The sequence below is a fragment of the Cognatiluteimonas lumbrici genome (assembly GCF_006476065.1).
Lineage (GTDB): Bacteria > Pseudomonadota > Gammaproteobacteria > Xanthomonadales > Xanthomonadaceae > Cognatiluteimonas > Cognatiluteimonas lumbrici.
Genome location: NZ_ML636798.1, coordinates 924872 through 1036634, shown reverse-complemented (window position 1 = coordinate 1036634; position 111763 = coordinate 924872). Strand labels below are relative to the sequence as shown.

Here is a 111763-nt window from a genome sequence, read left to right as displayed (position 1 = left end):
GACAAGCACCCCGACGCGCTCGAGGTCGTGCGCCACTCCACCGCGCACCTGCTGGCCCAGGCCGTGCAGCGCCTGCATCCCGGCGCGCAGGTCACGATCGGCCCGGTGATCGACAACGGCTTCTACTACGACTTCGCCTACGAGCGCCCGTTCACCCCCGAGGACCTGCCGGCGATCGAGGAGGAGATGAAGCGGATCGCCGCCGAGGGCCTGCCGGTGTCGCGCACGGTCAAGTCGCGCGACGAGGCCACGAAGTTCTTCCGCGACATGGGCGAGGAGTACAAGGCGCAGATCATCGAGTCGATCCCGGCGGACGAGGAGCTCTCGCTCTACAGCCAGGGCGAGTTCACCGACCTGTGCCGCGGCCCGCACGTGCCGTCCACGGACAAGCTGCGCAGCTTCAAGCTGATGAAGGTGGCCGGCGCCTACTGGCGCGGCGACCACAACAACCAGATGCTGAGCCGCATCTACGGCACCGCCTGGCTGAACGACAAGGACCTCAAGGCCTACCTGCGCCAGATCGAGGAGGCGGAGAAGCGCGACCACCGCCGGATCGCGAAGCAGCAGGACCTGTTCCACCTGCAGGAGGAGGCCCCGGGCCTGGTGTTCTGGCACCCGAAGGGCTGGTCGGTGTGGCAGGTGGTCGAGCAGTACATGCGCAAGGTCTACCGCGACACCGGCTACGGCGAGGTGCGCTGCCCGCAGATCCTGGACGTGGAGCTCTGGAAGAAGTCCGGCCACTGGGACAACTACCAGGACAACATGTTCTTCACCGAGTCGGAGAAGCGCACCTACGCGCTCAAGCCGATGAACTGCCCCGGCCACGTCCAGGTCTTCAGGCAGGGGCTGCACAGCTACCGCGACCTGCCGATCCGCTACGGCGAGTTCGGCGCCTGCCACCGCAACGAGCCCTCCGGCGCGCTGCACGGGATCCTGCGGGTGCGCGGCTTCACCCAGGACGACGGCCACGTGTTCTGCACCGACGGCCAGGTCGAGGCCGAGGTCACCGCGTTCCACGCCCAGGCGATGAAGGTCTACGCGGACTTCGGCTTCACCGACGTCAAGGTGAAGCTGGCGCTGCGCCCGGAGCCGCGGATGGGCGACGACGCCACCTGGGACAAGGCCGAGGAGGCCCTTCGCGCCGCCTTGCGCGCGGCCGGGGTGGAGTGGGAGGAACTCCCGGGCGAGGGCGCCTTCTACGGCCCCAAGATCGAGTACCACCTGAAGGACGCCATCGGCCGCACCTGGCAGCTCGGGACCATGCAGGTGGACTTCATGATGCCGGCCCGGCTCGGCGCCGAGTACGTCGACGAGCACAGCCAGAAGCGCCACCCGGTCATGCTGCACCGCGCCATCGTGGGCTCCATGGAGCGCTTCATCGGCATCCTGATCGAGCACCATGCCGGGGTCTGGCCGGCCTGGCTGGCCCCGGTCCAGGCGGTCGTGATGAACATCACGGACGCCCAGGCCGACTGGGCCGACGAGGTTCGGAAAACCCTTACGAATCAAGGCTTCCGGGTCGAATCCGATTTGCGCAACGAGAAGATCGGCTATAAAATCCGCGAGCACACGCTGCAACGCGTGCCCTACCTGCTGGTGGTCGGCGACCGCGAGAAGGACAATGGCATGGTCGCGGTGCGTACCCGTGGTGGCGAAGACCTTGGCACGATGAGCGTTGCCGACTTCGCCGCCCGCCTTGGCACCGAAGCCCTTTAACCCCCGGAGATCGCAATATCAGCACCGCCGACAAGCAGAACCGCAAGAACCAGGAAATCCGCGTCCCGCGCGTGCGCGTGATTGGCAGCGACGGCGAGATGATCGGCGTGCTTTCGCGCGACGAGGCGCTTGCGATGGCCGAGGAGGAAGGCCTCGACCTGGTGGAGATCCAGCCCAACGCGGATCCGCCGGTGTGCAAGATCATGGACTTCGGCAAGTTCCGGTTCGAGGCCCAGAAGAAGGCCAACGAGGCCAAGAAGAAGTCCCGCCAGGTCGAGATCAAGGAAGTGAAGTTCCGTCCGGTCACGGACGAGGGCGACTACCAGATCAAGCTGCGCAAGATGCGCGGCTTCCTGGAGGACGGCGACAAGATCAAGGTCAATATCCGCTTCCGTGGCCGCGAGATGAGCCACCAGGAGCTGGGCCGGGAGATGGCGCAGCGGATCGAGGCCGACCTGGGCGAGGACATCGTGGTCGAGTCCCGCCCCCGGCTCGAAGGCCGGCAGATGGTCATGATGATCGCCCCCAAGAAGAAATAGGCCTATAATGGTCGGCCCGGTTTGCGCCGGGGCTTTTGATTTTCCCAGGACCCGCCGCCGATTCCTTGCGGATCGATGGCCTACCCACCGGCATGGGCAGGATGGAAAGCGTGGCCACGGCCACCGCCCAGGCCAGTTCGAGATTTCGCAAGGACACACCAATGCCCAAGATCAAGACCAATCGGGCGGCGGCCAAGCGCTTCCGGAAGACCGCTTCCGGCAAGTACAAGTGCGGCCACGCCAACAAGAGCCACATCCTCACCAAGAAGGCGACCAAGCGGAAGCGCAACCTGCGGCAGACGAACCACGTTCGTGCCGAGGATGCGGGCCGTCTCGATCGCATGCTTCCGTATCTCTGAGGAGGGCTAGAAAATGGCACGAGTCAAGCGTGGCGTGCAGGCGCGCCGTCGTCACAAGAAGGTCCTCAAGCAGGCCAAGGGCTACTACAACGCCCGCCGCAAGGTCTTCCGCGTCGCCAACCAGGCGGTCATCAAGGCGCTGCAGTACGCCTACATCGGCCGCAAGCAGAAGAAGCGCAACTTCCGTTCGCTGTGGATCACCCGCATCAACGCGGCGGCCCGCATCAACGGCATGAGCTACAGCCGCTTCATGAACGGCCTGTCCAAGGCCGGCATCACCCTGGACCGCAAGGTGCTGGCGGACATCGCCGTGCACGACGAGAAGGGTTTTGCGGCGCTGGCAGAAAAGGCGAAGGGCGCCCTCGCGGCATAAGCAAGTCCGGCAGGGTCGCGATGGCGGCCCGCGCGGGATGTGGTACATGCAAGGGGAAGGGCGCGAGTCCTTCCCCTTTCTTGTTTTCGGGGAACGAGATGACGGGAATCGAGGAGCTGGGCCGACGGGCGCTGGCCGACATCGCCGCCGCGGACACGCCGGCCGCGCTGGAGCAGCTGCGGGTCGCGCTGCTCGGCAAGGGCGGCAGCGTCACCGCGCAGCTGAAGTCGCTGGGCGCGCTGCCGGCCGGCGAGCGCAAGGCCGCGGGCGAGGCGATCAACCGCGTGCGCGACGCCATCGGCGAAGCGCTGGGCGCGCGCCGCGAGGCGCTCGAGTCGGCCGCGCTGGACGCGCGCCTGGCCGGCGAGACCGTGGACGTCACGCTTCCCGGGCGCAACCCCGGGCGCGGTGGCCTGCATCCGGTGAGCCGCACGCTCGAGCGGATCGCGGGGATCTTCGGCAAGCTCGGCTACGAGCTCGCGGACGGGCCGGAGATCGAGGACGACTGGCACAACTTCGAGGCGTTGAACTTCCCGCCGCACCACCCGGCGCGCGCCATGCACGACACCTTCTACGTGTCCGCCGACGGCAGCGGCGACCGGCGCCTGCTGCGCACGCACACCTCGGGCGTGCAGGTGCGCTACATGCAGGACCTGGTCGCCGCCGGCGGCAAGCCGCCGCTGCGCATGATCGCCGCCGGCAAGGTCTACCGCTCCGACAGCGACCAGACGCACACGCCGATGTTCCACCAGGTCGAGGGCCTGCTGGTGGACGAACAGGCGAGCCTGGCCGACCTCAAGGGCACCCTGGTCGAGTTCGTGCGCGCGTTCTTCGAGCGCGACTTCGAGATGCGCTTCCGCCCGAGCTACTTCCCGTTCACCGAGCCGTCGGCCGAGCTCGACATCGCCTGGCAGCAGCCGGACGGCTCGACCCGCTGGCTTGAAGTGCTCGGTTGCGGGATGGTGCACCCGAGCGTGCTGCGCAACGTCGGCATCGACCCGGAGCGCCACACCGGCTTCGCGTTCGGCCTCGGCGTCGAGCGCTTCGCGATGCTGCGCTACGGGGTCGACGACCTGCGCAGCTTCTTCGACAACGACGTGCGCTTCCTGCGCCAGTTCGCCTGAGGCTCATTCTTTTGAAGGGCATGCCATGAAATTCAGCGAGAACTGGCTGCGCCAGCACGTCCGCACCCATGCCAGCCGCGAACAGCTGGTCGACACCCTGACCGCGATCGGGCTCGAGGTCGAGGAGCTCGTGCCGCTGGGCGAGGGCCTCGACGGCGTCGTGGTCGCGCGCATCGTCTCCTGCGAAAAGCATCCGCAGGCCGATCGCCTGCAGGTGTGCCAGGTGGACGCCGGCACCGGCACGCCGCTGCAGATCGTCTGCGGCGCGCCGAACGCGCGCGCCGGGTTGCTGGCGCCGCTGGCGATGGTCGGCGCGAAGCTCGGCGACATCGCCATCAAGGCCGCGAAGCTGCGCGGCGTCGAATCCAACGGGATGCTCTGTTCGGCGAAGGAACTGGGCGTGGACGCCGATGCCTCCGGGCTGATGGAGCTGCCCGCGGACGCGCCCGTCGGCACGCCGCTGGCCGACTACCTCGGCCTTCCGGACGCCGCCATCGAGCTCAAGCTGACCCCCAACCGCGCCGACTGCTTCAGCGTGCGCGGGATCGCGTACGACGTGGCCGCGGCCACCGGCGCGCAGGTGGAGCCGATGGACGCCGAGCCGGTGCCGGCGGCCGGCGACGCGCGCCTCGAGGTGGAACTGCACGCGGGCGCCGATGCGCCGCGCTACGTCGGCCGCGTGGTCGAGGGCGTGGATGCCGCGCGCCCCACGCCGGCGTGGATGGCCGAGCGCCTGCGCCGCTCGGGCATCCGCCCGTTGAGCCTGCCGGTGGACATCACCCAGTACGTGATGCTCGAGCTGGGCCAGCCGATGCACGCGTTCGACCGCGACCTGCTGCGCGGCCCGGTCGGCGTGCGCCACGCGCGCGGCGGCGAGTCGCTGAAGCTGCTCGACGGTCGCGAGGTGAGCCTCGACCCGGGCTTCCTGCTGGTGACCGACGCCGACAGGCCGGTTGCGCTGGCCGGGATCATGGGCGGCCACGACACCCGCGTGACCGACGCCACGCGCAACGTGTTCCTGGAGGCGGCGCACTTCGCGCCGGCCGCGATCATCGGGCGCGGGCGCAGGCTCGGCCTGCACACCGACGCCGGCCACCGCTTCGAGCGCGGCGTGGATCCGCAGCTGCCGCGCATCGCGATCGAGCGGGCGACCCGCTTGCTGCTCGACCTCGCCGGCGGCACGCCGGGCCCGGTGGTCGAGGCGGCGCTCGACGCGCACCTGCCGGCGCCGCGGCCGATCCACCTGCGCCGCGCTCGGCTGGCGCGGGTGCTCGGGCTGTCGGTCGCCGACGCGGAGGTGGAGCGCATCCTGCGCGCGCTGGGGCTGGAGGTGTCGGCCGATGCCGAGGGCTGGCAGGTCACGCCGCCGGCGCGCCGCTTCGACCTGGCGATCGAGGAGGACCTGATCGAGGAGGTCGCGCGCATCCACGGCTACGACGCCATCCCTGCGCGCCTGCCGGGCGGCGCCACCCGCCTGGTCGAGCCGAGCGAGACCCGCGTGGCCGAGGCCGACGCCCGCCGCCAGCTCGCCGCCCGCGATTACCTGGAGGCGGTCAACTACGCCTTCGTGGATGCCGCGCTGCTGGCGAAGTGGGACCTGGCCGAGGGCCAGGTGGCGCTGGCCAATCCGCTCAGTGCGGAACTGGGCGTGATGCGCACCTCGCTGCTGCCGGGGCTGGTGGACGCGCTCGCGCGCAACGCCGCGCGCCAGCAGCCGCGCGTGCGCCTGTTCGAGCTCGGCAAGGTGTTCCGCGCCGGCGGGTCCGGCTCGCCACCGGTGGAGACGCTGCGCGTGGCCGCGGTCGCCTGCGGCAGCGCGTCGGGCAAGCAGTGGGGCGTCGCCGAGCGCGCGCTCGACTTCCACGACCTCAAGGGCGACCTGCAGAGCCTGGCCGCGCTGTCGGCCGCCACCCTGGAGTTCCGGGCGGTGACGCAGCCATGGGCGCACCCGGGGCGTTCGGCCGAGGTGCTGCGCGACGGCGTGGCGATCGGCTGGATCGGACAGCTCCACCCCCGGCTGCAGCGCGCGCTCGACCTGGATCCGGAGGTCTACGCCTTCGAACTGGACCTCGACCTCCTGCTGCAACGCCACCTGCCGCGCGCGCGGGCGTTGTCCAGGTACCCCTCCGTGCGCCGTGACCTGGCCTTCGTGCTGCCCGAAAGCGTGACCTGGGCCACGGTTCGCGACACCGTCCAGGCCGCCGCGGGCCCCTTCCTGCGTGGACTGGAATTGTTCGACCGCTACCAGGGCAAGGGCGTGGAATCGGGATGCAAGAGTCTCGCTATGGGCTTGATTCTTCAAGAAGAATCACGCACATTGACCGACCACGACGTGGACGCGGTCGTGGCGGCGGTCACCGCCGCGCTGGAACGCGACCACGGCGCAAAGATCCGGGCTTGACCGCACCGGGAAGTCCCGGGGCACCCAGGGGGGAAGGCAGGATGGCGTTGACCAAGGCGGAAATGGCCGAGCGGCTGTACGAGGACGTCGGGCTGAACAAGCGCGAGGCGAAGGAGTTCGTGGACGCCTTCTTCGACGTGCTGCGCGAATCCCTCCAGCACGGGCGCCAGGTCAAGCTCTCCGGCTTCGGCAACTTCGACCTGCGGCGCAAGAACCAGCGCCCCGGCCGCAACCCCAAGACCGGCGAGGAGATCCCGATCACCGCCCGCACCGTGGTGACCTTCCGCCCGGGCCAGAAGCTGAAGGAGCGGGTCGAGGCCTACGCGGGGGAGCCGGCGAATGCTTGACCCCGGCAGCAACCGCGAGCTCCCGCCGATCCCGGCCAAGCGCTACTTCACGATCGGCGAGGTCAGCGAGCTGTGCGACGTGAAGCCGCACGTGCTGCGCTACTGGGAGACCGAGTTCCCGTCGCTGAAGCCGGTAAAGCGCCGCGGCAACCGCCGCTACTACCAGCGCCACGACGTGCTGATGGTCCGCCAGATCCGAGGCCTGCTGTACGAGCAGGGCTACACCATCGGCGGCGCGCGCATGCGCCTGGAGGGCGAGGACGCCCGCCAGGAAGCCGCCATGAGCTCGCAGATCGTCCGCCAGGTGCGGATGGAGCTAGAGGAAGTCCTGCAGCTCCTGAAGCGCTGACTCGGCTATAATCCACGCCCTGCTCGGGGTATAGCGCAGCCTGGTAGCGCACCTGTCTGGGGGACAGGTGGTCGTCGGTTCAAATCCGGCTACCCCGACCAATCCGATCAACGAAAACGCCCGGCTCATGGCCGGGCGTTTCCGTTCGTGGACCGTGGTTCCCGTTCAGTCGATCCGGACCCCGGTGGCGACGATGCGCAGCTCGCGCTCCTGCGGGAGCACGTCGCTTCCGGAATCCTCGGCCAGGTGCTGCGCCGCTTCCTTCGTCAGCTCCTTCACCGAGAGCACGCCGTAGACCTCGGCGCTGCCGCGGGCGTCCTTCGGCACCGCGAAGGCGTGGTCCTTCATCATTACGCGCGCGGCCTGGCCGTCGTCCTCGAGCATCAGCCAGCAGCCTTCCTTCTGGCAGACCTCGGTGATGCGGCCGCTGAAGCGGTGCTCGGCGCCGGCGTAGGCGTCGGCATCGGCGGCGGCCACGGAGATCGGCACCACCGCGCCCTCGTCCGGGATCGGCGCGCCATGGGTGGTCGGATTGCCGGCGAAGGCGAGCGGGGCGAGGGCCAGCAACAGCACGGACAGCGACAGGCGCATGGGGGACTCCCGGACGTGGATTCGCGCGCAGTGTACCGAAGCGCGGCGCGCGGTCAGCGCGCGGCGACGGCCGGCGGCTGGGTCGCGAGCGCCGGCCAGCGGGCCAGCACCGACTTGCGGATGCCCGCCGCGTCGAGCCCGGCCTCGGCCAGCAGCTGTTCGCGGCTGGCGTGGTGCTGGAACGCGTCCGGCAGACCCAGGTGCAGGATCGGCATGGCGATGCCCTCGGCCGCGAGCAGTTCCGCGACGCCGCTGCCGGCGCCGCCGGCGACGACGTTGTCCTCGAGCGTCACCAGGCCCTCGTGCGAACCCGCGAGCTCGAGCACCAGCGCGCGGTCGAGCGGCTTCACGAAGCGCATGTTGACGACGGTGAGCCCGAGCTCGGCGCCGACTTCCTCGGCCGCCGGCACGATCGCGCCGAAGGCGAGCAGGGCGACGCGGCCGCCGCGGCGGCGCAGCTGCGCCTTGCCGACCGGCAGCGTGTCGAGCGTCGGCCCGATCGCCACCCCGGGGCCGGTGCCGCGCGGATAACGCACCGCGGCCGGGCCCTGGAAGCGGAAGCCGGTGGACAGCATCCTGCGGCACTCGTCCTCGTCCGCCGGCGCCATCACCACCATGTTCGGCACGCAGCGCAGGTAGCTGAGGTCGAGGTTGCCGGCATGGGTCGCGCCGTCCGGACCGACCACGCCGCCGCGGTCGATCGCGAACAGCACGTCGAGGTTCTGGATCGCGACGTCGTGCACCAGCTGGTCGTAGCCGCGCTGCAGGAAGGTCGAATAGATCGCGACCACCGGCTTGGCGCCTTCGCAGGCCATGCCCGCGGCCAGCGTCACCGCGTGCTGCTCGGCGATCGCGACGTCGAAGTAGCGCTCCGGGTATTCCTTGCTGAAGCGCACCAGGCCGGAGCCCTCGCGCATCGCCGGGGTGATGCCCATCAGCTTGTCGTCGGCGGCGGCCATGTCGCACAGCCAGTCGCCGAACACGTCGGTGTAGGTCGGCTTCTTCACCGCGCCGGGCTTCTTGACCACGCCCAGCTCGGGGTCGAAGGGCGAGACCGCGTGGTAACCGATCTGGTCGCCCTCGGCGCGCTCGTAGCCCTTGCCCTTGGTGGTGATCACGTGCAGCAGCTGCGGCCCCTTGAGGCCCTTGAGCGTGCGCAGCGACGCCACCAGCGCGTCCATGTCATGGCCGTCGATCGGGCCGGTGTAGTGGAAGCCCATTTCCTCGAACAGCGTGGACGGCACGAACATGCCCTTCCAGTGTTCCTCCCAGCGGCGCACGAAGCGCGCGGGGCCGCTGCTGCGCTTGTCGCCGAGGATCTTCTTGCCGCCCTCGCGGATCGCGTTGAGCGCGGGGCTCGCGGTCGCGCGCCCGAGCATCCGCGTCAGGCCGCCGACGTTCTCGCTGATGGACATCCGGTTGTCGTTGAGGATCACCAGGATGTCGGGCTCGGGATCCATGCCGCCGGCGTGGTTGAGGGCCTCGTAGGCCATGCCCGCGGTCATCGCGCCGTCGCCGATCACGGCCACGACCTTGCGCTCGTTGCCGGCGCGTGCGCTTTCAATGAGCTTGTTAGCCACCGCCATGCCGAGCGCGGCCGAGATGGAGGTGGAGGAGTGGCCGACGCCGAAGGTGTCGTACTCGCTCTCCTCGCGCTTCGGGAACGGCGCGATGCCGCCGGCCTGCTTCACCGAGCGGATGCCGTCGCGGCGACCGGTCAGGATCTTGTGCGGGTAGGCCTGGTGGCCGACGTCCCAGACGATGCGGTCGTGCGGGGTGTCGTACAGGTAATGGAGGGCGGTGGTCAGCTCGACCACGCCGAGGCCGGCGCCGAAGTGGCCGCCGGAATGCCCCACGCACTCGATCAGGTAGGCGCGCAGTTCGTCGGCGACCGCGCGCAGTTCGGAGGCCTGCAGGCGGCGCAGGTCGGCGGGGGCGTCGATCGCGGCCAGCAGCGGATAGCGCTCCGCATCGATCGGGTGGGGGTTTGTCATTGCGGCATTTTCGCCCCCGCGGTCGCGGGGGGCAAGGCGAGCGCGGTTTACTTGCGGCGGCGCCCGAACAGGCCGCCGCGCGCGGGTTCCTCGGGCTCCGGCGGCGCGTCCGGGACCATCTCCGCGTAGCCGGTGGCCAGGTTGGCGTTCACGAAGTCGACCACTTCCGGCAGCGCCACGCCGCTGGCGGCGGCGATCTCGTCGAGCGTCGCGGGGCCCTTCATCATCGCGGTCGCGATGCGGAAGTGCTTGGGGTACTCGCGTTCGGTCTGTGGCCACTTGCCCAGCTTGTAGCGGCCGCCAGGGTCGTTCCCGGGCAGCAGCGTGCCCTTGCCGGCGACCAGCCCGCCGAACCACTGCAGGCGCGACAGCGGCTGCGCCGTGCCCAGGGCACCGGTGCGCGCGTCCCATGCGGCGTCGTCCAGCGGCTCGAAGTCGCCTTCGGCCACGGCGCCCTCGAAGTAGCCCGCCAGCGGCTTGAGCGCGCTCGGGCCGAACCAGGTGCGCGCGTCCGCGTCGATGAACAGTTCCGGACCGTCGTCGCGCGCGAAGCGCCGCTTGCCGGCCAGCACGCCGGGTTCGAACCAGTCGCGCAGCGTGCGCTCGCGCGGTGGCTCGGGCGGGGCCACGGTGGCGGGCTCGAGCGTGCCCACCTGTTCCGACGCGGGCTCGCCGGGCACCGGGCCGGGCGCCATCGCCTCCTCGTCCACGGGCGCGGGATGTTCTTCGCGCAGTTCGTCCTGCGGCACCGGCGAGGGCGACATGCCGGCGGGCTCGGGCGGCGCCTCGGCCGCGATCCGCTGCAGCAGCGTCGCCAGCGCGGCCGCGTCGAACGGGCGCGCCAGGTGGTAGTCGGTCTGGGTGCGGCTGGCGGAGCTCAGGCCGATCACCCGCTTGCCGGCGGCATGCAGGCGCAGCCAGCTCATCGGCCCGTACATGCTGTCCATGTCCACCACGATGTAGTCCGCTTCGCCCTCGGGCGCCTGCCGCCACTGCTTGCCGATGCGCGCATTGGCGTTGTCGAAAGCCGCCTTGAGCGCGGCTTCCGTGGCCGGGTCCATCCCGGTCATCCCGAGGGTGAGTGGCATCGTGCGGGGTCCTGCGTTGGTACGGGGACCCGAGTTTAGCGGTTAGTGCAGCCCGAGACGACGCTTGCGGCGCGGCAGGTGGCTCTTCAGGAAGGCCATCTGGTCGGCCAGGATGTTGCGGTTGGACAGGATCAGGTGCTCGATCCAGCTCGGGCGGTAGGGGACGGCGAGCAGCGGCATCGCGGCCTGCTGCGGGGTACGCCCGCCCTTGCGCGAATTGCAGTGGAAGCAGGCGGCGACCACGTTCTCCCAGGTGTCGCGGCCGCCCTGCGACAGCGGCACCACGTGGTCGCGGGTGAGCGAGGCGCGGGCGCAGTCGCGGCCGCAGTACAGGCACAGGTGCTGGTCGCGCGCGAACAGCGCGGTGTTGGTCAGGGCCGGGGTCGGGTCGAGCGCCTTGCCGCGGGCGTGGCTGCGCGCGGCGATGATCGGCGGCAGGTGCAGCACGCTGCGGGTCCCGGTGATCCGGGAGATGCCGCCGCGGACGGTGAGGCAGGGGTCGCCGAGGGTCCAGGCGACGGCGCCGCGCGCGTACAGGCAGGTCGCGTCCTGCCAGCTCATCCAGTCGAGCACGCGCCCGTGGGCGTCGAGCGACAGGAGTCGCACCGAATCGAGCTTTGCTCTGTCTGCCTCCATCGGGACACCAGCTTATACCCGATGGCGCCGGGGGCGGTAGGCGACGGGGGTCTCAGTCCCCGAACGCCGGCTCCGGCAGCGCCATCAGCGGCCCGGCGCCGCTCTCGATCGCGGCCCGGTGGGCGCGCGTGCGCGGCAGCAGGCGCGCGAAGTAGAAGCGGGCGGTCTCGCGCTTGCCGGCCTTGAACGCCTCCGGACGGCCGGAGGCCTCGGAGGCCGCGACGCTGCGCGCCCACCAGTAGGCCAGCGCGACATAGCCGGAGTACATCAGGTAGTCGTAGGAGGCCGCGCCGACTTCCTCCGGGTCGGCCGCGGCGCGGGTGGCGATGCCCTCGGACAGCGCCTGCCACTCGGCGGCGAGCTCGCGCAACACCGGCAGGAACTCCGCGACGGCCTGGTTGCCTTCGCTCTCGCTGCAGAACCCGGCGACCATGCGTCCGAACACGCGCAGGCCCTCGCCGCGCAGCTGCAGCAGCTTGCGCCCGGCCAGGTCCATCGCCTGGATGCCGGTGGTGCCCTCGTACAGCGTGGTGATGCGCGCATCGCGCGCGAGCTGTTCCATGCCGTGCTCGGCGATGTAGCCGTGGCCGCCGAAGCATTGCAGCGCGTGGTAGGTGCACTCCACGCCCCACTCGGTGAGGCAACCCTTGACGATCGGGATCATGAAGCCGAGCAGCGCCTCGGCCTCGGCGCGCTCGCCGGCGTCGGCCGCATGTGCGGCGATGTCGGTGAGCATGCCGGCGTGGTAGGCCATCGCGCGGCTGCCCTCGACCAGCGCCTTCTGGGTCAGCAGCATGCGCCGCACGTCCGGGTGCACGATGATCGGGTCGGCCGGCTTGTCCGGGAACTTCGGGCCGGAGAGCGAGCGCGACTGCAGCCGCTCGCGCGCATAGCGCAGGGCGTTCTGGTAGGCGCGGTCGGCCAGGCCCAGGCCTTGCAGGCCGACGGCGAGGCGCGCGGAGTTCATCATGGTGAACATCGCCATGAGCCCGCGGTGCGGTTCGCCGACCAGCCAGCCCTGGGCGCCGTCGAAGTTCATCACGCAGGTCGCCGAGCCGTGGATGCCCATCTTGTGCTCGAGCGCGCCGCAGCGGACCTGGTTGCGTTCGCCGGTGTTGCCGTCGCGGTCCACGCGCACCTTGGGCACCGCGAACAGCGAGATGCCCTTGCTGCCCGCGGGCGCATCGGGCAGTCGCGCCAGTACCAGGTGCACGATGTTGTCGGTGAAGTCGTGCTCGCCGGCGGTGATGAAGATCTTGGTGCCGGTAATCGCGTGGCTGCCGTCGTCGCGCGGTTCGGCGCGGGTGCGGATCAGGCCGAGGTCGGTGCCGCACTGCGGCTCGGTCAGGCACATGGTGCCGGTCCAGCGGCCTTCGACCAGCGGCACCAGGAAGGCCTGGCGCTGCCACTCCTCGCCGTGCTTCAGCAGCGCCGAGACCGCGCCGTGCGAAAGCAGCGGGAAGTTGCCCCAGGCGAGGTTGGCGGCGTCGATCATTTCCTTGACCGCGACGTCCACCAGGTGCGGCAAGCCCTGGCCGCCGTACTCCGCGGGCGCGGCCAGGCCCGACCAGCCGCCCTCGACGAACTTCAGGTAGGCATCGCGGAAGCCGGGCGGGGTGGTGACCGCGCCGGTGTCGGCGTCGAGCTTGCAACCGTGCTCGTCGCCGACCCGGTACAGCGGCGCCAGCACGCTGCCGGTGAAGCGCGCGCCTTCCTCCAGCACCGCGTCGAGCAGCTCGCGCGAGGCCTCGTCGCGACCCAGGCGCTGCAGCAGCGCCTCGCTGCCGAGCAGGTCGAACAGCACGAAGCGGATATCGTCCAGCGGGGCGGAATAGGCGGCCATCAGCGCAGCACTCCGGCGAGGCCGGGGACCGGGCTGAGCGCGTTGTCGCGGTCGAGCTTCCAGGTCCGGGCGCTGCCCTTGTCCGGGGTCGTGGTCAGGTTGCCGCCCAGGTGGTACGAGACGCGCGCGCCGCGCGCCAGCGCGTCGGCGATCGCGATCTTGGCTCCGGCGGGCGGCACCAGCGCCACCGTCACCACGTCGGCCGACTCGGGCCCGATGGTGATGGCAGGAGCGGCCTGCACGCCGAAGGCGTCCTGGCCGGCGATCGCCAGGGTCGCGTCGACGCGGTCGAAGCGCATCGACACGCTGCTGTAGTTCTGCAGCCGCAGGTCGAGCGACCAGCTGCCGTCGGCGCGCACCTCCAGTTGCTGGATGTTCGCGGTCGGTTCGGAGATGCGCCGCACCGGACCGCTGCTGCCGCAGGCGGCGAGCAGGGTGAGCGACAGGATCAACAGCAAGGCGGTGGCGATTGCTTTCAATGTCGTGTCCATGTCCCGGGCCTGGCCCGAGCATACACCGGCGTAGGGTCAGCGCCCGGCCGCCAGCAACGGATACGGATTGATCGCGGTGCCCTGCCACCAGCGTTTTTCGGGACCGAGTTCGAAGATCGCGAAGTGCAGGTGCGGGGCGTCGTCGCTGGCGTTGCCGGTGCTGCCGACATAGCCGATGACGTCGCCGCGCGCGACCGCCTGGCCTTCCACGAGCCCGGGCGCATAGGCATCGAGGTGGGCGTAGTAGTAGGCGTGCTCGCGGCGCGGGTCGAACTGGTAGATGGTCAGCCCGCCGGCATCGCTGGTGAACAGCTTCTCGATGCTGCCGTCGGTGGCGGCCAGCACCGGGGTGCCGCGCGGCGCCATGATGTCGAGCGCCTCGTGCATGCGCTCGGTGCCGCGGGCGTCGTCGAAGGTGTCGCTCAACTGCGCGGGCGTCACGCCTTCGACCGGGAGTAGCAGGCCGCCCGCGGGGGCGGGCGGGGTGGCCTTCGAGCGGGTCGCGCTGCGCACGGGGCGCATGCTGGCGGTGGTGTCGCGCGCGGCCTCTTTGCCTGGAGCGGCCTCGCCTGCGACCGCGGGAGGGGAAGCGGCCACCACGGCCGGCGTCCGCGCCGGAGCCGGCTCGCGCATCAGGAAGTAGACCAGGTTGGCCCCGACCAGCACGCCCGCGAGGAACAGCAACAGCGCCTTCATCGGCTCACGGCTGCAGCTTGACGGCCATGCCCGGCGCGACCGCCGCCGCCACCGCGACCGCGTCCCAGTTGGTCAGGCGGATGCAGCCGTGCGACTGGGTCTTGCCGATGCTGGCCGGTTCGGGGGTGCCGTGGATGCCGTAGTGCTCCTTGGACAGGTCGATCCAGACCAGGCCCACCGGGTTGTTCGGCCCGGGCTGGATGGTCGCCTTCGAGTGCGAACGGTCGGCGTCCCAGAACAGGTCCGGGTTGTAGTGGAAGGTGGGCTCGCGGGCCACGCCCTGGATCTTCCAGTCGCCGATCGGGAGCGGGTCGTGCTCGCTGCCCGACGTCGCCGGGTAGCGCGCGTAGGTCTTGCCCGACGCGTCGACCAGCGACACGCTGCCATCGGACTCGTCCACCACCACGTGGTCGGCAGTGGGCAGCGGGTCGCCGCCATGGACGTTGGGCACGACGATGGTCGCGCCGGCCGCGAATCCGCCTTCGTTGAGGCTGGCGAGCAGGGAAGGGCTGGCATGGAAGCGCTCGCCCAGCATTTCCTCGAGCGAGGCGTAGCCGAGCGCGTCGAGTCCGGCCTTGTGCATCATGTCGCCGGGGATCTCGACGAACGGGCCTTCGACGTCGTCGTCCGTGAGCGTGTATTCGACCAGGGCAGGGGCGTCGTCGCGCGCGAGCTCGGTCCAGGTCGCCTCGTCCAGCGTGCCGCTCGCCTCGAGCCCGCGCGCCTCCTGGAACGCGGCGATCGCGCGCCGGGTGTTGCTGCCGCTGACGCCGTCGATCTCGCCGGGCGAGAAGTGCGCGCGGTCGAGCAGCACCTGCGCGCGCAGCACGCTGTCCTCGCCGGGCTGGCGGTCGGCGGGCGCCGCGCGCAATGGCCTGGCGGGCTGCCAGCCGCGCTTCTTCTCCGCCTCGGCGGCGGAGGCCTGCGCACTGTTCCCGGTTCCCGGCCGCGCCGGCACGGTCGTCACGCGCGAGACCACGTTGTCGAAGGACACGCGCGGTGTGCGCTGCTGCGCGCCGGCGGTCGCGGCCAGGCCCAGCGTGAGCGCGAGGGCGGCGGGAAGGAGCGTGGCAGGAACGCGTCGGGCCATGGCGTGCGAACTCGTGGAAGGTGTCCACGATGCTGCGCAAGCACGGCTCGCAGCCGCGTGAATGCGCGGCCGCTCGTTCAGGAAAGCTTCGGAGCGCTAGTGCGGGCGGGGACGGTTGCTGACCGCGACCATGCTTTCGCCGAGCTGGCGCATGGTCTCGCGGCGCATCGAGAACGCGAGGTGCGACTCGCCGAACGACAGCACCAGCGCATCCTCTTCGGGATTGGCGCCGGGCCCGATCGAGAACGAGGAGGGCGAGACGATGGCGCCGGCGCTTTCCCCGATGCCGTCGCCGCCCTTCGACAGTTCCGCGGCGGCATCGCGCGAAGCGGCGAGCATCGCCGCGGCCATGTTGGCGATGTCCAGCGGCGACATGGTGAACTCGCCGAGCAGCAGGCCGTCGCGGGCCACGCCCACCGCGACCTGGCCGTCGGGGGCGGACTCGATCAGCAGTCCGGTGGTGAATCCAGGGGGTATCCGCATGGCGGTCTCGCAAGACGGTGGGAGGCCACCGTGGAACTGGTGGCCGGGGAGGGAATCGAACCCCCGACATGGGGATTTTCAATCCACAGTCAAAAGTTGCTGTTTGGCATCCAAATCAGCGACTACGGCACTTGCTACTGCTTATGTAGCTTAAGGGTAATTCTATTGAAGGCGAAGGCGTCACGCACGCTGTGCGCCTGTGTGCTGTGTTGGATCACTGCACACCGACGTCTTACGAGCATCGGCCGGCCGCCTAGGAGACACCCTCGCTACCTTTCGGAACTTGGGTTTTCCGCTTGCATTTGGCGCATCGTTTGGATCTTCTTTTTGCGGCAATACTCGGTCGCAACAGCAGACAGCTCAAACCCGAATTCACCGGCATATTCGATCCAACCCGCGCCGATAAGTTGATCGAATGCCACTTCAATGTCTCGCCGTGCAACAGGCTTTCCACTTTTGGCGAGTTCGTCTGCGATTACCCGAACGAACTTTCCCTTCTCTACCGGCCCATCAACGAGCCGCATAAAGTGGATGACCCGCTCTTCAAACCATGTAGGCTGATGATAGATACCCTTTCCGGTAGCTCTCAACATGCGTAGACGCTTGCGTCCAGGGGCGGTTTCGTTCCAATACATGAGCGAGAGCCCTGCGCCATAGATGCACAATCCAATGACAACGGATGCTGGAATCGAGAGGTCTGTCTGGATCGTGGCCCAAATCCAAGGGCTGAGGGGTTTTGCAATCCAGCTTGCAAATTCGGGCGCCAGTGCTGCAACAATCGCAATGGCCCACGGTCGCCATCCTTTGTCTTGGACCGCCATGGCTCAGCCCCCCGCGGCCGGACTGACCCAGCCGTAGATTTCGCCCAGGGCACCCGCTACAACTTCGTCGATGAATCTTTCCGGAGACCCAGACATCCAAGTCACTCCAGTAGCTACCCGTTTATGGGTCGCGGCCGCTACCAGTTCGCGAGTGTCGGCGTCATAAAGCTCGATCGCGATGTTCAGGCGATCACCCTTCATCGACCACGCGGTAGCATTGTCCTCCCATAGGGTGATCTTCGTGCGGAGGACGTAATCGAAGCCGGCTCCCTTAGCTTCGGCAATGCCTTGGCTGATATCTGTGCTCTCACTGAGGGTAAGCGGCACGCCGTGCGCCTGCAGTGCTTTGCGGACTGAGGAAACAACGATCTGACCGCTGCCAACCGCAACCGGCTGACCGGCTTCCTGACCATCCGCGACGTTCAGGACCAACACGCGGGCGCCCCGGTCAACCTGCTGTCCCGCAACGGGTCCGCCTTCTTTGACGGAGCGCGGCACCGAACAGCCGGCAACAAGCAGCGCCGCCGCTGCCAAAGCGATGACTCGATGCATGCTTTCCCCTTCCGCCGGCCTCGGCGCGTTGTGTCCCCTATCCCGAGTCTAGCGCACCCTCCGGGGTGCGATTCGGGGCTTGGCGCTGAGCCCACGTCGCCACCGCACTACCCGCTGCCGATGCCGTCACTCTGCCGGTGGAATCGAGAGCGGCGGCGCAGGCTCTACTTGGCCTTGAGCTTCTTTTTCTTCCATCGCTTGGCCAGCCACTCGACTTCTTGGTAGATAGTCTGTGAGCCAGCCTGTTCCCTGCATGCCTGAATGAACGGCTGAGCTTGCTCATGCACTTGTAAAACGATGGTGCACCAAGAGCGCTTAACCATAGCCTCATCGTAAATTTGACATTGGATGCCATTGCTCACTAGCTCAAAATGATTGAGCAGGAAGCGGATGTCGCGGGCTTCTTCCTTGTCTCGATTCTCAGGCAGCGCCAATGCTCGAACATTCGCGTTTGGGGCGGAGTGGTAGTTCAGGAGCGTTCGAGCGCCGGACTGTAAGCGCGGATCGCCGCGGCTCAAGAACAGCATGTCGGCGGCCTGTTTCTTCTGTGCAAGCGAGCGCGCTGTAAAGATCGAGACGATCGCGACGAGAACGCCGACAACTACCGCAAAGTTTCGAAACTCATCCGAAGTGATGAATTGCCACATCACCCATTGCCCTCCCCAGGGAACTAATCCCGCAAAAGACGATGCCCGCCGAAGCGGGCATCCTTGTGCGTTTTGGTTTAGAGACCGCCGTCAGTGTCCTTCATGGGACATCCCTCCTTGAGGTGTTCCAAGTCCGACTATCGCATAAGACGGTGTGGGCAACCGTGACCGGACAAAATCTTTCACCGGACGACTGCCGGACAAGAGAATCGCGAGCGCAGCCATTTCAACGGTAACCACCTGATTTATATGGTGGCCGGGGAGGGAATCGAACCCCCGACACGGGGATTTTCAATCCCCTGCTCTACCAACTGAGCTACCCGGCCGGGCGCGCTGCGAGGGCGCGATGATACGGAGGCGCGCCGATTTGGGCAAGCCGGACGCAGCCTGAACGGGGTGCCGGCGCCCTGGCCGACGGGCGCCCGGGCGGGCGCAAGATAGGGTCGGATCCACACGACGAGGAGTCCCCACATGCGCAAGGCACTCGTACTCCTGCTGGCGTCCGCGGCGCTTGCCGCCTGCGCCACCAACCGGATGAGCGACGACGCGCGGCTCGCGCTGTACAGCGCCCACGCGGGCGCGCCGGTCAACGACATCCGCTACAACAACCCGATCGGCTGGGAGAAGATCGACGACGACCACCTGCTGCTGACCATGCGGCCCTCGGAGGCGTACCTGCTGCGCATCTCCGGGCCGTGCCTGGACTGGGCCGCCGGCACGCCGACGATCATCGTCAGCAACAACCTCAACCGCCTGAGCGCCAAGTTCGACCGCATCAGCGTTCCGGGCAACCCGGCCAGCTGCAGGATCGAGGAGATCCGCCCGGTGGACGTGGCCGCGGTGCGCGACGCGCGCGACGCGATGGCAGCGGGCTGACGCTGCGGGGCCCGCGGGTCAGGCGTCGGGAGCGACGTAGCCCGCGGGCTTCTCGGCGCCGCCGCCGAACAGGAACTTCTCCATCTCGCCTTCCAGGAAGGCGCGGTGCTTCGGGTCCAGCGGCGACAGCCGGTTCTCGTTGATCAGCATGGTCTGGTGGGCGAGCCACGCCTGCCAGGCCTGCTTGCCGATGCCGGCGAACACGCGCTTGCCGAGTTCCCCGGGCCAGGGCACGAAGTCCAGGCCTTCGGTCTCGCGCTTCTCGTACTCGCAGAACACGGTGCGGCTCACGTCGCTGCCTCCTCCATCGTCCGTTGCAACAGCCGGCGCACGGGGGCCGGGATGCCGAGCGCGCCGAGCGCCCCGGCGCCGACCCAGCGCAGGCCGTCATTGTCGGCGACGCCGTCGCGCGGGGCCACTGCGTCCCATTGCATGGGCTGCAACTGCAGGCGGTAGTGGGTGAACGCGTGGTCGATCGCCGGCAGCGGCATGCCGGCGTCGAAATCGCCCCGCACGTGGGATGCGAACCAGTCGCGCGCGTCCGCGGTGTCGTCGGTCTGCGGCAAGGACCAGAGCGAGGCCCAGACCCCGCTGGCCGGACGCCGCTGCAGCAGCAGGCGGCCGGCGGCGTCGCGCAACAGCAGTACCACCGCGCTGCGCCGCGGGAGCGGCTTGCCTGGTTTCGGGGTCGGCAGTTCGGCGACGCGCCCGGACAGCCAGGCCACGCAGCGGCCGCGCAATGGGCAGGCGTCGCAGGCGGGGTCGTGGCGCGTGCACAGGCTGGCGCCGAAATCCATCTGCGCCTGGGTGTAGTCGGCCAGGCGCGCGTCGGGCAGTTCGCCCGCGGCGATCTCCCACAGCCGCCGCTCGACCGCCGGGGTGCCGGGCCAGCCTTCGATCCCGTGCACGCGCGCGAGCACGCGGCGGACGTTGCCGTCGAGGATCGGCTGGCGGTCGCCCCAGGCCTGCGCCAGGATCGCGCCGGCGGTGCTGCGGCCGATGCCGGGCAGGGCGAGCAGCGCGTCGAAGTCGCGCGGCAGCTCCCCGCCGTGCAGTTCCATGCAGCGCAGCGCGGCGGCATGCAGGTTGCGCGCGCGGGTGTAGTAGCCGAGCCCGGACCACAGCGCGAGCACGCGGTCGAGCGGGGCCGCCGCCAGCGCCGGCAGGTCCGGAAGTTCCGCGACGAAGCGCTCGAAGTAGGGCAGCACCACCTGCACCTGGGTCTGCTGCAGCATCACCTCCGACAGCCAGGTGCGGTACGGGCTGCGCGGGTGCTGCCAGGGCAGGTCGTGGCGGCCGTGGGCGTCGAACCAGCGCAGCAGCGTGCCGGCGAAGTCGTCGTGGCCGTTCATTCCACGACCGCTTCCACGGACGGGTCGTCCACGCTGATCTTGACGCCTTCCAGGCGCGCGCCGGCGATCTCCAGCACCGGCGTCGAAGCGCTGCCGTCCAGTGGCGGCAGCGGCGTGGCCATGCCGGTGTCGATCCAGGCAGTGATGTCTCCCACTCGGAAGCGGCCGTCGAAGCGCGTGGCCTCGTGCGCGGCGCGCAGCCGGACGATGCCGGTCAGCGCGGGCGGTCCGCGGTAGTCGAGGGCGACCGCGACCCGGCCGCGCGGGCGCGCGATCGGCTGCGGCAGCTCCGGCCAGGCGGCCGGCCAGGCCGTGATGCTGCCGTCCAGGTCCAGGGAAAGCGCATCGGCGAGGGCGACGTTGCCGCGCAAGCGCGCGTCGGGTACGGGATCCTCGCCCGGACTGCCGCGGCCGCGCAGCACCAGTCGGGCCGGTGCGAGCGCGAGCGCGCCGTCGGCGAACCGCATCGGGCCGTGCGCGCCCAACGCGAACGGCACCCGGCTGTTCGTGCTGGCGCACTGCGCGCCGACGCCCATGGTCAGCGGGACGATCGCGATGTCGCCCTCGCGCAGCACGAACGGTCCGGACAGGCGCACGTGCGCCGGAAGCTGCCAGCCGTCGCCCGACAGCGCGAGCCGGCCGACCACGCCCAGTCCGGTGGGCTCCGCGTCCACCAGCGCGCCCGCGCGCTGCAGCGCCAACGCCAGGTCGAATGGAAGCCGCGTGGCGTCCGCCTGGTAGCGTCCGCGGATGCGTGCATGCAGCGGCGCGTCCGGCGCGAGGTGGGGCAGGTCGATCGCCAGTCCGGCGATGCGCCAGCCGGTGTCGCTTCCCTGGACCACGCCGTCGCGCACCTGCAGTCCCTGCGCCAGCGTCGGGAAGCGCGGCGCCTCGCTCGGCGGGCGACCTTCCAGCCAGTGCTGCAGCGCGTCCACCCGCAACACCGGCGCATCCAGTTCCAGGCGTTGCGCCGCGAGCACCGCGCCGCGCGCGCGGATGGTGGACCAGGGCAGCGACAGCAGGATGCGGTCGGCGGTGAGCAGCGGAACCGCCGCGCCGGGTTCGCGCGCGACCACCCCGCGGATCACCAGGGTGGGCGTGCCGCGCAGGGTGTATTCGGTGGCGCCGGACGCGGTGATCTCGAGGCCGAGCGCCGTGCCGGCGCGCTGCAGCAGGAAGCGGGTCGCGCGCTCGGGCTGCAGCGCGAAGCGCACGGCGAAGAGCAGGGCGAGCAGCAGCAGCGCCAGCACCAGCACGATGCGTGCCGTGCGGCGGCCGGGGGCGTGCATGCGCGCGTCGCCCATGCCGTGCCGCGCTCAGTCGCCCAGCGACGCGGGCAACAGCGCGTCCACGAACGCCTGCGGGTCGAACACGCGCAGGTCCTCGGGGCGCTCGCCGATGCCGGCGTAGCGGATCGGGATCCCGAACTCGCGCGCCAGCGCGAACACCACGCCGCCCCGCGCGGTGCCGTCGAGCTTGGTCACCACCAGCCCGGTGACGTGGACCGCGGCGTGGAACTGGCGCAGCTGCGACAGCGCGTTCTGCCCGGTGGTGCCGTCGATCACCATCAGCACCTCGTGCGGTGCGTCCGGATCCACCTTGGCGAGCACGCGGCGGATCTTGCCGAGCTCGGCCATCAGGCCCTGCTGGGTGTGCAGGCGGCCGGCGGTGTCGGCGACCAGCACTTCCATGCCGCGCGCCTTCGCCGCCTGCAACGCGTCGAAGGCGACCGCGGCGGCATCGGCGTCCTGGCCCTGGGCCACCACCGGCACGCCGTTGCGCTCGCCCCAGGCCTGCAGCTGGGCGACCGCGGCGGCGCGGAAGGTGTCGCCGGCGGCCAGCATCAGGCTGCGCCCCTCATCCTTGAAGCGGCGTGCCAGCTTGCCGATGGTGGTGGTCTTGCCGACGCCGTTGACGCCGACGGTGAGGATCACGAACGGCTTGCGCGCCGGGTCGATCTCCAGCGGCACCGATACCGGCCGTAGCAGTGCCAGCAGTTCCGCGCGCAGGGCCGCCAGCAGCGCCGCCGCATCGGCGAACTCGCGCGCCTTCATGCGCTTGCGCAGGTCGTCCACCAGTTGCGTGGTGGCGGTGACGCCGACGTCGGCGGTGAGCAGGGCGGTCTCGATCTCGTCCAGCAGCGCTTCGTCGAGCTGCGGGTTGCGCGAGAACAGGCCGCCCATGCTGCGCGCGAAGGCACTGCCGCGCAGGCGCGCGCGCCAGCCTGCGGCGCCCGCCGGGGCCGCCGGGGCGGCCGCTTCGGGATCGGGCGTGGCGGGCGGAACGGGGGGCGTCGTCGCGGCCGGGGAAGGAGGCGCATCCGTGGCGGGCGCCGCCGCTTCCGGCTTCTTGCGGCGGAAGAAACTCACCATCGTGGGGACCATCGCGCAGAATGGCGCGCATGGTAGCACCGGCCCCCGCGTTCCCAGGATGAAGCGAAAGAGACCCGCGCGAAGCACACCCGCACCCGCCCGTGGCGCGCCCGGCGCGGTCCGCATCGTCGGCGGCCACTGGCGCGGCACGCGCTTGCCGGTGGCCGACGCCGAGGGCCTGCGGCCCACGCCCGACCGCGTGCGCGAAACCCTGTTCAACTGGCTGCAGCCGGTGTTGCCCGGCGCGCGCGTGCTCGACCTGTTCGCGGGCAGCGGGGCGCTGGGCCTGGAGGCGCTGTCGCGCGGTGCGCGCGAGGCCTTGCTGGTCGAGCGCGACCCGGGCCTGGCGGAGCAACTGCGGCGCGCGGTGGAGCGGCTCGACGCGGGTGCATCGGCCACGGTCCTGCAGGCGGATGCGCTGGCACTGCTGCGCGCGCCGCTGCACGGGCGGTTCGACGTCGTGTTCCTGGATCCGCCGTTCGCCGCCGGGGCGTGGACGCAGGCGTTGCAGCTGCTGCCGCCATGGCTGGCCGACGACGCCTGGCTGTACCTGGAAGGACCCGCGGCGACGCCGCCCGAGGCCGGCCCGGAATGGGCCCCGCACCGCGAGGGCCGCACCCGTGACGTCCATTACAGCCTGCACCGCCGGCGCGGGCGTGCCGTGGCGCCCGCTGATACACTGGCGCCAAGTCCTGGCAGTGACGACAAGCCCATCGCATGAGCGTGGCCCGCACCCGCATCGCGGTCTATCCCGGCACGTTCGATCCGATCACGAACGGGCACGTGGATCTCGTGGACCGCGCCGCGCCGCTGTTCGAGCGGCTGGTGGTGGGCGTGGCCGAGAGCCCCGCGAAGGGGCCGGCGCTGGACCTGGAACTGCGCGTCGCGCTGGCGCGGGAGGCGCTGGCGGAGCATCCGAACGTGGAGGTGCGCGGCTTCGACGGCCTGCTCGCGCACTTCGTCCGAGACCTCGGCGCCGGGGTGCTGCTGCGCGGGCTGCGCGCGGTCTCCGACTTCGAGTACGAGTTCCAGCTGGCGAGCATGAACCGGCACCTGATCCCGGATGTCGAGACCCTGTTCCTGACCCCGGCCGAGGAGTACGGATTCATTTCATCCTCGCTGGTGCGGGAGATTTCCAGGTTGGGGGGGGACGTGACCGCGTTCGTCCCCCCGGCCGTGGCCACCGCGCTGCAGGCCGAATGGCAGCGCAACACAGCTTGACGCGAGTGGGGGAGAGAACGATGAAGAAGACGATGACCCGACTGATGGTGCTTGCCGTGGTGGCGCTGCTGGCCTCGACGCTGGCGGCATGCAAGAAGGAAGAGGCCCCGAAGGTGGAGGCCAAGCCGCCGATGAGCGCCCCGACCACCGACGACCGCCAGGCCTGGGTGGACTACCTGAACGACGTCGTGCCGCGCAACATGGGCGGCATCACCAACCAGCCCTACGTGTACTTCCTGCCGGCGGAGGACACCGCCGACTTCCAGGAGCAGTACAACCGCCTGCTGATCAAGGCGCAGACCGACGTCGGCCGCGGCATCATCACCGGCAACATGCTGGCCTACGCCTCGCCGGCGTCTTCGCAGATGGCCGACCTGGTAGTGGCCTCGTTCGATGGCGTGCCCGCCGACTCCATGAAGGGCGTGCGCGTGCTGTTCATCGGCGACCCCGCCGACAACGAGCGCGTCAAGGCGGCGGTCGAACCGGCCGGCGTCAACTACGTGTTCATCGACACTTCGAAGCAGTAACCGGCAGGACCGCCGCGCGCGCCGGCCACCCGGCGCGCGCGGCGCGTTTACGGCATGGCGCTCAGGATCAACGAACTCTGCATCAACTGCGACGTCTGCGAGCCCGCGTGCCCGAACCAGGCGATCAGCCAGGGCGAGGAGATCTACGTGATCGACCCCGCCCGCTGCACCGAATGCGTCGGCCACTTCGACGAGCCGCAGTGCGCGATGGTCTGCCCGGTGGAATGCATCGATCCCGATCCGGAGCATCCGGAATCCGAACCACAACTGCTGGCCAAGCTGCGCCGGCTGCAACTGGAGTCGGCATGAAGACGATCCGCTCGCTGTTCCTCTCCCTCTCGCTGCCGCTGCTGCTGGTCGTGCCCGGCCTGGCCGGCGCCGCGGACGCGCCGGCCGCGCGCCCGCCGGGCGCCGCCATCGCCAGCGCGCACGAACTCGCTACCCAGGCTGGGCTGGACACGATCCGGGATGGCGGCAACGCCTTCGACGCCGCGGTCACGGTGTCGGCGGTGCTGTCGGTGGTCGAGCCGATCAGCTCGGGGCTGGGCGGCGGCGGCTTCTTCCTGCTGCACGACGCGCGCACCGGCAAGGACCTGTTCCTGGACGCGCGCGAGATCGCGCCCGAGGCGGCGACGCCCGAGGTCTACCTCGACGCCGAGGGCAACCTCGATCCCGACAAGGCGCAGAACGGCCCGTGGTCGGCCGGCCTGCCCGGGCTGCCGGCGGCGCTGGTCAAGCTCGCCGACGAGTACGGCAAGCTGCCGCTGTCGCGCAGCCTCGAGCCCGCCATCCGCATCGCCGAGGAAGGCTTCCCGGTGTACGCGCGCCTGGAGCGCGGCTACAACGGCAAGCGCGAGGTGCTCGAGCGCTATCCCGGCACGCGCGAGGTGTTCCTGGCCGACGGCGACCCGCCGAAGGTCGGCGAGACGCTGCGCCAGCCCGACCTCGCGCGCACGCTGCGGCTGATCGCGGAGCAGGGCTTCGACGGCTTCTACCGCGGCGAGGTGGCACGGAAGCTGGTCGCGGGCGTGAATGCCGAAGGCGGCAAGTGGACGCTCGAGGAGCTGGCCGCTTACACGGTCAAGGAGCGCGAGCCGATCCGCTTCGATTACCGCGGCTGGAACATCGTCACCGCGCCGCCGACCTCGTCGGGCGGCGTCGCGCTGGCGGAGATGCTGCAGATCGCGTCCGGCTGGGACCTGTCGAAGCTCGACCGCCCGCAGCGCATCCACATCCTGGTCGAGGCGATGCGCCGCGCGTACCGCGACCGCACCATCTACCTCGGCGATCCCGACTTCACCCGCATCCCGATGCAGCGACTGCTCAGCCCGGAGTACGCGGCCGGCCTGCGCGCCACCATCCATCCGGAGAAGGCGACGCCCAGTGAGTTGCTCCCCGGCCAGCCGGCACCGCTCGAGGACGAGGAGACCACGCACTTCTCGATCATCGACGCCGACGGCAACATGGTCTCGGCCACGCAGACGATCAACCTGCTGTACGGCTCCGGCCTGGTGCCGCCGGGCACCGGCGTGATCCTCAACGACGAGATGGACGACTTCGCGCTCAAGCCGGGCACGCCCAACGCGTTCGGCGTGATGGGCTTCGAGGCCAACGCGGTCGAGCCGGGCAAGCGCATGCTCAGTTCGATGACCCCTACCTTCATGTTCTCCCCTGGCAAGGTCACCGCGCTCGGCGCGCCGGGCGGCAGCCGCATCATCACCGAGGTCCTGCTGGGCATCCTCGGCTACGACGACGGCCTGTCCGCGCAGGAAGTCGCGGCCAAGCCGCGATTCCACCACCAGTGGTGGCCGGACGTGATTTCGGGCGAGGACGGCGCGCTCGAGCCCGAAACCGTGGCCGCGCTGGAGGCGATGGGGCACAAGGTGAACCCGGACGAGGGCACCTGGGGCATCCTCAACACGGTGGCGTGGGACCGACTGCGCAACGAGCTGTCGGCCGGCGCGGATCCGCGCAATTCGGTCGGCAGCGGCGAGGTCGCGCTGCTGCCCTGACCGGGGAACGCTAGAATCGGGCCATGAAGCTCTGGTCCATCCTCGGCAACTCGCAGAAGCTCGACGGCGGTGCGATGTTCGGCAACGCGCCGCGCGCGCTGTGGGAACGCTGGGCGCCGCCGGACGAGCTCAACCGCATCGAGCTCGCCTGCCGCGCGCTGCTGGCGACGCCGCTGGCCGGAAAGACGGTGCTGTTCGAGACCGGCATCGGCGCGTTCTTCGAGCCGAAGCTGCGCGAGCGCTACGGCGTCCAGGAAGACCGGCACGTGCTGCTCGAATCGCTGGGCGAAGCGGGCTTCGGGCACGAGGACATCGACGTGGTGGTGCTCTCGCACCTGCACTTCGACCACGCCGGCGGACTGCTGGCGCCGTGGGAGGAGGGCGAACCGCCGCGGCTGCTGTTCCCGAACGCGACCTACGTGGTCAGCGCCGCCTGCTGGGAGCGCGCGCGCGACCCGCACCCGCGCGATCGCGCCAGCTTCATCCCAGGGCTGCCCGACCTGCTGGAAGGCAGCGGCCGGCTCGAGATCGTGGACGGCGCGCATTGCCAGGCCCTCGGCAAGGCGGTGCGCTTCCACTACAGCGACGGCCACACGCCGGGCCTGATGCTCGCCGAGATCGTGGGCCCGGAGCGCGCCGGGGGCCAGTCGCACGGCGGCGTGGTGTTCTGCGCCGACCTGATTCCCGGCCGGCCATGGGTGCACGTGCCGATCACCATGGGCTACGACCGCAACGCCGAGCTGCTGATCGACGAGAAGCGCGAGTTCCTCGCCGACAAGCTGGAACGCGACGTGCACCTGTACTTCACCCACGACCCGGGCTGTGCGCTGGCCAGGGTCACCCGCGACGAGCGCGGCCGCTACGGCACCGCCAACGAGGTCGCCTCGCTGCAGGCGCGGGCGCTGCCTGCGTGACGCCCGCGGCGCGGCTACTGCTGGCCATGCTGGTGTTGGCCGGCGCCGGCCTGCCCGCGCTCCCCTTGCATGCCGACGAAGTCCCCGACCCGGGCGCCCGGCCGGAGCCGGACCAGCCCCTGCGCGACCCGGACTTCGGCGTGCGCACGCGCGAGCCCGGCCTCGAGCGCGTGGTCGAGATGTACCAGTGGCGCCCGACCTCCAACGGCTATGCGCGCGACTGGAGCAGCGAGCCGGTGGACTCGGCCGGGTTCGCGCCCGGGCACGAAAACCCCGCTTTCCCGTTGCGCAGCCAACGCTGGCTGCCCGGACGCGTGACCGTGGACGGCGTGCCGCTGGACGAGGAAGTGCTCGCCACGCTCGGCGAATGGCGCGAGTTCCGGCCATCGTTCTCGGCGCTGCCGGGCAACCTGGCGGCGACCTTCCAGCCCGAGGGCGACGGACTCGGCAGCGCCGAGAACCCGCTGGCGCCCATCGTGGGCGACCTGCGCATCCACTGGCGCGAGCGCGTGCTGCCGCCGCTGGCCGGGCGCATCGAACTGCGCGACGGCGCCTGGCGACTGCGCGCCGGCGCGGGGGCGGACGCGGCCGGCGAACCGGCGGGCGGCGGCGGCATGCCGGGCTGGCTGCCGATCGCCGCCGGCGGACTGTTCCTGCTCGTGCTGGCGGTGGTGTCGGGAAGGCGCCGCAGGCGCTAGTCCGGCGGGGCGTCGCGGCGCGAGCGCCGCTGCTACACGCGGGTGCCGAAGATCCGGTCGCCGGCGTCGCCGAGGCCGGGCAGGATGTAACCCTTGTCGTTGAGCCGCTGGTCGATCGCGGCGGTGTAGACCTCGACGTCCGGATGCGCGGCCTCGAGCACGCGCAGGCCTTCCGGCGCGGCCACCAGGAACAGGCCCTTGATGCGCGTGCAGCCGGCCGCCTTCAGCAGCGAGACCGTCGCCACCAGGGTGCCGCCGGTGGCGAGCATCGGGTCGAGGACGATGGCGGTGCGGTCGGCCATGCCGCCGACCAGGTTCTCGTAATAGGTTTCCGGCAGCAGCGTGGCCTCGTCGCGGCGCATGCCGACCACGCCGACCTTGGCCGCCGGGATCATCTCGAGCACGCCGGGCAACATCCCGAGGCCGGCGCGCAGCACCGGCACCAGCGTGACCTTGCGGCCCTTGATGCGGCGGACCGGCACCGGGCCGGCCCAGCCGTCGGCCACCACCTCCTCGGTCTCGAGGTCGGCGGTGGCCTCGTAGATGAGCAGCATCGCGAGCTCGCCGGCGAGCTCGCGGAACTCCTTGGTGCTCAGGCCACGGTGGCGCAGCAGGCCCAGCTTGTGCTGGACCAGCGGATGCCGCACTTCGACCACCTTGAGCTTGCGCGCCGCCATGGCGCGATTCTGCCCTAAGCGGCCTTCTGCTGGCGCGGCCCCTCCAGCAGCGCGCGCTTCACCAGCGACACCACCAAGTCGAGCTCGTCCTCGCCCATCTCGAAGCGCGGGGTGAAGCGCAGCGAGTTCTCGCCGCCGTGGATCACGCCGAGGCCGTGCTCGCGCAGCCACTCCTCGGTGGAGCCGGCGCCGTAGCCCTTGAACTCCGGCGACAGCTCGCAGGAGAACAGCAGGCCGGTGCCCTGGACCTTGGTGACCAGGCCGCCGAGCTCGGCCTTGAGCGCCTCGAGCTTCGCGATCGCCTGCTTGCCGCGTTCGCGGATGTTGGCACGCAGTTCCGGGGTCAGCTTGGACAGCACCACGCAGGCGACGTCGAGCGCGCGCGGGTTGGCGGTCATGGTGTTGCCGTAGGTGCCGCGCGCGTAGATGCCGGCGGCGCGCTCGTTGCAGGCGAGCACCGAGAGCGGGAACTGGCCGGCGTTGAGCGCCTTGGAGTAGGTCTCCATGTCCGGCGCCTCCTGGCCCTCGAAGCCGGGGTAGTCGACGATGGACAGCGTGCCGGTCGCGCGCAGGCCGGCCTGGATCGAATCCACCAGCAGCAGCGAGCCGTGCGCCCTGGTCAGCTCGCGCGCGGCAGCGTAGAAGTCCACCGGCACGCTGCGGCCGGGGTCGCCTTCGCCCATCACCGGCTCCAGGAACATCGCCTCGATGAACCAGCCGTTGGCGTCGGCATCGGCGAAGGCCTTGCGCAGCGCCTCGATGTCGTACGGCGCGACCACGATCACGCTGTCCTCGCCGCGGTAGCTGGCGAGGTTGGCGACGTAGGCCTTGCGGGTGGAATCCGAGTACAGCGCGGGGCGGTCGGTGCGGCCGTGGAAGCTGCCCTTGACCACCAGCCGCTTGATCCTGCGGCCGGCGTGGCGCGCGCCCGGCTCGGTCATCGCCTTGGCGTTGGTGTCGGCGATGCGCGCGGCCAGGGTCACCGACTCGGAGCCGGAGTTGAGGCACATGAACTTCGCGTACGGGCTGCCGTCCTTGCGGCTGTGCCCGATCTCCCGCTGCAGCGCGCGGGTGAAGCGCAGCTGCGACAGGCTCGGGGTCATGATGTTGGCCAGCGCCTGCGGGCGCGACATCGCCGCGATGATGTCAGCCGGCGCGTGGCCGAAGCCGAGCATGCCGTAGCCGCCGGTGTCGTACAGCACCGCGCCCTTGAGGGTCACGATCCACGGTCCGCGCGCAGCCAGCGCTACGTACGGGTTGACTGCGTCCTGCGGATAGAAGTTGACGAACCCGGCCTGTACCGCCTGGATCTGCGCGTCCTCGTCCATGTCCAGCAGGTCCGCGTGGTCGCCGGCGATGCGCTGGTACTCGGCGACGGCGGCCTCGATCGCCTCGCCCAGCTCGGGGTGCGAGGCCGCGAAGCGTTCCAGGGTGGCGTCGTCCAGGCCGGCGGTGCGGCGCTGGCCGGCGTGGGCGCGAAGCGGGGCGAGCTGGGCGGTCACGGTCATGCGGTTCTCCATTCGGTGTCGGCGGCCAGCGGCCGCGCCAAACCTCTATTATCGGCAAGTTTTCGTCGGAAGACAGGTGCGAATTGCGCAAAATTCATGTACTTTTCGGCGAAACGACGAAGCGGACTGGCCAATGCGACTGACGCCTGCCGACGAAGCCCTGCTCTCGCTGCTGCGCGAGGACGCCCGTGCCCCGACCGCGCAGATCGCCCGCCGCCTCGGGCTCTCGCGGACCACGGTGCAGAGCCGGATCGAGCGCCTGCAGCGCAGCGGCGTGATCGCCGGCTACACCGTGCGCATGGCCGAGGATTTCGAGCGCGACCGGGTGCAGGCGCTGGTCATGGTCACGGTGCTGCCCAAGCAGATGCCGGCGGTGGTGGAGGCGCTGCACGACATGGCCGAGGTACGCAGCCTGCAGTCGGTGAGCGGACCCTGGGACCTGGTCGCGCGCGTGGTGGTGCCGACCATCGGGGAGATGGACGAGCTCACCGACCGCATCGGCGCGGTGCCGGGGGTGGAGCGCACGACCTCGTCGCTGGTGCTGTCCACCAAGTTCGAACGCTGACGGCACCTACAATTGCGCACCACGGCCGCGCGCCGCCCCTGCCCATCGCCTTGAAGAAGTCCGACTTCCGCTACGAGCTACCGCCCGGGCTCATCGCCCAGGCGCCGTTGCCCGAACGCTCGGCCAGCCGCCTGCTGGTGGTGCCCGGCGACGGGCCGTTCGAGGACCGCCACGTGCGCGACCTGCCGCAGCTGCTGCGTGCCGGCGACCTGCTGGTGTTCAACGACACCCGGGTGATCCCGGCGCGGCTGTTCGGGCGCAAGCAGGGCAGCGGCGGGCGCGTGGAGATCCTGATCGAGCGCCTGCTGCCCGGCAACGAGGCGCGCGCCCAGGCCGGTTCCAGCAAGCCCCTGCGGCCCGGCGGCCGCATCGAGCTGGACGCCGGCGGCGAGGCCGAAGTGCTCGGCCACGACGGCGGGTTCCACCACCTGCGCTTCCATGTCGAGGGTTCGCTCGAGTCGTGGCTGCTGCACGCCGGGCGGCTGCCGTTACCACCGTACATCCACCGCGAGCCGGGCGCGGACGACGACGAGCGCTACCAGACCGTGTTCGCGCGCAAGGTCGGCGCCGTCGCAGCGCCGACCGCCGGGCTGCACTTCGACGACGCGCTGCTGGCGGCGCTGCGCGAGCGCGGGGTGCAGTCCGGCCACGTCACCCTGCACGTGGGCGCGGGGACCTTCCAGCCGGTGCGCGTGGACGACATCGCCGAGCACCGCATGCACAGCGAGTGGCTCAACGTCGGCCCTGGACTGGTCGAGCAGGTGCGGCGCACGCGCGCGGCCGGCGGCCGGGTGGTGGCGGTGGGCACGACCGTGGTGCGGGCGCTGGAAAGCGCCCTGGTCGACGGCGAGCTGCGCCCGTTCGCGGGCGAGACCCGGATCTTCATCTTCCCCGGCTATCGGATCCGCTCGGTGGACGCGTTGCTGACCAACTTCCACCTGCCCGAGTCGACCCTGCTGATGCTGGTGTCGGCGTTCATGGGCAGGGAGCGGATCCTGGCCGCCTACGAGCATGCGGTGCGGGAGCGCTACCGGTTCTTCTCCTACGGAGACGCGATGCTGCTGTCGCCTGGAACCTAGGCGCGCCTTGGCACGGCGCGGCCCAAACGCATACAATTCTCATTTGCATCATTCCCGTTCGACCAGGTGCCAGGAGCCACCCACGATGTCCCGTGACCCCCGCGCGCTGTTCCTCTCCGCCTGCGCCGCGCTGCTGCTTGCCGCGTGCAACAGCGACCAGGCCCCTGCCGACACCGGTTCGGAGGATGCCAATGCGCCCGCCGCCGCAGGCGAGGTCAACCTCTACACCACGCGCGAGCCGGGGCTGATCCAGCCGCTGCTGGACGCGTTCACCGAGCGCAGCGGCATCCGCGTCAACACCGTGTTCCTGAAGGACGGGTTGATGGAGCGGCTCGCCGCCGAAGGCGCGAACTCGCAGGCCGACGTGCTGATGACCGTGGACACCGGCAATTTGCTGGACGTGGTCGAGGCCGGGCACGCGCAGCCGGTGGAATCCGAAGTGCTGGAAGCGGCGATCCCCGCGCACCTGCGCGGCGACGACGGCCAGTGGTTCACGCTCTCGCTGCGCGACCGCGTGCTGTACGCGCACAAGGACCTGGCGCTGGACGCCTTCGCCTACGAGGACCTGGCCGACCCGCGCTGGAAGGGCAAGGTCTGCATCCGCTCCGGCCAGCATCCGTACAACACCAGCCTGTTCGCGGCGATGATCGCGCACCACGGCGCGGAGTACACCGAGCAGTGGCTGCGCGGGGTCAAGGCCAACCTGGCGCGCAAGGCCGCGGGCGGCGACCGCGACGTCGCCCGCGACATCCTCGCCGGCATCTGCGACATCGGCATCGCCAACGCCTACTACGTCGGGCGCATGAAGAACGCCGAGCCCGGCTCCGAGCAGCACCAGTGGGGCGAGGCGATCAAGGTGATCCGCCCTGTGTTCTCCACCGACGGTGGCGGCACCCACGTCAACATCAGCGGCGCGGCGGTCGCGCGCCACGCACCGAACCGCGACAACGCGGTGGCGCTGATGGAATACCTGGTCTCCGACGAGGCGCAGAGCCTGTACGCGCGCGCGAACTACGAGTACCCGGTGAAGGCCGGGGTCGAGCTCGATCCGGTGGTCGCCAGCTTCGGCCCGCTGCAGGTCGATGCCTTGCCGCTGACCGAGGTGGTGCGCAACCGGCGCGAGGCCAGCGTGCTCGTCGACAAGGTCGGTTTCGACAACTGAGGCCGTCGCGATGAGCGCGGTCGCCCCTGCCGGCGGCATCCGGGTGCCAGTGCGGCACGCCATGCGCATCCGGCTGTCGCGGCTGCTCCCCGAGGGCGGCTGGCAGTGGGCGGCGGTGGCGATCGCAGGCCTGGTGCTGGCGCCGCTGCTGGCGCTGGCGTGGACCGCGCTGCAGGGCGGGCAGGCCGGGTTGTGGCCGCACATCGCGCGCTACGTGCTGCCGCCGGCCGCGCTCAACACGGTGCTGCTGCTGGCCGGCGTCGGCGTGCTGGTGGTGGCGATCGGCACCGGCGCCGCATGGCTGGTCACCGCCTACGACTTCCGCGGGCGGCGCGTGCTGGCCTGGGCGCTGCTGCTGCCGCTGGCGGTGCCGACCTACATCGTCGCCTTCGCCTACCTCGACCTGCTGCACCCGCTGGGCCCGGTGCAGGGACTGCTGCGCGAGCTGCTCGGCCACGCCAGCCCGCGCGACTTCCGGCTCCCGGACATCCGCGGGCTCGCCGGCTGCATCGTGCTGCTCGGCTTCGTGCTCTATCCCTACGTCTACCTGACCACGCGCGCGATGTTCATGACCCAGGCCGCGAGCCTGCTCGAGGCGGCGCGCACGCTGGGCGCGTCGCCGTCGGCGGTGTTCGGGCGCGTGGCGCTGCCACTGGCGCGGCCGGCGATCGCGGTCGGCGCGGCGCTCGCGCTGATGGAAGCGCTCAACGACATCGGCGCATCGGAGTTCCTCGGCGTGCAGACCATGACGGTCGCGGTCTACACCACCTGGGTGACGCGCGCGGACCTGCCCGGCGCCGCGCAGATCGCGCTGTCCATGCTGGCGATCGTGGTCGCGCTGCTGGCGCTGGAGCGGCACGCGCGGCGGCGCCAGCGCTATGCGGCAGGTACGCGCCCGCGGCCGATGCGCGCGCGCCGCCTGCACGGCGCCGGGGCGCTGGCGGCGCTCGCGCTGGGCGCATTGCCGGTGCTGGTGGGCTTCGTGGTGCCGGCGGCGTACCTGGCCTGGGAGACGGTCGAGCGGCTGGCGGGCGCCGGGGTGTCGCAGCGGCTTCTGGCGAGTGCCGGCAACACCGTGATGGTGGCGCTGGCCGCCACCGTCGCCACGGTGGGCGCCGGGCTGGTGCTGGCGTGGGCACTGCGCCAGGCGCAGGGGCGCCGGCGTCCCGCGGGCGCCACCCTGGCGGTGCGCCTGGCCAGCCTGGGCTATGCCGTGCCCGGCACCGTGCTGGCGATCGGCCTGCTGCTGCCGCTGGCCTGGTTCGATGCCGGCGCCAATGCCGTACGCGGCGTGTTCGGGCTGGAACCGCGCCTGCTGCTGATGGGCTCGGCGGCGGCGCTGGTGCTGGCCTACCTGACGCGCTTCCTGGCCATTGCCGCCGGCGGCATCGAATCCGGCTTCGCGCGCATCGCGCCCAGCCTCGACCAGGCCGCCGCGAGCCTCGGGCACGCGCCCGGCGCGATCCTGCGTCGCGTGCACCTGCCGCTGCTGCGCCCGGCGCTGGCCGCGTCGGCGCTGCTCGTGTTCGTGGACGCCATGAAGGAACTGCCGGCGACGCTGCTGCTGCGGCCGCTCGGTTTCGAGACGCTGGCTACCTGGCTGTACGCGGAAGCCTCGCGCGGGACCTACGAGGAGGGCGCGGTCGCGGCATTGCTGATCGTGCTCGCCGGACTGCTGCCGGTGGTGCTGCTGGCGCGCACCGGCGTGCGCTACGGCCGCGAGCGGATGGCATGAGCGCACTCCTCGACATGCGCGCCCTCGACATCCGCGCCATCGAGGTCGGCTACCCGGTGCCGGGCGGCGGGCTGCGGCGCGTGGTGGACGGCCTGTCGCTGTCGCTGGAGCGCGGCGCGATCGGCTGCCTGCTCGGGGCCTCGGGCTGCGGCAAGACCACGGTGTTGCGCGCGGTCGCCGGCTTCGAACCGGTGCGCGCCGGCAGCATCGCGATAGAAGGAAGGCAGGTCGCTTCGCCCGGCCTGTCGCTGCCGCCGGAGCGGCGCAGCGTCGGCATGATGTTCCAGGACTACGCGCTGTTCCCGCACCTGGACGTCGCCGACAACGTCGCCTTCGGCCTGCGCGGCCGGCCGCGCGCGGAGCGGGCGCGGCGCGTGGCGGCGATGCTGGCGCTGGTCGGGCTGGAAGGCTCCGCGCGCGCCTACCCGCACGAGCTGTCAGGCGGCCAGCAGCAGCGCGTGGCGCTGGCGCGCGCGCTGGCGCCGGACCCGGCGCTGCTGCTGCTCGACGAACCGTTCTCCAACCTCGACACCGACACCCGCGAGCGACTCGCCGGCGAACTGCGCGGCCTGCTCAAGGGCAGCGGCGCCACGGTGCTGATGGTGACCCACGACCAAGGCGAGGCCTTCGCCATGGCCGACCACGTCGGGGTGATGGACGCGGGCCGGATCCTGCAGTGGGACACGCCGGACAACCTGTACCTGCGGCCGGCGCACCGCTACGTGGGCGGCTTCATCGGCCGTGGCGTGCTGGTGCCGGCGGCGGCGCTGGGGCTGGCCGGGCGCGGCGAGGTGCTGCTGCGCCCGCACGCGCTGGTGCCGGATCCGGCCGGCGGCATCGAGGGCGAGCTGCTGTCGGTGGCGTTCCGGGGCCCGGGACGGATCGGCTGCCTGCGGCTGGCGGCCGGGCAGGTGGTCGAGATCGAACTCGGCGACGAGGTCGCCACGGCCGGGCAGGGCGTCCCGGGCGCGCGACTGCGCCTGCGGCTGGACCCGCGCGGGCTGGTCGCGTTCGACGACTGAGGCGGGCGCCTGCGCGCGGGCGCCCGTTCCGCGACAATGGCCGGCCCTCCGCAGCCGTGCCCGCCGATGTCCCGCATGCAGTTCCAGTTGCTCGCCAGCGATGGCGCCGCGCGCCGCGGCCGCCTGGCGTTCCCGCGCGGCACCGTCGAGACGCCGGCGTTCATGCCGGTGGGCACCTACGGCACGGTCAAGGGCCTGCTGCCGGAACAGGTCCGCGCGCTCGGCGCCGAGATCATCCTCGGCAATACCTTCCACCTGTCCCTGCGCCCGGGCCTCGATGTGATCGAGGCGCACGGCGGGCTGCACGGCTTCGCGCGCTGGGACGGACCGATCCTGACCGACTCCGGCGGCTTCCAGGTGTTCTCGCTGGCGCACCGCAGGAAGATCACCGAAGAGGGCGTGACCTTCCAGGCGCCGACCGACGGCTCGACGGTGTTCCTCGGGCCAGAGGAGAGCATGCGCATCCAGAAGGTGCTCGGCTCGGACATCGTCATGATCTTCGACGAGTGCCCGCCGGTGCACGTGGACGGCAAGCCGGTGCACCCGCGCGTGGTGGAGCGCTCGATGGAGCTGTCGCTGCGCTGGGCGGAACGCTCGAAGCGCGCCCACGAGGGCAACGACGCCGCGCTGTTTGGCATCGTCCAGGGCGGCGTCCACCACGAGCTGCGCACGCGCTCCGCCGAGGGCCTGAAGGCGATCGGCTTCGACGGCTACGCGATCGGCGGCCTCGCCGTGGGCGAGACCGAGGCCGAGCGCAACGCGATGCTCGAGCACGCCGTGCCGCAGCTGCCGGCGGACCGCCCGCGCTACCTGATGGGCGTGGGCCGGCCCGAGGACCTGGTCGAGGCGGTGGCCCGCGGCGTGGACATGTTCGATTGCGTGATGCCGACCCGGAACGCGCGCAACGGCCACTATTTCACCTCGACCGGCACCATCCGCATCCGCAACGCGAAGTTCGAGCGCGACACGCGCCCGATCGAGGAGGGCTGCGGCTGCCCCGCCTGCGCCGGCGGCTTCAGCCGCGCCTACCTGCGCCACCTGGACCGCTGCAACGAGATGCTGGGCCCGGTCCTGGGCACCCTGCACAACCTCTGGCACTACCAGCAGCTGATGGCGGCGATGCGCGCGGCCATCGCCGCGGGAACCTTCGCCGGTTTCCGGCGGTCCTTCCATGCGGCCCGGGCCGGCAACGGGCCGCCCGACGCCATCGGCATGGCATAATTCCCCGTTATTTTCGCCACCGGACACCTACCAGATGAACCCGATCGACCTGTTCGTTCCCCCCGCGATGGCCCAGGCGGCCGGCCAGGCCCCGGGCGGCCTGTTCGGCGGCGGCCTCGGCGGCCTGCTGTTCCCGATCATCCTGATCGCGATCATGTACTTCCTGATGATCCGCCCGCAGATGAAGCGGCAGAAGGAACACCGCGCCATGCTCGAGAAGCTCGGCAACGGCGACGAGGTGATCACCAACGGCGGCGTCGCCGGCGTGGTCCGCGAGATCGGCGAGCACTTCGTCAGCGTCGAGATCGCCGACAACGTGCGCATCCGCGTGCAGAAGGGCGCGATCGCCAACGTGCTGCCGAAGGGCACGCTGAAGTCGGCCTGAGCCGACGCCACACCGACTGAAGGCGCCGGCCCGGGATACGGGCCGCGCGCGGGGCTCCACGATGCTCGAATACAGCAGATTCAAGTACCTCATCATCGTTGTGGTGGTGCTGCTCAGCGCGCTCTACGCGCTGCCCAACATCTATCCGCAGGATCCGTCGGTGCAGGTCACCGCCAACCGCGGCTACCAGGTCGACGAAGCCCTGGAGAAGCGGGTCGAAGCCCTGCTGGAGAAGGCCGGCGTCACGCCGCTCTCCGTGGAGATCGAGGACGAGGGCGAACTGCTCATCCGGCTCGAGGACGTGCAGGACCAGACCCGCGTCAGCGACCTGCTCGGCGAGGAGATCGGCGACAACTACGTGGTCGCGCTGAACCTGGCCTCCACGGTGCCGCCCTGGCTCGACGCGATCGGCGCCAAGCGCATGCTGATGGGCCTCGACCTGCAGGGCGGCGTGCACTTCCTGATGCAGGTGGACCGCAAGGCCGCGCTGGACAAGCGCTTCGATGCCTACGCCGAGGACGTGCGCGTGCTGCTGCGCGACAACCGCGTGACCTACGAGTCGGTCGAGCGCCGCGGCGAGGGCGCGATCGTGGCGCGGCTGGCCCCGGGCGCCGACGTCGACAAGGCGCTGGGCCTGGTCACGCGCGACATGCCCACCCTGCGCACCGACGTCGAGGGTAACAGCATCGTCATCCGCATCCCGGACAGCGAAATCCAGAAGATGGTGACCGACGCGGTCGAGCAGAACATCGGCACCCTGCGCAACCGCATCAACGAGCTCGGCGTGGCCGAGCCGATCATCCAGCGCCAGGGCTCCGAGCGGGTGGTGGTGCAGCTCCCGGGCGTGCAGGACACCGCCCAGGCCAAGCGCATCCTCGGCGCCACCGCGACCCTGGAGTACCGCGGCGTGGTCGAGGGCGACCCCTACGAGGCGCTGCGCACCGGCAACGTGCCGCCCAACGCGCGCATCTACTACCGAAAGGAGATCGGCCCGGACGGCAAGCCGATCCCGATCCTGCTCAACAAGCGCGTGATCGCCACCGGCGACCAGCTGGTCACCGCGCGCTCGGGCTACGACCCGCGCAGCGGCACCCCGCAGGTCTCGGTGACCCTCAACGGCATCGGCGGCCAGCGCATGTTCGACTTCACCAGCGAGAACGTCGGCAAGCCGATGGCGGTGGTGTACGTCGAGCGCGTGCCCGAGGTCAGCATCGGCCCGGACGGCGAGGAGATCCGCACCACCCGCACCAGCGAGCAGGTGATCTCGGTGGCGACCATCCAGGGCGTGTTCGGCAAGGAGTTCCAGACCACCGGCCTGGACAGCCCGAAGGAAGCCGCGGACCTGGCGCTGCTGCTGCGCGCCGGCGCCCTGGCCGCGCCGATGGATTTCGTCGAGCAGCGCGTGGTCGGCCCCAGCCTGGGCAAGGAGAACGTCGAGCGCGGCATGACCGCGGTGCTCTACTCGTTCGGCTTCGCGCTGGTGTTCTTCCTGGTCTACTACCGCATGTTCGGCCTGATCACCTGCGCCGCGCTGCTGCTCAACCTGCTGATGGTGGTGGCGGTGATGTCGTTCCTCGGCGCCACCCTGACGCTGCCCGGCCTGGCCGGCATCGCGCTCACCGTGGGCATGTCGGTGGACGCCAACGTGCTGATCAACGAACGCATCCGCGAGGAGTTGCGCGCGGGCGTTCCGCCCAAGGCGGCGATCGCGGCCGGCTACGACAAGGCCTCGGGCACCATCGCCGACGCCAACCTCACCGCGATCCTCGCCGGCGTGGCGCTGTTCGCCTTCGGCACCGGGCCGGTGAAGGGCTTCGCCGTGTCCATGATCGCCGGCATCATCACCTCGATGTACACCGCGGTCTCGGTGTCGCGCGGCATCGCCACCCTGATCTACGGCAACCGGCGCAAGCTGAAGTCCGTGGCCATCTGACGGAACCATCGCCATGCAATTCAATGTGTTCCCGCACGACAGCAAGTTCGACTTCATGCGCCTGCGCTGGGTGTCGGCCTCGCTGTCGATCCTCCTGCTGGTCGCCTCGATCGGCGCGATGGCGGTCCAGGGCTTCAACTTCGCGCTGGACTTCACCGGCGGCACCTCGGTCGAGCTGCGCTTCGAGCACCCGGCCGACGTGGACCTGGTGCGCGAGCGACTCGACCAGGCCGGGTTCGAGGGCGCGCAGGTGCAGACCTTCGGCTCGGGCAACGACCTGCTCGTGCGCCTGCAGCCGAAGGAGGGCGCGGCCGACGCGCAGCAGGACGGCGACACCAGCCAGACCGCGGAGGAGGTGGTGCACATCGTGTCCACCCCGGAGAACAAGGCGACCCGCCTGAGCAGCGGCTACGTCGGTCCGCAGGTCGGCAAGGAGCTGGCCCAGAACGGCATCTACGCGATGCTGTTCGTGATGGTCGGCTTCCTCGCCTACATCTCGTTCCGCTTCGAGTGGAAGTTCGCGGTCTCGGCGATCCTGACCACGCTGCACGACATCATCGTGGTGGCCGGCTGGTTCGCGTTCACCGGGCACGAGTTCGACCTGACCGTGCTGGCCGGCATCATGGGCGTGATGGGCTTCTCCATCAACGACACCATCGTGGTGTTCGACCGCGTGCGCGAGAACTTCCGCGGGATGCGCGCGCCGGCGCGCGAGATCCTCAACGCGTCCATCAACCAGACGCTGTCGCGCACGGTGATCACCTCGTTCGTGGCCCTGCTGACGGTGCTGGCGCTGTACCTGTACGGCGGCGGTTCGCTGCGCGGCATGGCCGAGTCGATGATGATCGGCATCGTGATCGGCACGCTGTCGTCGATCTTCGTGGCCTGCCCGCTGGTGATGTGGCTGGGCGTGAGCAAGCAGGACCTGATGCCGAAGGCGCGGGACGATTCGGCGCTGGCGCGGCGTCCCTAGAGGCCTTCGGCGTTGAGGACGCGCTGGACGGCTTCGTCGGCGAGCATGCGCTGGAAGTGGCGCTCCAGGGCGTCGAGGCCGGAGAGGTCCACCTGCTTGGCCTTGGCCCAGCGGGTGACCACGAACAGGTAGGGGTCGGCGATCGAACGGGTGCCGGCGATCCAGTCGCGGCCCTGCAGCTGGCGGTCGGCGCGTTCGAACAGGCCGCGCAGCTTGTTCCGGGCCGCGTCGTGCCCCCTCGCGACGAGTGCTTCGTCCCCGAGCCAGGACAGGCCGCCGAAGAACGGCCAGAACGAGGGATGCACGTCGGCGTTGGCGAAGGCCAGCCAGCGGTCGACCTCGGCGCGACCGCGCGGGGTACCGTCGCCGTACAGGCGCGCCTCGGGGTGCTGCTCGGCGAGGTAGTGCAGGATCGCGGAGTTCTGGGTCAGGGCCCAGCCGTCTTCGAGCTCGAGCGCGGGCACCGCGCCCGCCGGGTTGATGCGCAGGTACTCGGGCGACTTCAGCTTGTCGCGCGGCACCGCCACCGCCTCGTACGGCTTGCCGATCCACTCGAGCACGATGTGGTCGGCGAGCGAGCAGGCGCCCGGCAGGTAGTGCAGCTTCATGTCAGCCTCCGCGCGGCTTCAGCGTTTGCACCTTGAAGAAGGTATGCCCGCCGATGGTGGCCACCTGGTAGGCGGTGCGCCAGCTCGGGGAGGCGATGGACAGCGCGGCGAAGTGGCTGGCGCCGGGCACGATCTCCTGGCGCTCGCCGGGCGGCAGCGCCCAGTTGCGCTCGGATTCGAGCGCGACCGCGACCGCCTCGGCCCAGGCGTCGGTGTTGTTGATGCGCGTGTTCGGCGACACGATCGTCGGCGCGAACTGCTTGCGCGCGGTGACCACCGAGCACAGGTCGTCGCCCCACAGGCCGCTGTCGCGGCGGCGCATGATCACTTCGGCGACTGCCTGCTGGCCGCGCAGCGACTGGTCGCGCGCTTCCAGGTACAGGGTGGTGCTCAGGCACAGCGAATCGGCGGCGGGTTGCGGCATCAGCTGCGACAACCACAGGATCCAGGCCAACTTCATGCGGGGCTCCTTGCTCCGTTGCGCCGGCCCGCGATGCTGCTCCCGAGGTCGTCAACGGGATCGTCACGCTGGCACGGCATGGCGTTTTGGGGAGGGCGGCCGCTCTCTGGCGTCTTTGCCCGGGGCAAAAAAGTTGGCGCAAGGTAAAAGCACGAACCCCAACGAAAGCTGAACGAGGTTTCCTGAACGGCGCTCTGGCAAAATAGCCGGTCCCCCGCTCCATGCAGAGAATCCAATGAGCCAGCACGACGCACGTTCCGCCGTACGCCCCGATCCCGACCAGCCGATGGTCGACATCGCCGACTACGTGATCGACTACGAGGTGGAGTCGCAGGAGGCCTACGACACCGCGCGTTACATGCTGCTCGACTCGCTTGCCTGCGCGATGCTGGCGATGAAGTTCGAGGGCTGCGTGAAGCACCTCGGCCCGATCGTCCCCGGGGCCACGCTGCCCGGCGGCGCCACCGTCCCCGGCACCAACTTCGAGCTCGACCCGGTGCAGGCTGCCTTCAACATCGGCACGCTGGTGCGCTGGCTCGACTTCAACGACACCTGGCTGGCGGCGGAGTGGGGCCACCCCTCCGACAACCTCGGCGCGATCCTCGCCGTGGCCGACTGGATGAGCCGGCGCGAGCTGCGCGACGGTGGCCAGCCGCTGACCGTGCGCGACGTGCTCACCGCCGCCATCAAGGCGCACGAGATCCAGGGCTGCTACGCGCTGAAGAACGCCTTCAACCGGGTCGGCCTGGACCACGTGATCCTGGTCCGCCTGGCCTCCACCGCCGTCGCCACCGCGATGCTCGGCGGCGGCAAGGACGAGGTGGTCACCGCGGTCTCGCACAGCTGGATCGACAACGGCGTGCTGCGCACCTACCGCCACGCGCCGAACACCGGCCCGCGCAAGAGCTGGGCGGCCGGCGACGCCTGCCGCCGCGCCGTGACCCACGCCCTGAATGCGGTGGACAAGCAGGTGGTCGGCTACCCGAGCGCGCTCAGCGCCCCGACCTGGGGCTTCTACGACGTCGCCTTCGGCGGCAAGCCGTTCGAGTTCGAGCGCCCGTTCGGCAGCTACGTGATGGAGAACGTGCTGTTCAAGATCAGCTACCCGGCCGAGTTCCATGCCCAGACCGCGGTCGAGTGCGCGATGCAGCTGCACCCGCTGGTGAAGGGCCGGCTGGACGAGATCGAGCGGATCGAGATCCAGACCCAGGAGGCCGGCGTCCGCATCATCGACAAGACCGGGCCGCTGGCCAACTACGCCGACCGCGACCACTGCATCCAGTACATGGTGGCGGTGCCGCTGATCTTCGGCCGCCTGACCGCCGACGACTACACCGACGAGGTCGCCGCCGATCCGCGGATCGATGCCCTGCGCGACCGGATGATGGTTTCCGAGAACCCCGCATTCACCCGCGATTACTTCGACCCGGACAAGCGCTACATTGGCAACTCGGTCCAGGTGTTCTTCCGGGACGGCAGCTCCACCGAGCGGGTCGCCATCGACTATCCGATCGGCCACCGCAAGCGCCGGGCCGAGGGCATCCCGGTGCTCATGGCCAAGTGCGAGGCCGCCCTGCGGGCCCACCTCCCGGCCGGGCAGGTGGACCGGGTCATGGCACTCGCGGCCGACCCGGCACGTATGGATGCCCTGCCGGTGGACCAGTTCATGAACCTTTTCCGTGTGTAGAATCCGATGAACCGGTCAGCTTCGAAAGCCTCATTCGTTATGGTAGTGTTAACGAGGCCTTCACGCGGACGGCATTAACCTGCCCGGGATGGCGTGCGGAACGGCCGTCTGTATCTAACACGCATCAAGCATTTCTTTATCTGATCAAGGAGCTGAACATGAATAAGAAACTCCTCTGCGCTGCCCTGTTGACCGGGCTGGGCGTGGCGTCGGCCGCTTCCGCGCAGACTTTCGACGATCGCTGGTACGTGTCCGGCTCCGTCGGCGTGAACGTGCAGGACAACGACCGCGGAACCGAGGACAGCCCGTTCGCGACCCTGGGCTTCGGCAAGTTCCTGACCCCGAACTGGTCGCTGGAAGGCGAGCTGAACTACCAGAACCCGGACAAGACCGCGTCCGGCCTGTGGTGGAGCCAGTACGGCATCTCGGCCGACGCGCGCTACCACTTCCGCACCGTGGACTCCAAGTGGTGGCCGTACGTGCGCATGGGCCTGGGCCTGCAGCGCCACGAGGAAGAGTTCATCCGTGACCCGATCTTCGGCACCCCGGATGGCGGCTTCCCGGCCCAGCACGAGGACAACAACGTCGCCGTGAACCTCGGCGCCGGCCTGCAGTTCGACTTCGGTCGCATGGACCTGCGCACCGAGATCGGCACCCGCGTCGACTTCGACGAACTCCAGGCCCGTCCGGGTCCGGAGCAGGAAGACTACTTCACCGACCTGCTGGCCTCGGTCGGCATGACCATCGCCCTCGGCCCGGAGCCGATGGCCCCGGTCGCGCCGGCTCCCGAGCCGGTGGCCCCGAGCTGCGCCGACCTGGACGACGACGGCGACGGCGTCAACAACTGCGACGACCGCTGCCCCGGTTCGCAGGCTGGCCAGACCATCGGTCCGGACGGCTGCCCGGTGCCGGTCTCGATCGACCTGAAGGGCGTGAACTTCGACTTCGACAAGTCCACGCTGCGTCCGGACGCGATCGCGATCCTCGATGAGGCCATCGAGATCCTGAAGCGCTATCCCGACCTGCGGGTCGAGGTCGCCGGCCACACCGACGCCATCGGCACCGACGCCTACAACCAGGGCCTGTCGGAGCGCCGTGCCCGCGCGGTGTACGACTACCTGACCGCCAACGGCATCGACGCCTCGCGCCTGGTGGGCCCGAACGGTTACGGCGAGAGCCGCCCGATCGCGCCGAACACCAACCCGGATGGTTCGGACAATCCGGAAGGCCGTGCGCAGAACCGCCGCACCGAGCTGAACGTCCAGAACTGAGGACGCCAGCAAGGCCGGGCCATGCCCGGCTTCACGAAACCGAAGCCCGGCCAAGTGCCGGGCTTCGCTTTTTACGGAATGCCGTTACACTCGGGGCGGATTCGCGAAGGGGAAAGCGCCATGCGAGCGTCCATGCTGTCGATTGCCGCCACGCTGTTGGCCACCGCGGGACTCGCGCTGCCGACGGTGGCCAGTGCCGCCCCGGATTGCTCGGCGCCCCCGGTGACGCCCGGCCAGTCCGCCACGGTTGCGCCGATTTCGAGCGAACTGGTGACGCCCTCCGGGCAGCTCGGCGTTCCGGGCGGGGTACTGTCGCAGGCCTACGACGGCGCGCTGACCGTCGAGCAGGTGCTGCTGCGCATGTACGTGGAGAGCTGCCGCAGCGTCGCAGGCGCCGCGCCGGCGCCCGGCGTGGTGGACCCGAACGACCCGGCGACCTACAAGCCGCGCACCGAGTTCGACAACACGCCGTGGCGCTTCAACATGAGCCAGAACGGCCGCAACATGACCGCGGACGAGTTCAGCGCCTGGATGGCGTCGCGCGGCGTCCGCGTCGCCCGCGGCCCCGCCACCGCCCAGGCCCCGGCCCCGGCCCCGGCCCCGGCCCCGGCCCCGGCCCCGGCGGCCACCGCCGCCGCCCCCGAGGCCACCGGCGACCTCCCCACGCCCCCGCCCGCCGCCCCAGAACTCGCGCAGCCCACCCCGCAACTAGCGGACTGACCCAACATTCTTTAGCCACAGATCACACTGATTCAAAAGGATTGGGTTCGCAGGTCGGCACACGCCGCCGCGAACCCGATCCTTTTTTCATCTGTGGGATCTGTGGCTAAAGAAGGCGTCAGGAGATGACGCCCAGGTCGCGGCCGATGCGGGTGAAGGCTTCGATGGCGCGGTCGAGGTGTTCGCGGGTGTGGGCGGCGGAGACCTGGGTGCGGATGCGGGCCTGGCCCTTGGGAACCACCGGGAAGAAGAAGCCGATCGCGTAGATGCCTTCCTCGAGCAGGCGCTCGGCGAACTTCTGCGCCAGCGGCGCGTCGTGCAGCATCACCGGGACGATCGGGTGCGTGCCCGGACGCAGCTCGAAGCCGGCGGCTTCCATGCGGTCGCGGAAATATGCGGTGTTCGCAGCCAGCCGCTCGCGCAGCTCGCCGGCGCCGGCCAGCATCTCGAACGCCTTGATCCCGGCCGCGACCACGTGCGGCGGCAGCGAGTTCGAGAACAGGTAGGGGCGCGAGCGCTGGCGCAGCATCTCGATCACCTCGGCCTTCGCGGTGGTGAAGCCCCCCACCGCGCCGCCCATCGCCTTGCCGAGCGTGCCGGTGAAGATGTCGATCCGGTCCATCACGCCCTTGACCTCGGCCGAGCCGCGGCCGGTGGCGCCGATGAAGCCGGTGGCGTGGCACTCGTCGATGTGGACCATCGCGCCGTACTGCTTCGCGAGGCGGGTGATCTCGTCTAGCGGCGCGATGTAGCCGTCCATCGAGAACACGCCGTCGCTGGTGATCAGGATCTGCTGCGCGCCGTCGGCGCGCGCCTGCCGGAGCTGCTGCTCCAGGTCGGCCATGTCGCAGTTGGCGTAGCGGTAGCGCCTGGCCTTGCACAGGCGCACGCCGTCGATGATCGAGGCGTGGTTGAGCGCGTCGGAGACGATCGCGTCCTCCTCGCCCAGCAGCGGCTCGAACAGGCCGCCGTTGGCGTCGAAGCAGGCCGCGTAGAGGATCGTGTCCTCGGTCCCGAAGAAGTCCGCGATCGTCTTCTCGAGCTGCTTGTGCAGGTCCTGGGTGCCGCAGATGAAGCGCACCGAGGCCATGCCGAAGCCGTGCGTGTCCAGCGCCTCCTTGGCGGCCTGGATCATGGCCGGGTGGTCGGCCAGGCCGAGGTAGTTGTTGGCGCAGAAGTTCAGCACCGTGCGGCCGTCGGCCAGCGTGATCTCGGCGGCCTGCGGGCTGGTGATGATGCGCTCGGCCTTGAACAGGCCGGCCTCGCGGATCTCCTCGAGGGTCTCGGCGTAGCGGGTCGTGGGGGACGTGGCGGCCATGGGGGCTCCTCTCTATCGCGAAGGGGGCAGGGCGTCGAGCAGGGCCTGGTAGCGTCCGGCGAGGCCGTCGCTGCCCGCGGCCATCTCGCGGGCGACGTTCGTGCACATGCGCACGTCCACCGGGCGCTCGGCCAGCAGCATCTTCCCGGCGGTGTCGTACATGCCCTGGATGTAGCGCTGCGCACCGTAGGCGGCGCCGACGTTGCTGGCGAGTTCGTAGGGCATGTTGGCCAGCGCGCCGGTCGCGACGGCGACCTCGTAGGCGGTGTCCATCAGCATCGGCAGCTGCACGCCGGCCCAGCCGGGCTGGCCCATGCACGGCGCCGGCCGTGCATCGGCGGGATGCATTTCCTCCATGCGCCCGGCCATGGCTTCCAGGTGGTCGCGGTGGGCGAGGGCGGCGTCGCGGTTGCGGCCGATCTCGGCGCGGATCGACTCCACCGCGGAGGCGACGTTGCGTTGCTCGGTCGCCTGCTCGTGCCGCCGGTCGATCGCCAGCGCGATCAGCACGCCCAGCAGCACCGCGATGGTCTCCACCAGCACCTCGCCGAGGTCGATCGGCTCGCGCCGGAACCAGGGCCTGCGGCGCGACGCCGGCGTGGCGGCGGCGTCCTCGTTCGCGGGGGGCGGCGCTGGCCTGGTCACGGCATCAGCTCCAGCTCAGCACGACCTTGCCGCACTTGCCGGCTTCCATGAGGTCGAAGCCCTGCTGGAATTCGTCGATCGGGAGCTGGTGGGTGAGCACCTTGCCGAGCGGGAAGCCGCTGAGCACCAGCTGGGTCATCTTGTACCAGGTCTCGTACATCTTCCGGCCGTAGATGCCCTGGATGGTCAGGCCCTTGAAGATGATCTTGTCCCAGTCCACGCCGGCGCCCTTGGGCTGGATGCCGAGCATCGCGATGCGGCCGCCGTGGTACATGCAGTCGAGCATGTCGTCGAACGCGCGCGGACTGCCGCTCATCTCCAGGCCGACGTCGAAGCCTTCCATGTGCAGGTCGGCCATGACCTCCTTGAGCGAGGCCTTGCTGACGTTGACCACGCGGGTGGCGCCCATGTCGGCGGCCAGCTTCAGGCGGTAGTCGTCGAGGTCGGTGACCACCACGTTGCGCGCGCCGATGAACTTGCAGATGCCGGCGGCGATGATCCCGATCGGGCCGGCGCCGGTGATCAGCACGTCCTCGCCGACCACGTCGAACTCCAGCGCGCAGTGCGCGGCGTTGCCGTAGGGATCGAAGAACGCGGCCAGCTCAGACGGCACCTGGTCCGGGATCGGCCACAGGTTGCTGGCCGGCATCACGATGTACTCGGCGAAGGCGCCGTCGCGGTTGACCCCGATCCCGACCGTGTTCGGGCACAGGTGCGGGCGCCCGCCGCGGCAGTTGCGGCAGTGGCCGCAGACGATGTGGCCCTCGGCGGACACGCGCTGGCCCACGCGGTAGCCGTCCACGCCCGGGCCGACCTCGGCGATGCGGCCCACGAACTCGTGTCCGATCACCAGCCCGGGCCGGATGGTGCGCTGGCTCCATTCGTCCCACAGGTAGATGTGCAGGTCGGTGCCGCAGATCGCGGTCTTCTCGACCTTGATCAGCACCTCGTTCGGGCCGGGCGCAGGCACCGGCACGTCCTGCATCCAGATGCCCTTTCCGGGCTCGCGCTTGACCAGCGCCCTCATCGTCCGGGACATCGTCCGCCTGCTCTCGGGAAAGCCCCGGATTATACGCGGCGGGCCCGGTTTCCCGGCGCCAACGGCCCGGGCCCGGGCCGCCGGGCGCCGCTATACTCGAGGGAATTTTCCCCACGTTGGAGACACCGATGCGTCACATGGTCAAGATCCTGGCGGTCGCGCTCGCGGGCGCCATCGGCACCGTCGCCGCGGGCGCCGCCCAGGCGGGCGAGGGCATGTGGGTCCCGCAGCAGCTCCCGGAGATCGCGGGCCCGCTGAAGCAGGCCGGCCTGGAACTGCCGCCCGAGCAGCTCGCCAACCTCACCGGGCAGCCGATGGGCGCGGTGGTCTCGCTGGGCGGCTGCACCGCCAGCTTCGTTTCGCCGCAGGGCCTGGTGGTGACCAACCACCACTGCGCGTACGGCGGCCTGCAGCTCAATTCCACCCCGGACAACAACCTGATCGCGACCGGCTTCAACGCCGCCACCCTCGGCGACGAGATCTCCGCCGGCCCCAACGCCCGCATCTACGTGCTCGACGACATCCGCGACGTCACCGCGGAAGTGAAGGCGGCGATCGCCGCCGCCCCGGACGCCGCCGGCCGCACCGCCGCGCTGGAGGCGATCGAGAAGCGCCTGGTCTCCGAGTGTGAATCGGAGGACGGCTTCCGCTGCCGCTTCTACAGCTTCGCCGGCGGCAACACCTACCGCCTGTTCCGCAACCTCGAGATCCGCGACGTGCGCATCGTCAACGCGCCGCCGCAGAGCATCGGCGCCTACGGCGGCGACATCGACAACTGGATGTGGCCGCGCCACACCGGCGACTACACCTTCCTGCGCGCCTACGTCGGCAAGGACGGCAAGCCGGCGGCGTTCGACGAAGGCAACGTTCCCTACCAGCCGAAGCACTGGCTGCGCCTGGCCAGCGAGCCGCTGGAGGCGGGCGACTTCGTGATGGTGGCCGGCTATCCCGGCCGCACCTCGCGCTACGCCCTGGCCGGCGAGTTCGACGAGACCGCGCAGTGGGCCTACCCGCAGGTGGTCGAGCACTACGGCAAGCTGATCGAACTGGTCGAGGCCGCCGGCAAGCAGGACGAGGACATCGCGGTGAAGTACGCCAGCTCGCTCAAGGGCTGGCACAACGTGGTCAAGAACTACCAGGGCCAGCTCGACGGCTTCGCGCGGATCGGCGCCAGCGAGCGCAAGCACGCCGAGGAACAGGCCGTGCTCGAGTGGCTGCGCTCGCAGGGCGAGGCCGGCAAGGCCGCGCTCGACGCGCACGCCAAACTGGTCGCGCTGCAGGAAGTGGAGAGCGCCACGCGCGACCGCGACCTGGTGTTCGGGCAGCTGCGCCGCACCGGCGCGATCGGTGCCGCCAGCAGCCTGTACCGGCTGGCGCTGGAGAAGCAGAAGCCTGACGCCGAGCGCGAGCCCGGTTACCAGCAGCGCGACCTGCCTTCGTTCGAGGGCGCGATGAAGCAGATGGACCGCCGCTACGCACCGGCCATGGACCGGCAGATCCAGGAGTACTGGCTGCGCCAGTACGTCGCGCTGCCGGCCGACCAGCACGTGGCCGCGCTCGACGCCTGGCTGGGCGGCAACGACGAGGCCGCCATCCAGCGCGCGCTCGAGCGCCTGTCCGGCACCCGCCTGGGCGACCTCGATGCGCGCATGGCGCTGCTGCAGGCCGATCCGGCCGCGTTCGAGTCCAGCGAGGACCCCGCGGTGCAGCTCGCGGTCGCGCTGATGCCGACGGTGCTGGAGATGGAGGCGCAGCAGGAAGTGCGCACCGGCGAGGCGCTGCTGGCGCGCCCGGTGTTCCTGCAGGCGGTGGCCGACTACCGCAAGAGCCAGGGCGGCTTCGTCTACCCGGACGCCAACTCCTCGCTGCGCATCACCTTCGGCAACGTGCAGGGCTACACCAAGCTCGACGGCAGCAAGCAGGACGCGTTCACCACCGCCGAACAGATGGCGGCCAAGGCCACCGGCGTTGAGCCGTTCGACGCGCCGCAGGTGCTGCTCGACGCGGTGAAGGAAGCGGACTACGGCGAGTACGCCAGCGACGAGCTGGGCACGCTGCCGGTCAACTTCATGGCCGACCTTGACATCACCGGCGGCAACTCCGGTTCGCCGGTGATGGACGCGCGCGGCGAGCTGGTCGGGCTGGTGTTCGACATGAACTGGGAGGCGGTGGTCTCCAACTGGGTGTTCGACCCGGAGATGACCCGCGTGATCGCGATGGATTCGCGCTACATGCTGTGGATCCTGGACGAGGTGCTGCCGGCGCCGCGCCTGATGGCCGAGCTCGAGGCCGCCAACGAGGACAACGACTGATGCGGAACAAGATGATCGCGCCGCTCGCAGCGGCGCTCACCCTGGCGCTCGCGCCGCTCGCCGGCCACGCCGACGAGGGCATGTGGAAGCCGAGCCAGATGCCGGAGCTGGCCGCCCAGCTCAAGGCCCGCGGCCTCGAGCTGGATCCGGCCTCGCTGTCCGACCTCGCCGGCAAGCCGCTCAACGCGGTGATCAGCCTCGGCGGCTGCACCGCCAGCTTCGTCTCGCCGCAGGGCCTGGTGGTGACCAACCACCACTGCGCCTACGGCACCATCCAGTACAACTCCACGCCAGAGCGCGACCTGCTCGCCGACGGCTTCGTCGCCGCCAGCTTCGCCGAGGAACTGCCGGCCGACCCCAACGCGCGCATCTACGTGACGCAGGCGATCACCGACGTCACCGACCGCATCGTCGAAGGCCTCGACGGGATGGACGGCAAGGACCGCTACGACGCCATCGAGGCGCGCAGCAAGGCGCTGGTCGCCGAGTGCGAGCAGCCCGGCGGCCTGCGCTGCAACGTCTACAACTTCAACGGCGGGCTCGAGTTCTCGCTGATCCGCCAGCTCGAGATCCAGGACGTGCGCCTGGTGTACGCGCCGCCGGCCGCGATCGGCAAGTACGGCGGCGACGAGGACAACTTCGAGTGGCCGCGCCACACCGGCGACTGGAGCTTCCTGCGCGCCTACGTCGGCAAGGACGGCAAGCCGGCGCCGTACGCGAAGGACAACGTGCCGTTCGAGCCCGAGAGCTGGCTGACGGTGTCGCAGGAGCCGCTGCAAGCGGGCGACTACGTGATGGTCACCGGTTACCCGGGCCGCACCAACCGCTACCGCCTGGCCTCCGAGGTGCAGGACACGATCGAGTGGGGCTACCCGGAGTCAGTGGCCTATTTCAAGGACTACCTGGCCACGATCGAGCGCACCACCGCCGGCGACAAGGCCGCCGCGCTCAAGTACGCCTCGACCATCGCCGGCATCAACAACGCGCTCAAGCTCTACCAGGGCCAGCTCGATGGCTTCGCGCAGATGGACGACCCGGTGGGCATGAAGCGCGCCCGCGAGGACGCGCTCAAGGCCTGGCTGGCCGGGCGTGGCGCCGAGGGCAGGGCGCAGGTCGCAGCGCTGGCCGAGCTGGAGCGCGAGCTCGCCGCCTCCGAGGCCACGCGCGAGCGCGACCGCTGGTTCCCGAGCGTGGCTTCCGGCGGCCTGACCGGCACCGCGGTCACCCTGTACCGCAACGCGATCGAGCAGGCCAGGCCGGATGCCGAGCGCGAGAGCGGCTACCAGGCGCGCGACGCCGCGCGCCTGCAGGGGCGCATGAAGTCCATGGACAAGCGCTACGACGCCGAAGTGGACAAGGCGCTGACGAAGCTGCGCATCGAGCGCTACCTGGCGCAGGTCCCGGCCGGAAGCCGGGTGCCGGAGCTCGATGCCTGGCTGGGCATCACCGCGAGCGACAAGACGGTGCCGGACCTCGACGCCAGGCTCGACGCGCTCTACGCCGGCAGCAGCCTCGGCGACGAGGCCGCGCGCCTCGCCTTGCTGGAAGCGGACCGCGCGGCGATCGAGGCCTCGGACGATGCCGCGCTGCGCTTCGCGGTGCAGGTGATGCCGGCGCTGCTGCGGCTGGAGGACGAGGCCGAGGCGCGCAGCGGTCGCATCTCCGCGCTGCGCCCGAAGTTCATGCAGGCGATGATCGACTTCAATGCCTCGCAGGGGAAGCCGGTCTATCCGGATGCCAACTCCTCGCTGCGCATCACCTTCGGCACCGTGCGCGGCTACTCGCCGCGCGACGCAGTGCAGATGGAGCCGTTCACCACCCTGGCGGGCATCGTCGAGAAGGACACCGGCGTCGAGCCGTTCGACGCGCCGAAGGCCCAGCTCGACGCGATCGCCGCCGGCAAGGGCGCACGGTACCGCATGGCCTCGCTCGGCGACGTGCCGGTGAACTTCCTCAGCGACGTGGACACCACCGGCGGCAACTCCGGCTCGCCGACGCTGAACGCGAAGGGCGAGCTCGTGGGCCTGCTGTTCGACGGCAACTACGAGAGCCTGAGCGCCGACTGGATCTTCAACCCCGACCTGACCCGCTCGATCCACGTGGACACGCGCTACATGCGCTGGGCCATGGACGAAGTGGACCACGCCGAGCGCCTGCTCGAGGAGATGGGACTGCCGCATGACTGACAAGAAGCTTCCGTTTGCCGCCGCCGCGGCCTGCAACCTGGTGGCCGCCGCGACCCTCGCCATGGCTTCCGTCCCGGCACACGCCGATGAAGTGGGTGGCGAGGGCATGTGGCTGCCCTCGCAGTTGCCGGCCATCGCCGACCGGCTCCGCGCCGCCGGCTACAAGGGCGATGCCGCGGCGCTCGCCGACCTGACCAAGGCGCCGATGAACGCGATGGTGTCGCTGGGCGGCTGCACCGCCAGCTTCGTCTCGCCGGAAGGCCTGGTGGTGACCAACCACCACTGCGCCAGGGGCGCGATCCAGCTCAACTCGACGCCCGAGGACAACCTGCTCGAGAACGGCTTCATCGCCGCCGACCGCGCCGCCGAGCGTTCCGCCGGGCCGGGCGCGCGGGTGCTGGTGACGGTCGCCTTCGACAAGGTCACCGACCGCATCCTCGCCGACGCCCGCGGCAAGACCGGGCGCGCGTACTACGACGCGGTGGACGCGGCGGAGAAGGCGCTGGTCGCCGAGTGCGAGGCCGACGAAGGCTACCGCTGCAGCGTCGCCGACATGTACTACGGCACCGACTTCTACCTCATCAAGCAGCTCGAGCTGAAGGACATCCGGCTGGTGTACGCGCCGCCGGAAGCGATCGGCAACTACGGCGACGAGATCGACAACTTCATGTGGCCGCGGCACAGCGGCGACTTCGCGTTCTACCGCGCCTACGTCGGCAAGGACGGCAAGCCGGCCGAGTTCTCCGCCGACAACGTGCCGTTCGCACCGAAGGCCTGGCTCGAGGTCTCGACCGACCCGGTCGCCGAGGGCGACTACGCGATGCTCGCCGGCTATCCGGGCCGCACCTACCGCCACCGCATGGCGATGGAGTTCGCGCACCAGGTCGAGACCGGCCTGCCGTCGCGGATCGCGCTCTACGACGCCATGATCGACGCGATCGAAGGCGCCACCGCCGGCGACAAGGCTGCCGAAGTCGCCTACGCCTCGACCCTGGCCGGGCTCAAGAACGGGCTCAAGCGCGCCCAGGGCGAGCTCGACGGCATGCAACGCAGCGACGCGGTCGCCGTGCGCCGTGCCGACGAGGCCGCGATGCTGGCCTGGCTGGCGAAACAGCCGGGCGCGGACGCGCTCCAGGCCGACATCGAGGCCGCGCAGGGGCTGATCGCCGCCTCGCACGAAGGCGCGGAGGCTTCCCAGCTGTTCGCGCAGATCCGCGGACGCACCGAACTGCTGGCCGCCGCCTACCGCCTGCAGCGGCTGGCGCTGGAGCGCGGCAAGCCCGACGCCGAGCGCGAGCGCGGCTACCAGCAGCGCGACGAGGCCCGCATCAAGGCCGCGCTCGAACAGGCCACGCGCCGCTTCGACCCGAAGGTCGAAAAGGCCTTGCTGGCCGAACTGCTGCAGCGCCACCGCGCGTTGCCGGCGGCGCAGCGCATCGCCGAGATCGACGCGGTGTTCGGAAGCGACGCCGCGAGCGTCGCGAAGACGCTCGACCGCCTGTACGCCGACACCGCGCTCGACGACGAAGCCGAGCGCCTGCGCCTGCTCGCCGCCGACCCGGCCACGGTCAGGGCCTCCACCGACCCGCTGATGCAGGCGGCCGCGAAGCTGCTGCCCGCGGCGCTGCGCGAGGAGGACGAGGCCAAGCAGCTCGCCGGCGACCTGCTGCGCCTGCGCCCGGCCTACATGAAGGGGCTGATCGGCTACCGCGAATCGCAGGGCAGGGCGGTCTACCCAGACGCCAACTCGACCCTGCGCATCGCGTTCGGCAAGGTCATCGACCTGCACCCGCGCGACGCCGTGCGCTACGCGCCGGTGACCACCGTGGCCGGGATCGTCGAGAAGCACACCGGCGTGGCGCCGTTCGACGCCCCGGACGTGCTGCTCGAGGCGATCGCAAAGGGCGATTTCGGCAGCACCGCGGACCCGAAGCTCGGCACCCAGACGGTCAACTTCCTGACCAACCTGGACACCACCGGCGGCAACTCCGGTTCGGCCGTGCTCGACGCCAACGGGCGCCTGATCGGCCTGCACTTCGACAGCAACTGGGAGGCGGTCAGCGCGAGCTGGATGTTCGACCCGCGCTACAAGCGCGGCATCCACGTGGACATGCGCTACGCCCGCTGGCTGATGTCCAAGGTCTACCCGGCGCCGCACCTGCTGCGGGAGATGAACCTGCCGCTCGAATAGGTGCTAGGCTCCCGTCATCCGGATTCCCATGCCCAAAGGGCCCCGTCTCCGATGACAATGAAAGTGCTTGCCTGCGACGGCATCCATGAGGATGGCCTGTCACTCTTCCGCGATGCCGGCTGGGAAGTCGCCGTCGCGTCCTCCCCGATCAAGGACGCGGACGTGCTCGCCGCGGCGCTCGCCGACGTCGACGCGTTGCTGGTGCGTTCGGCCACGCAGGTGCCGGGCGAGGCCCTCGCCAAAGCCGGCCGCCTGCGCGTGATCGGCCGTGCCGGCGCCGGCGTCGACACCATCGACGTGGACGCGGCCACGGCCCGCGGCATCGCGGTGATGAACGCCGCCGACGGCAACACCCGCGCCGCCGCCGAGCACGCGCTGTCGCTGCTGTTCGCGCTCGCGCGGCACGTGCCCCGGGCCGACGCCGGCATGAAGGCCGGGCAGTGGCCCAAGGCCGGGCTCACCGGCTTCGAGCTCGAAGGCAAGCGGCTGGGCGTGATCGGCCTCGGCCGCATCGGCGGCACGGTCGCGCGCAAGGCCCGCGGCATCGGCATGGAAGTCGCCGCGCACGATCCGTTCCTGCCGGCCTCGGCCGCCGCCCACGGCAGCGTGCCGCTGATGACGCTGCCGGAGCTGCTGGCCTGGGCCGACGTGGTCACGCTGCACATTCCCCGCACCAAGGACACCACCCACCTGCTCGACGCGCGCACGCTGGCGCTGATGAAGCCCGGCGCGTACCTGGTCAACGCCGCGCGTGGCGGGCTGGTGGACGAGGCCGCGCTGCTCGAGGCGCTCGACTCCGGGCACCTCGCCGGTGCCGCGCTGGACACCTTCGCCACCGAGCCGCTGCCCGGGGATTCGCCGCTGCGCGGGCATCCGAAGCTGGTGCTCACGCCGCACCTGGGCGCCTCCACCGGCGAGGCGCAGCAGGCGGTCAGCACGATCCTGGCGCGCGAGGTGCTGGACTACTTCGAGACCGGCGCGGTCGCCGGCTGCGTCAACCTGCCGCCGCTCAGCGCCGAGGCCGCGCGCGAGGTCGCGCCGTGGATGCCGCTGATGTCGGCGCTCGGCCGGCTGGCCGCGCGCCTGGTGCCGGCGCCGGTGCGGCTGCACCTGACCTACGCCGGACGCGGCGACACCCTCGACCCGCGCCCGCTCACCCGCCTGCTGGTGGCCGGGCTGCTCGGCGGCGCCTCCAGCCGCGTGACCCCGGTGAACGCACTGCAGGAGGCCGCCGCGCGCGGGCTGCAGGTAGCCGAGACCGTGGGCGGCGACGGCGACGGCTTCGACCGCCTGCTGCGCCTGCGCATCGAAGGCGAGTCCGGCGACGCGCGCGAGATCGAGGCCACCCTGCACCGCGGCCCGCGCGTGGTGCGGCTGGACGGGGTCGAGATCGAGTTCGACCCGCTCGCGCACCTGCTGCTGATGCAGAACGTGGACCGCCCCGGCCTGGTCGGGCTGGTCGGCTCGCACCTGGGCGCGGCCGGGATCAACATCGTCAACTTCTCGCTGGGCGCCAAGGGCGACGGCGAGGCGCTGGCCGCGATCACCGTGGACCGGCAGGTGCCGGAACAGCAGCTCGTGGCCTTGCGCGGGATCACCGGCGTGCTGTCGCTGGAGGCGCTATGAGGCTGCTGCTCGCGCGCCACGGCGAGACCCCGTGGAATGCCGAAGGCCGCTACCAGGGCCGCGAGGACATCCCGCTGTCGGCGAAGGGCGAGGCCCAGGCGCGCGCGCTGGGCGAGCGCCTGCGCGGACTGCGCATCGACCGCGCGGTGGCCTCGCCGCTGTCGCGCGCGCGGCGGACCGCGGAGTTCGCGCTCGGCCCGGAGCGCGCCGCGATGCTCACGCTCGACGAAGGCCTGCTCGAGATCGCGCACGGTAGCTGGGAAGGCCTGCTTGCCGCCGAGATCCGCGAGCGCGACCCCGAGCGCCTGCGTGCCTGGCGCGAGACCCCGCACGAAGTGCTGATGCCCGACGGCGGCGAGTCGCTGCCGCAGGTCGCCGCGCGCGCCTGGGACGCGCTGTTGCGCGCCAGCGACGGCCTCGGCGCCGACGACACGCTGCTGGTCGTGGCCCATGACGCGGTCAATCGGGTGCTGCTGTGCCGGGTGCTCGGGCTGCCGCTGGCGCAGCTCTGGCGCTTCCGCCAGGCCCCGACCACCCTCAACCTGCTCGAGGGCCCGGACCCGGAGGCGCTGGAGGTCGTGCGCCTCAACGACTGCGCCCACCACACCCCCCTCTTCGGCGAAGCCGTCCACCGCGCCCTGTAGGAGCGGCGCTCGCGCCGCGACCTCGTGGATTCGGACTCCGGATGTTTCGGCTCCGGACGGGCGCTCACGCGGGAAAGGCGGTGCCCCTGTCCTCCTCCAGAGCGTTTTGAGTCGTCGGCCATGGGCACCGCCTTTCCCGCTCCGCTCCACGGTCGCGGCGCGAGCGCCGCTCCTACAATGGGCCATGCCTCGCACCCTGCACGAGTGGCTCGAGTACATCGAGCAGCAACACCCGAAGTCGATCGAGCTCGGCCTCGACCGCGTCCGCGCGGTCGCCGACCGCATGCAGCTCGGCCGCCCCGCGCGCAAGGTCGTCACCGTCGCCGGCACCAACGGCAAGGGCTCCACCGTCGCCTTCGTCGAAGCGATCGCGCGCGCCGCCGGCTGGCGCACCGGCGCCTACACCTCGCCGCACCTGCTCGCCTACAACGAGCGCGTGCGCATCGACGGCGAGGACGTCCCCGACGAGGCGCTGGTCGCCGGCTTCGAGGCGGTCGAGGCCGCGCGCGGCGACACCCCGCTGACCTACTTCGAGCACGGCACGCTGTGCGCACTGTGGCTGTTCGCGCGCGCCGATCTCGACCTGGCGGTGCTCGAGGTCGGGCTCGGCGGCCGCCTGGACGCGGTCAACATCGTGGATGCCGACGTCGCGGTGGTCACCACCGTGGACATCGACCACGTCGACTGGCTGGGCGCCGACCGCGAGGCGATCGGGCTGGAGAAGGCGGGCATCGCGCGCGCCTGGAAGCCGCTGGTGCTCGGCGACGACGATCCGCCTGCCAGCGTATTGCGCCACGCCTACCGGATCGGCGCCTCGGCGATCCGCGCCGGCAGCGACTTCTTCTTCGAGCCGCTCGACGGCGGCCGCTGGCAGTGGCGCGAGGTCAACCGCAGCTACGAACTGCCGCTGCCGCGGATGGCGGCGCCGGCGCAGCTGCGCAACGCCGCGGTGGCGATCGCGGCCCTGCGCGCGCTTGGCGAGCCGCTGCCCGATTCGGCGATCGCCGAGGGCGTCGCCGGCGCCTCGGTGCCCGGGCGGCTGCAGCGCTTCGAACGCGGCGGGGTCGAGGTGCTGGTGGACGTCGGCCACAACCCGCAGGCCGCGCGCGAACTTGCTGCATGGCTGGCCGCATCGCCGACGCGCGGACGCACGCTGGCGGTGTTCGCGGTGCTGGCGGACAAGGACCTGGACGGCATCGTCGGCGCGTTGCAGGCGTCGGTGGACCGCTGGTTCCTGGCCGGGCTCGAGGAGGTGCAGGGTCGCGGGCTGGCGGTCGAAGGCTTCGCCGCGAAGCTGGCCGGCACCGCGGCGGCGGCCGGCGAACCCCATGCCTCGGTGTCCGAGGCCCTGGCGGCGGCGCTCGCGGCGAGCGCCGCCGGCGACCGCGTGCTGGTGTTCGGCTCGTTCCATACAGCCGCGGCCGCGCTGCAGGCGCTGGCGCGGGAAGGGCGCGGTTAAGGGCCGCGCCCGCGGGCCAGTTATAATTCGCGCGCCTTCCGCAGCCTGCGAGCGCCGATGGAACCCGCACTGAAACAGCGCCTCGTCGGCGCCGCCGTCCTGGTCGCGCTGGCAGTCATCTTCCTGCCGATGCTGGTGCAGGGGCCGGCGCCCGACAGCGGCGCCGCGGACGTGCCGCTCGACATGCCCGACGCCCCCGCCGGCGAGTTCCAGACCCGCGAGCTGCCGCTGGTGACGCCGGCGCGCGCGCCCGAGGGCGGCGCCGTCGGCATGGACGGCACGCCGCCGCCCGCGACCGGGCCCGTCGCCGACGACGTCGCGGAGGCCGCGATCATCGAGGAGGCGCCCCCGGTTCCCGCCCACGAGCCCGGCAATGCCTCGCCCGCCGACGCCGCCGAACTCGCCACCCAGCCGCCCGAGCCGACCACCCAGCCGGCGCCAAGCCGCGGCCAGGAGGCCAACGGCGGCATGTTCCCGGCGGCCACCGCCGGCGGCAACTACGCGGTGAGCTTCGGCAGCTACAGCAGCGTGGCCTCGGCCGACGCCGTGGTGAAGATGCTGCGCGAGTCGCAGTTGCCCGGCTTCCGCGAGTCCGCCGTGGTCGACGGCAAGACCTGGCAGCGCGTGCGCATCGGGCCCTACGCCACGCGCGCCGAGGCCGAGGCCGCGCGCCTGCGCGCGGCGCACGTGCGCGACGACGTCGGCGCGCGCGTGGTGGTGCTGGATGCCGCCGACGAAGCCCCGGCGGCGAAGCCCGCGCCGAGCACGCCCAAGGCACCGGCCGCCGCCGACACCGGCTTCGCCGTGCAGCTCGCCGCCTTCAGCAAGGCCAGCGACGCGACCGCGCTGCGCGACCGCGCGCGCGCCGCCGGCTTCAGCGCGTTCACCGAGGCCGTGGCGACCGACACCGGCACCCTGACCCGCGTGCGCGTGGGCCCGGTGATGACCCGGGCGCAAGCCGAGCAGCTGCGCGACCAGGTGCGCGCCAAGCTCGGCACCGACGGCGTCGTGCGCCCGCACCCGTGAGCCGCCGATGGCGCTGACCGCGACCGACTGGCTGCTGCTCGCGGTGATCCTGGCCTCCGCGCTGCTCGGCCTGTTCCGCGGCTTCATCGGGGTGCTGGCGTCGCTGGCGGCGTGGGTCCTGGCGGCGTGGGCGGCGTTCCGCTTCGGTGCGCAGGTGGCGCTGGTGCTGGCGGGCGGCGGCGAGCCCTCGGCCGGGCAGCTGTTCGCCGGCTATGGACTGAGTTTCCTGTGCGTGCTGCTGTTCGTGGGCATCGTCGGCTGGCTGGTGCGCAAGCTGGTGCACGCGGTCGGCCTGTCCGGGATGGACCGGGCGCTGGGGTTCGCGTTCGGCACCTTGCGCGGCGCCTTTGTCGCCTGCCTGCTGGTGCTGCTGATGGGCTTCACGGCGCTGCCGCAGGAGCCCGGATGGCGCGAGTCGCAGGTGGTCCCGGTGCTGTTGCCGGGCGCGCAGTGGATGAGTGGCTGGCTGCCCGAGTGGGCGGCGCAGCGCGTGGATTTCGGGAGCAACTGACATGTGCGGAATCATCGGCATCGTCGCCCACCATGACGTGGCCGGCCTGCTCTACGACGGCCTGACGGTGCTGCAGCACCGCGGCCAGGACGCGGCCGGCATCGCCACCGCCGACGGCACCCACCTGCGCGTGCACAAGGGCATGGGCCTCGTGCGCGACGTGTTCGACCGCAAGTCCATGCAGCTGCTGCGCGGCAACATCGGCATCGCCCATTGCCGCTACCCGACCGCGGGCTCGGAGGGCAATGACGAGGCGCAGCCGTTCTACGTCAACTCGCCCTACGGCATCGCGCTCGCCCACAACGGCAACCTGGTCAACACCGACGCGCTGCGGCGCGAGGTGTTCGAGCAGGACCGCCGCAACGTCAACACCGATTCCGACTCGGAAGTGCTGCTGAACGTGTTCGCGCACGAGCTGGACCAGCAGAAGGCGCTGGCGCCCGAGGCCGTGTTCCGCGCGATGGAAGGCGTGTACCGGCGCATCCGCGGCGGCTACGCGGTGGTGATGACCGTGCTCGGCCTGGGCGTGGTGGCATTCCGCGACCCGAACGGCATCCGCCCGCTGGTGATCGGCAGGCGCGAGACCCCGCAGGGCGACGAGTACGCGGTCGCCTCCGAATCCGTGGCCCTGGACCTGGCCGGCTTCGAGCGCCTGCGCGACGTCGCCCCGGGCGAGGTCGTGGTGCTCACCACCGACGGCCAACTGCACGCGCGCCAGTGCACCGGGCAGCAGTCGCTGTCGCCGTGCATCTTCGAGTTCGTGTACCTCGCGCGCCCGGACTCGATGATGGACGACATCTCGGTGCACAAGGCGCGCATGCGCATGGGCGTGAAGCTGGGCGAGAAGATCCTGCGCCTGCGCCCGGACCACGACATCGACGTGGTGATCCCGATCCCGGACACCTCGCGCGACTCGGCGATGGAGCTCGCCAACGTGCTCGGGGTGAAGTACCGCGAGGGCTTCGTCAAGAACCGCTACGTCGGCCGCACCTTCATCATGCCGGGGCAGGGCGAGCGCCAGCAGTCGGTGCGCCGCAAGCTCAACACGATCCCGCTCGAGTTCCGCAACCGCGTGGTGCTGCTGGTGGACGACTCGATCGTGCGCGGCACCACCTCCAGGCAGATCGTGCAGCTCGCGCGCGAGGCCGGTGCGCGCAAGGTGTACTTCGCCTCGGCGGCGCCGCCGGTGCGCCATCCCAACATCTACGGCATCGACATGCCGACCGTGGACGAGCTGGTCGCGCACGGCCGCAGCGAGGAAGAGGTGCAGGAGCTGCTCGGCATCGACTGGCTGGTCTACCAGGACCTGGCCGACCTCGAGGAGGCCGTCGCCGGGCCCAAGGCCAAGGTCACCCGCTTCGACTCGTCCTGCTTCAGCGGCGAGTACGTGACCGAGGTCGATCCCGACTACTTCGACAGGATCCGCGCGCTGCGCTCCGACGAGGCCAAGTCCTCCCGCCGGGCATCGTGACCCTCTTCGAAGCCGCGAAGGCCTGCCTCGCCGCGAACACCCCCGAAGCCAAGGTCTCCACCACCCGAGCCGCCGCCGAAGCCTTCCGCCGCGGCGAACTCGCGATCCCCGCGGACGTGCCGCCGCCGGAGCCGATCCGCATGCCCGGCCGCCCGCCGCTGCCGCGCCTGGTGCACCCACGCGACGTCCCGCGCCGCGGCTTCGGCAGCGACGAGGGCCGCGCGGCCTTCATCCACGCGGTCGCGCACATCGAGTTCAACGCCATCGACCTGGCCTGGGACGCGGTGTACCGCTTCCGCGGCATGCCCGCCGAGTACTACGCGGACTGGGTCGGCGTCGCCGACGACGAAGCGCGCCACTTCGTCCTGCTGCAGGAGCGCCTGCGCGAGCTCGGCCACGCCTACGGCGACTTCGACGCCCACAACGGCCTGTGGCAGATGGCGGAGAAGACCGCGCACGACCCGGTCGCGCGGATGGCGCTGGTGCCGCGGGTGCTGGAGGCGCGCGGCCTCGACGTCACCCCGGGGATGATCGTCAAGCTGCGCGAGGCCGGCGACGAGGCGACCGCCGCGATCCTGGAACTCATCCTGCGCGAGGAAGTCGCGCACGTCGCCGCCGGCTCGCGCTGGTTCCGCTGGTGCTGCGAGCGCGCCGGGGTGGAACCGCGCGCCACCTTCCGCGCGCTGCTGCGCGAGCACGCGAGCGGAGTGCTGCACGGTCCGTTCAACCTCGAGGCCCGCACCGCCGCCGGCTTCGACGCCGACGAACTCGCCGCGTTAGAGGGCTGAGAGCTCCGCGGAATCCGGGGTTACGCGCAGCACCGAGCCCTGCTCGTACCAGTCGCCGAGGACGATGCGGGTGCCGCCGTCGGTTTCGTGCACCGCCGGCCGGTGGGTGTGCCCGTGGATCATGCGGTCGATGCCGTAGCGCGCGAAGGTCTCCGCCACGGCGGCCGGCGAGGCGTCGGTGATCGCCTCCATCGTGCCTTGCGCCTTGAGCCCGCCCTGGTGCGCCTGGCTGGCCGCGCGCGCCTGCTGCGCGAACGCCAGCCGCGCCTCCAGCGGCTGCGCCAGGAAGCGATCCTGCCAGGCCGGCTCGCGGGTCTGCGCCCGGAACTGCTGGTAGGCGAGGTCGTCGGTGCACAGCAGGTCGCCGTGGGTCAGCAGGGTCGGCTTGCCGTACAGCACTACCACCGCCGGGTCCGGCAGGATCGTCATGCCCGCGCGGCGCGCGTACTCCCCGCCGAGCAGGAAGTCGCGGTTGCCGCGCATGAAATGCACCGGCACGCCGCTGTCGCTGAGCGCGTGCAGGGTCTCCGCCACCAGCCGCCCGGTCTCCGACGGATCGTCGTCCCCGACCCAGGCCTCGAACAGGTCGCCGAGGATGTACAGCGCATCGGCCTCCCGCGCCTCGCCGCCGACGAAGCGCGCGAACAGCTCGGTGATCGCCGGCCGCTCGGGGTCCAGGTGCAGGTCGGAGATGAAGAGGGTGGTCACGCCCCTATTGTAGGAGCGCCGCTCGCGCCGCGACATGCACGGTAAAATCGCCGGATGACCGACGCCCCCTGCCGCACCCGCTTCGCCCCCAGTCCCACCGGTTACCTGCACATCGGCGGTGCCCGCACCGCGCTGTACTGCTGGCTGGAGGCGCGCCGCCGCGGCGGCCAGTTCATCCTCCGGATCGAGGACACGGACCGCGAGCGCAGCACCCAGGCCGCGATCGACGCGATCCTCGAGGCGATGGACTGGCTCGGGCTCGACTACGACGAGGGCCCGGTCTACCAGACCCAGCGCCTGGACCGTTACCGCGAGGTCGCCGAGCAGCTCGTCGCCGCCGGCCACGCGTACTACGCCTACGAGACGAAGGAAGAGCTGGAGGCGATGCGCGAGCAGGCGATGGCCGCCGGCCTCAAGCCGCGCTACAACGGCGCCGCGCGCGACGCCGGCCTGCCGTACCGCGACGACCCGAACCGCGTCATCCGCTTCCGCAACCCGCTCGAGGGCACGGTGGCCTGGGACGACAAGGTCAAGGGCCGGATCGAGATCGCCAACAGCGAGCTCGACGACCTGGTGATCTTCCGCTCCGACGGCCATCCCACCTACAACTTCGCGGTGGTGGTGGACGACATGGACATGCGCATCACCGACGTGGTGCGCGGCGACGACCACGTCAACAACACCCCGCGCCAGATCAACATCTACCAGGCGCTCGGCGCCGAAGTGCCCGCGTTCGCGCACCTGCCGATGATCCTCGACGAGCACGGCGCCAAGCTGTCCAAGCGCACCGGCGCCGCCGACGTCATGCAGTACCGCGACGCCGGCTACCTGCCGCACGCGCTGCTCAACTACCTGGTGCGGCTGGGCTGGTCGCACGGCGACCAGGAGATCTTCAGCATTCCCGAGATGCAGTCGCTGTTCGCCCTCGAGGACGTCAACGCCAAGGCCTCGCGGCTGGACCCGGCCAAGCTCGGCTGGCTCAACCAGCAGTACCTGAAGTCCGACGAGCCGGCCGACGTCGCGAAGCACCTGGAGTGGCACCTGCGCGATGCAGGCTACGACCTCGCCAATGGTCCCGCGCCGGCCGACGTCGTGGTTGCGCTGCGCGACCGCGTGCAGACGCTGAAGGAAATGGCCGAGCGGGCGGCTGCCTGGTACCGGCCGCTCACGGAGTACGACGACAAGGCGGTGGCCAAGCACCTCACCGCCGCCGCGCGCGCGCCGCTGGCCGATGCGCGCGAGCGCCTGGCGGCGCTGCCGGCATGGACGCCGGAGGCGATCAACGCCGCGCTGCAGGAGACCGCCGCGGCGCTCGAACTCGGCATGGGCAAGGTCGCGCAACCGATGCGGGTGGCGATCACCGGCACCCAGGTCAGCCCGGACATCGGCCACACCGTGTACCTGGCGGGCAAGGAACAGGCGTTGGCCCGCATCGACGCCGCGATCGCAAAGACCCTGTAGGAGCGGCGCTAGCGCCGCGACCCGTGGGATAAGCGGGCTATCATGCCCCCATGGGCAAGCATCGCGATCCCTGCATCGATCCCCGGCACCACGTGCACGACGCCGAAGGCTTCGTCGCGGCCGTGACGCGCGTGTCGCGCGAACGCGGGCTGCGGCTGACGCCGATCCGCGCACGCGTGCTGGAGCTGATCGCCGAGGAGGGCCGGCCGATCAAGGCCTACGACCTGCTGGAGCGGATCCGCGCGGACGGCGACAAGGGCGCCGGCGCGGCGGCGCCGCCCACGGTCTACCGCGCGCTCGACTTCCTGCTCGCCAACGGCTTCATCCACAAGCTGGAATCGGTCAACGCCTTCGTCGCCTGCCACCACCCGAGCACCGACCAGCACTCGGTGCCGTTCCTGATCTGCGACCGCTGCCACTCGGCGGTGGAGCTGGAGGACGTCGCGGTGGTCGCGGCGCTGGACGAACGCGCCCGCGCGCTGGGCTTCGAGCCCAAGGCGCAGACGCTGGAAGTGCACGGCCTCTGCGCCAGGTGCAGCACCCTGTAGGAGCGGCGCTTGCGCCGCGACCTGCGAAGGTCGGCAATCCGGTCGCGGCGCTAGCGCCGCTCCTACAGGTCAGAAGAACACGCGGACGCCCGCTTCGATGCCGCGGCCGGGCAGCGGCACCAGGTCCTTGAGGAACGAGGTGTGCGGGCGCGCCTCGCTGTCGAGCAGGTTGCGGCCGTCCAGGAACACTTCCCAGGCATTGCCGCCGCGCGTGTCCGCGTGCCAGGCGACGTGCGCATCCACCAGCGTGTAGCCCGGGGTCGCGGTCTCGAACGCGGCCACGCGGTCCTGTTCCATGTAGCGCACCGCACCGAGCGACGCGCGCAGGGCGTCGCGTTCCCAGCGCAGCTCGGCGCCCACGCGCGCCGGCGCGATCCGCGGCAGGTTGCCGCCGTCCGCCAGCTTCGCGCGCACCAGGTCGCCGAACAGGCGCAGGTCCCAGTGGCCGCTCGCGTTGTCCGCCAGCGCCCAGTCGAGCTCGGCCTCGCCGCCGGTGAAGCGCGCATCGGCCTGGCGCCACTGCTGCACCGGCAATTCGTCGTCGAAGGTTCCGGTGTGGGCGAGGTAGATGAAGTCGTCGTAGGCCACGCGGTAGACCGAGGCGCGCAGGGTCAGCGGGCCGAGGTGCCAGTGCGCACCGAGCTCGGCACGGTTCGCGGTTTCCACGTCGAGCGCGGGATCGCCGTGCTCGACGCTGCCGGTGGCCACGTGCACGCCGTTCGAGTACAGCTCCTCGGCGGTCGGCGAGCGCTGCGCGCGGTCGAAGCCGAGCGCGAGGTGCAGATCCTCGCTCGCCTCCCATTCCAGCGACAGCGAGCCGCTGGTGGTGTCGAAGCGGCGGTCCGGGCCGATCGCAACGGCGTCGTCCACGTCGATCCGGTTCCGGTCGTGGCGCAACCCGAGCTGCAGCCCGAACGGGCCGAAGTGGCGCTTGCCGATCCAGAACGCGCCGAGGTCGCGCGATTGCGAGCCGGGCACGAACGCCTCGGCGCCGACCGCGCCGAAATCGCGCTCCGACCACTGCAGGCCGACCGCGCCGTCGAACCCGGCCAGCGGCTGGTGCACCAGTTCCAGCCGGCCCTCGCGGCTGTCGTTCTCGAACACGGTGCCGACGGCGCCGTCCTCGAGCTCGGTGTGGGTGTAGCTGGTGGTCGCCAGCTTGACGCGCAGGCTCTCGAACACGCCGAGGCGGTCGATGCCGCCGCGCACTTCGCCGCGGCGCTGGTCCATGACCACGCGCACGCCCTCGTGCGCTTCGTGGTCGTGGCCGTCGTCGAGGTCGTGGCCGTCCTCCTCGTGCTCCTCGTCGCCGTGTTCGTGGCCGGGCACGCCGTAGCGCGTCGAGTACAGGCTGTAGCCCGCGCCGAGGAAGCCGCGCTCGCCGATCCACGACACGCCGAGCGCGGCGCTGTCGGTGCGCAGCGCGCTGTTCGCGATCGTGCCGTCCGGCGTGTCGAAGTCGCCGGTCTCGCGATGCAGCGCGTCGAAATGCAGCGCGACGTCGCCGGCCGCGCCGTCCACCCGCAGCATCCCGGCGGCACCGTCGTTGACCGTGCCGGCGCGCAGCTCGGCGCGCCCCTGCAGCGGCTCCGCCGGCAGCGTTTCGGGGATGCGGCCGTCGATCACGTTGACCGCGCCGCCGATCGCGCCGCTGCCGTAGAGCAGCGTGGCCGGTCCCTTCAGCACCTCGACCTGGTCGGCCAGGAACGGTTCGATGGTCACGGCGTGGTCGGCGCTGACCGTGGACACGTCGCCGGAGTCAAGGCCGTCGCTGAGCACCTGCACGCGAGCGCCGTCCATGCCGCGCACGATCGGGCGGCCGACGCCGGGACCGAAGTAGGAGGACTGCACGCCCGGAAGCTTGTTGACGGTTTCGCCGAGGGAACTGGCCTTGGCGGCGTCCAGGCGCTCGCCGGCCAGCACCTCCACCGGCACCGCCAGGCTGTCGGCGGTGTCCGGCAGCGGGGTCGCCTTCACCTGGACCGCCTGCAGGGTCTTCGGCTCGGCGTGGCGCGGGTCGGTCTGGTCGGAACCGGCATCGCCCGCACCGTCGGCGGCGAGCGCCACGACCGGCAGCAGGGCAAGTGCGAGGGACAGGAACAGGCGGGAGCGGGGTGCGGGGAGGGGCATCACGTGGCGGTCATGGCAGTCGGGTCTAGAATGTTATAATGTTACATCCTCGCCGGAGCCTCCCGGAAGTCATGTCGCCCCGCACCGCCGCCAACATCAGTCGCGCAGACCGCTTCGGGGCCGTCGCCTCGCTGCTGTGCGCGATCCACTGCGCGGCGCTGCCGCTGACGATCGCGCTGCTGCCCTCGCTGGGCGTCGCCGCCTGGCTGGGCGAGGGCTTCGAGGAGGGCTTCGTGGTGTTCGCGACCCTGCTGGGGCTGTTCACCGTGGCCACCGGCTACCGCAGGCACCGCGCGGTGCGGGCGCTGGGCCTGCTGGTCCCGGGCCTGGGCATCCTCTGGTTCGGCGTGCTCTACGCGCCCCTGCACCAAAGCCTGCTTCCGCACGCGATCGCGATGACCATCGGCGGCACCCTGGTCGGGCTGGCGCACCTGGCCAACATGCGCCTGACCGAAATCCACGTCCACGACGCCGGCTGCATGCATTAAAATCGCCGCCAGCATTCGAGCATTTTCCAGGAGCAGCACATGGGCAAGGGCGACCGCAAGACCACCAAGGGCAAGCGCTACATCTCCAGCTACGGCAAGGCGCGCCCGCAGGCCGCCGCCAAGCGTGCCACCGGCGCCGCTCCCGCACCGGTGGCGAAGAAGACGGCCACCAAGTCGGTGGCGAAGGCGCCGCGCAAGTCGGTCGCCAAGAAGGCGGCCGCCAAGTAGGGCCGACGCACGGTTTACGAAAAAACCCCGCCCAGGCGGGGTTTTTTCATGGCCGGCGCGCCGTTAAGGTGTCCCGTTCCACCCACGCGAGGGCCATCCGATGGACTTCACGCAACGCTTCCTGGTCGTCTATTCCGGCCTGCTCACGCTCGTGCTCGGCGCGATCGTGCTGACCGGCGCCAGCGCCGCCGGCGGCGGCAACGCCACCTTCGACACAATCGACGTGCAACGCATCAACGTGCGCGAGCCGGACGGCACGCTGCGGATGGTGGTCTCGAACAAGGACGCCTTCCCCGGCGCGATCTTCGGCGACCGCGAGTACGACCACCCGCGCCACGTCGCCGGGATGATCTTCTACAACGACGAGGGCATGGAGAACGGCGGCCTGATCTTCGCCGGCGGGCTGCTGGAGGACGGCAAGCCCGACAGCGGCGGCCACCTCAGCTTCGATCCGTACGACCGCGACCAGACCCTGGCGCTCAGCCAGCACGAGATGGACGGCGTGGTGCGCGCCGGGCTGCAGGTCAACGACACCGGCAGCCGCTCGATCGAGGGCGTGTTCCGCGAGATGCAGCGGATCTCCACGCTGCCCGAGCCGGAGCAGGAGGCCGCGCGCGAGGCGCTGTTCGCGGAACACGCGGCCCAGGGCGGCGCGCTGAAGCAGCGGGTGTTCGTCGGCAAGAACCGCGGGCAGGACTCGGTGGTGACGCTGTCCGGCGCCGACGGCAAGCCGCGGCTGCTGCTGGAAGTGACGCCGGAAGGCGAGGCGCGGATCGCGTTCCTCGACGCCGACGGCGAGGTGGCCGCCAGCATCACGCCGGAATCGTTGCGTCAGTAGGCCTCAGGCCACGCGGCGGCCGCCGGCGAACACCGCGGCCGCCAGTTCGCCGCCGAGCCAGTAGCAGAGTTCCGCCGGCTGGCGCAGGTTCCAGGCCACGAAGTCCGCGCGCATGCCGGCGCGCAGCACGCCGCGGTCGGCGAGCCCGAGCGCGCGCGCTGCGTTGACGGTGGCACCGCGCAGGGCTTCCTCCGGGGTGAGGCGGAAGTGGGTGCAGGCGAGCTGCATCGCCTGGCGCAGCGACAGCAGCGGCGAGGTCCCGGGATTGCAGTCGGTGGCCACCGCCATCGGCACGCCGTGCGTGCGCAGCGCGTCGAGCGGCGGCAGCCGGGTCTCGCGCAGCACATGGAAGGCGCCCGGCAGCAGCACCGCGACGGTGCCGGCCGCGGCCATCGCGCGCACCGCGTCCTCGGAACTGTGCTCGATGTGGTCGGCGGACAGGCCGTCGAAGTCGGCGACGAGCGCCGCGCCGCCGAGGTCGCTGAGCTGGTCGGCGTGCAGCTTCACCGGCAGGTCCAGCAGCTGCGCCGCCTCGAACATGCGCCGGGTCTGCGCCGGGGTGAAGCCGATGCCCTCGCAGAAGGCGTCCACCGCATCCACCAGGCCTTCCTCGTGCAGGATCCCGAGCCACTCGATCGCGGCATTGATGTAGGCGTCGCCGTCGCCGGCGTATTCGGGCGGCAGCGCATGCGCGCCGAGGTAGGTGATGCGCACGCTGATGCCGAGTTCCTCGCCGATGCGGCGCGCGACGCGCAGCATGCGGCGCTCTGCCTCCAGCTCGAGCCCGTAGCCGGACTTGATCTCGAGCGTGGTGGCGCCGTCGCGGAGCAGGGCGCGCGCACGCGGCAATGATTCGGCGAGCAGCGTGTCCTCGCTGGCCGCGCGCACCGCACGCACGGTGGAGAGGATGCCGCCGCCGGCGCGCGCGATCGCTTCGTAGCTCTCGCCCTGCAGGCGCATCTCGAACTCGCGCGCGCGGTCGCCTGCGAACACCAGGTGGGTGTGGCAGTCCACGAGCCCGGGCGTGGCCAGGCCGCCGTCGAACTCCAGTTCCTCGTCGGCGCTGGCGCCCGGCGGCAGGCCGGTGCGCGGGCCGGCATAGGCCAGCAGCCCGTCGCGCCAGGCCAGGGCGCCGTCCTCGACCAGGCCGTAGCCGGCTTCGGCATCGAGGGTCGCCAGGACAAGGCCGGTGGCCAGGCCGTCGTAATGGTTGGGGTCGCGGTCCGCCATGCCCGGATTCTCGCATTGCCGGGGTGGCCGGGCGAGAATGCCGGCATGCGCACGCTCCCCGGCATCCCGAACCTGCATTCCCACGCGTTCCAGCGGGCGATGGCCGGCATGGCCGAGCGCCAGGGCAATCCCGAGGATTCGTTCTGGACCTGGCGCGAGACCATGTACCGCATGGCCGAGCGCTTCGACCCGGACACGCTGCATGCGGTCGCGTCGCAGCTGTACGTGGAGATGCTCGAGGCCGGCTACACCAGCGTCTGCGAGTTCCACTACCTGCACCACGCGCCCGGCGGCCGCCGCTACGAGGATCCGGCGGCGATGTCGCGCGCGCTGCTGCGGGCCGCGGCCGACACCGGCATCCGCATCACGCTGCTGCCGGTGCTGTACATGAGCGGCGGCTTCGACGGCCGCCCGCTGGGCGAGCGCCAGCAGCGCTTCGGCCACGGCGTGGACGACTTCCTCGCGTTGATCCAGGCGCTGCGCGCGGAGCAGGGCGAACGCGTGCGCATCGGCTGCGCGCTGCACAGCCTGCGCGCGGTGCCGCAGGCGGCGATGGACGCGGTGGTGTCGGCGCTGCCGCGCGACATGCCGGTGCACATCCACATCGCCGAGCAGGTGGGCGAGGTGCAGGACTGCCTGGCGCTGCGCAACGCGCGCCCGGTGGAATGGCTGCTGGACAACGCCGAGGTGGACGCGCGCTGGACGCTGGTGCACGCCACCCACCTGGAGCCGGCGGAAACCCGCGGCGTCGCGCGCAGCGGCGCGACCGTGGCGCTGTGCCCGACCACCGAGGCCAACCTCGGCGACGGCCTGTTCCCGATGCGCGACTACCTGGCGGCGGGCGGCGCGTACGGCATCGGTTCCGACTCGCACATCTCGGTGTCGCCGGTGGAGGAACTGCGCTGGCTGGAGTACGGCCAGCGGCTGGCCACCGGGCGTCGCAACATCGTGGCCGGCGCGGACTCGCCGAGCGTCGGCGAGACCCTGCTGCAGGCGGTGTGCGACAGCCGCCGCAACGCCACCGGCTTCGACGGCGAGGGCGACACGCTGACCCTGGACATGCACGCGCCGCAGCTCGTCGGCGCGAACGACACCGACCTCGTCGACCGCTGGATCTTCAGCGGCAACCGCAACCTGGTGGACACCGTCCATGTCGCCGGCGAGCAGCTCGTGTCCGGCGGCATCCACCGCGACCGCGACACCATCGCCGCCCGCTACCGCGAAGCCATCAAGAAGCTCCTGTAGGAGCGGCGCTAGCGCCGCGACAGGGGTCGATGGGAAGCGCGGGTCGCGGCGCGAGCGCCGCTCCTACAGGCCAGGCTCCAGCACCGGTTCGAAGGTCGCGGGGTCGCCATCATTCGGCTCCGCCGGCACGCCGAGCAGGCGCATCAGCAGCGGATACACGTCCACGTTGTCGAACGGGGCCATAGTGACCCCGTCGGCGAAGCTCGGGCCGTCGGCAATGAACACCGCGCGCATTTCCGGCGACGCCGTGTCGTAGCCGTGGGCGCCGGTCAGGTGCGTGGGCGGGCGCCAGTCGCTGTCGGGCGGCGGACGCCGGGTGATGATCCAGCCATCGTCGGCCTGGCAGACGATCGCCGGCACGCGCGGATGCGTGCCGTAGTGCCAGCGTTCCGGGAGGCCCTGCTTCGGCCAGCACTCGGCGTGGGCGTGGCGCCGGACCAGCGCCCCGGCGATCGCCGCCTCCCGGCCGACGCCAGCGACCACGCCGGCGACCGCGCCGGTGCTGACCACCTCGACGTCGGCGATCGACAGACCGGCGGCGGCCAGCCAGTCGTCCAGGTACTCGCGCTGCCCCGGCAGGATCCCGGCCATGCCGTGGTCGGAGACGACGATGATGTCCACGGCGTCGCGCAGGCCGCGCGTCTCCAGGCCCTCCAGCAGCGCCGCCAGCGCGTCGTCCACCTTGCGCTGCGCGGCCAGCGCCTCGGGCGAATGCGGCCCGTGCCGGTGCCCGGCGTGGTCCACCTTGTCGAAGTACAGCGTCAGCAACTGCGGCCGCCGCGGCAGGTCGAGCCACTCCAGCACCTGCGCCACCCGGTCCCGCGCGCTCATGTCGCCGTCGAACGGCAGCCAGTGGGTCGGGTGCCGGCCGGCCACCGGCGCCTCGGAGCCGGGCCAGAACATGGTCGCGGCAATGCCGCCGTGTTCCTGCAGCGTCACCCAGGCCGGCTTGCCGCCCCACCAGCGCGCATCCGACACCGCCTCGCGGTTGCGCAACGAGAAGTCACCGAGCACGCCGTCGTGCATGGTGTTGTTGACGATGCCGTGGTGGTCGGGGCGCAGCCCGGTGACCAGCGTGTAGTGGTTGGGGAAGGTGAGGGTGGGATAGGACGGCGTCATCCAGCGCGCATGCACCCCGCGCTTGGCCAGCGCGTCCAGCGTCGGCATGGCGCCGCTGCCGACGGCGTCGGCGCGCAGGCCGTCCACCGAGACCAGCAGCACGGTGGGGTGGGGTGGTGGAGCGTCGGGAGTGCCGGCGCAGGCGGCGAGGAGAAGGGCAAGAAGGGGGGCGGACCAACGGACGGCATGCTTCATGCCTCCGATGATAACCAGCCCCCATGACACCTGTAGGAGCGGCGGTCAGTCGGGTTTGCGGAACTTGTAGACGAACTGGTCGGTGTGCCCGCGCACCGACGGGTCGAAGACCTTCAGCGTGCGGTCGTCGCCGGCGTTGCGCAGCACCTCGCTTTCGCCCACGAATTCGAAGCCCGCGGCCTCGACCTGCTGCCGCACCAGCAGCGGGTCGATGCGGTGCAGGGCATCGGCGTCGCGCAGCCCGGAACCGTCCTCGGCGCTGTGGTCGATGACGATGTAGACGCCGCCCGGCTCGAGCGCCTCGAACACCGCCTTGTTGAGCACGGCCGGGTCCGTCGGGCCCATGAAGTCGAGCGGGTAGTCGTGGTAGTTCTGCGCGGTGAACACCACGTCCACCGGCGTCGGCGCCGACAGCGCGTCGGCCGGCTGCATCAGCAACTCGACGTTGGCGAGTTCATCGGGCAGCCCCTTGGTCTTCTCCGAATACTTCTCCATCGGCGCCGGCACGGCGGCATAGACCTTGCCGTCCGCGCCGACGATGGCGCTGAACACGCGGGTCCAGTAGCCACCGCCCGGCACCAGCTCGAGCACGGTGTCGCCGGGCTTCACCCCCGAGAACGCCATGATCTCCGCGATGTGGCGGCGATCATCGTCCTTCGCGTCCTCCGCCCGCACCGGATCGGCAACCGCGGCAGACACGTAATCGGGAACATCGGGCGCCTGCGCGGCGGCCGGGGCCGCGGCAAGCGCAAGCACGAGGGAAAGGGTCCACTTCATGGCAACAGCCTCCTGTGGCAGGGACCCCCAAGCCTATCCCTTCTCCCCACCCGCGGGGAGAACCCGCACCCTCCCTTCTCCCCGCGAGCGGGGAGAACCCCGCGCCCTCCCTTCTCCCCGCGAGCGGGGAGAAGGTGACCCGAAGGGACGGATGAGGGGCGCGGCATAATGGGACTCCACGCACCATCAGGTTCCGGCATGCCCACCCGCAACAACCCCTCCCGCCTCGACCCCTCCCGCACCATCCGCGCCCCCCGCGGCCCCGAGCTCACCTGCCGCTCCTGGCTCACCGAGGCCCCGTTCCGGATGCTCCAGAACAACCTGGACCCGGAAGTGGCCGAGAACCCCGCGGAGCTGGTGGTCTACGGCGGCATCGGCCGCGCCGCGCGCAACTGGGAGTGCTACGACGCGATCATCGAGTCGCTGAAGACCCTGGGCGACGACGAGACCCTGCTGGTGCAGTCCGGCAAGCCGGTCGGCATCTTCCCCACCCACGCCGACGCCCCGCGCGTGCTGATCGCCAACTCCAACCTGGTGCCGCACTGGGCCACCTGGGAGCACTTCAACGAGTTGGATCAGAAGGGTTTGATGATGTACGGCCAGATGACGGCCGGCTCGTGGATCTACATCGGTTCGCAGGGCATCGTGCAGGGCACCTACGAGACCTTCGTCGAGATGGGCCGCCAGCATTACGGTGGCGACCTCACCGGCAAGTGGATCCTGACCGCCGGCCTGGGCGGCATGGGCGGCGCGCAGCCGCTGGCGGCCTCGCTGGCCGGCGCGTGCTCGCTCAACATCGAGTGCCAGCAGTCGCGCATCGACTTCCGCCTCAAGACCCGCTACGTGGACGAGCAGGCCAGCGACCTCGACGACGCGCTGGCGCGGATCGAGAAGTACACCAAGGCAGGCGAAGCCAAGTCCATCGCGTTGCTCGGCAACGCCGCCGAGGTGCTGCCGGAGCTGGTGAAGCGCGGCGTGCGCCCGGACGCGGTGACCGACCAGACCTCCGCGCACGACCCGGTGCATGGCTACCTGCCGATCGGCTGGACCGTCGAGCAGTGGCTGGACGCGCAGAAGACCGACCCGCAGCGCGTGCGCGACGAAGCGAAGAAGTCCATGCGCGTGCACGTCGAGGCGATGCTCGCGTTCCAGGCGATGGGCATCCCGACCTTCGACTACGGCAACAACATCCGGCAGATGGCCTTCGACGAAGGCTGCAGCAACGCGTTCGACTTCCCGGGCTTCGTCCCCGCGTACGTGCGCCCGCTGTTCTGCCGCGGCATCGGCCCGTTCCGCTGGGTCGCGCTGTCCGGTGACCCCGAGGACATCTACAGGACCGACGCCAAGGTCAAGGAACTGATCCCCGACGACAAGCACCTGCACAACTGGCTGGACATGGCGCGCGAACGCATCAGCTTCCAGGGCCTGCCCGCGCGCATCTGCTGGGTCGGCCTCGGCCAGCGCCACAAGCTCGGCCTCGCGTTCAACGAAATGGTGCGCAACGGCGAGCTGAAGGCGCCGGTGGTGATCGGCCGCGACCACCTCGACTCCGGCTCGGTGGCCTCTCCGAACCGCGAGACCGAGGCGATGAAGGACGGCAGCGACGCCGTCTCCGACTGGCCGCTGCTCAACGCCATGCTCAACGTGGCCGGTGGCGCCACCTGGGTGTCGTTACACCATGGTGGGGGCGTGGGGATGGGGTACTCCCAGCACAGCGGCGTGGTGATCGTGTGCGATGGTACCGAGGCCGCCGACAGGCGGATTGCGCGGGTGCTTTGGAATGACCCGGGGACTGGGGTTATGAGGCATGCGGATGCGGGTTACGACATCGCCCGGGAGTGTGCGGGGGAGATGGGGTTGAAGTTGCCGATGGAGAAGAATGGCCAAGCGCAATAGGCGAGGGGGGGCGTTGGCTCGCCTCGGCTTCCTCAAGGCACGCCCAGTGAACGGTGATGCTCTGCGGTTGATTCAACGGCATGGGGACGCTGAAAAAAGTTGGCCCCCATTCGCCCAGCCGCGATTCATAAGCCAGTGAAGACTATCGTCGCCTGGACGAAGATGACCCCAGAACAGAAGAGGGACGTCCTTCGCTCCCTCGGCCCAAAAAAGAAGGTCCAAAGGGACGAATGAACATCAACACTCACGAAGAACTCAAAGGGAAAATCTGGGAGATCGCCAACCGCCTGCGCGGGCCCTATCGTCCGCCGCAGTACCGGTTGGTCATGCTGCCGATGGTCGTTCTGCGCAGACTCGACTGCGTTTTGGAGCCCACCAAGGAAGCGGTACTGAAGCAGCACGAGAAGCTCATCGCCAAGGGCACGCCGGAGAAGGCGATGAGGAAGCTGTTGGGCAAGGCGGCCGACAAGGACCGAAAGTACCCGCTGTACAACACCAGCCGCTATACGTTCGCCAAACTGCTGGACGACCCGGAGAACATCGCTCCCAACCTGGTCGACTACATCAACGGTTTCTCCGAGACCGCCCGAAGGATTTTCGAACGCTTCAAGTTCGAAACCCAGATAGAGAAGCTGGACAACAGCAACCGCCTCTTCACCATCGTCAAGGCGATGGCGGCGCTGGACCTCCACCCCGACCGCATCGACAACCTGCAGATGGGCTATCTGTTCGAGCATCTAGTGATGCGCTTCAACGAGCAGGCCAACGAGGAGGCCGGCGACCACTTCACTCCGCGCGAAGTCATCCGGCTCATGGCCAATCTCGTCTATACCGGCGAGCAGGACGTATACAAGCCGGGCATCTTCCGCACCATTTACGACCCCACATGCGGCACCGGCGGCATGCTGTCGGAGTCGGAGAAGTTCATCCTGGCCCAGAATGCCAACGCCAACCTTGCGCTCTACGGCCAGGAGTACAACGACGAGTCCTGGGCGATCTGCTGCTCCGACATGCTGATCAAGGACGAGGACACCAGCAGCATCGTCCTCGGCGACACCCTTGGTGACGGCAAGACCAAGGACGGATTCGAAGGCAGGCAGTTCCACTACATGCTGGCCAATCCGCCGTTCGGAGTGGAATGGAAGGACCAGAAGGCCGTCGTCGAGAACGAGCACAAGAGGCTCGGGTTCTCAGGCCGCTTCGGTGCCGGTTTGCCGGCGATCAACGACGGCTCGCTGCTGTTCCTGCAGCACATGATCGCCAAGATGCTTCCGCACGAGGCCGGCAACGAGGACAAGCCGGGATCGAAGATCGCCATCGTCTTCAACGGGTCGCCCCTGTTCTCAGGGGACGCTGGCTCCGGCCCGTCCAACATCCGGCGCTGGATCATCGAGAACGACTGGTTGGATGCCATCGTCGCCCTGCCGGACCAGCTGTTCTACAACACGGGCATCTACACCTACGTCTGGCTGGTGACCAACCGCAAGCCGGCCGAGCGCCGCGGCAAGGTGCAGCTGATCGACGGTACACGCTTCTTCCGCAAGATGAAGAAGAGCCTCAACAACAAGCGCAACGAAATCTCCGATGAGCAGATCGATGCGCTCACGCGTATCTATGGCAACAATCAGGACGGCGAGACGGCTGAGGTTGTCATTGACCACAAGACCGGCGAAAACGAGACCCGCGTTGTCTCGCGCATTTTCGACAATCACGAGTTCGGCTTCCTGAAAGTGACGGTCGAGCGGCCACTGCGGATGAACTTCGCATGCACACCCGAGCGCCTCGCGCGGCTTGATGAGCAGTCGGCCTTCGCCAACCTGGCCGCCTCGAAGAAGCGGAAAGACGAAAAGGCGGCACGAAAGGAAGTTGCCGAGGGCAAGGCCCAGCAGGAGGAGATTCGAAGCCTGCTGGCGACGCTGGAGCCGAAGGGGTGCTATCGCGATCGCAAGGCGTTCGATGCCGACCTGACCAAAGCGGCGAAAAAGAACGGCGTCAAGATCGCAGCTCCCATCAGGAAAGCGATCTTCGCTGCCCTGGGCGAGCGTGATCCGAAGGCGGAGATCTGCCGTGACGCCAAGGGCCGCCCCGAGCCCGATAGCGAGCTGCGCGACACCGAGAACATTCCGCTGCCACCGGGCACCGAACTGCCGCTGCCGATGGACTTCGGTCCGGACAAGCCCAATGAACGGCTGATCGAAGCATTCCGCGGAACCATCGACGCTTACATGGAACGCGAAGTCCTTCCGCACGTCCGCGATGCCTGGGTGGACTACGGCAAGACCAAGGTGGGTTACGAGATCCCGATCAACCGGCACTTCTACGTCTACAAGCCGCCGCGCCCGCTTCCGGAGATCGAGGCCGATATCCGACAGCTGGAGGGCGAGATCGCCGACCTGTTGCAAGGACTCATGGCATGAGCAAGGACCTCACGCCCGCCGCGGAAGGCGAACTGCTGATCTACCCGGGCGGAGATGGCATCCGCGTCCTGTTGACCGGCGAAACCGTCTGGTTGACCCAGCGCCAGATCGCCGAGCTCTACGGCGTCTCGGTCCCGACGGTCAACGAGCACCTGTCCACCGTCTACAAGGAGGGTGAGATCGACCCTGAACGAACCATTCGGAAGTTCCGAATAGTTCAGATGGAAGGTGCCCGCAGCGTGCGCCGCGACGTGGATCACTACAGCCTGGAAGCCATCCTCGCCGTCGGCTACCGGGTGCGCTCCAACCGCGGCACCGAGTTCCGCCAGTGGGCCACGGCCCGTCTGGCCGAATACCTGGTGAAGGGCTTCGCGCTGGACGACGAGCGGCTAAAGGGCAACCGCAGCCCCGTCGACCACTTCGACGAGCTGCTGGCCCGCATCCGCGACATTCGCGCCAGCGAGGCTCGGGTCTATCAGCGCATCCGCGAGATCTTCGCCTTGGCCGTGGACTACCGCGAGGGCGAGCAGGCCACCCAGCGCTTCTTCGCCATCATGCAGAACAAGGTGCATTACGCCGCCACCGGCCTGACCGCGGCCGAGATCTTGCGCCGCCGCGCCGATGCCGCCCTGCCCAACATGGGCCTGAACACCTGGAAGGGCAGCCGCGTGCTCAAGCAGGACGTGGGCACCGCCAAGAACTACCTGGACGCGCAGGAAATCGACGTCCTCAACCGCATCACCGTCATGTTCCTGGACCAAGCCGAGTTCCGCGCCATGCGCCGGCAGGACATCCGCCTGGCCGACTGGGACGGCTTCCTCGACAAGTTTCTGCGCGATACCGAACTGCCGGTGTTGGACAACGCCGGTAAGGTCAGGCACGCCGATGCACTGGAGTGGGCGCAGCGCCAGTACGACGAGTTTTCCGAACGGCGGCGCCTGGAAGCCGAGCAGGCGGCGGAGGCGCGGTATGTGGAGGATTTGCGGAGTGCGGCTGAATCACTGAAATCGTCACTTGTGAAGAGCCCTGCCAAGGATCCGCAAAAACGCAAGCGGAAGCCGGGAGCTGATGAATGAGCTTTGATCCGGCCAATTCCTATGGAAGATTGCCTGTTGGTTGGCGGATAGAGCGGCTCAAGTTCTTCGCCGAAGTTAGAAACAGCAACGTCGACAAGGTGATCTCAGAGGGCGAGGTACCAGTACGGCTATGCAATTACACTGATGTCTATTACAACGACCGCATTACGTCGGACATGGACTTCATGGAAGGCTCCGCGTCCGATGCGGAGCTGGCCAGATTCTCTCTGAAATCTGGACAGGTTCTGTTGACGAAAGACAGTGAGAGTTGGCAGGACATTGGTGTACCTGCTTTCGTTGCTGAGGACATGCCGGGCGTAGTGTGCGGATACCACCTGTCGATTCTGGACCCGGGTCCGGAACTGGATGGTGGTTATCTCGCATGGCTATGCCGCTCAGCGGCGCTGAACGACCAGTTCAAACTGGGCTCAAATGGCGTCACAAGGTTCGGTCTTGGCCAGTACCCACTCAAGAATGCCTTGGTGGCTGTTCCTCCGATCGAAGTCCAGCAACGCATCGCCCGCTTCCTGGACGAGAAGACCGCGCGCATCGATGCCCTGATCGAGAAGAAGCAGGTGCTGCTGGAGCGGCTGGCCGAGAAGCGTCAGGCCCTGATCACCCGTGCCGTCACCCAAGGCTTGAACCCGGATGTTCCGATGAAGCCATCGGGCCTCGATTGGGTCGAGCAAATTCCTGCACATTGGCAATCAGGGAACATTCGGCGCTTCGCCATGATGAAGACCGGCCATACGCCATCGAGGTCAGTTCCCGAGTATTGGGATGAGTGCACTATTCCGTGGTTCACGCTGGCCGACGTGTGGCAGATTCGTGATGGCAGGCGCTGGTATCTGGGAGAAACGTCAGAACGAATCAGCGAGCTGGGCTTGGCCAACTCGGCGGCTGAACTCCTCCCGGTGGGCACGGTGATCCTGTCCCGTACGGCTTCCGTAGGGTTCTCAGGGATCATGCCGGTTCCCATGGCAACCAGTCAGGACTTCTGGAACTGGGTTTGCGGTCCAAATCTGACACCTGAGTATTTGCTACTTCTTTTCAGGGCAATGACGGACGAGTTCGAGCTGAGCACTAACGGATCGACCCATAAGACCATCTACCAGGGAATTGCGGCCGGGTTGAGAATCTGCCTTCCCGGTGTGGATGAGCAGCAGCAGATTTCGAAGTATGTTTTTGCAGCCTTGAATGATCTGGACGCAGTGCACGCGAAGGTAAGTGAATCGACGGAAACATTGCGCTCCTACAGGACTTCACTCATTACCGCCGCCGTCACCGGCCAAGTCCCGGAACTCAACGGATAGGGGAATCCGCATGCCCGGCCATACCGAATACGCCTTCGAAACCGCCATCGAGGCCGGGCTGCTGGGCGCTGGCGGCTACCAGAAGCGTGCTGCCACTGACTTCGACGAAGCGATGGCGCTGTTCCCGGTCGACGTCATCGGCTTCATCCGCGACAGCCAGCCCGCGCGCTGGGAGCACCTGGAAGGCCTGCTAGGCGCCCGGACCGAGGCCACGGTTCTGGATGCGCTGGTCAAGGAGCTGGAGACCAAGGGCACATTGCACGTGCTGCGCCACGGCTTCAAGTGCTACGGCAAGACGCTCCATTTGGCGTACTTCCGCCCCAACTCGGGCATGAACCCGGAGGCAGCGGCGAAGTACGCGCACAACCGCCTCACCATCACCCGGCAGGTCGCCTTCATCTCTGTGCTCAAGCGCCCGGACGGCAAGCCGCGGCGCTGCATCATCGATGTCACCCTGGCCGTGAACGGCCTGCCGGTGGCCACGGTGGAGCTGAAGAACCCGCTGACCGGCCAGCGCGCCAGCCACGCCATCCACCAGTACCAGCACGACCGCGACGAGCGCGACCGGCTGTTCGCGTTCAAGCAGCGGGCGCTGGTGCATTTCGCCGTGGACCCGGACGAGGCGTGGATGACCACCCGGCTCAAGGGCAGGGACACGGTGTTCCTGCCGTTCAATCGCGGCTACAACCACGGTGCCGGCAATCCGCCGGTGGAAGGCAACTGGAAGACCCACTACTTGTGGGACGAGGTGCTGGCCGCCGACAGCCTGCTCGACATCCTGCAGCGCTTCATGCACCTGGAGGTAAAGGAGCGCCAGGTGAAGTCCGACAAGGGCGTGCGCACGATCCGCAAGGAGACGATGATCTTCCCGCGCTATCACCAGCTCGACGCGGTGCGTCGATTGGTGGGCCATGCACAGGCACACGGTTCCGGCCACAACTACCTGGTCCAGCACTCGGCCGGCTCCGGCAAGTCCAACTCCATCGCCTGGCTGGCGCACCGGCTCGCCAGCCTGCACGACGCCAGGGACGACAAGGTATTCCATTCGGTGGTGGTGGTCACCGACCGCCGGGTGCTCGACCAGCAGTTGCAGAACACCATCTACCAGTTCGAGCACAAGACCGGCGTGGTGGAGAAGATTGACGAGGACACCCGACAGCTTGCCCGTGCGCTCTCCACCGGCACGCCGATCGTCATCAGCACGATCCAGAAGTTCCCCTTCATCGCCCGAGCCTTGCAGCGCCTGGAGCAGGCCGGCGAAGACGTGAAGATCGACACCGCCGGCAAGCGCTTCGCGGTGATCGTGGATGAGGCGCACTCGTCGCAGAGCGGGGAAACCGCGATGGCCCTGCGCGGCATGCTCAATCGCGACGGCATCGAGGCGGCGGTGGCCGCGCAGCTTTCGGACGAGGAGGACGAGGACCTGGACGAGGCGGCCCGTGCGGCAATCCTGCGTGACGCGAAGCAACGCGCACGCCAGCCCAACCTGAGCTTTTTTGCCTTCACCGCCACGCCAAAGTTCAAGACCAAGGTGCTGTTCGACGAACCGGGGCCGAGCGGCGAGTCGCCGTTCCACGAGTACTCCATGCGTCAGGCCATCGAGGAAGGCTTCATCATGGACGTGCTGGAGAACTACACCACCTACAAGCGCTTTTTCGGGCTGATCAAACAGGTGGAGAACGACCCGGAGGTTCCACGCAAGCAGGCGGCCAAGGCGCTGACCCGGTACATGGAGCTGCACCCGGTCAACATCGAGCAGGTGGTGTCGGTGATCGTCGAGCACTTCCGCCTGCACGTGCTGCACGAGCTGGGCGGCCGCGCCAAGGCAATGGTGGTGACCGGTTCGCGGCTGGCGGCAGTGAAGTACAAGCTGGCCTTCGATCGCTACATCAAGGAGAACCGGTACGACGGCATCCGCTCGCTGGTGGCGTTCTCCGGCACGGTGGAGGATCCGGACGATCCGGGTGCCTCGTACACCGAGGTGGCGATGAACGACGGCCTCGCCGAAAGCGAGCTGCCGGAGGCCTTCGAGCGCGACGACTACCGCGTATTGCTGGTGGCCGAGAAGTACCAGACCGGCTTCGACCAGCCATTGCTGCAGACCATGTACGTGGTCAAGAAACTGGCCGGCGTGCAGGCGGTGCAGACGCTGTCGCGGCTCAACCGGATGGCGCCGGGGAAGAAACGCACCTTCGTCCTCGACTTCGTCAACAAGGAAGAGGACATTCACAAGGCCTTCAAGCCTTACTACGAAAGCACGCCCATCGGCGAGAACGCCGATCCGCACAAGCTGTCGGCCTTGCAGCACAAGCTGCTGGCGCCGGCCATCTTCACCCAGTCCGACGTCGATCAGTTTGCCCAGGCCTGGTACCGTCCGCGCCGCGAGCCGACGGGCAACGACCACAAGCAGATGAACGCGGTGTTGGACACGGTGGTCGAGGGCTTCCGGCAAAAGGATGAGAAGGAGCGCGAGGAGTTCCGCGGCCTGCTGACGGCGTACCGCAACCTGTACGCGTTCCTGTCGCAGATCATTCCCTACCAGGACAGTGACCTGGAGAAGCTGTACGCCTTCGTGCGCAACCTGATTGCCAAGCTGCCTCCTGTCGACGACGGCGGCCCGTTCGTACTTGAGGACGAGGTCAGCCTGCGCTACTTCCGGATGCAGCAGATCACCGATGGGTCGATCGACCTGGGCAAGGGTGAGGCCTACCCCCTGAAGGGACCGACCGACGTCGGCACCGCAGCAGTGGCGGACCAGGATGTCGCGCTGTCCAGTCTCGTGGAGAAGCTCAACGAGCGATTCGGCACTGACTTCACCGAGGCCGATCAGCTGTTCTTCGACCAGATCCGGGTATCGGCCGAGGCGAGCGAGACCATCCAGGAAGCGGCGAAGGCCAACAACCTCACCGACTTCACCGCGTACCTCGAGCGCGTGCTGGATGAGCTGTTCATCGAGCGAATGGACGGGAACGAGGAGATCTTCTCGCGGGTGATGACGGACCGGCAGTTCCGATCCGCGGCCAGTGAGCATTTGGCGTTCGAAATCTTTGAGCGCCTTCGCCTGCCGGGCTTGGAAAAGGAAGAACAGGGGCAGGGATTGCCGTGAACAACTCCCCTCAAATCATCGACACTGCTGCCGGCTGAGTGCGATGAGCTGCACGTGACCATCGAAGGGTTGCTCGGAACTCTCAGCTACGCACTGTTCCGCGGGCATGGGCCTCCTACGCGCGACTATGGAACACCTCGTCGACCTGCTCCTTTCCCTCGAAGATGGCGAGAGGGTCGAACGCTTGGAGAGAGGAAGGCCGACCTCTAAGTGAGGTGGCTGCTCAGGTGTATGCTCCGCTTTACATAACGGGGAGCGGTCCAATGTCTGCAAAGGTAAAGGAGTGGTTGAGGTTCTGCGGCTACGGGGTGGTCGGGGTTGCTGCGGTTTTCGGTCTGACCGGTGACCTCGGTATGCACGACTCTTCCTTCTTAATCATCATCATCGTTGGAACTGTACTCGGCACGTCAGGGTACGTCGGCGCACGTTTCGCTTCGCGCTCAACCTCCAATGACTCCCCCGGGGATCGTTGAGCTCAGCTCGCGGCTATCTAGCGGAGATGGGCGCTCGATAGCGCCCGTTTTAAACTTTGATCGGGCCGAACATTCCCGTGTAGATCAGTGCGTTCCACAACTTCTTGATTGCTTGCCCGGTCTCCTGACTTACGAACAGTGAAGACCGGCTCCCGTGGGGCCTGCCAATAAGATACGGGCGCATTGTTTCCCACGTTTCTGCGACCTCCGACCAGCGCCAACAGGGTAGTTCCTTTTCCAGAATCAGAGGAACGGCAAGCGCCAAAGGAATCAGGCCGCCAGCCTCCAACGGCCTCTGCCAGTTGCACCTGACGAGAATGCTTGTTGCGGCTTCGTTGTAGAAGGTGACATCCAATCGTTCGGCAGTAATTTCCGCAATGCTGCTATGCGGGAGCGTAGCGACAGAGTCGATCACTTCTTGCCCATCGCCATATGGGCATGTAACGAATCCGTTCGCGAAGCAAATGGTGTGATCAAGCCCCTGGTATCCACATCTGTCGGTGGGGGTTGTAACCGGGGTGCGGCTGTCATGATGCGTCACCAACGGATGCCAACTGGGATAGGCATCGACCACGGGGCCGAGTTCGTCAACGAGGTCCAGAAGCACTTCTTTAGCTCGAGCCCTGGTCGGCTCGCTGACGTCCCGGGGGCTGGGCACGAGATACGCCTCGGCATGCTCATACCCGAGTCGTGCCGCTTCGTCTGCTCTGAACGCCATAGGGGATGCTCCTAGCCGGTTTCCAGCATAGTAACCCAATGTCGTGCATAAAGCAATACGCGCATGCGCGAAAGTAACTGGTAGCGCGAAGCATCGTTTCCTGTCGCTTGCGGCCTCGGTAGGCTGACCCCCATGTGCTACTCCGCCCAAATAGAAGCCAGCTACCAGCGCTACGTCCGCGCCTTCGGCGCCGACATCGACATCGCCACCTTCGTGCGCCTGTACATCGACCGCGCCCACGGCAGCGGCGCCAAGATCCCCAAGGGCATGGACGCCGCGTTCATGGTCCCGGCCAGCGACTGGGAGCGCGAGATCAAGGCGCTGATCGACGCGCATGACGCCGAGGCGGGCGCACCCTACAGACGAAGACCACGAAGAAGGCGCTGGAGGACCGGCGGATCGCCACCTCGAAGATCGACTGGGCGCTGGGCAAGCTCGCGGACCTGCGTCGCACCCGCCCCGAGCCGCGCGACAGCCGCATCTTCCCCGGCATGCATGCGCCGGTGCTGGTGTGGGAAGGCGGCCGCCGGGTGGTCAAGCCGATGCGCTACCAGTGCCGGCCGGCGGGCAAGCCGGCGTTCTTCGACCGCAAGTTCCCGGGCACCTACAACGCCCGCCGCGACAACCTCGAGGGGTTCTGGAAGGACGCGTTCGGCCTGACCCACGGGCTGATGGTCGCCTCGCGCTTCTACGAGAACGTGTCGCGCCACCGGATGGAGGGCCGCGAGCTGGGCGAGGGCGAGCAGGAAGAAAACGTCATCCTCGAGTTCGCCCCGCGCGACGGTTCGGAGATGCTGATCGCCTGCCTGTGGTCGCGCTGGACCAGTGGCGCGGGCGAGCCGGAGCTGCTGTCGTTCGCCGCCATCACCGACGAGCCCGAACCCGAGGTCGCCGCCGCCGGCCACGACCGCACCGTCATCAACATCAAGCCCGAGCACATCGACGCCTGGCTGAACCCGGAGCCGGGCAACCTCGCGGCGCTTTACGCGATCTTCGACGACCGGCGGCACCCGTACTACGAGCACCGAATGGCAGCCTGAGCGTGCCCTCCCGCCTGCTCAAGCTGTTCCTTGGATTGATCGCCTACGGCGTGTCCATGGTGATGATGCTGCGGTCCGGTCTGGGCCTGATGCCGTGGGACGTGCTGCACCAGGGGCTTTCGCTGCAGGGCGGCTGGCCGATGGGTCGCGTCACCATCGCGGTGAGCTGCGTGGTCCTGCTGGTCTGGATCCCGCTGCGACAGAAGCCGGGCTTCGGCACTTTGTGCAATGCGGTGGTGATCGGGCTGGTGTTCGACCTCGTCAACGGCTGGATCGGCGATCGCCTGCTCGATGCGCCGCTCGCGCTGCGGGCGGCTTTGCTGGCGGGTGGGATCGTGCTCAATGGCGCGGCGACGGCGGCCTATCTGGGCGCACATCTCGACCCCGGCCCGCGCGACGGGCTGATGACCGGCCTGGTGCGCAGGACAGGCCGTTCGGTGCGCCTGGTGCGCACGCTGATCGAAGGCAGCGTGCTGGTCACGGGCTTCCTGCTCGGCGGTACCCTGGGCCTCGGCACGGTGGCTTACGTGTTGCTGATCGGGCCGTTGATCCAGGCGATGCTGCCGTGGTTCGACGGGCGGCCACCCGTGCGCGCTTGACGGGGCCGCAGGCGGGGATCAGATTGACCGCAAAAGGGGGAGCTCCATGTTCAACACCATCGTGAAGTACGGCGTGATCGCCGGCCTGGTCGTGGCCGCCGTCATGTTCGCCACGTTCCTCGGTTTCGGCGACATGCCGCCGATGCCCTGGGGCATGGTCATCGGCTATGCCGGCATGCTGGTCGCGCTCAGCGCGGTGTTCGTCGGCATCAAGCGCCACCGCGACGTGGACCGGGGCGGGGTGATCGGGTTCTGGCCGGCCATCGGCATGGGCCTGGCGATCAGCTTCATCGCCGGCGTGTTCTACGTAGTCGCCTGGGAAGCGGTGCTGGCGATCACCGACATGGACTTCATCGCGTCCTATTCGAACGCCATGCTCGAGCAGGCCCGCGCCGAGGGCGCCACCGAAGCGGCCCTGGCCAAGCTCGCGGCGGACATGGAGGCCCTGAAGGTCCAGTACGCCAACCCGATGTTCCGCATGCCCATGACCTTCGTCGAGATCTTCCCGGTCAGCGTGCTGGTCTCGCTGGTCTCGGCGGCGCTGCTGCGGAATCCGCGGTTCCTGCCAGCGCGGCGCTGAGCGGCACCGGGGAATTGCGCCCATTCTGGGCATTATCGTGCCCGATATGGGCAAGACAGCAGGCAAGTGCGTCAGTGAGGCGGCGGCACTCTATGCCAGCGCCAGCCTGTCCGACGCACTGTTCACCCGGACCCAGCAGCGCGTGCTGGCGCTGCTGTTCTGCCAGCCGGGGCGGGCGTTGAGCGTCAGCGAACTGATCCAGGCCACGGGTGCCGGCAGCGGTGCGGTCCAACGCGAGATCGCACGGCTCGCCGGCAGTGGCCTGCTGGTCTCCGAGCAGCTCGGCAACCAGAAGCGTTACAGCGCAAATCCCGACAGCCCGATCCACCACGAACTGGTCGGCATCGTCCGCAAGACGTTCGGCCTGGTGGCGCCGCTACAGGGGGCGCTGGCACCCTTGGCGAGCCGGATCAAGGTTGCGTTCGTCTACGGATCGGTGGCGAAGGGCAGCGACACGGCCGCGAGCGACATCGATCTGTTCCTGGTTTCCGATGAGCTGACGTACGCCGATGTCGTGGGCGCACTGCATCCCTTGATCGAACAGCTCGGTCGCGACATCAATCCCGCCATCTATTCGCGGGCCGACCTGCGCAAGCGCGTCGAGGCCGACAACGCCTTCGTGGTGCGCGTGCTGGAGCAACCCAAGCTGTGGGTGATCGGAGGCGAGGGTGACCTCGGCGCTTGAGAACCCTCGGCTTGCGAGGCGGTCGCGGCTGCGCTGGACGCATCATGAATAGGCACCGGCCTTAGGCACTCCGGAGGGTCGCTTTCCGTAAGGACGGGTATGCGTCCGGAGGATCAATCACTCCCATGAAACGTTTCTCCTGCGCGCTAGCCCTCGTCCTCGCCCTCGGCGCCCAGGCCGCCGAGCCGACACCTTGCACCCTCGAGGCCTGGTCCACCGGCACCACCCCGGCCGAGCGCCGCATCCATGCCGGCCCGGGCGCGGACACGCCGGTCATCACCACAATGCCGGCGCCGATCGAGTTCGCGGGGTTCACCTTCCGCGTCACGCTGACGATCACCGAGGCGCGCGACGGCTGGTTCCGCGTGTCGCTGGCCATGGCCGACAACCCGATCCTCGACGCGCTGCCGAGCATCGTGTTCAAGGGCGACGGCTGGGTCTCCGGCGAGTACCTCGGGCTGGTGCTCAACCACGTGCACCTGTACGCGGAGCCGTCGGGCGAGGCGGCCGTCGTCGCGAAGCTGGCGGCGCTGGACGAGGACGGTGTGCTGTGGGGCTCCGACTCGACGGTGGTCACCCGCCTGCTCGACTGCCGCGGCGACTGGGTCTCGCTCGAGGGCACGCTGCTCGGCCGCGAGGTGCGCGGCTGGACCACCGGCACCTGCGCCAACCAGGTCACGACCTGCCCCTGAGCGGGTCAGTCCATCCGCGCTAATCGGACAGGCGCCCGATCGCCTGCGACGGCGTGATGATCTCGACGCCCCGTAACGGAGTGGCCGCATGCAGGTCCGCGTCTCCGGTCACGAGTGCCTCGGCGTTGCCTGCTTCCACCCAGGGCAGGTAGTCGGCAAGGAGGTCCTGTTGTTCTTCGGGTGCCAGCCGGAACTTTGGATAGGCCAGTACGCGGACGAGTTCCGCGATCGTCTCGCTGCTCGCCAACGGAATCAGCAAACGCGACTGCCACGCGAGTCGCAGCTTCCCGCACGTGCCGCCCGGCCTCACCAGTGCCGCCAGGACGACATTGGTATCGAGGACCCAGCGCGGGGCACCGCGTGCGCGGCCGGTCACGGCTTGCGCTTGCGCACTGGCTTGTAGCCGGCCTTGGGCTCCGCGACGCGCCGGCCTTCGGTACGACGGGCCCAGGCCACCGCCTCGGCAAGATCGTCGTCTCCCAACCGGAGTTCGGCGAGCTTTGCACGCACGGCGTCGGCGCGCTGGATGCGCACCGGGGTCAGCACCAGTTGCCCGGCGCGGACCTCGATCTCGAAGTACTCGGGGTTGCCGGCAGCTTCGACGGCAGCCTTGGGCAGCGTCAGCTGGTTCTTGCTGGTGAGCTTGGCGAGCATGGCCGGGGCGACGACAGGGTAAGGAATCCTTACCGTACGCCACGCCGCCTGAGGCCGCAAGGCGGAAGAGCCATGCGGATTTGACTGACGGGCAGCCGCGGCGCACCCTGATGGCAATCTTTGCCATGAGGTGTCCCAATGGCCACCATGAACATGTCCCTGCCGGATCAGCTGAAGCGGTTCGTGGACGAGGAAGTCCGCGAGGGTGGGTACGCCAGCACCTCGGATTACATGCGTGACCTGATCCGCCAGCGCCAGCGGGCCAAGGCCGAAGAGCTGCTACGCCGGCTGATTGCCGAGGGCCTGGCCTCCGGGCCCGCCGAGCCGGTGACGAAGCAAACCTTCGAGCAGATGCGCAAGGAATTGCGCGAACACGCGGCCCGTGAAGCCGATTGAGTGGCGCCCGGCCGCCAGGCGTGACGTTGCCGAGGGCGCGCGGTGGCACGCGCGGAAAGGCGGCCTGGCGTTGGGCGAGCGATTCCTTGCCCAGGGGCATGTCACGCTGGAACTGATCGGTCGCTACCCGGCGTCCGGTTCACCTCGACACGAACGAGTCATGCCGGACCTGCCTGAGCCCCTCCGGTTCTTCCCGGTCCGCGGGTTCGAGACGTACCTGGTGTATTACATCGAGCTTCCGGACCACGTGGAGGTCCTTCGCATCTGGAACGCGGCGCGTGGCCTGGACGCATTGATGGCGGACGATCGCTAGCAGGTCGGCGCGTACCTACTCCAGGTCCAGCGCCTTCTCCGCCGCATCCGCATACGCTTTGCAGCTCTTCGGTTGCGGATGCGGGTTCTTCGTATCGGCGAAGTCCCAGCCGCTGAAGTCCGGGTGCGGGGTGATGAGCACGTCGCAGGGCAGGGCGCGCACGACGTCGAACGTCCGGGCGAAGTCCTCGGCCAGGCGCGGGTAGCGCGGGTTGTCGCGTAGTTGGTAGCCAGGGGCGGTCAGGCTGTCCACGTAGGCGATGCGCACGGGCTGGCCGTCGCGGGTGTCGGTCCAGGTCCAGGCGGTGCTGCCCGGGGTGTGGCCGGGCATGGAGTGGGCGGTGAGTTGCATGCCGCCGAGTTCGACGACCTCGCGGTCGCGCACGATGCGGTCGGTTTGCACCGGCGGGTAGAGGATGCGGTCACCGAAGTGGATGTCGTCGCTGCCGCCGTGCGCCAGCAGCCAGGCGGACTCGGCGCTGGCGAGCACGCGGGCGCCCGTGGCGCGCTTGACCGCGGCGAACGGCCCGACGTGGTCGCCGTGGGCCTGGGTGGAGAGCATCAACTTCAGGTCGTCCGGAGCGACGCCAAGCTGCTGCATGTTCGACAGCAGCATGTCGGCTGCCTGCGGCAGGCCTCCGTCGATGAGGATGGCGCCGTCGTCGGTGACCACCAGCAGTGCGGTGAGGTCGGCGGTTCCGATGTGCCAGGTGTGGTCGGCGATCCGCACCGGCGCTACCGGTTGCCGCCAGCTGTCGGGCGTGGTGTAGGCCTCGGCTTGCGGCAATACCGGATCGGCGGCAGCGGCGGGGAAAGCGGTGGCGAGCAGGGCGGCGAGAATCAGTGTCCTGGGCATCGGGCGGCGTCCGGTGGCGATCCCGCTAGGGTAACGCCGGTGGCCGCCCTTCCGACGCTCAGGTGAGCTTCTTGTACACCGTCATCCCCAGCACGAACAGGATGATCGCGATGATCACCGCGGCCCAGAACAGGAACTTGGCGATGCCCATGGCGGCGCCGGCAAGCCCGGTGAAGCCGAGCAGCCCGGCGACCAGCCCGATGATGGCGAAGATGATGGCCCACTTGATCATGGCGTGGCTCCGCGAAGGTCTGGTTCCACGGTAGGAACCGGCGGGTCGCATCCGGGTGAAGGCGCTACGACGCGGACAACGCCGCCACCGCGCGCTCGACCACCTCGGCGAGGGGGCGGTCGGTGTTTAGCGCCAGCACGTCGGGCTCGTGGTCGGGGACCTGCAGCGCATCGAGCTGGCTGGCGAGCAGTTCGGGCGGCATGAAGTGGTCGTTGCGGGTGGCCAGCCGCCCCGCGATCACGTGCGGCGGCGCCTGCAGGTACACGAAGCGCAGCGGCACGCCGCTGTCGCGCAGGCGTTGCCGGTGCGCGGCGCGCAGTCCCGAGAAGGCGAGGACCGTCGAGCGCCCTGATCGCGCATGGCGGCGCAGTTCATCCGCCAGGGTCTGGACCCACGGTTCACGCTCGCTGTCGGTCAGGGGAATTCCGGCCGCCATGCCAGACCGGGCATCGGCCGAGTGGAAGTCGTCGGCGTCCAGGAATTCGAAGCCGAAGTGCGCGGCGAGTTCACGCGCGACCGTGGTCTTGCCGCTGCCGGCGACTCCGATCACGACGATGGCGCTGGGGCTGCTGGCCATGGGAGTAGAGTAAGGACGGACGGCGTTGGGCCCGGTGATCGGAAACATCGATGAGCTTCCTCCACAGCCTGGCCCGCACCAAGACCATCGAACAGTCCATTGCGGATGCCGCCGAGCCGGGGCACCAGCTCAAGCGTTCACTGAGTGCCTGGGACCTGATGATCCTCGGTGTGGCAGTGGCGGTCGGCGCCGGCATCTTCTCGGTCGGGGCGCGCGCGGCGGGCGACTTCGCCGGGCCCGCGACCACGCTGTCGTTCGTGCTGGCGGCGCTGACCTGCGCGCTGGCGATCATGTGCTACGCGGAGTTCGCCTCGTCGATCCCGGTCGCGGGCAGCGCCTACACCTACACCTACGCCACGCTCGGCGAGTTCCTGGCCTGGATCATCGGCTGGGACCTGATCCTGGAGCTGCTGACCGCGGCCGCGGTGATCGCCAAGTACTGGGGCATCTACCTCGCGGCGGTGTTCGACCTGTTCGACGTGCACATCCCGACCACCATCGGCGTGTTCGGGCTGGCGATGGACTGGGGGCCGCTGTTCATCGTCGCGGTGTTCACCGCGCTGCTGGTGCAGGGCACCAAGCTGTCGGCGCGGGTCAACAACGTGTTCACCGTGATCAAGGTCGGCATCGTGCTGTTCGTGATCGTGGTCGGCTTCACCTACCTGCGGGTGGAGAACTTCACGCCGTTCATTCCGCCGTCGGCGCCAACGGCGGGCACCGACGCCGACGTCTGGTCGCAGTCGCTGTTCTCGTGGGCCACCGGCGCGGTGCCGGCGAAGTACGGTGTCGCCGGTGTGCTGTCGGGCGCGGCGCTGGTGTTCTTCGCCTTCATCGGCTTCGATGTCGTCGCCACCTCCGCGGAGGAGGTGAAGGATCCGCAGAAGACGCTGCCGCGCGGGATCTTCGGCGGGCTGGCGCTGGTCACCGCGCTCTACCTGCTGGTGTCGCTGGCGCTGACCGGGATGGTGCCGTACACGGTGCTGGCCGCGGCCGAGAATCCTTCGCTGGCGACCGCCTTCATCGCGGTCGGCGCGGAGTGGGCGGCGCAGGTGATCTCGGTCGGCATCCTGGTCGGCCTGACCACGGTGATCATGGTGCTGCTGATGGGGCTGGCGCGGGTGCTGCTTGCGATGAGCCGCGACGGCCTGCTGCCGCGCTGGCTGAGCGTCACCTCGGACACCCGCAGGACGCCGGTGCGGCTGCAGGTGCTGTGCGGCGTGGTGGTGGCCTTGCTGGCCGGCTTCACCCGGGTCGAGATCCTCGAGGAGATGATCAACATCGGAACGCTGTCGGCGTTCGTGCTGGTCAGCATTGGCGTGGTGGTGCTGCGGCGCAAGCGCCCGGACCTGCCGCGCGCCTACCGCGTGCCGTTCGTACCGGTGCTGCCGATCGCCTCGGCGCTGCTGTGCTTCTACCTGATGCTCAACTTGACCACGCTGACCTGGGTGCGCTTCGCGGTGTGGCTGGCGGCTGGCATGGTCATCTACTTCGCCTACGGTCGGCGCCGCTCGCGGGTCGGGCGGCAGCGGCCGTAGCCGGAAAGCACCCCGGGCCTCAGGTGCCCGGGCCGCCGGCCGGATCGTCGAACAGTTCCGCGTAGTTGTGCAACGCAGCGTGCATGTCGGCCACCGGCGAGGCGTCGGACGGATTCGCCTTCAGCGCCTCGCTGCCGGCCATCAGCCGCGCGAGGATCGCGTGCAGCGCGATGTCCGGCTCGGTCGGCAGCTTGCAGTTGGCGAACATGTACGCGACCGCGGCATCGATGTCGGCGGCCAGCGCCGCGATGGTGGCATCGGTCGGGTGCGACTCGGCTTCCAGGCCGGCGAGCGCCGTGCGCACGCGCGACATGCCTTCCATCAGCGGCGCGTCCGGCGTCCAGCGCACATGGTTGGCCGGGACCGGGAAGTCGGTGCCGCCGGCATTCGCGATGGCGTGCGCATGGTCCGCATCGGCGTGCGCGTCGGCGCCGGCATGGGCGTCCGCGGCATCATGGGTGGCGCCGGCTTCGGCGACCGCATCGGCGTCCGTGGCCGCCGGCTGCTGCGTGCAACCGGACGCGAGCGCGCCCACGGCCAGTGCAAGCGCCAGCGCGAGGGAAGTCTGCTTCAGCTTCATGGTGTCCTCCTGGACGGATCAGAACTTGTGGGTGATGCGCACGTAGACATCGCGGTCCACGCGCGGGCGCGTGCCGAGCGGATGTTCGAGTTCGGTGCGCTCGCGGAAGCGCGCCTCCATCGAGGTCTTCGGCAGGAACTGCCACTGGTACCGGATCTCGGCCGAGCGGTCGTTTGGACGGTAGTCGGGCGACAGCAGCCAGCCGGCGTCGGCGCTGCCGACCGCGATCCCGATGTGGTGCTTCGGCGCGAAGTCGTAGACGCTGGCCAGCACCTGCCAGGCGAAGCCGCCGGTCTCGCCGGCACCGCCGGTGTCGGTGGCGCTGTCCAGCGGCGTCTCCAGCGCGTAGCCGACCTCGGCGCCGGCGACGAAGCGCGGCCCGCCCTCGCGCAGCGGCCACTCGGCGGCGATGCGCGCATCCACGGCCACGTAGTCCGAGCGCGAGGGATCGGCCAGGCCGCGGTCGGCGAGGCTGTCCGGCATCCAGGTCAGCGACAGCATGCGCTGGGTGACCGGCCCGACGCGCTGCTTGTTCTCCAGCCCGAGGAACAGCGTGGCGCGGCTGCCGTCGTCGCTGAAGTCCAGCGGTGCGTGGGCGACGCCGCCGCTGCCCTTGCGGTGGCGATACTGGCCGATCAGGTGCGCACGCCAGTCGCCGGCGACCGGCATGTCGAGGTGCACGCCGTCGGTCCACTGCACGTCGATGTTCGGGCTGTCGTTGCGGTCCAGGCCCTTCGAGGCCACGCCGGGCAGGGCGAACGCGGTCTGGAAGCGGCCGAGCTTCATGCGCAACCCATCCTCCGGCGCCTGGTATCCGAGGTAGGCCTCGTCGAGGGTGACGTCGCCGAAGGCGGCGCCGCTGCGGGTCGGGGCGTAGCCGCGCAGGTAGACGTCGGTGCCGTCCTGGTCGCTGCTGAAGCGGCCCGCGACCCGCGCGCGCACCCGCCAGCGCTCGTCGAGGCTGCGTTCGGCGGCCAGCCGCAGGCGCGCGTTGAACGCATCCTGCTCGCTCTCGCTGCCGTCGCGCGCGGTGCGCTCGCTGGCGAACCAGCCGCCGCGCAGGTCGCCGCTGAATTGCCAGCCGGAGGGGTCCGCGGACTGGGCGGCCGCGCCGAAGGTAGTGGCGAGGCCGCCGGCTGCCAGCAGTCCGGCAAGGAGCTTGCATCGCGCTGGCGGTCGCGGGCGAACAGCTACTGGAGGCGGCATTGGCGTGCTCCACGCACTGGGGGACGCGCCTAGGATGCACCCGGCACGCGCGCGGCGTCCTGACCTGGGTCAACGGGGGGCTGACTTCCGGCGGGCGTCAGTGCGAGGGCCTGGGGGACTACCGGTTCGTCGACGACAGGGACTTGGCCGGGATGACGGTGCGCCTCGGCGTCACCAACCATCAGTCGAGCAGGTATTCGAACGCGTAGTGGTGCTGGCCGTCGCGGACGCTGATCCGCAGCGAGCCCTCCAGCCCGGCCAGCGCCTCGGTGCCCGAGCCGGGGACCACGGTGACGGTCCACTCCTGCGGCACGTTGTCGCGCAGCAGCGCCCGGTGCACCAGCGCGAACGAGCCGCTGCGGCCATCGAGCGTGCCGGTGACGCGCTCCATCGCCACGTAGGCGCCGTCCTTCTTGCCGCCGCCGCTGTCCGCCAGCATCTCGCCCTGGGCGGTGGCGTCCAGCGGGCCGTGGTAGCGCTTGTCCAGCGACAGCCGAACCAGGCCGGCGGCCTCGGCCTGCGGGTTGTCGGGCTGCTGCGGCGCGATCTGGACATCGAAAGTACCGCTGGCGGTGCGCATGGACATGGCGACGACTCCCGGGACACGCGTGATGTGCGATCTTAGCGGCATGGACGCCACTCCCACCCGCCTGCGCATCGATTTCGTCTCCGACGTGGTCTGCCCCTGGTGCGCCGTGGGCCTGATGTCGCTGGAACGGGCGCTGGAGCGCACCCGCGGCGAGGTCGAGGCCGAGATCCACTTCCAGCCGTTCGAGCTGAATCCGCAGATGCCCGCGGAAGGCGAGGACGCCGAGGGCCACCTGCAGCGCAAGTACGGCATGTCGGCCGAGCAGGCCGCCGCCAACCAGCAGGTCATCGTCGACCGCGGCGCCGCCCTGGGCTTCACCTTCGACATGGCCAGGCGCAGCCGCATCTACAACACTTTCGACGCACACCGGCTGCTGCACTGGGCGGAAGGCGAAGGCGAGGACAAGCAGCGTGCGCTCAAGCACGGGCTGCTGCGGGCGTACTTCAGCGAGGGCCGCAACGTGTCCGACCACGACACCCTGGTGGCGATCGCGGGCGAGGCCGGGCTGCCGGAGGCGCGCGCGCGGGAGATCCTCGCGTCCGGCGCCTTTGCCGACGAGGTCCGCATCGGCGAGCAGTTCTTCCAGTCCCACGGCATCCGCGCGGTGCCGGCGATCATCCTCGAGCGCAAGCACCTGATCTCCGGCGGGCAGCCGCCCGAGGTGTTCGAACAGGCGCTGCGCCAGGTCGCCGCGGAGAAGCGGAAGGGCTGAACGTGGTTGCCGGGAAGTCCGACGCGACACCCCACGATCCGCGGCCGGTGCCGCCGGAGAAGCCGTTGCCGGGCGACTGCTGCGGCGACGGCTGCGCGATGTGCGTCAACGACGTCTACGAGCAGCAGCTCGAGGACTACGAGGCGGCGCTGGCTGCCTGGGAGGCGCGCAACGCGCCGGCCCCGCCAAGCGCTGGCTGAGGCCGGTCGAGCCCCCTGTTCATAAAACTCCGGGTGTGCTACAATACGCGGCGTAAGCCGTTGTATTCATTGGAAAAACAAAGGAGGAACCCAAAATAGCACACAAGGTCCTGTCCCTCTTCCGTCGCAAGTCACGGGGCAAGTCCAGCAACACCAGAAGTTCCGCCGCGGAGCTTGCGTCCGCGCTGTTCCCGGGCCCGCAGCCGGTCCCGGTCCACGCCCGCCCGGCGCCGCGCAGGCGCCGCGCACGCCACCACGGTTACACCGCGGGGCGCACGCGCCAGCCGATGTTCCGCGTGAGCTGACCCGGGGGTCAGCCGGCAGGCTTCCGGCCGCCGAGGTCCAGGATCGGCCGGAAGCCCCCGTAGATCAGCCGCTTGCCGTCGAACGGCATGGGGTTATCGGCCATCCGCGGATCCTCCATCATCTTCTGCATCCCGGCGTCGCGCGTGGCCTTGTCCGGCCACTCGATCCACGCGAACACCACCGTCTCGTCGTCCTTCGCCTGCACCGCCTTGCGGAAGTCGGTGAGGGTGCCGTCCGGGACGTCGTCGCCCCAGCACTCGACGACGCGGGTGGCGCCGAACTCGATGAAGATCGAATCGCCCTTGTTGGCGTGATCCAGGTACTTCTGCTGGTTGGCGGTGGGGACCGCCGCCACGAATCCGTCCATGTAGGCCATGGCTCTGCTCCTGTCTGGTGGGTGTCCCCCTACGACGCGCGGAGGGGGCCCGAATCGACATCCCGGGTGTCGATTCCCGGGGTGCCGGTTCGTCGGTAGTATCGACCCCTTTGCGGAAAACGGCCGATGACGACAGCAGCCCCGCCCGCCGCCTCTCTCTGGTCCGAGCTGCGCGACGCGATCCGCGGCACCGGCGCCGACTACACCGCCATCCCCCTGCGCCGCGCCGTGTTCCTGCTGGCGGTGCCGATGGTGCTGGAGCTGGTGCTCGAATCCACCTTCGCGGTGGTGGACATCTGGTTCGTGGCCAGGCTCGGCCCCTCGGCGGTGGCCACCGTCGGCCTGACCGAGACCTACCTGTTCCTGCTCTACGCGATCGCGATGGGCCTGGCGATGGCGGTCACCGCCACGGTCGCCAGGCGGGTCGGCGAGCACAAGCCGGAGGCCGCCGCGATCACCGCGGTGCAGGCGATCTGGATCGCGCTGCTGGCCTCGGTGCCGTTCGCGGTGGTCGGCATCGTGTGGGCGCGCGAGCTGCTGGCGCTGATGGGCGGCGACCCGTGGACGCTGGAGCACGGTGTCGGCTACATGCAGTGGGCGCTCGGCAGCAACGCGGTGATCATGTTGTTGTTCGTGATCAACGCGATCTACCGCGGCGCCGGCGACGCGGCGATCGCAATGCGCGTGCTGTGGGTGGCGAACGCGCTGAACATCGTGCTCGACCCGATCCTGATCTTCGGCTTCGGGCCAGTGCCGGCGATGGGCGTGGAAGGCGCCGCGATCGCCACCACCATCGGCCGCGGCACCGGCGTGCTGATGCAGCTCTGGATCCTGTTCCGCGGCGGCAAGCACATCCGCGTGCTCGCCTCGCAACTGGTGTGGCGCGGCGACATCCTCCGGAACATCGTGCGCACCTCGCTCGGCGGGGTGGGGCAGATGATCATCGGCATGACCTCCTGGATCTTCCTTGTGCGGATCCTGGCGAGCATCGGCTCCGATGCCGTGGCCGGCGCCACCATTGCGCTGCGCATGCTGATGTTCACGACCATGCCGGCCTGGGGCATGTCCAACGCCGCGGCCACGCTGGTCGGCCAGAACCTGGGGGCGGGGCACCCGGAGCGCGCCGAGTCCGCCGTGTGGCGCATCGGCTGGTACAACATGGCCTACATGGTCGCGGTCGCGGTGCTGTTCTTCGTCTTCCACGACCGCATCATCGCGTTGTTCACCGCCGACCCGGAGGTGATCGCGGTCGGTGGCGAATGGCTGCGCATCGTCTCCTACTCGTTCTTCGTCTACGGCTGGTGGATGGTCGCGGTGCAGGCCTTCAACGGCGCCGGCGACACGGTGACCCCGACCTGGATCAACCTGGTGTTCTTCTGGTTCATGCAGATCCCGCTGGCCTGGTGGCTGGCGCTGCACCTGGACTGGGGCTCGTCCGGCGTGTTCTGGGCGGTGTTCTTCTCCGAGACCTCGGTCGGCCTGTTCACGCTGTGGCTGTTCAGTCGCGGCAGCTGGAAGAGCGCCCAGGTCTAGCGCGCCCAAACGCGCGCGCGGACGCGCTAGGCTTGGGCCTCCACACAGGGAGGCCCTGCCATGCGCCACGCCATCGCCGTCCTGCTGTTCGCTGCCGCCGCGTTCGTCGGCACCGCCTTCGCCGGCACCGCGCTCGCTGCCGAAGTGCAGTACTACCCGGTGCCCAAGGGCGCCCATCCGCATGACGTCGCCGCCGATCCGCGTCCCGGCGGTCCGGTCTGGTACACCGCGCAGCACCAGGGCGCGCTCGGCCGGCTGGATCCGGCCACGGGCGAGACCCTGCAGATTCCCCTGGGCGAGGGCTCGCGCCCGCACGGCGTGATCATCGGCCCCGACGGCGACCTCTGGGTCACCGACGGCGGCCTCAACGCGATCGTGCGCGTGGACGAGAAGACCCATGCGGTCGACGTGCTCCCGCTGCCGATCGAGGAGTACGCCAACCTCAACACCGCCACCTTCGACGGCAACGGCATCCTCTGGTTCACCGGCCAGTCCGGTTACCACGGGCGCGTGGACCCGGCGACCGGCAAGGTGGACGTATGGGAGTCTCCGCGCGGCCGCGGGCCGTACGGCATCACCACCACGCCCTCCGGCGACGTGTATTACGCCTCGCTCGCCGGCAACCACATCGCGCGCATCGACACGAAGACCGGCAAGGCGACGCCGATCGACCCGCCGACCGAAGGGCAGGGCGCGCGCCGGGTGTGGAGCGACTCGCAGGGGCGTATCTGGGTCAGCGAGTGGATGTCCGGCCAGGTCAGCGTCTACGACCCGGCGGCCGCCGAGGGCGAGGCGTGGCGCCAGTGGAAGCTGCCGGGCAGCAAGCCGAAGACCTATTCGGTGTGGGTGGACGAGCACGACAAGGTCTGGCTGACCGATTTCGACGCCAACGCCATCGTGCGCTTCGACCCGGACACCGAAACCTTCGTCGCGTTCCCGAGCGACAAGCCCACGGCGGCGGTGCGGCAGATGCTCGGTCGCGACGGCGAAGCCTGGGGCGCGGAGTCGGGCACCGACCGGCTGGTGGTGGTGCGCCACGCGGACTAGTCGCCCGGTGCCCCATTGGTCATGGTGACTTTGGGCGCGCCCTCCATCGGTGGGCGGCTGATATCGTCCTCCGGTCCAAGGGAGGCGCCATGATCACGATCCGCTCGCTGCAGAAGACCTATTCCAACGGTGTCCGCGCGCTGGACTACATCAGCCTCGACATCCCGCGCGGCATGTTCGGCCTGCTTGGCCCCAACGGCGCCGGCAAGTCCTCGCTGATGCGCACCCTGGCGACGCTGCAGGATGCAGACGCCGGCAGCGCCACGATGGACGACGGCAGCGGCGGCAGCATCGACATGCTGCGCGACAAGGACGCGGTGCGCCGGCAGCTGGGCTACCTTCCGCAGGACTTCGGCGTGTACCCGAAAGTCTGCGCCGAGGACCTGTTGAACCACTTCGCGATCCTCAAGGGGCTGGTCGCGCGCGGGCCACGCAAGGAGACGGTCGAGGGGCTGTTGAAGCAGGTCAACCTGTGGGACGCGCGCAAGCGCAAGCTCGGTACCTATTCCGGCGGCATGCGCCAGCGCTTCGGCATCGCCCAGGCACTGCTCGGCCAGCCGCGGCTGGTGATCGTTGACGAGCCGACCGCCGGCCTCGACCCGGAGGAGCGTAACCGGTTCCTCAACCTGCTGGCCGAGATCGGCGAGAACGTGGCGGTGATCCTGTCCACGCACATCGTCGAGGACGTCACCGACCTGTGCCAGCGCATGGCGATCATGAACAAGGGCCAGGTGCTGCTGGCGGGGCAGCCCGCGGACGCGATCGCGGCGCTCGCCGGGCACGTCTGGCGGCGCAAGGTCGACAAGGCCGAGTTGCCCGGGTACCAGTCGCGATACCAGGTGCTGTCGACGCGGCTGGTCGGCGGGCAACCGATCATCCACGTGTTCTCCGAGTCCGATCCGGGCGACGGCTTCGAGCGCATCGATGCCGGGCTGGAGGACGTCTACTTCCGGCAACTGCGCCTGCAGCAGAAGGCGGCCTGAGATGCCGGCACCCGCGATGTGGGAGTTCCTGCGCTTCGAATGGCGGGAGCAGATGCGCAGCGGACTGCTGTGGATGTTCGCGCTGTTCTTCGGCCTGCTGGCGTTCGGCGCAATGTCGAGCGAGGCGGTGCAGATCGGGGGCGCCGCCGGTGGCGTCTACAAGAACGCGCCGACGGTCGTGATCACCATCCTGGCCATGTTCACCCTGGTCGGGTTGCTGGCGATCGCCGGGATCGTCAGCCATGCACTGCTCGGGGACTTCGAGCTCGGCACGGCGGACCTCGTGTTCTCGCACCCGATCCGCAAGCGGGACTACCTGGTCGGGCGGATGCTGGCGGCATTCCTCGCCTGCGTGGTGGTGTTCCTGGTGATCGCCGGGGCGATGCTGCTGGCGCAACACATGCCGTGGATCGATCCGGAGCGGCTCGGACCGACGCCCTGGCGAGCCTATGCCTGGGCGCTGGGCGTGATCGTGCTTCCCAACCTGGTGTTCGCGCTGGGCCTGCTCGGGCTGCTGGCGGTGCTGACCCGCTCGATCCTCTGGGTGTACATCGGATTGCTCGGCTACATCGTCGGCTGGGCCGTCAGCCAGTCGCTGGTGCGCGACCTGGACAACGTGTGGATGGCGGTGATGGCGGATCCGCTGGGTGCGCGCGCGCTCAGCCGCACGATCCGCTACTGGGCCACCGACCAGCGCAACCATGCGATCCCGGAGCTTTCCAGGTACATCCTCGCCAACCGTGCGCTCTGGCTGGCTGTCGGCCTGGGCCTGGTAGGCGCTGCGTTCGCCCTGTTCCGCACCGAACGCACCGGTACCGGCAAGGGCTGGCGCCGGCGCCGGAAGCCGGCGGCGCCGGCCACGACCACGCCAGCGGCCGCGGTCGCGGCCGAGACCCCCGCGCGCGTGCCCGTGCACACGCCGGACACCGGCGCGCTGGTCACCGCGCGCCAGTTCGTCTCCATGCTTTGGTTCGACACCACCAGCGTGCTGCGCAGCGTGCCGCTGATCGTGATGCTGCTGTTCGGGCTCGCGAACTTCCTGCCGTCGCTGTTCACGATGGACTTCATGTACGGGACGCCGACCCATCCGGTGACCTCGCGGGTGGCCGACGTGCTGCAGGGCGCCTACAGCTGGCTGCTGGTGATCGTGGTGCTGTTCTACGCCGGCGAACTGGCCGCGCGGCCGCGGGTGGCGCGCGTCAACGAAGTGACCGACGCCATGCCGACCCCGGACTGGATGCCGGTGCTGGCCAAGCTCGGCGCGCTGTTCCTGGTGATCGTGGTGTTCCAGGCCATCGGCGCCATCGCCGGCATCCTGTTCCAGCTGGGCCGCGGAATCCCGGTGGAGCCGCTGACCTGGCTCAAGCTGCTGCTCAACGGCAGCATCTTCTTCGGGCTGATGGCGATGCTGGCGCTGGCCCTGCAGGGCATTACCCACAACAAGTTCGCCGGCTACGCGCTGGTGATCGCGGTGCTGCTGGCGCAAGGTGTGCTCGACGCGCTCGACTTCAGCCACAACCTGTACATTGTCGGCGGCGCGCCGAACGCGCCGTGGTCGGACATGAACGGCTACGGCCATTTCCTCCCCGGACAACTGTCGTTCCAGGCCTACTGGGCGCTGTTCATGGTGGCCTTGCTGGCGATCGCGACCGCGTTGTGGGTGCGCGGCACCGAGACCGGCTGGAGCAGGCGCATGCGGGCAATGCGCGCGCGCCTGCGTGGACCGGTCGGCGCGGTGCTGGCGGTGTCCCTTGCCGGGTTCGTCGTCCTGGGGAGCTGGCTGTTCTGGAACACCAACATCCGCAACGAGTACGTGGCGCCGGACGTCGAGCGCGACCGGCTTGCGCACTACGAGAAGGAATACAAGCAGTACGAGGGGCTGCCGCAGCCGAAGATCGAGAAGGTGCACGTGGACGTGGACCTGCGTCCTGAAACCCAGGTGATGCGTGCCACCGGTACCTACCGCATCGCCAACACCCACGACACGCCAATCACCGATGTCCATGTGCACCTGGCGGATGCCGAGGCGCTGGAGTCGATCGACTTCGGCGGGCAGGAGCTGGTGACGTACGACGAGCCGATCGGTTACCGCATCTACCGGCTGGACGAGCCGATGCAGCCGGGCGAGCGGCGCGAGATGCACTTCGCGGTCGACTACCACCCCCGTGGCATCACCAACGGCCAGGCGCAGACAGCGATCGTCGAGAACGGCACCTTCTTCAACAGCAGCTATTTCCCCGGGTTCGGCTACGACGCCGGCATGGAGTTGGAGGACCGCAATGAGCGGCGCAAGCGCGGGCTCGGCGAGCCCACGCGCATGCCGAAGCTGGAGGACGTCGCGGCGCGCCAGGCCACCTACCTGACCGACGATGCCGACTGGATCGACTACTCGGCCACGATCTGCACCGCGCCGGACCAGGTCGCGCTGTCGCCGGGCAAGCTGCAGCGCAGCTTCGAGAAGGACGGTCGCCGCTGCTACGCCTACGCGATGGACCAGCCGATGCTGGACTTCTACTCGGTGCTGTCGGCGCGCTACGCGGTGGCGAAGGGCGACTACGAGGGACTTCCGATCGAGGTCTACCACGACCCCCGGCACGCCTACAACGTAGAGCGGATGATCGAGGCGGTCCGCAAGTCGCTGGCCTATTACGAGGAGGCGTTCGCGCCGTACCAGTTCGACCAGGTCCGGATCCTGGAATTTCCCCGCTATGCGTCGTTCGCGCAGTCGTTCGCCAACACCATCCCGTTCTCCGAGTCCATCGGCTTCATCGCCGATCTGACCCGCGACGACGCGATCGACTACGTGTTCTACGTCACCGCGCACGAAGTCGCGCACCAGTGGTGGGGGCACCAGGTGGCCGGCGCGAACTCGCAGGGCGGGACGGTGCTGGTGGAATCGCTGGCGCAGTACTCGGCGCTGATGGTGATGGAGCAGGAGTACGGTCGCGCGCGCATGCGCCAGTTCCTGAAGTACGAACTGGACCGCTACCTCGCCGGCCGCGGTACCGAGCGGCTGGAGGAGTTGCCGCTGTACCGTGCCGAGAACCAGGCCTACATCCACTACAACAAGGGCTCGCTGGTGTTCTACCGGCTGCGCGAGGAGATGGGCGAGGACGCCCTGAACCGCGCGCTCTCGCGCTTCGTGGCGGATCGTCGCTTCGGCATGCCTCCGTACCCGACCACGCTGGACCTGCTTCGCTACATCCGGGAGGAAGCGGGGCCTGGGAGGGAGCAGCTGGTCACCGACCTGTTCGAAAAGATCACCCTGTACGACAACCGGGTGGCCGCGGCGACCGCGAGGAAGCTCCCCGACGGACGCTACGAAGTGACGATGACGCTGCACGCCGGCAAGTTCCACGCCGATGGCAAGGGGCGCGAGGCGGCGGTCGCGATGGACGACCGGGTGGAGATCGGCGTGTTCGCCGACGGGCCCTCGGGCGAAGAGAAGGACGAGAGGGTGCTGTACCTCGAGCCGCGCAGGATCGCCGCCGGAGCGGACGCGGCCGAACAGGTGGTGAAGGTCGTCGTCGACGGACGGCCGGACAGCGTCGGCTTCGATCCCTACAACAAGCTGATCGACAAGGTGCCTTCGGACAACCGCAAGTCGGTCACGATCGTCGAATAGTCGCCGACGACTAGTTGTCGAGCTCGCGCAGCGTCACCGAGGGCGGCGCGTCGAGCACGCGGCGGGTGGCGAACAGGCCGGCCAGCAGCGCCGCGGCCATGCCCAGCGCGGCGCCGGCGGCCGCCATCGCCCAGTCCGGCTCCCACGGCAGCTCGAACACCTGCACCGCGATGATCCCGGCCAGCAGCGAGGCCGCGATCGCCGCGACCAGGCCCGACAGCAATCCGATCGCCGCGAACTCCGAGGCCTGCGCCAGCCGCATCTGCCCGCGGCTGCCGCCGAGCACGCGCATCACCGCACCCTCGAGCAGGCGCTCGTCCTGGCTGGCGCTGACCGCGGCCATCAGCACCAGCAGCCCGGCCAGCAGCGAGAACCAGAACACCACCTCGACCACGGTCGAGACCTGGTCCGCGGTGTCGCGCACCTGCGCCAGCACCGCGGAGATGTCGATCACCGACAGGTTGGGGAACGCCTCGACCAGGTCGGCGGTGAAGCGCGTCGCGTCCGGCGGCACCGTCACCGCGGTGATGTGGCTGGCGGCGAAGGCGTCGAGCGAACCGGGCGAGGCGATCACGAAGAAGTTGGGGCGGAAGCTTTCCCAGTCCACCGTGCGCAGGCTGGTGATGGTCGCTTCGAACGGCTGCCCGGCGATGTCGAAGCCGATGCGGTCGCCGAGCTTCCAGCCGAGGTCGCGCGCGAACTCCTCTTCGACCGACAGCTCGGGGGTCGTCGTCGGCCCGGTCCAGAAGGTGCCGGCGACGACCTCGTTGTCGTCGCGCAGGGCATCGGCCATGGACAGGTTGAACTCGCGCTCGGCCATGCGCCGGGCGCGCTCGCCGCGGGCGGCATAGTCCTCGCCGGTGACCGCTTCGCCGTTGTCCGAGACCAGGCGCGCGCGGATCATCGGGAACAGCACCGGCTCGCCGACGCCGGCCTCGGCGATGTGCCGGCGCACCGCGTCCACCTGGTCGTCCTGCACGTTGATGATGAAGCGGTTGGGGGCGGTCTCCGACAGCGCCAGCTGCCAGCGGTCGAGCAGGTCGGTGCGCACGAAGGTCAGCAGCAGCAGCGCCATCAGCCCGAGGCCGAGCGCCGCGACCTGGGCGATGCTTGTGGCCGGGCGGCGCGCGACGTTGGCCAGGCCGTAGCGCAGGCTGCCGCGCAGCCGCGCGCGCAGGCGACGCACCGCCAGCACCAGGCACCAGGCCAGCAGCGCCAGCGCCGCGAAGGTGGCGAGCAGCCCGCCGAGCAGCGCCAGCGCCAGCGTCGCAGAACCGGACTTCCACCACAGCAGCGCGGCCAGGCCGGCGAGCCCGAGCAGGATCACCACCCAGGCGCTCGGCTCGGTCGGGTCGAGGTCGCGGCGGATTACGCGTAGCGCCGGCACCCGGCGCAGGGCCAGCACCGGCGGCGCACCGAAGGCAAGCAGCACCAGCAGGCCGATCCCGAAGCCGCGCAGGGCCGGCAACGCGCTGGCGGGGGGGATCTCGATCCCGAGTTCGCGCGACAGCCACGCGCCGATGCCCCATTGCAGCGCGAACGCGATCGCCACGCCGATGGCGCTGCCGAGCAGCGCGAGCAGCAACAGCTCGCCGACGTGCACCGAGACCAGCGTGCGCTGGCTGGCGCCGAGGCAGCGCATCACCGCGGTCCCGGAGAGGTGGCGCTCGCTGTGGCGGCGCGCCGCCATTGCCACCGCGACCGCGGCCAGCACCACCGAGACCAGGGCCGCGAGCCCGAGGAAGCTGGCCGCGCGGTCCAGCGCCGAGCGGATCTCGGGGCGGGCGTCGGACGCCGTTTCCAGGCGTTGCCGGTCGGCGAGGTTGGCCTCGGCGAGCGCGGTGAAACGCTGCACGGCGTCGGCGTCGCCGGCGACCACCAGCCGGTACTGGATGCGGCTGCCTTCCTGCACCAGCCCGGTGGCGTCGAGGTCGGCGCGGTTGATGAACACCTTGGGCGCGACGTTGAAGTAGTCGAGCGCGGCGTCGGGCTCCTGCGCCACCAGCGCGACCAGTTCGAACTCGGCCTCGCCGAGCGCGATGCGGTCGCCGATGCGGGCGCCGAGCGTCTCGGCACCGGCGCGGCTCAGCCAGGCGGTGCCGGGCGCAGGGATGCCTTCGGCGTTGCGCTCGACGCCGTCGCTGCCGGCAACGACGTAGCTGCCGCGCAGCGGATAGCCGTCGCCGAGCACGCGCAGGTCGCCGAGCTGCAGGCGCGCGTCGTCGGCGTCGCCGACCCGCACCATGGTGTTGAACTCCAGCGTCTCGCTGTGGCGCAGGCCGGGAGCCGCGGCCGCCTCGCGGATCGCGCCCTCGACCGGGCTGCGCGACCGCACCACCGCGTCGCCGCCGAGCAGCTGGTTGGCCTGCAGCACCAGCGCGCGCTCGGCGCGCTCGGTGACGAAGCCGACCGCGGTGATCGCGAGCACCGCCAGCGCCAGCGCGGCCAGCAGGATGCGCACCTCGCCGGCCGCGAGATCGCGGCGCAGCTGGCGCCAGGCCATCCGGGCGGCGGTCATGCAGCCGCCACCGCGCGTGCTTCGTCGGCGACCAGGCGGCCGCTGTCCAGCCGCAGCAGGCGCCCGCAGCGCACCGCCAGGTGCTCGTCGTGGGTCACCAGCACCAGGGTGGTGCCGGCATCCTGGTTGAGCGCGAACAGCAGTTCGATGATCGCCTCGCCGGTGTGGGTGTCGAGGTTGCCGGTGGGCTCGTCGGCGAACAGCAACGAGGGCCGGGTCACGAACGCGCGCGCCAGCGCCACGCGCTGCTGCTCGCCGCCCGAGAGCTGGCGCGGGTAATGGCCGAGGCGGTGCCCGAGCCCGACCTTCTCCAGCACCGCGCGCGCCGGCGCATCCACCTCGCGGTCGCCGCGCAGTTCCAGCGGCAGCATCACGTTCTCGAGCGCGGTGAGGGAGGGCAGCAGCTGGAAGCTCTGGAACACGAAGCCGACCTGCTCGCCGCGCACCCGGGCGCGGCCGTCCTCGTCGAGCGCGGTCAGTTCGACGCCTGCCAGCCGCACCGAGCCGCTGCTGGGCAGATCCAGCCCGGCCATCAGCGACAGCAGCGTGCTCTTGCCCGAACCGGAGGCGCCGACGATGGCCACGGTATCGCCGCTGGCGACCTCGAAGCCGAGGCCTTCGAGGATGGTCAGCTCGCCGGCGGGCAGGCGGACGCGCTTGCCCAGCGCCTCCACCTGCAGGATGGGGGCCGCTTCAGCCTGTGATCGGGTGGCGTCGGTCAAGATAGGGGTTCCCGCGAAGGTTGGAGAATGGACGGATGCATTGTCCCGGATATTCGGTGGCGGCGGCGCGCAGGCAATGGGCCAAAGGTTGGCTGCTGGCGATGCTGGCCGCGCTGCTGCTGGCCGCGCCGGCGAGCGCGGCGCCCGCGCAGCGCACCGTGCTCGTGTTCGGCGACTCGCTCTCTGCCGGCTACGGCATGGCCGCGGAGCAGGGCTGGGTGGCGCTGCTGGAAAAGCGCCTGGCCCGGCGGGCGCCCGGCTGGAAGGTGGTGAACGCCAGCGTCAGCGGCGAAACCACCGCCGGCGGCGTGTCCCGGCTGGCGAAGGTGCTCGAGCGCACCGACCCGGACGTGGTGGTGATCGAGCTCGGCGCCAACGACGGCCTGCGCGGGCTGCCGCTGCAGGCCAGCCGCGACAACCTGGCGAAGATGGTGCGCGCGGCGAAACGCGCCGGGGCCGAGGTGCTGCTGGTCGGCATGCGCATGCCGCCGAACCTGGGGCGCGCCTACACCGACGGCTTCGAGGCCAACTTCCGCGCGGTGGCGAAGGACGAGGGCGTCGCTCTGCTGCCGTTCCTGCTCGCGCCGATCGCGGCCGATGCCGACGCCTTCCAGGCCGACGACCTGCATCCCACCGCCGCCGCGCAGCCGAAGCTGCTCGACCACGTCTGGCCCGCGCTGGAGCCGCTGCTGGAGCCTTGACGCGGATTGGCGTATGAAGGGTGTGTCGTCCCGTCGCCGGAGGATGGATGAACACCAAGCCGCAGCCCGACCCGAAGCAGAAGCAGAAGGAAGGCGAGTTCGACCCTCGCGACAAGAACCGCGACGGCGTGGTCGACGAGCAGGAGCTGGTCGACTTCGAGAGCGAGCAGAGCTTCCCGGCCAGCGACCCGCCGAGCTGGACCCTGGGGCCGGAAAAGGCCGAATGAGCGCCGGCCCCGCCCTGCGCCACGCCGGCATCTCGCGCACGATCCTCGACGCCATCGGCGACACGCCGCTGCTCGAGATCGACGGCGTGTTCGCCAAGCTGGAGTTCATGAACCCCTCCGGCTCGATCAAGGCGCGCATCGCCTGGTACATGGTCGAGAAGGCCGAGCAGCAGGGCCTGCTGAAGCCCGGCGACACCATCGTCGAGGCCACCAGTGGCAACACCGGCAACGCGCTGTCTATGGTTGCCGCGGTGAAGGGCTACCGGATGCTGGTGATGATGCCGGAGGGGCTGTCCAACGAGCGCGTGGCGATCTCGCGCGCGTACGGCGCGGAGGTGCGCTTCGTCGGCCACTTCCACGTCAACTCCGCGCTCGAGGAAGCGAAGCGCCTGGGCGAGCAGCCCGGCCATTTCGCGCCGGCCCAGTTCGAATCCGAATACAACGTCGAGGAGAACCGCGAGATCCTCGGCCCGGAGATCCTGGCGCAGCTGGGCGACCGCGTGCCCGACGCGCTGGTCATGGGCGTGGGCACGGGCGGCACCCTGATCGGCGTCGGCCAGGCCTTCCGCAAGGCGAACCCGAAGGTGCGCCTGTTCGCCATGGAGCCCTCGGAATCGCAGACCATCCTCTGCGGCGAGGTCAGCACCCACCACATCGAAGGCATTTCCGACGGATTCGTGCCGGGGATCTTCGCGCGCCACGCGGAACTGGTGGACGCGACCCTGTCGGTCTCGAGCGCCGAGGCGATCGCGGAGATGCGCCGGCTGGCGCGCGAGCACGGCCTGCTCTGCGGCCCCAGTTCCGGCGCGCACCTGGTCGCGGCGCGCCGCGTGCGCGAACAGCATCCGGAGTTCCGCACCGTGGTGACGCTGTTCTGCGACGAAGGCGAGAAATACCTGCAGGACCACTTCAGCCAGCCGGCGGACGACGTCGTCGGCGACGCGTTTCTCTAGTACTGTCCCCCTTGGGGGAACCACTCCGGTTCCGATGCGAGGGGGAAGTCATGGGCTGGAAGTCTCTGGCGGTACTGGCTTGCGCGATCGCGGCCGTGGCATTGGGAACTGGGATCCACGCGTCGCCACAACAGGCAGGACCACAGTCGCAGGCCGTGCCGGATCCGCAGGAGTGCACCAAACTCAAGGGCCTCGATGCGCAGATGGCCTGCCTGAAACTGGCGATGCAGGCCCTGCAGCCTCCATCCGACGCGGAGCCGATCCTGCCGCCCGACGAGCCACCCGTGGGCGGCGATCCGGCCTCGGGGGCGTGTTACCTGAGCGGCAAGACCCAGCCGGTGTGGCCCAACGGGCAGCCGATGGGCGGCACGGTCACGGCCGACCAGTGCATCGCCAACCACGGCGTATCGGTCGCGGAGTTCGCGCAGTTCTGCGAGGCGGGACTGCAGGCCGGCCAGCAGGCGGGACCCAACAATCTGGTGCTGCGCTACCGGAAGGCCTGTCCGGCCAATCCGAAGTCCATGTGCAGTCTCAAGAACCTGCCACGCGCAGGCGCCGATCCGGATGATCCGGCCAGCTACACCGCACGCGTGGACTTCCACTTCTATCCCGCGAACGCGCAGCAGGCGGACGAGGCCGGTTGCGAGGACAAGCGGTTCTTCTGAGCGTCAGGCGTAGGCAAATTCGTGCCGCTCCCCGCCGCGCACCCACAGTGCGCGGTCGGGGCGGACGCTGAGCCACCAGGTCTGCGGCGTGCCGCGCGGCGACTTCGCCGCGAACCCGGCCGGCGTGAGCAGCGCGACGCAGCCGCCATGCCGCGGATCGCGCACCGACGCGTAGCGGATCGCCTCGACCCCGGCATCGCGCGTGCGCCGCGCCAGTTCCTGGGTGGCGGCGTAGCTGTCGGGGTCGCGCCAGTGCCTGGCGTCGCGGACCAGGGGTGGCTTGCGCAGGTCGATCGCCAGCACCCGGAAGCCGGCCTTGAACGCGGTGTGCGCGACCGCGTCGATGCGGGTGAGCGCGGGGGCGTCGCGCAGGAAGCGCCAGCGCCAGTAACCGAGCTCCGCGCACGCGGTCGCCAGGCGCTCGGCGGCATAGAACACGCCCGGCTCGCCGGCCGCGCGGAAGCGCGAGCCGCGCGGCAGCGGCGGATAGCGGAACGGGGTCGCGAGCAGGTAGTGCAGGCCGCGCGTCGCGGCCGGCAGGGGCGGCTTGGCGGCTTCGAGCAGGTCCTCGAGCAGGACCTGTTCCTCGACGCTGTCCACGAGCTTCATGGTCGCGGCCGCGTGCTGCGCCTCGACCACCCGCCAGCCTTCGCCCGCCCAGCGGCGCGCTTCAGCCGCGAGCGCGGTGGGCGTCCAGGTAATCGACGACATGGACCAGGCCCTGCGGGCTCAGCACCAGTTCCTTCGGCACCCCGTTGAGGCCGAGGTTCTCGGAGCCGAGCCAGGTGCGCGCGGCCTCGCGGTCGCCGACGATCGAATCCAGCGAACGGAACAACCGCACCAGCAGCAGGCCGAGCTCGCCGGCCTTGCTCTCCGGATCGAGCTGCAGCCGGCCCTGGTGCAGGCGGGTGACGCTGGCCGCGCTGAGTCCGAGCACGCGGGCGAGCGCGGCGCGCGAGAGCTGCAGGTGCTCGGCGGCGCGGACCACGGCCTTGGACAGGACCGCGCCCGGATCGAGGCCGGGGGCGGGGGTAGGGCGGGCCTGGCTGGGCATGGGACCTCCTTTCACATGAAAGGATAGTGCATCTTTATTTCCCATGCAAACCCGCTACTGGTGCCTGTCGGGGAGGCCTCCGATGGTGTCGCTGCGCACGTCGTCGCTGAAGTCGCGCCGGCCGTTGCCGCGATCGCCGATGCCGTCGTCGAGGTTCTCGTCGAGCAGGTCGCCCTGGTCGTCGACCCCGATGTTGTCCATCGCGGCGATCGAGCGGGGATCCTTCAGCGCCGGTCCGTCGGTGTCGGGAAGTTCGCTGCCGTCGTCGACGCGCTTCTCGTCGCGCGGCGCGCCGGGGCGGGTGGGGTTGGACTTGGCCATGGCTGGTTTTCCCGGGTTGGTTTCCGTGGTGGGGGCGCTGCGTATCATGGGCACATGGCCCATGAAGCCCTCGACAACCCGTTCTGGTCCTCGCTGCGGACCCGCCATCGCGACATTGCCCTGCTGGCCGACGATGTCGCCCGTTACCCCACCGAATACGCGCCGTTCCTCGGCGTCCCGTCGCCCGATGCCCGCGTGGACGAAGCGCTGCAGGCGCTGGTCGCGCCAGGGGAAACCGTCTACCTGCTGGGCGTGCTGCCGCAGGTGCCGGCCGGCTGGCACTGCGAGGCCTTCCGCCCGCTCGCGCAAATGGTGCGCGAAGCACCCATCCCGGTACCCGAGGGGCCGGAGGTGGCCGAGCTCGATGCCTCGCAGCAGGCCGACGCCATCGCCCTGACCGCGCTGGTCTACCCGCACTATTTCCGCCAGCGCACGATGGACCTGGGCCGCTATTTCGGGATCTACATGGACGGCCGCCTGGCGGCGATGGTCGGCGAGCGCCTGGGCACCGCCGACACCCGCGAGCTGAGCGCGATCTGCACCCACCCCGACTTCACCGGCCGCGGCTATGCGCGCCGGCTGACCGCGATGCTGGCCAACGACAACCTGGAGCGCGGCTGCCTGCCGTTCCTGCACGTCAGCCACGAGAACACGCGCGCGCTGGAGCTCTACGCGAAGCTCGGCTTCCGCCACCGCGCCGACATCGGCTTCTGGTCGCTCCGCCGCCCGTAGGAGCGGCGCTCCTACAGGCCGGGGTGGTAGACGCGCTCGACGTGGCCCTCGAGCTGGTCCGGCCAGAAGTAGACCTCGCGCAGGTTGCCGGTGCTGTAGCGCTCGGCCTCGTCGTTGAAGTGCGGTGAATCCGGATGGCCGCTGGCGCCGCCGGCGGTGATCGCGCGGGCGCGCACCCGCTCGCCGAACTCGACCACGGCGACGAAGCTGTTGCCGCTGGTGCCGTAGTAACGCTTCGTGCCCGGGTAACGGCGC

The 111763-nt window shown here is 69.8% G+C and carries 111 protein-coding genes, 2 tRNA genes and 1 pseudogene (2 of these 114 cut by a window edge); 69 read left to right on the top strand and 45 right to left on the bottom strand.

Annotated elements, in window-relative coordinates; all coding sequences use genetic code 11:
- From thrS to E4F25_RS05080, 9 genes are all read left to right on the top strand, one after another.
- Nucleotides 1-1716, top strand: partial view of a threonine--tRNA ligase gene (gene thrS, locus E4F25_RS05120; RefSeq protein WP_140909129.1) — the 3' portion only. Its footprint begins 183 nt before the window's first position; only the last 1716 of its 1899 coding nucleotides appear in the window; its start codon lies beyond the left edge, outside the window; the stop codon is at nt 1714-1716.
- A 17-nt stretch (nt 1717-1733) separates the two neighbouring features.
- Nucleotides 1734-2255 (top strand): translation initiation factor IF-3, encoded by a 522-nt coding sequence (infC, locus tag E4F25_RS05115; RefSeq protein ID WP_140909128.1) that lies wholly within the window; start codon nt 1734-1736, stop codon nt 2253-2255.
- A 161-nt stretch (nt 2256-2416) separates the two neighbouring features.
- Nucleotides 2417-2614 carry a 50S ribosomal protein L35 gene (gene rpmI / locus E4F25_RS05110; protein WP_027083463.1) on the top strand — a complete coding sequence of 66 codons (198 nt, stop codon included), beginning with the start codon at nt 2417-2419 and terminating at the stop codon, nt 2612-2614.
- 13 nt (nt 2615-2627) lie between these two features.
- The gene (gene rplT / locus E4F25_RS05105) at nt 2628-2987 is read left to right on the top strand and encodes a 50S ribosomal protein L20 (RefSeq protein WP_140909127.1); all 360 of its coding nucleotides are present in this window, start codon (nt 2628-2630) and stop codon (nt 2985-2987) included.
- 98 nt (nt 2988-3085) lie between these two features.
- Nucleotides 3086-4111 carry a phenylalanine--tRNA ligase subunit alpha gene (gene pheS / locus E4F25_RS05100; protein WP_140909126.1) on the top strand — a complete coding sequence of 342 codons (1026 nt, stop codon included), beginning with the start codon at nt 3086-3088 and terminating at the stop codon, nt 4109-4111.
- A 25-nt stretch (nt 4112-4136) separates the two neighbouring features.
- A complete protein-coding gene (pheT, locus tag E4F25_RS05095) occupies nt 4137-6512 on the top strand; it encodes a phenylalanine--tRNA ligase subunit beta (RefSeq protein ID WP_140909125.1) in 2376 nt (791 codons plus the stop codon).
- A 41-nt stretch (nt 6513-6553) separates the two neighbouring features.
- Nucleotides 6554-6859, top strand: a complete 306-nt coding sequence (locus tag E4F25_RS05090; RefSeq protein ID WP_140909124.1) for an integration host factor subunit alpha — start codon at nt 6554-6556, stop codon at nt 6857-6859.
- Nucleotides 6852-7208, top strand: coding sequence for a MerR family transcriptional regulator (locus E4F25_RS05085; protein WP_140909123.1), 357 nt, complete (start codon nt 6852-6854; stop codon nt 7206-7208). The genes E4F25_RS05090 and E4F25_RS05085 overlap by 8 nt, the downstream gene beginning before the upstream one ends.
- Nucleotides 7209-7232: 24 nt before the next feature.
- Nucleotides 7233-7309 (top strand) — tRNA-Pro (locus tag E4F25_RS05080).
- A gap of 64 nt (nt 7310-7373) precedes the next feature.
- On the opposite strand, the gene E4F25_RS05075 is transcribed toward E4F25_RS05080, so the two are convergent.
- The 13 genes from E4F25_RS05075 to E4F25_RS05015 form a co-directional block, all read right to left on the bottom strand.
- Nucleotides 7374-7799, bottom strand: coding sequence for a DUF4920 domain-containing protein (locus E4F25_RS05075; protein ID WP_140909122.1), 426 nt, complete (start codon nt 7797-7799; stop codon nt 7374-7376).
- A 53-nt stretch (nt 7800-7852) separates the two neighbouring features.
- Nucleotides 7853-9793 (bottom strand): 1-deoxy-D-xylulose-5-phosphate synthase, encoded by a 1941-nt coding sequence (gene dxs / locus E4F25_RS05070; protein ID WP_140909121.1) that lies wholly within the window; start codon nt 9791-9793, stop codon nt 7853-7855.
- A 47-nt stretch (nt 9794-9840) separates the two neighbouring features.
- Complete coding sequence (locus E4F25_RS05065; protein WP_140909120.1) at nt 9841-10881, bottom strand: serine/threonine-protein kinase; 1041 nt, start codon at nt 10879-10881, stop codon at nt 9841-9843.
- Between the two features lie 42 nt (nt 10882-10923).
- Nucleotides 10924-11517 (bottom strand): HNH endonuclease, encoded by a 594-nt coding sequence (locus tag E4F25_RS05060; RefSeq protein ID WP_140909119.1) that lies wholly within the window; start codon nt 11515-11517, stop codon nt 10924-10926.
- A gap of 52 nt (nt 11518-11569) precedes the next feature.
- Nucleotides 11570-13360, bottom strand: a complete 1791-nt coding sequence (locus tag E4F25_RS05055) for an acyl-CoA dehydrogenase C-terminal domain-containing protein (RefSeq protein ID WP_140909118.1) — start codon at nt 13358-13360, stop codon at nt 11570-11572.
- The gene (locus E4F25_RS05050; RefSeq protein WP_140909117.1) at nt 13360-13851 is read right to left on the bottom strand and encodes an LEA type 2 family protein; all 492 of its coding nucleotides are present in this window, start codon (nt 13849-13851) and stop codon (nt 13360-13362) included. Before E4F25_RS05050 ends, E4F25_RS05055 begins: the two co-directional genes overlap by 1 nt.
- 36 nt (nt 13852-13887) lie before the next feature.
- A complete protein-coding gene (locus E4F25_RS05045) occupies nt 13888-14547 on the bottom strand; it encodes a M23 family metallopeptidase (RefSeq protein WP_140909116.1) in 660 nt (219 codons plus the stop codon).
- A 4-nt stretch (nt 14548-14551) separates the two neighbouring features.
- Complete coding sequence (locus E4F25_RS05040; protein ID WP_140909115.1) at nt 14552-15637, bottom strand: L,D-transpeptidase family protein; 1086 nt, start codon at nt 15635-15637, stop codon at nt 14552-14554.
- Nucleotides 15638-15733: 96 nt separating this feature from the next.
- The gene (locus E4F25_RS05035; protein WP_140909114.1) at nt 15734-16120 is read right to left on the bottom strand and encodes a hypothetical protein; all 387 of its coding nucleotides are present in this window, start codon (nt 16118-16120) and stop codon (nt 15734-15736) included.
- Nucleotides 16121-16389: 269 nt separating this feature from the next.
- Complete coding sequence (locus E4F25_RS05030; protein ID WP_140909113.1) at nt 16390-16941, bottom strand: hypothetical protein; 552 nt, start codon at nt 16939-16941, stop codon at nt 16390-16392.
- Nucleotides 16942-16944: 3 nt separating this feature from the next.
- Complete coding sequence (locus E4F25_RS05025; RefSeq protein WP_140909112.1) at nt 16945-17493, bottom strand: DUF4823 domain-containing protein; 549 nt, start codon at nt 17491-17493, stop codon at nt 16945-16947.
- A 164-nt stretch (nt 17494-17657) separates the two neighbouring features.
- The gene (locus tag E4F25_RS05020; protein WP_140909111.1) at nt 17658-18140 is read right to left on the bottom strand and encodes a DUF4760 domain-containing protein; all 483 of its coding nucleotides are present in this window, start codon (nt 18138-18140) and stop codon (nt 17658-17660) included.
- Nucleotides 18141-18390: 250 nt separating this feature from the next.
- Nucleotides 18391-18466: transfer RNA gene (locus tag E4F25_RS05015), tRNA-Phe, on the bottom strand.
- A gap of 145 nt (nt 18467-18611) precedes the next feature.
- On the opposite strand from E4F25_RS05015, the gene E4F25_RS05010 reads away from it, so the two are divergent.
- Nucleotides 18612-19016 carry a DUF6491 family protein gene (locus E4F25_RS05010; RefSeq protein ID WP_140909110.1) on the top strand — a complete coding sequence of 135 codons (405 nt, stop codon included), beginning with the start codon at nt 18612-18614 and terminating at the stop codon, nt 19014-19016.
- A gap of 18 nt (nt 19017-19034) precedes the next feature.
- Here the strand turns inward: E4F25_RS05010 and E4F25_RS05005 are convergent, their stop codons facing one another.
- From E4F25_RS05005 to ftsY, 4 genes are read right to left on the bottom strand one after another with little or no spacing between them, the layout of a single operon-like run.
- Nucleotides 19035-19307, bottom strand: coding sequence for an oxidative damage protection protein (locus tag E4F25_RS05005; protein ID WP_140909109.1), 273 nt, complete (start codon nt 19305-19307; stop codon nt 19035-19037).
- Complete coding sequence (gene mutY / locus E4F25_RS05000; protein WP_140909108.1) at nt 19304-20368, bottom strand: A/G-specific adenine glycosylase; 1065 nt, start codon at nt 20366-20368, stop codon at nt 19304-19306. Before mutY ends, E4F25_RS05005 begins: the two co-directional genes overlap by 4 nt.
- Nucleotides 20365-21672 (bottom strand): AsmA family protein, encoded by a 1308-nt coding sequence (locus E4F25_RS04995; RefSeq protein ID WP_140909107.1) that lies wholly within the window; start codon nt 21670-21672, stop codon nt 20365-20367. The genes mutY and E4F25_RS04995 overlap by 4 nt, the downstream gene beginning before the upstream one ends.
- A 12-nt stretch (nt 21673-21684) precedes the next feature.
- The gene (gene ftsY / locus E4F25_RS04990) at nt 21685-22959 is read right to left on the bottom strand and encodes a signal recognition particle-docking protein FtsY (RefSeq protein ID WP_407062807.1); all 1275 of its coding nucleotides are present in this window, start codon (nt 22957-22959) and stop codon (nt 21685-21687) included.
- Here ftsY and rsmD point away from each other — a divergent pair.
- From rsmD to E4F25_RS04960, 7 genes are read left to right on the top strand one after another with little or no spacing between them, the layout of a single operon-like run.
- Nucleotides 22895-23461 (top strand): 16S rRNA (guanine(966)-N(2))-methyltransferase RsmD, encoded by a 567-nt coding sequence (gene rsmD, locus E4F25_RS11580; RefSeq protein ID WP_246069765.1) that lies wholly within the window; start codon nt 22895-22897, stop codon nt 23459-23461. The two genes, ftsY and rsmD, sit on opposite strands and share 65 nt — an antisense overlap.
- Nucleotides 23458-23961, top strand: coding sequence for a pantetheine-phosphate adenylyltransferase (coaD, locus tag E4F25_RS04985; RefSeq protein WP_140909106.1), 504 nt, complete (start codon nt 23458-23460; stop codon nt 23959-23961). The genes rsmD and coaD overlap by 4 nt, the downstream gene beginning before the upstream one ends.
- A 20-nt stretch (nt 23962-23981) precedes the next feature.
- Nucleotides 23982-24488: a hypothetical protein gene (locus E4F25_RS04980; protein WP_140909105.1), complete on the top strand. Its 507-nt coding sequence runs from the start codon at nt 23982-23984 to the stop codon at nt 24486-24488.
- A 54-nt stretch (nt 24489-24542) separates the two neighbouring features.
- Complete coding sequence (locus E4F25_RS04975; RefSeq protein ID WP_140909104.1) at nt 24543-24797, top strand: YfhL family 4Fe-4S dicluster ferredoxin; 255 nt, start codon at nt 24543-24545, stop codon at nt 24795-24797.
- Nucleotides 24794-26500 (top strand): gamma-glutamyltransferase, encoded by a 1707-nt coding sequence (ggt, locus tag E4F25_RS04970; RefSeq protein ID WP_140909103.1) that lies wholly within the window; start codon nt 24794-24796, stop codon nt 26498-26500. Before E4F25_RS04975 ends, ggt begins: the two co-directional genes overlap by 4 nt.
- A gap of 23 nt (nt 26501-26523) precedes the next feature.
- Complete coding sequence (locus E4F25_RS04965; protein ID WP_140909102.1) at nt 26524-27414, top strand: MBL fold metallo-hydrolase; 891 nt, start codon at nt 26524-26526, stop codon at nt 27412-27414.
- Nucleotides 27415-27440: 26 nt separating this feature from the next.
- Nucleotides 27441-28112, top strand: coding sequence for a TMEM43 family protein (locus E4F25_RS04960; protein ID WP_140909101.1), 672 nt, complete (start codon nt 27441-27443; stop codon nt 28110-28112).
- A 32-nt stretch (nt 28113-28144) separates the two neighbouring features.
- Here the strand turns inward: E4F25_RS04960 and upp are convergent, their stop codons facing one another.
- Nucleotides 28145-28789 (bottom strand): uracil phosphoribosyltransferase, encoded by a 645-nt coding sequence (gene upp / locus E4F25_RS04955; protein ID WP_140909100.1) that lies wholly within the window; start codon nt 28787-28789, stop codon nt 28145-28147.
- A 14-nt stretch (nt 28790-28803) separates the two neighbouring features.
- Complete coding sequence (locus tag E4F25_RS04950; RefSeq protein WP_140909099.1) at nt 28804-30297, bottom strand: aminotransferase class III-fold pyridoxal phosphate-dependent enzyme; 1494 nt, start codon at nt 30295-30297, stop codon at nt 28804-28806.
- 133 nt (nt 30298-30430) lie between these two features.
- Between E4F25_RS04950 and E4F25_RS04945 the strand changes: the two genes are divergently transcribed.
- The 9 genes from E4F25_RS04945 (at nt 30431) to secF (ending at nt 40372) form a co-directional block, all read left to right on the top strand.
- Nucleotides 30431-30862 (top strand): Lrp/AsnC family transcriptional regulator, encoded by a 432-nt coding sequence (locus tag E4F25_RS04945; protein WP_140909098.1) that lies wholly within the window; start codon nt 30431-30433, stop codon nt 30860-30862.
- A 50-nt stretch (nt 30863-30912) separates the two neighbouring features.
- The gene (queA, locus tag E4F25_RS04940; RefSeq protein WP_140909097.1) at nt 30913-31941 is read left to right on the top strand and encodes a tRNA preQ1(34) S-adenosylmethionine ribosyltransferase-isomerase QueA; all 1029 of its coding nucleotides are present in this window, start codon (nt 30913-30915) and stop codon (nt 31939-31941) included.
- 85 nt (nt 31942-32026) lie between these two features.
- The gene (locus tag E4F25_RS04935; RefSeq protein ID WP_140909096.1) at nt 32027-33103 is read left to right on the top strand and encodes a Fe(3+) ABC transporter substrate-binding protein; all 1077 of its coding nucleotides are present in this window, start codon (nt 32027-32029) and stop codon (nt 33101-33103) included.
- Nucleotides 33104-33113: 10 nt separating this feature from the next.
- Nucleotides 33114-34838 carry an ABC transporter permease gene (locus E4F25_RS04930; protein WP_220433182.1) on the top strand — a complete coding sequence of 575 codons (1725 nt, stop codon included), beginning with the start codon at nt 33114-33116 and terminating at the stop codon, nt 34836-34838.
- A complete protein-coding gene (locus tag E4F25_RS04925) occupies nt 34835-35860 on the top strand; it encodes an ABC transporter ATP-binding protein (RefSeq protein WP_140909095.1) in 1026 nt (341 codons plus the stop codon). Before E4F25_RS04930 ends, E4F25_RS04925 begins: the two co-directional genes overlap by 4 nt.
- A gap of 66 nt (nt 35861-35926) precedes the next feature.
- Nucleotides 35927-37081, top strand: coding sequence for a tRNA guanosine(34) transglycosylase Tgt (gene tgt / locus E4F25_RS04920; protein WP_140909094.1), 1155 nt, complete (start codon nt 35927-35929; stop codon nt 37079-37081).
- A gap of 34 nt (nt 37082-37115) precedes the next feature.
- Entirely contained in the window at nt 37116-37466 is a 351-nt protein-coding gene (gene yajC, locus E4F25_RS04915; protein WP_140909093.1) for a preprotein translocase subunit YajC, read from the top strand.
- Between the two features lie 61 nt (nt 37467-37527).
- Complete coding sequence (gene secD, locus E4F25_RS04910) at nt 37528-39399, top strand: protein translocase subunit SecD (protein ID WP_140909092.1); 1872 nt, start codon at nt 37528-37530, stop codon at nt 39397-39399.
- Nucleotides 39400-39412: 13 nt separating this feature from the next.
- Nucleotides 39413-40372 (top strand): protein translocase subunit SecF, encoded by a 960-nt coding sequence (gene secF, locus E4F25_RS04905; RefSeq protein ID WP_140909091.1) that lies wholly within the window; start codon nt 39413-39415, stop codon nt 40370-40372.
- Here secF and E4F25_RS04900 read toward each other — a convergent pair.
- Nucleotides 40369-40980, bottom strand: a complete 612-nt coding sequence (locus tag E4F25_RS04900; RefSeq protein ID WP_140909090.1) for a glutathione S-transferase family protein — start codon at nt 40978-40980, stop codon at nt 40369-40371. The two genes, secF and E4F25_RS04900, sit on opposite strands and share 4 nt — an antisense overlap.
- Before the next feature lies 1 nt (nt 40981).
- Nucleotides 40982-41440 carry a cell wall hydrolase gene (locus tag E4F25_RS04895; RefSeq protein ID WP_140909089.1) on the bottom strand — a complete coding sequence of 153 codons (459 nt, stop codon included), beginning with the start codon at nt 41438-41440 and terminating at the stop codon, nt 40982-40984.
- A 235-nt stretch (nt 41441-41675) separates the two neighbouring features.
- On the opposite strand from E4F25_RS04895, the gene E4F25_RS04890 reads away from it, so the two are divergent.
- From E4F25_RS04890 to E4F25_RS04880, 3 genes are all read left to right on the top strand, one after another.
- Nucleotides 41676-43127 (top strand): bifunctional 2-methylcitrate dehydratase/aconitate hydratase, encoded by a 1452-nt coding sequence (locus tag E4F25_RS04890; RefSeq protein WP_140909088.1) that lies wholly within the window; start codon nt 41676-41678, stop codon nt 43125-43127.
- A 158-nt stretch (nt 43128-43285) separates the two neighbouring features.
- Nucleotides 43286-44398, top strand: a complete 1113-nt coding sequence (locus tag E4F25_RS04885; RefSeq protein WP_140909087.1) for an OmpA family protein — start codon at nt 43286-43288, stop codon at nt 44396-44398.
- Nucleotides 44399-44518: 120 nt separating this feature from the next.
- A complete protein-coding gene (locus tag E4F25_RS04880) occupies nt 44519-45118 on the top strand; it encodes a hypothetical protein (protein WP_246069764.1) in 600 nt (199 codons plus the stop codon).
- 118 nt (nt 45119-45236) lie between these two features.
- Here E4F25_RS04880 and kbl read toward each other — a convergent pair whose 3' ends face one another.
- From kbl to tdh, 3 genes are read right to left on the bottom strand one after another with little or no spacing between them, the layout of a single operon-like run.
- Nucleotides 45237-46436: a glycine C-acetyltransferase gene (kbl, locus tag E4F25_RS04875; RefSeq protein WP_140909086.1), complete on the bottom strand. Its 1200-nt coding sequence runs from the start codon at nt 46434-46436 to the stop codon at nt 45237-45239.
- A 12-nt stretch (nt 46437-46448) separates the two neighbouring features.
- Nucleotides 46449-47081, bottom strand: a complete 633-nt coding sequence (locus tag E4F25_RS04870) for a hypothetical protein (RefSeq protein WP_140909085.1) — start codon at nt 47079-47081, stop codon at nt 46449-46451.
- 4 nt (nt 47082-47085) lie between these two features.
- On the bottom strand, nt 47086-48120 hold the full coding sequence (tdh, locus tag E4F25_RS04865) for an L-threonine 3-dehydrogenase (RefSeq protein WP_181168202.1): 1035 nt from the start codon (nt 48118-48120) through the stop codon (nt 47086-47088).
- 137 nt (nt 48121-48257) lie between these two features.
- Between tdh and E4F25_RS04860 the strand changes: the two genes are divergently transcribed.
- From E4F25_RS04860 to E4F25_RS04815, 10 genes are all read left to right on the top strand, one after another.
- Nucleotides 48258-50432, top strand: a complete 2175-nt coding sequence (locus E4F25_RS04860; RefSeq protein ID WP_407062806.1) for a S46 family peptidase — start codon at nt 48258-48260, stop codon at nt 50430-50432.
- Nucleotides 50432-52618, top strand: coding sequence for a S46 family peptidase (locus E4F25_RS04855; RefSeq protein ID WP_140909083.1), 2187 nt, complete (start codon nt 50432-50434; stop codon nt 52616-52618). The genes E4F25_RS04860 and E4F25_RS04855 overlap by 1 nt, the downstream gene beginning before the upstream one ends.
- A complete protein-coding gene (locus E4F25_RS04850) occupies nt 52611-54809 on the top strand; it encodes a S46 family peptidase (RefSeq protein WP_140909082.1) in 2199 nt (732 codons plus the stop codon). Before E4F25_RS04855 ends, E4F25_RS04850 begins: the two co-directional genes overlap by 8 nt.
- 57 nt (nt 54810-54866) lie before the next feature.
- The gene (gene serA / locus E4F25_RS04845; protein ID WP_181168201.1) at nt 54867-56435 is read left to right on the top strand and encodes a phosphoglycerate dehydrogenase; all 1569 of its coding nucleotides are present in this window, start codon (nt 54867-54869) and stop codon (nt 56433-56435) included.
- Nucleotides 56432-57079 carry a histidine phosphatase family protein gene (locus E4F25_RS04840; RefSeq protein WP_140909080.1) on the top strand — a complete coding sequence of 216 codons (648 nt, stop codon included), beginning with the start codon at nt 56432-56434 and terminating at the stop codon, nt 57077-57079. Before serA ends, E4F25_RS04840 begins: the two co-directional genes overlap by 4 nt.
- A 184-nt stretch (nt 57080-57263) precedes the next feature.
- A complete protein-coding gene (folC, locus tag E4F25_RS04835; protein WP_140909079.1) occupies nt 57264-58538 on the top strand; it encodes a bifunctional tetrahydrofolate synthase/dihydrofolate synthase in 1275 nt (424 codons plus the stop codon).
- 57 nt (nt 58539-58595) lie between these two features.
- Nucleotides 58596-59564: an SPOR domain-containing protein gene (locus E4F25_RS04830; protein ID WP_140909078.1), complete on the top strand. Its 969-nt coding sequence runs from the start codon at nt 58596-58598 to the stop codon at nt 59562-59564.
- A gap of 7 nt (nt 59565-59571) precedes the next feature.
- Nucleotides 59572-60075 (top strand): CvpA family protein, encoded by a 504-nt coding sequence (locus E4F25_RS04825; RefSeq protein ID WP_246069762.1) that lies wholly within the window; start codon nt 59572-59574, stop codon nt 60073-60075.
- Between the two features lies 1 nt (nt 60076).
- Entirely contained in the window at nt 60077-61546 is a 1470-nt protein-coding gene (purF, locus tag E4F25_RS04820; protein ID WP_140909077.1) for an amidophosphoribosyltransferase, read from the top strand.
- Nucleotides 61543-62334 carry a ferritin-like domain-containing protein gene (locus tag E4F25_RS04815; RefSeq protein WP_140909076.1) on the top strand — a complete coding sequence of 264 codons (792 nt, stop codon included), beginning with the start codon at nt 61543-61545 and terminating at the stop codon, nt 62332-62334. Before purF ends, E4F25_RS04815 begins: the two co-directional genes overlap by 4 nt.
- On the opposite strand, the gene lpxH is transcribed toward E4F25_RS04815, so the two are convergent.
- On the bottom strand, nt 62323-63042 hold the full coding sequence (gene lpxH / locus E4F25_RS04810; RefSeq protein WP_140909075.1) for a UDP-2,3-diacylglucosamine diphosphatase: 720 nt from the start codon (nt 63040-63042) through the stop codon (nt 62323-62325). The two genes, E4F25_RS04815 and lpxH, sit on opposite strands and share 12 nt — an antisense overlap.
- A 54-nt stretch (nt 63043-63096) precedes the next feature.
- On the opposite strand from lpxH, the gene gltX reads away from it, so the two are divergent.
- Both gltX and E4F25_RS04800 read left to right on the top strand, forming a co-directional pair.
- Nucleotides 63097-64503, top strand: a complete 1407-nt coding sequence (gene gltX, locus E4F25_RS04805) for a glutamate--tRNA ligase (protein WP_140909074.1) — start codon at nt 63097-63099, stop codon at nt 64501-64503.
- 50 nt (nt 64504-64553) lie between these two features.
- Entirely contained in the window at nt 64554-65051 is a 498-nt protein-coding gene (locus tag E4F25_RS04800; protein WP_140909073.1) for a transcriptional repressor, read from the top strand.
- 69 nt (nt 65052-65120) lie between these two features.
- Here the strand turns inward: E4F25_RS04800 and E4F25_RS04795 are convergent, their stop codons facing one another.
- Complete coding sequence (locus E4F25_RS04795; protein ID WP_140909072.1) at nt 65121-67181, bottom strand: TonB-dependent receptor domain-containing protein; 2061 nt, start codon at nt 67179-67181, stop codon at nt 65121-65123.
- Nucleotides 67182-67252: 71 nt separating this feature from the next.
- On the opposite strand from E4F25_RS04795, the gene E4F25_RS04790 reads away from it, so the two are divergent.
- From E4F25_RS04790 to E4F25_RS04780, 3 genes are all read left to right on the top strand, one after another.
- A complete protein-coding gene (locus E4F25_RS04790) occupies nt 67253-67669 on the top strand; it encodes a MerC domain-containing protein (protein WP_140909071.1) in 417 nt (138 codons plus the stop codon).
- Between the two features lie 39 nt (nt 67670-67708).
- Nucleotides 67709-67897, top strand: a complete 189-nt coding sequence (locus tag E4F25_RS04785) for a 30S ribosomal protein THX (protein ID WP_140909070.1) — start codon at nt 67709-67711, stop codon at nt 67895-67897.
- 100 nt (nt 67898-67997) lie between these two features.
- Nucleotides 67998-68735, top strand: coding sequence for a lactonase family protein (locus E4F25_RS04780; protein ID WP_140909069.1), 738 nt, complete (start codon nt 67998-68000; stop codon nt 68733-68735).
- A 3-nt stretch (nt 68736-68738) separates the two neighbouring features.
- Here E4F25_RS04780 and hutI read toward each other — a convergent pair whose 3' ends face one another.
- Nucleotides 68739-69965 (bottom strand): imidazolonepropionase, encoded by a 1227-nt coding sequence (gene hutI, locus E4F25_RS04775; protein WP_140909068.1) that lies wholly within the window; start codon nt 69963-69965, stop codon nt 68739-68741.
- Between the two features lie 45 nt (nt 69966-70010).
- On the opposite strand from hutI, the gene E4F25_RS04770 reads away from it, so the two are divergent.
- Entirely contained in the window at nt 70011-71210 is a 1200-nt protein-coding gene (locus E4F25_RS04770) for a formimidoylglutamate deiminase (protein ID WP_246069760.1), read from the top strand.
- A 63-nt stretch (nt 71211-71273) separates the two neighbouring features.
- Here the strand turns inward: E4F25_RS04770 and E4F25_RS04765 are convergent, their stop codons facing one another.
- Nucleotides 71274-72431, bottom strand: coding sequence for an alkaline phosphatase family protein (locus E4F25_RS04765; protein WP_246069759.1), 1158 nt, complete (start codon nt 72429-72431; stop codon nt 71274-71276).
- A 138-nt stretch (nt 72432-72569) separates the two neighbouring features.
- Nucleotides 72570-73301: a class I SAM-dependent methyltransferase gene (locus E4F25_RS04760; RefSeq protein ID WP_140909065.1), complete on the bottom strand. Its 732-nt coding sequence runs from the start codon at nt 73299-73301 to the stop codon at nt 72570-72572.
- A gap of 198 nt (nt 73302-73499) precedes the next feature.
- On the opposite strand from E4F25_RS04760, the gene hutU reads away from it, so the two are divergent.
- From hutU to E4F25_RS04735, 5 genes are all read left to right on the top strand, one after another.
- Nucleotides 73500-75197: a urocanate hydratase gene (gene hutU, locus E4F25_RS04755; RefSeq protein ID WP_140909064.1), complete on the top strand. Its 1698-nt coding sequence runs from the start codon at nt 73500-73502 to the stop codon at nt 75195-75197.
- Nucleotides 75198-75427: 230 nt separating this feature from the next.
- Nucleotides 75428-77614 (top strand): type I restriction-modification system subunit M, encoded by a 2187-nt coding sequence (locus tag E4F25_RS04750; RefSeq protein WP_140909063.1) that lies wholly within the window; start codon nt 75428-75430, stop codon nt 77612-77614.
- Nucleotides 77611-78690, top strand: coding sequence for a virulence RhuM family protein (locus tag E4F25_RS04745; protein ID WP_140909062.1), 1080 nt, complete (start codon nt 77611-77613; stop codon nt 78688-78690). Before E4F25_RS04750 ends, E4F25_RS04745 begins: the two co-directional genes overlap by 4 nt.
- Nucleotides 78687-80003 carry a restriction endonuclease subunit S gene (locus tag E4F25_RS04740; protein ID WP_140909061.1) on the top strand — a complete coding sequence of 439 codons (1317 nt, stop codon included), beginning with the start codon at nt 78687-78689 and terminating at the stop codon, nt 80001-80003. Before E4F25_RS04745 ends, E4F25_RS04740 begins: the two co-directional genes overlap by 4 nt.
- Before the next feature lie 10 nt (nt 80004-80013).
- The gene (locus E4F25_RS04735; protein WP_140909060.1) at nt 80014-83109 is read left to right on the top strand and encodes a type I restriction endonuclease subunit R; all 3096 of its coding nucleotides are present in this window, start codon (nt 80014-80016) and stop codon (nt 83107-83109) included.
- A 522-nt stretch (nt 83110-83631) separates the two neighbouring features.
- On the opposite strand, the gene E4F25_RS04730 is transcribed toward E4F25_RS04735, so the two are convergent.
- Complete coding sequence (locus E4F25_RS04730; RefSeq protein ID WP_246069757.1) at nt 83632-84189, bottom strand: hypothetical protein; 558 nt, start codon at nt 84187-84189, stop codon at nt 83632-83634.
- Between the two features lie 243 nt (nt 84190-84432).
- On the opposite strand from E4F25_RS04730, the pseudogene E4F25_RS04725 reads away from it, so the two are divergent.
- From E4F25_RS04725 to E4F25_RS04705, 5 genes and pseudogenes are all read left to right on the top strand, one after another.
- Nucleotides 84433-85340 (top strand): annotated as a pseudogene (locus E4F25_RS04725) (SOS response-associated peptidase family protein).
- Between the two features lie 2 nt (nt 85341-85342).
- On the top strand, nt 85343-85939 hold the full coding sequence (gene yczE / locus E4F25_RS04720) for a membrane protein YczE (RefSeq protein ID WP_246069755.1): 597 nt from the start codon (nt 85343-85345) through the stop codon (nt 85937-85939).
- A gap of 46 nt (nt 85940-85985) precedes the next feature.
- Nucleotides 85986-86519, top strand: a complete 534-nt coding sequence (locus E4F25_RS04715) for a DUF4199 domain-containing protein (RefSeq protein ID WP_140909058.1) — start codon at nt 85986-85988, stop codon at nt 86517-86519.
- A gap of 46 nt (nt 86520-86565) precedes the next feature.
- Nucleotides 86566-87204, top strand: a complete 639-nt coding sequence (locus E4F25_RS04710) for a nucleotidyltransferase domain-containing protein (RefSeq protein ID WP_140909057.1) — start codon at nt 86566-86568, stop codon at nt 87202-87204.
- Nucleotides 87205-87329: 125 nt separating this feature from the next.
- The gene (locus tag E4F25_RS04705; protein WP_140909056.1) at nt 87330-87896 is read left to right on the top strand and encodes an SH3 domain-containing protein; all 567 of its coding nucleotides are present in this window, start codon (nt 87330-87332) and stop codon (nt 87894-87896) included.
- 19 nt (nt 87897-87915) lie between these two features.
- Here the strand turns inward: E4F25_RS04705 and E4F25_RS04700 are convergent, their stop codons facing one another.
- Complete coding sequence (locus E4F25_RS04700) at nt 87916-88272, bottom strand: PIN domain-containing protein (RefSeq protein ID WP_140909055.1); 357 nt, start codon at nt 88270-88272, stop codon at nt 87916-87918.
- Entirely contained in the window at nt 88269-88550 is a 282-nt protein-coding gene (locus E4F25_RS04695) for an AbrB/MazE/SpoVT family DNA-binding domain-containing protein (RefSeq protein WP_140909054.1), read from the bottom strand. Before E4F25_RS04695 ends, E4F25_RS04700 begins: the two co-directional genes overlap by 4 nt.
- A gap of 138 nt (nt 88551-88688) precedes the next feature.
- Between E4F25_RS04695 and E4F25_RS04690 the strand changes: the two genes are divergently transcribed.
- Both E4F25_RS04690 and E4F25_RS04685 read left to right on the top strand, forming a co-directional pair.
- A complete protein-coding gene (locus E4F25_RS04690; protein WP_140909053.1) occupies nt 88689-88946 on the top strand; it encodes a type II toxin-antitoxin system ParD family antitoxin in 258 nt (85 codons plus the stop codon).
- Nucleotides 88933-89259, top strand: a complete 327-nt coding sequence (locus E4F25_RS04685; protein WP_140909052.1) for a type II toxin-antitoxin system RelE/ParE family toxin — start codon at nt 88933-88935, stop codon at nt 89257-89259. Before E4F25_RS04690 ends, E4F25_RS04685 begins: the two co-directional genes overlap by 14 nt.
- A 15-nt stretch (nt 89260-89274) precedes the next feature.
- Here the strand turns inward: E4F25_RS04685 and bla are convergent, their stop codons facing one another.
- The 3 genes from bla to E4F25_RS04670 all read right to left on the bottom strand — a co-directional run bounded on the left by bla (nt 89275) and on the right by E4F25_RS04670 (nt 90971).
- Nucleotides 89275-90114, bottom strand: coding sequence for a subclass B3 metallo-beta-lactamase (bla, locus tag E4F25_RS04680; protein WP_140909051.1), 840 nt, complete (start codon nt 90112-90114; stop codon nt 89275-89277).
- A gap of 58 nt (nt 90115-90172) precedes the next feature.
- The gene (locus E4F25_RS04675; protein ID WP_140909050.1) at nt 90173-90346 is read right to left on the bottom strand and encodes a DUF1328 domain-containing protein; all 174 of its coding nucleotides are present in this window, start codon (nt 90344-90346) and stop codon (nt 90173-90175) included.
- A 64-nt stretch (nt 90347-90410) separates the two neighbouring features.
- The gene (locus E4F25_RS04670) at nt 90411-90971 is read right to left on the bottom strand and encodes a gluconokinase (protein ID WP_140909049.1); all 561 of its coding nucleotides are present in this window, start codon (nt 90969-90971) and stop codon (nt 90411-90413) included.
- A 2-nt stretch (nt 90972-90973) separates the two neighbouring features.
- Here E4F25_RS04670 and E4F25_RS04665 point away from each other — a divergent pair, with 2 nt between their 5' ends.
- Nucleotides 90974-92458, top strand: coding sequence for an amino acid permease (locus E4F25_RS04665; RefSeq protein WP_140909048.1), 1485 nt, complete (start codon nt 90974-90976; stop codon nt 92456-92458).
- A 19-nt stretch (nt 92459-92477) separates the two neighbouring features.
- Here E4F25_RS04665 and E4F25_RS04660 read toward each other — a convergent pair whose 3' ends face one another.
- The 3 genes from E4F25_RS04660 to E4F25_RS04650 form a co-directional block, all read right to left on the bottom strand.
- Nucleotides 92478-93038 carry a DnrO protein gene (locus E4F25_RS04660; RefSeq protein WP_140909047.1) on the bottom strand — a complete coding sequence of 187 codons (561 nt, stop codon included), beginning with the start codon at nt 93036-93038 and terminating at the stop codon, nt 92478-92480.
- 18 nt (nt 93039-93056) lie between these two features.
- The gene (locus tag E4F25_RS04655) at nt 93057-94244 is read right to left on the bottom strand and encodes a hypothetical protein (RefSeq protein WP_140909046.1); all 1188 of its coding nucleotides are present in this window, start codon (nt 94242-94244) and stop codon (nt 93057-93059) included.
- A gap of 181 nt (nt 94245-94425) precedes the next feature.
- Nucleotides 94426-94830 (bottom strand): DUF3224 domain-containing protein, encoded by a 405-nt coding sequence (locus E4F25_RS04650; protein ID WP_246069753.1) that lies wholly within the window; start codon nt 94828-94830, stop codon nt 94426-94428.
- A gap of 43 nt (nt 94831-94873) precedes the next feature.
- Between E4F25_RS04650 and E4F25_RS04645 the strand changes: the two genes are divergently transcribed.
- Both E4F25_RS04645 and E4F25_RS04640 read left to right on the top strand, forming a co-directional pair.
- The gene (locus E4F25_RS04645; protein WP_140909045.1) at nt 94874-95545 is read left to right on the top strand and encodes a DsbA family oxidoreductase; all 672 of its coding nucleotides are present in this window, start codon (nt 94874-94876) and stop codon (nt 95543-95545) included.
- Between the two features lie 2 nt (nt 95546-95547).
- The gene (locus E4F25_RS04640; protein WP_140909044.1) at nt 95548-95745 is read left to right on the top strand and encodes an oxidoreductase-like domain-containing protein; all 198 of its coding nucleotides are present in this window, start codon (nt 95548-95550) and stop codon (nt 95743-95745) included.
- 313 nt (nt 95746-96058) lie between these two features.
- On the opposite strand, the gene E4F25_RS04635 is transcribed toward E4F25_RS04640, so the two are convergent.
- Nucleotides 96059-96427: a DUF1428 domain-containing protein gene (locus E4F25_RS04635; RefSeq protein WP_140909043.1), complete on the bottom strand. Its 369-nt coding sequence runs from the start codon at nt 96425-96427 to the stop codon at nt 96059-96061.
- Nucleotides 96428-96553: 126 nt separating this feature from the next.
- Here E4F25_RS04635 and E4F25_RS04630 point away from each other — a divergent pair, with 126 nt between their 5' ends.
- The 4 genes from E4F25_RS04630 (at nt 96554) to E4F25_RS04615 (ending at nt 103615) form a co-directional block, all read left to right on the top strand.
- A complete protein-coding gene (locus E4F25_RS04630) occupies nt 96554-97960 on the top strand; it encodes an MATE family efflux transporter (protein WP_140909042.1) in 1407 nt (468 codons plus the stop codon).
- A 60-nt stretch (nt 97961-98020) separates the two neighbouring features.
- The gene (locus tag E4F25_RS04625; protein WP_220433181.1) at nt 98021-99007 is read left to right on the top strand and encodes a Vgb family protein; all 987 of its coding nucleotides are present in this window, start codon (nt 98021-98023) and stop codon (nt 99005-99007) included.
- Between the two features lie 89 nt (nt 99008-99096).
- Nucleotides 99097-99990 (top strand): ABC transporter ATP-binding protein, encoded by an 894-nt coding sequence (locus E4F25_RS04620; protein ID WP_140909041.1) that lies wholly within the window; start codon nt 99097-99099, stop codon nt 99988-99990.
- A gap of 1 nt (nt 99991) precedes the next feature.
- The gene (locus E4F25_RS04615) at nt 99992-103615 is read left to right on the top strand and encodes a M1 family aminopeptidase (RefSeq protein ID WP_246069751.1); all 3624 of its coding nucleotides are present in this window, start codon (nt 99992-99994) and stop codon (nt 103613-103615) included.
- A gap of 10 nt (nt 103616-103625) precedes the next feature.
- On the opposite strand, the gene E4F25_RS04610 is transcribed toward E4F25_RS04615, so the two are convergent.
- Entirely contained in the window at nt 103626-106133 is a 2508-nt protein-coding gene (locus E4F25_RS04610; protein WP_140909040.1) for an ABC transporter permease, read from the bottom strand.
- Nucleotides 106130-106855: an ABC transporter ATP-binding protein gene (locus E4F25_RS04605; RefSeq protein WP_246069750.1), complete on the bottom strand. Its 726-nt coding sequence runs from the start codon at nt 106853-106855 to the stop codon at nt 106130-106132. Before E4F25_RS04605 ends, E4F25_RS04610 begins: the two co-directional genes overlap by 4 nt.
- A 35-nt stretch (nt 106856-106890) precedes the next feature.
- On the opposite strand from E4F25_RS04605, the gene E4F25_RS04600 reads away from it, so the two are divergent.
- The 4 genes from E4F25_RS04600 to E4F25_RS04585 all read left to right on the top strand — a co-directional run bounded on the left by E4F25_RS04600 (nt 106891) and on the right by E4F25_RS04585 (nt 109401).
- Nucleotides 106891-107556 (top strand): arylesterase, encoded by a 666-nt coding sequence (locus tag E4F25_RS04600; RefSeq protein WP_246069749.1) that lies wholly within the window; start codon nt 106891-106893, stop codon nt 107554-107556.
- Between the two features lie 47 nt (nt 107557-107603).
- The gene (locus tag E4F25_RS04595) at nt 107604-107783 is read left to right on the top strand and encodes a hypothetical protein (RefSeq protein WP_140909039.1); all 180 of its coding nucleotides are present in this window, start codon (nt 107604-107606) and stop codon (nt 107781-107783) included.
- A complete protein-coding gene (locus tag E4F25_RS04590) occupies nt 107780-108736 on the top strand; it encodes a PLP-dependent cysteine synthase family protein (RefSeq protein WP_140909038.1) in 957 nt (318 codons plus the stop codon). Before E4F25_RS04595 ends, E4F25_RS04590 begins: the two co-directional genes overlap by 4 nt.
- Nucleotides 108737-108891: 155 nt before the next feature.
- On the top strand, nt 108892-109401 hold the full coding sequence (locus tag E4F25_RS04585; protein WP_140909037.1) for a hypothetical protein: 510 nt from the start codon (nt 108892-108894) through the stop codon (nt 109399-109401).
- 3 nt (nt 109402-109404) lie between these two features.
- Here the strand turns inward: E4F25_RS04585 and E4F25_RS04580 are convergent, their stop codons facing one another.
- The 3 genes from E4F25_RS04580 to E4F25_RS04570 are packed head-to-tail and all read right to left on the bottom strand — an operon-like array spanning nt 109405 to nt 110776.
- Complete coding sequence (locus E4F25_RS04580) at nt 109405-110112, bottom strand: RES family NAD+ phosphorylase (RefSeq protein WP_140909036.1); 708 nt, start codon at nt 110110-110112, stop codon at nt 109405-109407.
- The gene (locus tag E4F25_RS04575; protein ID WP_140909035.1) at nt 110072-110455 is read right to left on the bottom strand and encodes an antitoxin Xre/MbcA/ParS toxin-binding domain-containing protein; all 384 of its coding nucleotides are present in this window, start codon (nt 110453-110455) and stop codon (nt 110072-110074) included. Before E4F25_RS04575 ends, E4F25_RS04580 begins: the two co-directional genes overlap by 41 nt.
- Before the next feature lie 54 nt (nt 110456-110509).
- Nucleotides 110510-110776, bottom strand: coding sequence for a hypothetical protein (locus E4F25_RS04570; RefSeq protein WP_140909034.1), 267 nt, complete (start codon nt 110774-110776; stop codon nt 110510-110512).
- A gap of 54 nt (nt 110777-110830) precedes the next feature.
- Here E4F25_RS04570 and E4F25_RS04565 point away from each other — a divergent pair, with 54 nt between their 5' ends.
- Complete coding sequence (locus E4F25_RS04565) at nt 110831-111508, top strand: GNAT family N-acetyltransferase (RefSeq protein WP_140909033.1); 678 nt, start codon at nt 110831-110833, stop codon at nt 111506-111508.
- Between the two features lie 11 nt (nt 111509-111519).
- Here E4F25_RS04565 and E4F25_RS04560 read toward each other — a convergent pair whose 3' ends face one another.
- Nucleotides 111520-111763 carry the 3' end of a penicillin acylase family protein gene (locus E4F25_RS04560; protein ID WP_246069748.1) on the bottom strand. 1952 nt of this gene lie beyond the right edge of the window, so the window shows 244 of its 2196 coding nt (coding positions 1953-2196); the start codon falls outside the window, past its right edge; the stop codon is at nt 111520-111522.

Coding starts and splice junctions, on each gene's coding strand:
- rpmI (WP_027083463.1), top strand. CDS start 2,417: ATGCCCAAGATCAAGACCAATCGGGCGGCGGCCAAGCGCTTCCGGAAG.
- rplT (WP_140909127.1), top strand. CDS start 2,628: ATGGCACGAGTCAAGCGTGGCGTGCAGGCGCGCCGTCGTCACAAGAAG.
- pheS (WP_140909126.1), top strand. CDS start 3,086: ATGACGGGAATCGAGGAGCTGGGCCGACGGGCGCTGGCCGACATCGCC.
- pheT (WP_140909125.1), top strand. CDS start 4,137: ATGAAATTCAGCGAGAACTGGCTGCGCCAGCACGTCCGCACCCATGCC.
- E4F25_RS05090 (WP_140909124.1), top strand. CDS start 6,554: ATGGCGTTGACCAAGGCGGAAATGGCCGAGCGGCTGTACGAGGACGTC.
- E4F25_RS05085 (WP_140909123.1), top strand. CDS start 6,852: ATGCTTGACCCCGGCAGCAACCGCGAGCTCCCGCCGATCCCGGCCAAG.
- E4F25_RS05075 (WP_140909122.1), bottom strand. CDS start 7,799: ATGCGCCTGTCGCTGTCCGTGCTGTTGCTGGCCCTCGCCCCGCTCGCC.
- dxs (WP_140909121.1), bottom strand. CDS start 9,793: ATGACAAACCCCCACCCGATCGATGCGGAGCGCTATCCGCTGCTGGCC.
- E4F25_RS05065 (WP_140909120.1), bottom strand. CDS start 10,881: ATGCCACTCACCCTCGGGATGACCGGGATGGACCCGGCCACGGAAGCC.
- E4F25_RS05060 (WP_140909119.1), bottom strand. CDS start 11,517: ATGGAGGCAGACAGAGCAAAGCTCGATTCGGTGCGACTCCTGTCGCTC.
- E4F25_RS05055 (WP_140909118.1), bottom strand. CDS start 13,360: ATGGCCGCCTATTCCGCCCCGCTGGACGATATCCGCTTCGTGCTGTTC.
- E4F25_RS05050 (WP_140909117.1), bottom strand. CDS start 13,851: ATGGACACGACATTGAAAGCAATCGCCACCGCCTTGCTGTTGATCCTG.
- E4F25_RS05045 (WP_140909116.1), bottom strand. CDS start 14,547: ATGAAGGCGCTGTTGCTGTTCCTCGCGGGCGTGCTGGTCGGGGCCAAC.
- E4F25_RS05040 (WP_140909115.1), bottom strand. CDS start 15,637: ATGGCCCGACGCGTTCCTGCCACGCTCCTTCCCGCCGCCCTCGCGCTC.
- E4F25_RS05035 (WP_140909114.1), bottom strand. CDS start 16,120: ATGCGGATACCCCCTGGATTCACCACCGGACTGCTGATCGAGTCCGCC.
- E4F25_RS05030 (WP_140909113.1), bottom strand. CDS start 16,941: ATGGCGGTCCAAGACAAAGGATGGCGACCGTGGGCCATTGCGATTGTT.
- E4F25_RS05025 (WP_140909112.1), bottom strand. CDS start 17,493: ATGCATCGAGTCATCGCTTTGGCAGCGGCGGCGCTGCTTGTTGCCGGC.
- E4F25_RS05020 (WP_140909111.1), bottom strand. CDS start 18,140: ATGTGGCAATTCATCACTTCGGATGAGTTTCGAAACTTTGCGGTAGTT.
- E4F25_RS05010 (WP_140909110.1), top strand. CDS start 18,612: ATGCGCAAGGCACTCGTACTCCTGCTGGCGTCCGCGGCGCTTGCCGCC.
- mutY (WP_140909108.1), bottom strand. CDS start 20,368: ATGAACGGCCACGACGACTTCGCCGGCACGCTGCTGCGCTGGTTCGAC.
- E4F25_RS04995 (WP_140909107.1), bottom strand. CDS start 21,672: ATGGGCGACGCGCGCATGCACGCCCCCGGCCGCCGCACGGCACGCATC.
- coaD (WP_140909106.1), top strand. CDS start 23,458: ATGAGCGTGGCCCGCACCCGCATCGCGGTCTATCCCGGCACGTTCGAT.
- E4F25_RS04980 (WP_140909105.1), top strand. CDS start 23,982: ATGAAGAAGACGATGACCCGACTGATGGTGCTTGCCGTGGTGGCGCTG.
- E4F25_RS04975 (WP_140909104.1), top strand. CDS start 24,543: ATGGCGCTCAGGATCAACGAACTCTGCATCAACTGCGACGTCTGCGAG.
- ggt (WP_140909103.1), top strand. CDS start 24,794: ATGAAGACGATCCGCTCGCTGTTCCTCTCCCTCTCGCTGCCGCTGCTG.
- E4F25_RS04965 (WP_140909102.1), top strand. CDS start 26,524: ATGAAGCTCTGGTCCATCCTCGGCAACTCGCAGAAGCTCGACGGCGGT.
- E4F25_RS04960 (WP_140909101.1), top strand. CDS start 27,441: ATGCTGGTGTTGGCCGGCGCCGGCCTGCCCGCGCTCCCCTTGCATGCC.
- upp (WP_140909100.1), bottom strand. CDS start 28,789: ATGGCGGCGCGCAAGCTCAAGGTGGTCGAAGTGCGGCATCCGCTGGTC.
- E4F25_RS04950 (WP_140909099.1), bottom strand. CDS start 30,297: ATGACCGTGACCGCCCAGCTCGCCCCGCTTCGCGCCCACGCCGGCCAG.
- E4F25_RS04945 (WP_140909098.1), top strand. CDS start 30,431: ATGCGACTGACGCCTGCCGACGAAGCCCTGCTCTCGCTGCTGCGCGAG.
- E4F25_RS04935 (WP_140909096.1), top strand. CDS start 32,027: ATGTCCCGTGACCCCCGCGCGCTGTTCCTCTCCGCCTGCGCCGCGCTG.
- E4F25_RS04930 (WP_220433182.1), top strand. CDS start 33,114: ATGAGCGCGGTCGCCCCTGCCGGCGGCATCCGGGTGCCAGTGCGGCAC.
- E4F25_RS04925 (WP_140909095.1), top strand. CDS start 34,835: ATGAGCGCACTCCTCGACATGCGCGCCCTCGACATCCGCGCCATCGAG.
- tgt (WP_140909094.1), top strand. CDS start 35,927: ATGTCCCGCATGCAGTTCCAGTTGCTCGCCAGCGATGGCGCCGCGCGC.
- yajC (WP_140909093.1), top strand. CDS start 37,116: ATGAACCCGATCGACCTGTTCGTTCCCCCCGCGATGGCCCAGGCGGCC.
- secD (WP_140909092.1), top strand. CDS start 37,528: ATGCTCGAATACAGCAGATTCAAGTACCTCATCATCGTTGTGGTGGTG.
- secF (WP_140909091.1), top strand. CDS start 39,413: ATGCAATTCAATGTGTTCCCGCACGACAGCAAGTTCGACTTCATGCGC.
- E4F25_RS04900 (WP_140909090.1), bottom strand. CDS start 40,980: ATGAAGCTGCACTACCTGCCGGGCGCCTGCTCGCTCGCCGACCACATC.
- E4F25_RS04895 (WP_140909089.1), bottom strand. CDS start 41,440: ATGAAGTTGGCCTGGATCCTGTGGTTGTCGCAGCTGATGCCGCAACCC.
- E4F25_RS04890 (WP_140909088.1), top strand. CDS start 41,676: ATGAGCCAGCACGACGCACGTTCCGCCGTACGCCCCGATCCCGACCAG.
- E4F25_RS04885 (WP_140909087.1), top strand. CDS start 43,286: ATGAATAAGAAACTCCTCTGCGCTGCCCTGTTGACCGGGCTGGGCGTG.
- E4F25_RS04880 (WP_246069764.1), top strand. CDS start 44,519: ATGCGAGCGTCCATGCTGTCGATTGCCGCCACGCTGTTGGCCACCGCG.
- kbl (WP_140909086.1), bottom strand. CDS start 46,436: ATGGCCGCCACGTCCCCCACGACCCGCTACGCCGAGACCCTCGAGGAG.
- tdh (WP_181168202.1), bottom strand. CDS start 48,120: ATGTCCCGGACGATGAGGGCGCTGGTCAAGCGCGAGCCCGGAAAGGGC.
- E4F25_RS04860 (WP_407062806.1), top strand. CDS start 48,258: ATGGTCAAGATCCTGGCGGTCGCGCTCGCGGGCGCCATCGGCACCGTC.
- E4F25_RS04855 (WP_140909083.1), top strand. CDS start 50,432: ATGCGGAACAAGATGATCGCGCCGCTCGCAGCGGCGCTCACCCTGGCG.
- E4F25_RS04850 (WP_140909082.1), top strand. CDS start 52,611: ATGACTGACAAGAAGCTTCCGTTTGCCGCCGCCGCGGCCTGCAACCTG.
- serA (WP_181168201.1), top strand. CDS start 54,867: ATGAAAGTGCTTGCCTGCGACGGCATCCATGAGGATGGCCTGTCACTC.
- E4F25_RS04840 (WP_140909080.1), top strand. CDS start 56,432: ATGAGGCTGCTGCTCGCGCGCCACGGCGAGACCCCGTGGAATGCCGAA.
- folC (WP_140909079.1), top strand. CDS start 57,264: ATGCCTCGCACCCTGCACGAGTGGCTCGAGTACATCGAGCAGCAACAC.
- E4F25_RS04830 (WP_140909078.1), top strand. CDS start 58,596: ATGGAACCCGCACTGAAACAGCGCCTCGTCGGCGCCGCCGTCCTGGTC.
- E4F25_RS04825 (WP_246069762.1), top strand. CDS start 59,572: ATGGCGCTGACCGCGACCGACTGGCTGCTGCTCGCGGTGATCCTGGCC.
- purF (WP_140909077.1), top strand. CDS start 60,077: ATGTGCGGAATCATCGGCATCGTCGCCCACCATGACGTGGCCGGCCTG.
- gltX (WP_140909074.1), top strand. CDS start 63,097: ATGACCGACGCCCCCTGCCGCACCCGCTTCGCCCCCAGTCCCACCGGT.
- E4F25_RS04800 (WP_140909073.1), top strand. CDS start 64,554: ATGGGCAAGCATCGCGATCCCTGCATCGATCCCCGGCACCACGTGCAC.
- E4F25_RS04795 (WP_140909072.1), bottom strand. CDS start 67,181: ATGCCCCTCCCCGCACCCCGCTCCCGCCTGTTCCTGTCCCTCGCACTT.
- E4F25_RS04790 (WP_140909071.1), top strand. CDS start 67,253: ATGTCGCCCCGCACCGCCGCCAACATCAGTCGCGCAGACCGCTTCGGG.
- E4F25_RS04785 (WP_140909070.1), top strand. CDS start 67,709: ATGGGCAAGGGCGACCGCAAGACCACCAAGGGCAAGCGCTACATCTCC.
- E4F25_RS04780 (WP_140909069.1), top strand. CDS start 67,998: ATGGACTTCACGCAACGCTTCCTGGTCGTCTATTCCGGCCTGCTCACG.
- hutI (WP_140909068.1), bottom strand. CDS start 69,965: ATGGCGGACCGCGACCCCAACCATTACGACGGCCTGGCCACCGGCCTT.
- E4F25_RS04770 (WP_246069760.1), top strand. CDS start 70,011: ATGCGCACGCTCCCCGGCATCCCGAACCTGCATTCCCACGCGTTCCAG.
- E4F25_RS04760 (WP_140909065.1), bottom strand. CDS start 73,301: ATGAAGTGGACCCTTTCCCTCGTGCTTGCGCTTGCCGCGGCCCCGGCC.
- hutU (WP_140909064.1), top strand. CDS start 73,500: ATGCCCACCCGCAACAACCCCTCCCGCCTCGACCCCTCCCGCACCATC.
- E4F25_RS04750 (WP_140909063.1), top strand. CDS start 75,428: ATGAACATCAACACTCACGAAGAACTCAAAGGGAAAATCTGGGAGATC.
- E4F25_RS04745 (WP_140909062.1), top strand. CDS start 77,611: ATGAGCAAGGACCTCACGCCCGCCGCGGAAGGCGAACTGCTGATCTAC.
- E4F25_RS04740 (WP_140909061.1), top strand. CDS start 78,687: ATGAGCTTTGATCCGGCCAATTCCTATGGAAGATTGCCTGTTGGTTGG.
- E4F25_RS04735 (WP_140909060.1), top strand. CDS start 80,014: ATGCCCGGCCATACCGAATACGCCTTCGAAACCGCCATCGAGGCCGGG.
- E4F25_RS04715 (WP_140909058.1), top strand. CDS start 85,986: ATGTTCAACACCATCGTGAAGTACGGCGTGATCGCCGGCCTGGTCGTG.
- E4F25_RS04710 (WP_140909057.1), top strand. CDS start 86,566: ATGGGCAAGACAGCAGGCAAGTGCGTCAGTGAGGCGGCGGCACTCTAT.
- E4F25_RS04705 (WP_140909056.1), top strand. CDS start 87,330: ATGAAACGTTTCTCCTGCGCGCTAGCCCTCGTCCTCGCCCTCGGCGCC.
- E4F25_RS04695 (WP_140909054.1), bottom strand. CDS start 88,550: ATGCTCGCCAAGCTCACCAGCAAGAACCAGCTGACGCTGCCCAAGGCT.
- E4F25_RS04690 (WP_140909053.1), top strand. CDS start 88,689: ATGGCCACCATGAACATGTCCCTGCCGGATCAGCTGAAGCGGTTCGTG.
- bla (WP_140909051.1), bottom strand. CDS start 90,114: ATGCCCAGGACACTGATTCTCGCCGCCCTGCTCGCCACCGCTTTCCCC.
- E4F25_RS04675 (WP_140909050.1), bottom strand. CDS start 90,346: ATGATCAAGTGGGCCATCATCTTCGCCATCATCGGGCTGGTCGCCGGG.
- E4F25_RS04670 (WP_140909049.1), bottom strand. CDS start 90,971: ATGTTTCCGATCACCGGGCCCAACGCCGTCCGTCCTTACTCTACTCCC.
- E4F25_RS04665 (WP_140909048.1), top strand. CDS start 90,974: ATGAGCTTCCTCCACAGCCTGGCCCGCACCAAGACCATCGAACAGTCC.
- E4F25_RS04660 (WP_140909047.1), bottom strand. CDS start 93,038: ATGAAGCTGAAGCAGACTTCCCTCGCGCTGGCGCTTGCACTGGCCGTG.
- E4F25_RS04655 (WP_140909046.1), bottom strand. CDS start 94,244: ATGCCGCCTCCAGTAGCTGTTCGCCCGCGACCGCCAGCGCGATGCAAG.
- E4F25_RS04650 (WP_246069753.1), bottom strand. CDS start 94,830: ATGTCCATGCGCACCGCCAGCGGTACTTTCGATGTCCAGATCGCGCCG.
- E4F25_RS04645 (WP_140909045.1), top strand. CDS start 94,874: ATGGACGCCACTCCCACCCGCCTGCGCATCGATTTCGTCTCCGACGTG.
- E4F25_RS04635 (WP_140909043.1), bottom strand. CDS start 96,427: ATGGCCTACATGGACGGATTCGTGGCGGCGGTCCCCACCGCCAACCAG.
- E4F25_RS04630 (WP_140909042.1), top strand. CDS start 96,554: ATGACGACAGCAGCCCCGCCCGCCGCCTCTCTCTGGTCCGAGCTGCGC.
- E4F25_RS04625 (WP_220433181.1), top strand. CDS start 98,021: ATGCGCCACGCCATCGCCGTCCTGCTGTTCGCTGCCGCCGCGTTCGTC.
- E4F25_RS04620 (WP_140909041.1), top strand. CDS start 99,097: ATGATCACGATCCGCTCGCTGCAGAAGACCTATTCCAACGGTGTCCGC.
- E4F25_RS04615 (WP_246069751.1), top strand. CDS start 99,992: ATGCCGGCACCCGCGATGTGGGAGTTCCTGCGCTTCGAATGGCGGGAG.
- E4F25_RS04610 (WP_140909040.1), bottom strand. CDS start 106,133: ATGACCGCCGCCCGGATGGCCTGGCGCCAGCTGCGCCGCGATCTCGCG.
- E4F25_RS04600 (WP_246069749.1), top strand. CDS start 106,891: ATGCATTGTCCCGGATATTCGGTGGCGGCGGCGCGCAGGCAATGGGCC.
- E4F25_RS04595 (WP_140909039.1), top strand. CDS start 107,604: ATGAACACCAAGCCGCAGCCCGACCCGAAGCAGAAGCAGAAGGAAGGC.
- E4F25_RS04590 (WP_140909038.1), top strand. CDS start 107,780: ATGAGCGCCGGCCCCGCCCTGCGCCACGCCGGCATCTCGCGCACGATC.
- E4F25_RS04580 (WP_140909036.1), bottom strand. CDS start 110,112: ATGTCGTCGATTACCTGGACGCCCACCGCGCTCGCGGCTGAAGCGCGC.
- E4F25_RS04575 (WP_140909035.1), bottom strand. CDS start 110,455: ATGCCCAGCCAGGCCCGCCCTACCCCCGCCCCCGGCCTCGATCCGGGC.
- E4F25_RS04570 (WP_140909034.1), bottom strand. CDS start 110,776: ATGGCCAAGTCCAACCCCACCCGCCCCGGCGCGCCGCGCGACGAGAAG.
- E4F25_RS04565 (WP_140909033.1), top strand. CDS start 110,831: ATGGCCCATGAAGCCCTCGACAACCCGTTCTGGTCCTCGCTGCGGACC.